General features: G+C 37.1%; 97 protein-coding genes and 2 pseudogenes (2 of these 99 cut by a window edge). 26 read left to right on the forward strand and 73 right to left on the reverse strand.

What is annotated here, in order from left to right:
* From CBG49_RS10610 to CBG49_RS16260, 42 genes are all read right to left on the reverse strand, one after another.
* On the reverse strand, nucleotides 1-750 hold the 5' portion of the coding sequence (locus CBG49_RS10610) for a DUF2931 family protein (RefSeq protein WP_088594440.1). 375 nt of this gene lie to the left of the window's left edge; only the first 750 of its 1,125 coding nucleotides appear in the window; its start codon is at nucleotides 748-750; its stop codon lies off the left edge, out of view.
* Between the two features lie 2 nt (nucleotides 751-752).
* The gene (locus CBG49_RS10615; protein ID WP_088594441.1) at nucleotides 753-2,654 is read right to left on the reverse strand and encodes a type VI secretion system Vgr family protein; all 1,902 of its coding nucleotides are present in this window, start codon (nucleotides 2,652-2,654) and stop codon (nucleotides 753-755) included.
* A gap of 39 nt (nucleotides 2,655-2,693) precedes the next feature.
* Entirely contained in the window at nucleotides 2,694-3,089 is a 396-nt protein-coding gene (gene tssD / locus CBG49_RS10620; RefSeq protein WP_088594442.1) for a type VI secretion system tube protein TssD, read from the reverse strand.
* Between the two features lie 26 nt (nucleotides 3,090-3,115).
* A complete protein-coding gene (locus CBG49_RS10625) occupies nucleotides 3,116-3,544 on the reverse strand; it encodes a hypothetical protein (protein ID WP_157668387.1) in 429 nt (142 codons plus the stop codon).
* A 6-nt stretch (nucleotides 3,545-3,550) separates the two neighbouring features.
* Nucleotides 3,551-4,162: a hypothetical protein gene (locus tag CBG49_RS10630; protein WP_157668388.1), complete on the reverse strand. Its 612-nt coding sequence runs from the start codon at nucleotides 4,160-4,162 to the stop codon at nucleotides 3,551-3,553.
* An 89-nt stretch (nucleotides 4,163-4,251) separates the two neighbouring features.
* Nucleotides 4,252-4,638, reverse strand: coding sequence for a type VI secretion system tube protein TssD (tssD, locus tag CBG49_RS10635; RefSeq protein WP_016479764.1), 387 nt, complete (start codon nucleotides 4,636-4,638; stop codon nucleotides 4,252-4,254).
* 51 nt (nucleotides 4,639-4,689) lie between these two features.
* A complete protein-coding gene (gene tssD, locus CBG49_RS10640) occupies nucleotides 4,690-5,076 on the reverse strand; it encodes a type VI secretion system tube protein TssD (protein ID WP_009411176.1) in 387 nt (128 codons plus the stop codon).
* Between the two features lie 136 nt (nucleotides 5,077-5,212).
* Complete coding sequence (locus CBG49_RS10645; RefSeq protein WP_088594445.1) at nucleotides 5,213-6,580, reverse strand: DUF5458 family protein; 1,368 nt, start codon at nucleotides 6,578-6,580, stop codon at nucleotides 5,213-5,215.
* A gap of 32 nt (nucleotides 6,581-6,612) precedes the next feature.
* Nucleotides 6,613-7,053 (reverse strand): hypothetical protein, encoded by a 441-nt coding sequence (locus CBG49_RS10650; protein ID WP_088594446.1) that lies wholly within the window; start codon nucleotides 7,051-7,053, stop codon nucleotides 6,613-6,615.
* 245 nt (nucleotides 7,054-7,298) lie between these two features.
* Nucleotides 7,299-9,125 carry a type VI secretion system baseplate subunit TssF gene (locus CBG49_RS10655; protein WP_088594447.1) on the reverse strand — a complete coding sequence of 609 codons (1,827 nt, stop codon included), beginning with the start codon at nucleotides 9,123-9,125 and terminating at the stop codon, nucleotides 7,299-7,301.
* 41 nt (nucleotides 9,126-9,166) lie between these two features.
* Nucleotides 9,167-9,595: a GPW/gp25 family protein gene (locus CBG49_RS10660; RefSeq protein ID WP_088594448.1), complete on the reverse strand. Its 429-nt coding sequence runs from the start codon at nucleotides 9,593-9,595 to the stop codon at nucleotides 9,167-9,169.
* A gap of 29 nt (nucleotides 9,596-9,624) precedes the next feature.
* Nucleotides 9,625-9,831, reverse strand: a complete 207-nt coding sequence (locus CBG49_RS10665; RefSeq protein ID WP_157668389.1) for a hypothetical protein — start codon at nucleotides 9,829-9,831, stop codon at nucleotides 9,625-9,627.
* A gap of 121 nt (nucleotides 9,832-9,952) precedes the next feature.
* Nucleotides 9,953-10,654: a hypothetical protein gene (locus CBG49_RS10670; RefSeq protein WP_157668390.1), complete on the reverse strand. Its 702-nt coding sequence runs from the start codon at nucleotides 10,652-10,654 to the stop codon at nucleotides 9,953-9,955.
* A 1-nt stretch (nucleotide 10,655) separates the two neighbouring features.
* Nucleotides 10,656-14,549 (reverse strand): HET-C-related protein, encoded by a 3,894-nt coding sequence (locus CBG49_RS10675; protein WP_157668391.1) that lies wholly within the window; start codon nucleotides 14,547-14,549, stop codon nucleotides 10,656-10,658.
* 4 nt (nucleotides 14,550-14,553) lie between these two features.
* The gene (locus CBG49_RS10680; protein WP_227002882.1) at nucleotides 14,554-16,458 is read right to left on the reverse strand and encodes a type VI secretion system Vgr family protein; all 1,905 of its coding nucleotides are present in this window, start codon (nucleotides 16,456-16,458) and stop codon (nucleotides 14,554-14,556) included.
* 102 nt (nucleotides 16,459-16,560) lie between these two features.
* Nucleotides 16,561-17,298, reverse strand: coding sequence for a hypothetical protein (locus tag CBG49_RS10685; RefSeq protein WP_227002883.1), 738 nt, complete (start codon nucleotides 17,296-17,298; stop codon nucleotides 16,561-16,563).
* Nucleotides 17,271-17,828, reverse strand: coding sequence for a hypothetical protein (locus CBG49_RS10690; RefSeq protein ID WP_088594451.1), 558 nt, complete (start codon nucleotides 17,826-17,828; stop codon nucleotides 17,271-17,273). Before CBG49_RS10690 ends, CBG49_RS10685 begins: the two co-directional genes overlap by 28 nt.
* A 25-nt stretch (nucleotides 17,829-17,853) precedes the next feature.
* Complete coding sequence (tssO, locus tag CBG49_RS10695; protein ID WP_088594452.1) at nucleotides 17,854-18,375, reverse strand: type VI secretion system TssO; 522 nt, start codon at nucleotides 18,373-18,375, stop codon at nucleotides 17,854-17,856.
* 30 nt (nucleotides 18,376-18,405) lie between these two features.
* Nucleotides 18,406-19,557 carry a hypothetical protein gene (locus CBG49_RS10700; RefSeq protein ID WP_088594453.1) on the reverse strand — a complete coding sequence of 384 codons (1,152 nt, stop codon included), beginning with the start codon at nucleotides 19,555-19,557 and terminating at the stop codon, nucleotides 18,406-18,408.
* Between the two features lie 3 nt (nucleotides 19,558-19,560).
* On the reverse strand, nucleotides 19,561-20,529 hold the full coding sequence (locus tag CBG49_RS10705) for a TssN family type VI secretion system protein (RefSeq protein ID WP_088594454.1): 969 nt from the start codon (nucleotides 20,527-20,529) through the stop codon (nucleotides 19,561-19,563).
* Nucleotides 20,526-21,464, reverse strand: a complete 939-nt coding sequence (locus tag CBG49_RS10710; RefSeq protein ID WP_088594455.1) for a type VI secretion system baseplate subunit TssG — start codon at nucleotides 21,462-21,464, stop codon at nucleotides 20,526-20,528. Before CBG49_RS10710 ends, CBG49_RS10705 begins: the two co-directional genes overlap by 4 nt.
* 61 nt (nucleotides 21,465-21,525) lie before the next feature.
* Nucleotides 21,526-21,876: a DUF4280 domain-containing protein gene (locus CBG49_RS10715; RefSeq protein WP_088594456.1), complete on the reverse strand. Its 351-nt coding sequence runs from the start codon at nucleotides 21,874-21,876 to the stop codon at nucleotides 21,526-21,528.
* 21 nt (nucleotides 21,877-21,897) lie between these two features.
* Nucleotides 21,898-22,776: a hypothetical protein gene (locus CBG49_RS10720; protein WP_157668392.1), complete on the reverse strand. Its 879-nt coding sequence runs from the start codon at nucleotides 22,774-22,776 to the stop codon at nucleotides 21,898-21,900.
* Nucleotides 22,777-22,796: 20 nt separating this feature from the next.
* Entirely contained in the window at nucleotides 22,797-26,093 is a 3,297-nt protein-coding gene (locus tag CBG49_RS10725) for a type VI secretion system Vgr family protein (RefSeq protein WP_088594458.1), read from the reverse strand.
* Nucleotides 26,094-26,159: 66 nt separating this feature from the next.
* A complete protein-coding gene (locus tag CBG49_RS10730; RefSeq protein WP_157668393.1) occupies nucleotides 26,160-26,945 on the reverse strand; it encodes a hypothetical protein in 786 nt (261 codons plus the stop codon).
* Nucleotides 26,946-27,007: 62 nt separating this feature from the next.
* A complete protein-coding gene (locus CBG49_RS10735; protein WP_088594460.1) occupies nucleotides 27,008-30,355 on the reverse strand; it encodes a type VI secretion system Vgr family protein in 3,348 nt (1,115 codons plus the stop codon).
* 78 nt (nucleotides 30,356-30,433) lie between these two features.
* Nucleotides 30,434-31,072, reverse strand: coding sequence for a C40 family peptidase (locus tag CBG49_RS10740; RefSeq protein WP_088594461.1), 639 nt, complete (start codon nucleotides 31,070-31,072; stop codon nucleotides 30,434-30,436).
* Between the two features lie 5 nt (nucleotides 31,073-31,077).
* Nucleotides 31,078-33,555, reverse strand: a complete 2,478-nt coding sequence (locus CBG49_RS10745) for an AAA family ATPase (RefSeq protein WP_088594462.1) — start codon at nucleotides 33,553-33,555, stop codon at nucleotides 31,078-31,080.
* A gap of 10 nt (nucleotides 33,556-33,565) precedes the next feature.
* Nucleotides 33,566-34,105 carry a hypothetical protein gene (locus CBG49_RS10750; RefSeq protein WP_157668394.1) on the reverse strand — a complete coding sequence of 180 codons (540 nt, stop codon included), beginning with the start codon at nucleotides 34,103-34,105 and terminating at the stop codon, nucleotides 33,566-33,568.
* 61 nt (nucleotides 34,106-34,166) lie between these two features.
* A complete protein-coding gene (locus CBG49_RS10755) occupies nucleotides 34,167-35,111 on the reverse strand; it encodes a hypothetical protein (protein WP_088594464.1) in 945 nt (314 codons plus the stop codon).
* A 24-nt stretch (nucleotides 35,112-35,135) separates the two neighbouring features.
* Nucleotides 35,136-36,203: a PKD domain-containing protein gene (locus CBG49_RS10760; protein WP_088594465.1), complete on the reverse strand. Its 1,068-nt coding sequence runs from the start codon at nucleotides 36,201-36,203 to the stop codon at nucleotides 35,136-35,138.
* A 217-nt stretch (nucleotides 36,204-36,420) separates the two neighbouring features.
* Complete coding sequence (locus tag CBG49_RS10765; protein ID WP_088594466.1) at nucleotides 36,421-41,964, reverse strand: helicase-related protein; 5,544 nt, start codon at nucleotides 41,962-41,964, stop codon at nucleotides 36,421-36,423.
* A complete protein-coding gene (locus CBG49_RS10770; RefSeq protein WP_009389017.1) occupies nucleotides 41,951-42,424 on the reverse strand; it encodes a DUF1896 family protein in 474 nt (157 codons plus the stop codon). Before CBG49_RS10770 ends, CBG49_RS10765 begins: the two co-directional genes overlap by 14 nt.
* Nucleotides 42,425-42,464: 40 nt before the next feature.
* The gene (locus CBG49_RS10775) at nucleotides 42,465-43,328 is read right to left on the reverse strand and encodes a type IV toxin-antitoxin system AbiEi family antitoxin domain-containing protein (protein ID WP_088594467.1); all 864 of its coding nucleotides are present in this window, start codon (nucleotides 43,326-43,328) and stop codon (nucleotides 42,465-42,467) included.
* Nucleotides 43,329-43,503: 175 nt separating this feature from the next.
* The gene (locus CBG49_RS10780; protein ID WP_088594468.1) at nucleotides 43,504-45,621 is read right to left on the reverse strand and encodes a type IA DNA topoisomerase; all 2,118 of its coding nucleotides are present in this window, start codon (nucleotides 45,619-45,621) and stop codon (nucleotides 43,504-43,506) included.
* Between the two features lie 32 nt (nucleotides 45,622-45,653).
* Nucleotides 45,654-47,141 carry a DUF3945 domain-containing protein gene (locus tag CBG49_RS10785; RefSeq protein WP_088594469.1) on the reverse strand — a complete coding sequence of 496 codons (1,488 nt, stop codon included), beginning with the start codon at nucleotides 47,139-47,141 and terminating at the stop codon, nucleotides 45,654-45,656.
* A 52-nt stretch (nucleotides 47,142-47,193) separates the two neighbouring features.
* On the reverse strand, nucleotides 47,194-47,535 hold the full coding sequence (locus CBG49_RS10790) for a helix-turn-helix domain-containing protein (RefSeq protein ID WP_016479366.1): 342 nt from the start codon (nucleotides 47,533-47,535) through the stop codon (nucleotides 47,194-47,196).
* A gap of 63 nt (nucleotides 47,536-47,598) precedes the next feature.
* Nucleotides 47,599-49,677, reverse strand: coding sequence for a bifunctional DNA primase/helicase (locus CBG49_RS10795; RefSeq protein ID WP_088594470.1), 2,079 nt, complete (start codon nucleotides 49,675-49,677; stop codon nucleotides 47,599-47,601).
* Nucleotides 49,649-50,059, reverse strand: a complete 411-nt coding sequence (locus CBG49_RS10800; RefSeq protein ID WP_088594471.1) for a helix-turn-helix domain-containing protein — start codon at nucleotides 50,057-50,059, stop codon at nucleotides 49,649-49,651. The genes CBG49_RS10795 and CBG49_RS10800 overlap by 29 nt, the downstream gene beginning before the upstream one ends.
* 225 nt (nucleotides 50,060-50,284) lie before the next feature.
* A complete protein-coding gene (locus CBG49_RS10805) occupies nucleotides 50,285-51,175 on the reverse strand; it encodes an IS1595 family transposase (protein ID WP_088594472.1) in 891 nt (296 codons plus the stop codon).
* Nucleotides 51,176-51,355: 180 nt separating this feature from the next.
* Complete coding sequence (locus tag CBG49_RS16255; protein ID WP_088594473.1) at nucleotides 51,356-51,631, reverse strand: RteC domain-containing protein; 276 nt, start codon at nucleotides 51,629-51,631, stop codon at nucleotides 51,356-51,358.
* 10 nt (nucleotides 51,632-51,641) lie between these two features.
* Complete coding sequence (locus tag CBG49_RS16260) at nucleotides 51,642-52,181, reverse strand: RteC domain-containing protein (RefSeq protein WP_088594474.1); 540 nt, start codon at nucleotides 52,179-52,181, stop codon at nucleotides 51,642-51,644.
* Nucleotides 52,182-52,667: 486 nt separating this feature from the next.
* On the opposite strand from CBG49_RS16260, the gene CBG49_RS10820 reads away from it, so the two are divergent.
* The 4 genes from CBG49_RS10820 (at nucleotide 52,668) to CBG49_RS10835 (ending at nucleotide 56,250) form a co-directional block, all read left to right on the forward strand.
* Nucleotides 52,668-53,297, forward strand: a complete 630-nt coding sequence (locus CBG49_RS10820) for a TetR/AcrR family transcriptional regulator (RefSeq protein ID WP_088594475.1) — start codon at nucleotides 52,668-52,670, stop codon at nucleotides 53,295-53,297.
* 75 nt (nucleotides 53,298-53,372) lie between these two features.
* Nucleotides 53,373-54,653: a TolC family protein gene (locus tag CBG49_RS10825; protein ID WP_088594476.1), complete on the forward strand. Its 1,281-nt coding sequence runs from the start codon at nucleotides 53,373-53,375 to the stop codon at nucleotides 54,651-54,653.
* Entirely contained in the window at nucleotides 54,650-55,579 is a 930-nt protein-coding gene (locus CBG49_RS10830) for an HlyD family secretion protein (RefSeq protein ID WP_088594477.1), read from the forward strand. The genes CBG49_RS10825 and CBG49_RS10830 overlap by 4 nt, the downstream gene beginning before the upstream one ends.
* A 113-nt stretch (nucleotides 55,580-55,692) precedes the next feature.
* Nucleotides 55,693-56,250 carry a hypothetical protein gene (locus tag CBG49_RS10835; RefSeq protein ID WP_088594478.1) on the forward strand — a complete coding sequence of 186 codons (558 nt, stop codon included), beginning with the start codon at nucleotides 55,693-55,695 and terminating at the stop codon, nucleotides 56,248-56,250.
* An 8-nt stretch (nucleotides 56,251-56,258) separates the two neighbouring features.
* Here CBG49_RS10835 and CBG49_RS10840 read toward each other — a convergent pair whose 3' ends face one another.
* Nucleotides 56,259-56,588 (reverse strand): DMT family transporter, encoded by a 330-nt coding sequence (locus CBG49_RS10840; protein ID WP_009410711.1) that lies wholly within the window; start codon nucleotides 56,586-56,588, stop codon nucleotides 56,259-56,261.
* Nucleotides 56,589-56,638: 50 nt separating this feature from the next.
* Here CBG49_RS10840 and CBG49_RS10845 point away from each other — a divergent pair, with 50 nt between their 5' ends.
* The 6 genes from CBG49_RS10845 to CBG49_RS10870 all read left to right on the forward strand — a co-directional run bounded on the left by CBG49_RS10845 (nucleotide 56,639) and on the right by CBG49_RS10870 (nucleotide 62,787).
* Complete coding sequence (locus CBG49_RS10845) at nucleotides 56,639-57,172, forward strand: hypothetical protein (RefSeq protein ID WP_088594479.1); 534 nt, start codon at nucleotides 56,639-56,641, stop codon at nucleotides 57,170-57,172.
* A gap of 81 nt (nucleotides 57,173-57,253) precedes the next feature.
* Nucleotides 57,254-58,159: an ABC transporter ATP-binding protein gene (locus CBG49_RS10850; protein ID WP_088594480.1), complete on the forward strand. Its 906-nt coding sequence runs from the start codon at nucleotides 57,254-57,256 to the stop codon at nucleotides 58,157-58,159.
* 106 nt (nucleotides 58,160-58,265) lie between these two features.
* A complete protein-coding gene (locus tag CBG49_RS10855) occupies nucleotides 58,266-59,000 on the forward strand; it encodes an ABC transporter ATP-binding protein (RefSeq protein WP_088594481.1) in 735 nt (244 codons plus the stop codon).
* Nucleotides 59,001-59,014: 14 nt separating this feature from the next.
* Nucleotides 59,015-60,145: an ABC transporter permease gene (locus CBG49_RS10860; protein ID WP_088594482.1), complete on the forward strand. Its 1,131-nt coding sequence runs from the start codon at nucleotides 59,015-59,017 to the stop codon at nucleotides 60,143-60,145.
* A gap of 7 nt (nucleotides 60,146-60,152) precedes the next feature.
* A complete protein-coding gene (locus CBG49_RS10865; protein WP_088594483.1) occupies nucleotides 60,153-61,271 on the forward strand; it encodes an ABC transporter permease in 1,119 nt (372 codons plus the stop codon).
* Between the two features lie 124 nt (nucleotides 61,272-61,395).
* Complete coding sequence (locus CBG49_RS10870) at nucleotides 61,396-62,787, forward strand: MFS transporter (protein WP_227002884.1); 1,392 nt, start codon at nucleotides 61,396-61,398, stop codon at nucleotides 62,785-62,787.
* A 204-nt stretch (nucleotides 62,788-62,991) separates the two neighbouring features.
* On the opposite strand, the gene CBG49_RS10875 is transcribed toward CBG49_RS10870, so the two are convergent.
* Entirely contained in the window at nucleotides 62,992-63,897 is a 906-nt protein-coding gene (locus CBG49_RS10875; protein WP_157668395.1) for a hypothetical protein, read from the reverse strand.
* Nucleotides 63,898-64,209: 312 nt separating this feature from the next.
* Here CBG49_RS10875 and CBG49_RS16410 point away from each other — a divergent pair.
* A pseudogene (locus CBG49_RS16410) lies at nucleotides 64,210-65,834 on the forward strand (IS1182 family transposase).
* Between the two features lie 568 nt (nucleotides 65,835-66,402).
* On the opposite strand, the gene CBG49_RS10890 reads toward CBG49_RS16410, so the two are convergent.
* Genes CBG49_RS10890 through purH form a run of 3 tightly spaced genes read right to left on the reverse strand, consistent with a single transcriptional unit; the run spans nucleotide 66,403 to nucleotide 69,917 of the window.
* Nucleotides 66,403-67,623: an MFS transporter gene (locus tag CBG49_RS10890; protein WP_088594486.1), complete on the reverse strand. Its 1,221-nt coding sequence runs from the start codon at nucleotides 67,621-67,623 to the stop codon at nucleotides 66,403-66,405.
* Nucleotide 67,624: 1 nt separating this feature from the next.
* On the reverse strand, nucleotides 67,625-68,362 hold the full coding sequence (locus CBG49_RS10895) for an MlaE family ABC transporter permease (RefSeq protein ID WP_088594487.1): 738 nt from the start codon (nucleotides 68,360-68,362) through the stop codon (nucleotides 67,625-67,627).
* A gap of 22 nt (nucleotides 68,363-68,384) precedes the next feature.
* The gene (gene purH / locus CBG49_RS10900) at nucleotides 68,385-69,917 is read right to left on the reverse strand and encodes a bifunctional phosphoribosylaminoimidazolecarboxamide formyltransferase/IMP cyclohydrolase (protein WP_088594488.1); all 1,533 of its coding nucleotides are present in this window, start codon (nucleotides 69,915-69,917) and stop codon (nucleotides 68,385-68,387) included.
* Nucleotides 69,918-70,063: 146 nt separating this feature from the next.
* On the opposite strand from purH, the gene CBG49_RS10905 reads away from it, so the two are divergent.
* The 8 genes from CBG49_RS10905 to CBG49_RS10940 all read left to right on the forward strand — a co-directional run bounded on the left by CBG49_RS10905 (nucleotide 70,064) and on the right by CBG49_RS10940 (nucleotide 79,931).
* On the forward strand, nucleotides 70,064-71,209 hold the full coding sequence (locus tag CBG49_RS10905) for a porin (RefSeq protein ID WP_088594489.1): 1,146 nt from the start codon (nucleotides 70,064-70,066) through the stop codon (nucleotides 71,207-71,209).
* 15 nt (nucleotides 71,210-71,224) lie between these two features.
* Nucleotides 71,225-72,472, forward strand: coding sequence for an ABC transporter permease (locus tag CBG49_RS10910; protein WP_088594490.1), 1,248 nt, complete (start codon nucleotides 71,225-71,227; stop codon nucleotides 72,470-72,472).
* 60 nt (nucleotides 72,473-72,532) lie between these two features.
* A complete protein-coding gene (locus CBG49_RS10915; protein WP_088594491.1) occupies nucleotides 72,533-73,216 on the forward strand; it encodes a hypothetical protein in 684 nt (227 codons plus the stop codon).
* Nucleotides 73,217-73,220: 4 nt separating this feature from the next.
* Nucleotides 73,221-73,838, forward strand: a complete 618-nt coding sequence (locus tag CBG49_RS10920) for a hypothetical protein (RefSeq protein WP_088595315.1) — start codon at nucleotides 73,221-73,223, stop codon at nucleotides 73,836-73,838.
* Nucleotides 73,835-74,614 carry a hypothetical protein gene (locus CBG49_RS10925; protein WP_157668396.1) on the forward strand — a complete coding sequence of 260 codons (780 nt, stop codon included), beginning with the start codon at nucleotides 73,835-73,837 and terminating at the stop codon, nucleotides 74,612-74,614. Before CBG49_RS10920 ends, CBG49_RS10925 begins: the two co-directional genes overlap by 4 nt.
* Before the next feature lie 147 nt (nucleotides 74,615-74,761).
* Nucleotides 74,762-76,696, forward strand: coding sequence for a pentapeptide repeat-containing protein (locus CBG49_RS10930; protein ID WP_088594493.1), 1,935 nt, complete (start codon nucleotides 74,762-74,764; stop codon nucleotides 76,694-76,696).
* A 58-nt stretch (nucleotides 76,697-76,754) separates the two neighbouring features.
* Nucleotides 76,755-78,329 carry a flotillin family protein gene (locus CBG49_RS10935; protein WP_088594494.1) on the forward strand — a complete coding sequence of 525 codons (1,575 nt, stop codon included), beginning with the start codon at nucleotides 76,755-76,757 and terminating at the stop codon, nucleotides 78,327-78,329.
* Nucleotides 78,330-79,931, forward strand: coding sequence for a DUF4139 domain-containing protein (locus CBG49_RS10940; RefSeq protein WP_088594495.1), 1,602 nt, complete (start codon nucleotides 78,330-78,332; stop codon nucleotides 79,929-79,931). It begins immediately after the preceding gene.
* Nucleotides 79,932-80,028: 97 nt separating this feature from the next.
* Here the strand turns inward: CBG49_RS10940 and cysK are convergent, their stop codons facing one another.
* The 6 genes from cysK to CBG49_RS10970 form a co-directional block, all read right to left on the reverse strand.
* A complete protein-coding gene (gene cysK / locus CBG49_RS10945) occupies nucleotides 80,029-80,937 on the reverse strand; it encodes a cysteine synthase A (RefSeq protein ID WP_088594496.1) in 909 nt (302 codons plus the stop codon).
* A 48-nt stretch (nucleotides 80,938-80,985) separates the two neighbouring features.
* Nucleotides 80,986-81,342 carry a four helix bundle protein gene (locus tag CBG49_RS10950; RefSeq protein ID WP_193433067.1) on the reverse strand — a complete coding sequence of 119 codons (357 nt, stop codon included), beginning with the start codon at nucleotides 81,340-81,342 and terminating at the stop codon, nucleotides 80,986-80,988.
* Between the two features lie 70 nt (nucleotides 81,343-81,412).
* Nucleotides 81,413-82,255, reverse strand: coding sequence for a serine O-acetyltransferase (locus tag CBG49_RS10955; RefSeq protein ID WP_088594497.1), 843 nt, complete (start codon nucleotides 82,253-82,255; stop codon nucleotides 81,413-81,415).
* Between the two features lie 246 nt (nucleotides 82,256-82,501).
* Nucleotides 82,502-84,004 carry a glutamate--tRNA ligase gene (gltX, locus tag CBG49_RS10960; RefSeq protein ID WP_088594498.1) on the reverse strand — a complete coding sequence of 501 codons (1,503 nt, stop codon included), beginning with the start codon at nucleotides 84,002-84,004 and terminating at the stop codon, nucleotides 82,502-82,504.
* 6 nt (nucleotides 84,005-84,010) lie between these two features.
* Nucleotides 84,011-84,673, reverse strand: a complete 663-nt coding sequence (locus CBG49_RS10965; RefSeq protein ID WP_088594499.1) for an aspartate kinase — start codon at nucleotides 84,671-84,673, stop codon at nucleotides 84,011-84,013.
* Nucleotides 84,674-84,761: 88 nt separating this feature from the next.
* Entirely contained in the window at nucleotides 84,762-85,121 is a 360-nt protein-coding gene (locus CBG49_RS10970; RefSeq protein ID WP_088594500.1) for a YraN family protein, read from the reverse strand.
* A gap of 156 nt (nucleotides 85,122-85,277) precedes the next feature.
* Between CBG49_RS10970 and CBG49_RS10975 the strand changes: the two genes are divergently transcribed.
* From CBG49_RS10975 to CBG49_RS10985, 3 genes are all read left to right on the forward strand, one after another.
* Nucleotides 85,278-86,114 carry an NADAR family protein gene (locus CBG49_RS10975; RefSeq protein ID WP_088594501.1) on the forward strand — a complete coding sequence of 279 codons (837 nt, stop codon included), beginning with the start codon at nucleotides 85,278-85,280 and terminating at the stop codon, nucleotides 86,112-86,114.
* Nucleotides 86,107-86,514: a hypothetical protein gene (locus CBG49_RS10980; RefSeq protein ID WP_088594502.1), complete on the forward strand. Its 408-nt coding sequence runs from the start codon at nucleotides 86,107-86,109 to the stop codon at nucleotides 86,512-86,514. Before CBG49_RS10975 ends, CBG49_RS10980 begins: the two co-directional genes overlap by 8 nt.
* 175 nt (nucleotides 86,515-86,689) lie before the next feature.
* Complete coding sequence (locus CBG49_RS10985; RefSeq protein WP_088594503.1) at nucleotides 86,690-87,007, forward strand: DUF4298 domain-containing protein; 318 nt, start codon at nucleotides 86,690-86,692, stop codon at nucleotides 87,005-87,007.
* Between the two features lie 393 nt (nucleotides 87,008-87,400).
* On the opposite strand, the gene CBG49_RS10990 is transcribed toward CBG49_RS10985, so the two are convergent.
* From CBG49_RS10990 to CBG49_RS11055, 14 genes are all read right to left on the reverse strand, one after another.
* Complete coding sequence (locus CBG49_RS10990) at nucleotides 87,401-88,303, reverse strand: transposase (protein ID WP_088594504.1); 903 nt, start codon at nucleotides 88,301-88,303, stop codon at nucleotides 87,401-87,403.
* Between the two features lie 67 nt (nucleotides 88,304-88,370).
* Nucleotides 88,371-88,556: a hypothetical protein gene (locus CBG49_RS10995; RefSeq protein ID WP_088594505.1), complete on the reverse strand. Its 186-nt coding sequence runs from the start codon at nucleotides 88,554-88,556 to the stop codon at nucleotides 88,371-88,373.
* 132 nt (nucleotides 88,557-88,688) lie between these two features.
* Nucleotides 88,689-89,312 (reverse strand): L-threonylcarbamoyladenylate synthase, encoded by a 624-nt coding sequence (locus tag CBG49_RS11000; RefSeq protein WP_088594506.1) that lies wholly within the window; start codon nucleotides 89,310-89,312, stop codon nucleotides 88,689-88,691.
* Between the two features lie 4 nt (nucleotides 89,313-89,316).
* On the reverse strand, nucleotides 89,317-89,742 hold the full coding sequence (locus CBG49_RS11005; RefSeq protein ID WP_088594507.1) for a PaaI family thioesterase: 426 nt from the start codon (nucleotides 89,740-89,742) through the stop codon (nucleotides 89,317-89,319).
* A 15-nt stretch (nucleotides 89,743-89,757) separates the two neighbouring features.
* Nucleotides 89,758-91,800, reverse strand: a complete 2,043-nt coding sequence (locus CBG49_RS11010; protein ID WP_088594508.1) for a M3 family metallopeptidase — start codon at nucleotides 91,798-91,800, stop codon at nucleotides 89,758-89,760.
* Between the two features lie 85 nt (nucleotides 91,801-91,885).
* On the reverse strand, nucleotides 91,886-94,645 hold the full coding sequence (locus tag CBG49_RS11015; protein ID WP_088594509.1) for a sodium-translocating pyrophosphatase: 2,760 nt from the start codon (nucleotides 94,643-94,645) through the stop codon (nucleotides 91,886-91,888).
* Nucleotides 94,646-94,760: 115 nt separating this feature from the next.
* A complete protein-coding gene (locus CBG49_RS11020; protein ID WP_088594510.1) occupies nucleotides 94,761-95,252 on the reverse strand; it encodes an SMI1/KNR4 family protein in 492 nt (163 codons plus the stop codon).
* A 105-nt stretch (nucleotides 95,253-95,357) separates the two neighbouring features.
* Nucleotides 95,358-95,675 (reverse strand): Imm45 family immunity protein, encoded by a 318-nt coding sequence (gene imm45, locus CBG49_RS11025; RefSeq protein ID WP_088594511.1) that lies wholly within the window; start codon nucleotides 95,673-95,675, stop codon nucleotides 95,358-95,360.
* 8 nt (nucleotides 95,676-95,683) lie between these two features.
* Nucleotides 95,684-96,910: a sodium/glutamate symporter gene (gene gltS, locus CBG49_RS11030; protein ID WP_088594512.1), complete on the reverse strand. Its 1,227-nt coding sequence runs from the start codon at nucleotides 96,908-96,910 to the stop codon at nucleotides 95,684-95,686.
* A 116-nt stretch (nucleotides 96,911-97,026) separates the two neighbouring features.
* On the reverse strand, nucleotides 97,027-97,746 hold the full coding sequence (locus CBG49_RS11035; protein ID WP_088594513.1) for a YebC/PmpR family DNA-binding transcriptional regulator: 720 nt from the start codon (nucleotides 97,744-97,746) through the stop codon (nucleotides 97,027-97,029).
* A 54-nt stretch (nucleotides 97,747-97,800) separates the two neighbouring features.
* Nucleotides 97,801-98,865 carry a CapA family protein gene (locus tag CBG49_RS11040; RefSeq protein ID WP_088594514.1) on the reverse strand — a complete coding sequence of 355 codons (1,065 nt, stop codon included), beginning with the start codon at nucleotides 98,863-98,865 and terminating at the stop codon, nucleotides 97,801-97,803.
* A gap of 12 nt (nucleotides 98,866-98,877) precedes the next feature.
* Nucleotides 98,878-99,528, reverse strand: coding sequence for a phosphatidylserine decarboxylase family protein (locus CBG49_RS11045; RefSeq protein ID WP_088594515.1), 651 nt, complete (start codon nucleotides 99,526-99,528; stop codon nucleotides 98,878-98,880).
* A 78-nt stretch (nucleotides 99,529-99,606) separates the two neighbouring features.
* Nucleotides 99,607-100,647, reverse strand: a complete 1,041-nt coding sequence (locus tag CBG49_RS11050) for an OmpA family protein (protein ID WP_088594516.1) — start codon at nucleotides 100,645-100,647, stop codon at nucleotides 99,607-99,609.
* A 2-nt stretch (nucleotides 100,648-100,649) separates the two neighbouring features.
* The gene (locus CBG49_RS11055) at nucleotides 100,650-102,317 is read right to left on the reverse strand and encodes an outer membrane beta-barrel protein (RefSeq protein ID WP_088594517.1); all 1,668 of its coding nucleotides are present in this window, start codon (nucleotides 102,315-102,317) and stop codon (nucleotides 100,650-100,652) included.
* Between the two features lie 196 nt (nucleotides 102,318-102,513).
* On the opposite strand from CBG49_RS11055, the gene CBG49_RS11060 reads away from it, so the two are divergent.
* The 3 genes from CBG49_RS11060 (at nucleotide 102,514) to CBG49_RS11070 (ending at nucleotide 106,616) form a co-directional block, all read left to right on the forward strand.
* Entirely contained in the window at nucleotides 102,514-103,875 is a 1,362-nt protein-coding gene (locus tag CBG49_RS11060) for a TlpA family protein disulfide reductase (protein ID WP_088594518.1), read from the forward strand.
* Nucleotides 103,876-103,966: 91 nt separating this feature from the next.
* Nucleotides 103,967-105,235: a M16 family metallopeptidase gene (locus CBG49_RS11065; protein ID WP_088594519.1), complete on the forward strand. Its 1,269-nt coding sequence runs from the start codon at nucleotides 103,967-103,969 to the stop codon at nucleotides 105,233-105,235.
* A gap of 10 nt (nucleotides 105,236-105,245) precedes the next feature.
* Nucleotides 105,246-106,616: a M16 family metallopeptidase gene (locus tag CBG49_RS11070; protein WP_088594520.1), complete on the forward strand. Its 1,371-nt coding sequence runs from the start codon at nucleotides 105,246-105,248 to the stop codon at nucleotides 106,614-106,616.
* Nucleotides 106,617-106,693: 77 nt separating this feature from the next.
* Here the strand turns inward: CBG49_RS11070 and CBG49_RS11075 are convergent, their stop codons facing one another.
* The 6 genes and pseudogenes from CBG49_RS11075 to CBG49_RS11100 form a co-directional block, all read right to left on the reverse strand.
* The gene (locus CBG49_RS11075; protein WP_157668397.1) at nucleotides 106,694-107,209 is read right to left on the reverse strand and encodes a hypothetical protein; all 516 of its coding nucleotides are present in this window, start codon (nucleotides 107,207-107,209) and stop codon (nucleotides 106,694-106,696) included.
* Between the two features lie 86 nt (nucleotides 107,210-107,295).
* Nucleotides 107,296-107,970, reverse strand: coding sequence for a hypothetical protein (locus CBG49_RS11080; RefSeq protein ID WP_088594522.1), 675 nt, complete (start codon nucleotides 107,968-107,970; stop codon nucleotides 107,296-107,298).
* A gap of 8 nt (nucleotides 107,971-107,978) precedes the next feature.
* Nucleotides 107,979-108,491: pseudogene (locus tag CBG49_RS16365) on the reverse strand (OmpA family protein); the annotation flags it as partial.
* A 1,783-nt stretch (nucleotides 108,492-110,274) separates the two neighbouring features.
* Nucleotides 110,275-111,963: an MBOAT family O-acyltransferase gene (locus CBG49_RS11090; protein WP_009414027.1), complete on the reverse strand. Its 1,689-nt coding sequence runs from the start codon at nucleotides 111,961-111,963 to the stop codon at nucleotides 110,275-110,277.
* Entirely contained in the window at nucleotides 111,960-113,465 is a 1,506-nt protein-coding gene (locus CBG49_RS11095) for a LysM peptidoglycan-binding domain-containing protein (protein WP_088594524.1), read from the reverse strand. Before CBG49_RS11095 ends, CBG49_RS11090 begins: the two co-directional genes overlap by 4 nt.
* 43 nt (nucleotides 113,466-113,508) lie before the next feature.
* On the reverse strand, nucleotides 113,509-115,080 hold the full coding sequence (locus tag CBG49_RS11100) for a GDSL-type esterase/lipase family protein (RefSeq protein ID WP_088594525.1): 1,572 nt from the start codon (nucleotides 115,078-115,080) through the stop codon (nucleotides 113,509-113,511).
* Nucleotides 115,081-115,189: 109 nt separating this feature from the next.
* On the opposite strand from CBG49_RS11100, the gene CBG49_RS11105 reads away from it, so the two are divergent.
* Nucleotides 115,190-115,343: the 5' end (the start) of a DnaJ C-terminal domain-containing protein gene (locus tag CBG49_RS11105; RefSeq protein WP_088595317.1), read on the forward strand. 767 nt of this gene lie beyond the right edge of the window; only the first 154 of its 921 coding nucleotides appear in the window; it begins with the start codon at nucleotides 115,190-115,192; its stop codon lies beyond the right edge, outside the window.

Here is a 115,343-nt window from a genome sequence, read left to right on the forward strand (position 1 = left end):
TCCATTCCAATAGCGGTAATTGACATCACCTATTTTCCCATTGGGAATTTCATAGACAGGGAACCATTGGTATTGATGGTTTCTATAACTATCCCATAAGCCAAAGGGGATAGGTTTGTTTTTATTGGCTTCGCGTACTGCTTTAGGAATTGTTAAGTCACTATTTAAAACCTCTTCTCTATCCTCTTTGCTAAATATAAGGCGTTCGTGACTATCTAACCCAGGTGGCTCTTTCAAATCTATTTTTTCGGCTTGGTATCTTCCTATTTCAGTAATTTTTTTATAACCTCTACCTGCCCATAACACTACTACGCCACCAGGGGCAATACCCACTACTATAGTATCATAGGTTTTATGTCTTACTTCTCCATTAGGTACTCTTTGATTAAAACCTTCTCTAAAAAGTTTTGCTATCTTTTCGTAATCAATAGCCGTTTTGAGCCTATAGAAACAATCTTCTTTATAGGATAGCCATACCATATCTACGCTTTTAGGTAGCTTGTCCATTGAAGTGCTTTCATAACCAAAAGCATTTCCCCAATCGGGTTCTTCTTTTTCAGTGTACAACTCTCCTACAATGGGAGTTCCTCCCACCATAGCGGCATAAAAACGTATAGGGTAGCCTATGGGAGTATTCACCGCTATGCCCCATTCATATTGTGGTTCATTCATATTCTTATTATTGCTATTATGGTTTTGACAGCTAGCGAGCTGCAGGGTTAAGAGTAAAAATAATAATGTTTTTCCCATAGCTATCCTTTATTGACCATAGCATCTTTTTTACCTAACACCTTAGAAACACCCGCACTCTGTATGGTAATATTTCCTTTCTTTGCTGTATGGGTAGTCTCTGCTGTGTTTTCTACTAAATTACCTTCAATATCTATTGTTTTAGCTCCTTGTACTGTCTGTTTATAGTCCTTAGATTTAAAACTATGGTTATTAACAATTTCTACACTATTGTTATTTTGTACAGTAGTGAACATATCATTTCCTACTTCCATAATACAATTAGTTCCCGCTTTGATATTTACATTTTCTCCCGCTGTAAAACTAATATTCTTAGGAGCACTTACATTGATATTTCCTTGTCCATCCATTAGGTAAGTATTACCACTGGGGTCTTCTATAAATACACTACCTTCCCCATCATTGAGAATGATTTTAGTACCTGAACGGGTGTGTATCACTTTCTTGTCGTTGCCTGCTGTATGGTATTTACTAAATTCCTTACCATTGTAGTTGCTTCCTACTACAAACGGGCGTTCGGCATTCTGATCTTCAAAATCAACCAATACTTCCTCGCCTATTTCGGGAATAAAGTAAAAGCCTTTGTCTGCTCCTGCGTGGGGTTGTACTACGCGTATCCAAGGGGTTTGGGCTTGGTATTTTTCTTGCCAAATAAATTGTACACGCACACGTCCTAAGCCCTTAGGGTCGTTGTTGTCCACTACTCTGGCTATTTGCTGTTCGGCTCTCGGAAGAGCTTCTTCATCGTAATAGTAAGCGATATATACATCAGGAATAGCGATAAACTCGTTGTAGTAGTCTTGACCTGATTGATAGTGTTTGATATCTATCACTCGGTAGGTTTCCATTGGCTTGCGATTGATGTCTTTGAGTTTTACAAAGCCTCCGATGCGCACGTGTGGGTTGCGACTTTTGCCTCGCACTTGCATCAGCTGTTCACGGCTTTCTTTCTCTCGGCGTACTACATCTTTTAAATAATCACCTCTGAACTGTTCGGGTATGGCTACATAGGGCATCTCGGGTACTTTGGTAAAGACTTTGTTTGAGGCTTTGATAGCAGCAAACTGAAAAGGATTCACTTTGTCCTGCACTCGTACCTCTTGAGTCTTTTTTTGTTCTGTACCTGCTGTTTCGGCATCATAGGACAAATAGGTGAAGTTTTGAGGCTTGATCATTAGTTCAAACTCTACATCGATCATATCATCTCCTTCAAAAAGCTCTACTGTGTTCTGTGCTTCGTTGCTAAAAATGAGCTGGGTGCCATTGTAGTAGAAAAACTCGCCATAACGACGGGCTAACCTACTGATAAAGCGATAATCGGATTCTTTGTATTGTACCGCATAAGGAATTTTATACTTGGTATTGATCATTCCTTCGGTATTTACCTTGGCTTCTTGTGGATATTCAGTCGTGGCTTCAGCAATGATTTCAGGAAGGGTTTTGTTCTCATACGACTGACAGTCTTTGCCATTTTCTAAAATGATACTTGGTGCATAGCCAGAGATATAGAGCCTGCCGTGTCCGCCTCCTTCGTCTTTGCGGTTACGAATATTGGCTATAATGCCTTTGAATGACTGTACAATGTTTCCGCGATGATGGAAATGAATGGTTATATTCTCTCCCAGAAGATTTTTGGAGTTTTTCATCACTTGCCCTGTGAAGTCGTCGATAGCTGTATCGTTTACTACGATGGTAAATTCGTCGTGGGCATTGGTGTGTTGGGAAAGTTGTAAAGAAAAAGTAGCTCTATCTAAAAAACCTTCTCCTTTGAGGGAAAGGGTAATCATCACTACAGGATTATCTTTATCTTTCAAAAAATCTTGAAAACTTTTCACCGAAGCAAATTTTGCAAAGGTTTTGGGGTCGTTCACACGACCTGGGACTGATGAGGTGTTGTTATTCATAAGATTCTTTTTTTACGGATGAAATTTGAGATTACAAATTTAAATACCCATTTTCCATTGTTTGTTATGTGGTACTCCATTTACAATGAGTTGCTGAGCAGATAGAACAAGTTCAATTTGCAAGGGTTCTGTGCTATTGGCATTAAAGTCTTCTGTAAAACTTATACAGAAAGCCTTTTTAAAAGAAAGTTCCTGCAATTTGCTCATTGCATCTCTACGATAGTAAATAATCTTACCATCTTTGGTTTCACTAACGCTATTCATCCATTTGAACAAGTCAGGTTCTCCTGTACTTTCCAAACGAATAAAGATCTCACCACCTCTTGGCATTCCTTTAGGTAGTCCTGTTTGATCTACATCTTGTGTAAAATTATATTTACAAGCTAATACATTGTAGGTTTTACCTTCTAATTCTAATTTAACTTTGAATGACATATTCTTTTTATTTTTAAAATTGTTAGTTAAAAGTTTGTATCCTTATTATAAATGAAAAATTTTAACGGTTTCCATTTCTTATTTTCTCTTTTGTACCAAATTGTTAAATTATTATTTTTATCAATTTGCCAAGTAACTTCTTTTATAAGAATATCTTTTTCTTGTATTTCTTTTTCAGAAAAAATATTGAGTAATTCAATTCTAAATTCAGAAATTGAACCATCAGAATAATCTCCCATAAGAAAAGTAGTTTCTTTCACAAGTGAATACCCTAACTTTTTATAATATTTCTCAATATTTTTATCATACGATAGGTTTTCAAAATTTTGTAATAAAGAATCTTTTTCAGCATTTATTACTGTCATATTAAAATTCTGTAAATTTTGTAATTCTTCATTTTTACATTGAGCTGCAAATAAATAATTCATTGCAATAAAAACACATAAAAACTTCATAGTGCATTATATTAACTGAAATGTTGTATTAGGATAAATAGTAGATAATTGATAGATAATATATTGCAAATGCCTATTTCTCAATTCCATACCAACATTCATTATACTATCTTGGTCAAAAAGAAACCCATTATTAATAGAGAGAGTACTATTATATTCATCATATAGATAACCAATAGCATGTCCAAACTCATGTCCCACAGGCACTTGTTTGTAGTCCTTCCTCATCTTTGTATCTTCAGTGTCTAAATTGATTTCTCTATCATTCCATCTCACATTACTTCTATAAGAAGTATTCTTTGCAATTTTTCTTACATTTACATTCCAATGAGGATTTTGTATTACCCATTGAATATCAAAATTAATTGTGAAAAATTTATTTTTATATTTTTGAGCAAAAATTGAATTACCTATAACTTTTATTTTAAACTGACCTCCCCAAGTTTTCCAAATGATATTATCAACTTTATTATGAAAATCTCTTTTTTCAAATAAATTCCAACTTGAGGTATTTCTTTCATTAAGCCAATTATATTTCCACTTTTCACGAATAAGTATAACCTGCCTATATTCTTCCAAATAAATATCCATTCTATCAGTTTTTTTTATCAGAGCCATATAAATTCTTTGTTTTATGGATTATACTTTAGTTTTATTTTTACAAAAATTGGGCAGCACTCTAAAGCGCTACCCAATTTTCATAAGTTTTACACCCACTCATTTTCGTAGGCACCTGTACCCATTTCTAATTTCCTTGCAGAAATGGTAAAGGATTCAGTGAGGGGTTTTTCTCCTGAGGCATCAAAATGCTCTCGATGTTTTACAAGATAAGCCTCAGTGAATTTCAATTCTTTTAGGGTAGCTTCACTATCTCTTTTTAAGAAAGTGATACTACCGTCTTTACGTTCAAAAGAATTGGTCATCCACTCGAAGAAGTCAGCTTCTCCTGTGCTTTCCACTATTACATCAATTTTTCCACCACGTGTAACGGTAGAAGGACGACCTGTTGCATCTGTTTCTTGGAACAATGCATAACTAACGCTAAGAACATTATATTCTTTGCCGGCTACTTTTAGTTTGGCTTTGAAAGACATACGCTTAAAAATTTAAAAGATTAATAATTACATTAAAAAATCAAAAGAAGATTACACCCATTCATTGGTATGTTTGGCTGTACCCATTTCAATCTCTTTGGCAGAGAGTGTAAAGGTTTCTGTCAGCGGATTATCACCTGCTGCATCGAAATCTTCTTTGTACTTCACGATGTAAGCTTCTTTAAATTTTAGCTCTTTCAAAGTAGCCTCGCTGTCTCTTTTGAGGAAGATGATGCTTCCATCCTTGCGTTCGAAGGAGTTGGTCATCCACTCAAAAAGGTCGGTATCACCAGTGCTTTCCACAGTGATAGTAATTTTGCCACCTCTGGTAACCGAAGAAGGTCTACCTGTGACGTCGGTCTCTTGTAACATTCCGTAGTCAACGGAAACGATGTTGCGTTCTTTACCAGCAACATTCAGTTTGCATTTAAACGACATAATTAAAATAAATTAAAATTTAATACTCAATAATACCAATTATGGAAATATATATAAAATGTCTCCAATGCCTTATGTTAGAATCTAAACCTTATATTATTTTGTTTAGGATTAGATTTCTTTCATAAGAGGTACTTTACTTTTGTTCATATTCAGTATCCCATTCATTAGCATCAGTTCCCTTGTGTCCATCCATTTTGATAAGGAAGTTTTTAGCGGGGAAATAAGGTTTCATATGAATATCTAAATAGATTCTGTCTTTTTGTTTAGGGTCTTGTTCAAATCGTCTTATCTCGAAATTCTCAATAAGGTTTTTAGGACCTGTGATGCTATCCAAGAATTGGACAATTTGGTTCATAATATCCTTACGAGTAGTAGCTGTAAAATTCTCAAAAGCTCTACGGTTAAGGAAATCCATTAGCACTTTGGTCACATAGTCGAACACACGTACTACAGAATACGTTTGTAGTCCTAAGTTATCTCCATTGAACAATGTTTTACCTGAGAAAGCCATTACTTTTCCGTATTCATTTACCATAGGGATAAGTCCTAAACTTTCTAAGTTGGCTATTTCGCTTTTCTTCAAGTCGAAACGTACGCCTTCTACTTCGTTGATACCTCCAAATTTCTTTCCGGCAGTTACCTGAGACATCAATGTTTTGTAGATTTTTCCAGCTAAAGCAGCGGAAGGTGGTACAAATAAATCGGTTGTTTCACCTATTTCTTTGAAACGACCTCTACCTACTAACCAGTTGCAAGTCATTAGCACATTGGCGCGATAAACATCCCCTCCTGTAAGCTGAGCTTCATCAAACATCTCCATTACATCATCAGGTTCGTCTAAATGTTCAAAGTCAGTAACAAGCATTACTTTATTTTCATGAGCGATTTTTGCCCATTTTTCAACTACCATATTAGAACCTAAATAACCTGGAATCACTAACAAGCCATAGTTATTTCTAAGGTCTAAACGATCGTAGTTATCGGAAAGCTCGGCGTGTATGGTATCAATAAAACGTGTGTTATCAAGGTCTTTAAGTTGCTCTAAGGAAGCGTTCATCACTGTAACATTTTTAATTTTGTCTTCCTCAGTATTTTTATAGAACAAAGCTATGGTTCGATAGTTTGTTTCTAACTCACGAGTAGCCTCTACAGCATTGTATAAGTTTTTAGAGAGCAATTCTTCTGCTGATTTTTGTTGGTCTTCACAATGTGCGACCATTTCAACCAAAGAATCACTTTGTTTTAAAACACTTGCCCAAAGTTCTAATGTTTTCTTTAGGGTATCTCTTTCTTTTTGCTTGCTACTTTCGGTAAGGAATATCTTTCTACGAGCATTCCTATCAGGATTTACATTTTGTACGTTCTCTATGGATGCTTCTAACAAATCAAAACCTCCATAACGCACTAATTTATCTAATGACTTTTCTAATGAAATAGGTGATTTCTTAACAGATTCTTGTGCCTGTGATGCTGTATTTACTGTTTCTATTTTATTTGACATTGTTTCAAATATTTAATTAGGAATTTAAAGAATTAACTCAACTCAGCTATTAGAGCTTCTAAAGTGTCCTGTAGAGCTTTTTTAGCATCAGGATCTTCTAAGGCTGCTTTAAGGAGCTTGTTTGTTTTGAGCTGTTTGATTATTTTCTGATATTGATCCTTTTCTGTAGCCAATCCCGTAAGGAAAGTGCTTTGAGCTGTAATTCCTTTAGTGCCAAAATCTCCCAAGTTTTTAAAGGTCAATTCTTCTACTTTGGTAGCTCCTTCGCTATCTTCAAAATCTACTTTTACAGTAGGCTTGAAGTGCTCGAATACCTTGTCTAAGGTATTGAGACCTTCTACTAATTCGGGCTTTATGGGGTTTTCTGCACTGAGCTTTTGAGCTATCAATGTGCGATTGGGAGCTATCTCTAAAATAGCTTCACTTGCATCTATCGGCACTTCATTGCCTCCTATTCCTTTGTTTGTTAGCATTGAATGATGTTTTTTTATTATTATCAAACTTGATTACGGGACAAATGTAGTTAATTTTAAAATACAATGCAAATTTTTAATCAAATATTTTTCAAAATATTTTTGAAATATATTTTAACTGCTTGTAAAACAGATAAATGATTATGATTTTTTTTAAACAAGAAAAGGAAAAAGCACCTAAATAAAATGCTTTTTTTGATATATTTCTGTAAAAGAAATGTATAGTTTTACACGGTGATGTTGAATTACTTCTCAAAAATCCTATAGGGATAAATATTTGTAGAGGCTTTTTCTAATTTAATCAAGAAACTATCCTTTAAGTATTCCCATTCTGTTGCGTTGATATCTACTTCTTTGTTTTTATTTAGGTAAATATCTATAGTTCTTTTAAAGCCTCCTTTTAGTGAGACCTCTTTTTTAGTGCCTTTTTGCACATCTAATCCTTTGATTGTGTGCTTGAAATGGCTTTTAGCAAAGGTTTTTACATCGGCAATGGTAACAATTCTACCTCGTGAAAGCAATGCATTGCGATATTCTAAAATTTTATCGGAAGTAGTAAGTCCGCGTCTACCTCCAAAGGAAGGTTTTACAACAATAGCTTTACTAATGGCTGTTTTGTTTTCACTATCACAAACTAATGAGATACCTGTTTTTATATCATTTCCTTCTTCTGCGGCTGTGTGCCAATAGGAAATGGTAAAATTCATATCCATTTCTTTATTATTAGAAGAGAATATTAGATATGGATTGGGATTTAGTGATAGATTTTTTTCTTTTATATTTTGATAGATAGAGGCTAAGTTTTGACCTATTTGTTTGAGTTCTTCTTCGATAGCGAAATCATTTCCTATAGCTGAAAAAGAAGCGGTTTCCTCTCTAATAAGACCTAAGAGGTGTTGCAGGTGTTCTAAGGCATTTCTTTCGTCAAAGCGAGCTACACCTCCTCGTCTTAACACGATGGAAATATTATCATCTGATAAATAATTCTTTACATCATATCTTTTTTTGTAGTTATCAGATATATAATCTATATCTAAGAAGGAATCTTCTCCAGTAATAGGGTAAATAGTAAGCTGTCCTTTGATACGTTTGTAATCTTCGGTATTACGTATATTGATAGCAGGCACACAGTTTAGAGCGATACGCACATTTTCTAGGACTTTAGGTGTAATGACTTCATAAAACTTGAACTGTAACCATATAATATCTTTCTCTGTAATAAACTTATGATCGAGGAAGTAGTTCTCTAATAAAGTAGTTGCTACCGATTTTTCTTCTTCTGTTTTAGGATAAATAGTACCTTTTAGAGTAAAGAAATTTGCTTGATAGAATTGATTTACTTCGTTGCATATAGCATCTATACCTGTGTAATTCTTAGAGATAATGTTTTCGTATTCAATACTATTAGTAGGTGTGTTATATCCTTCTACCAATTCATATTCTTTGCCCTCTGAAAAGACTTTTACTTGTTGAAGGTAATAGGTGAAAAACTCTTTTTGCTCTTTGTTATTTACATCTATGTAAAAACACAAATCTTCTAATTTTTCTACTTCTGGAGCGTGTATTCCTATCCAAAACTCGCCTGAAGGGATATTCCTCTCTGAGCGAGCTATCTCTTCCTGATAGAAAAAACTTTCTTGTTGTAGCACTTTATTGCCATAGAGCAAATATTTTACCTGAGCAGTGGTAAGTTTCATTTCTAAAGTAGGACTGAAATAGATATCTTTTGTATTTACCTGAGTTGGGTCGTATATATTTTGAGTTTTTTTGATAGCCTTGAAATGATTATAACGAGAGAGCTGGACGTTATTTTCTACAGGGGTGAGTTGCAACAATGTTTGAGAAGGTACCACTCCTACTATTTGATTGGGGAAAATAATCTCAAGGATTCGATCTGTAATTCGTGCGCGGGAATTTTCTTGTTCAAAGCGCAATTTTTCAAGTTCTGAAGCACAAGCTGAAAGAAGCAATTCTAAAACTGGGTCGAAAGCACTTTCGGACTCTAACTCACTATAGCCCCACATTCGTGAAGCTCTTTTTATCATTCTATTTTTTATCTGTTCCTGATTCATCTATAATTATGTGATTTATAGTGTATGATTATGCTAAAATATTAATAAGACAAGGGGCTTACAAAAAAAGAAAAATCATAAACAAAAGGACGATTGGTTTCTAAAACAATGGCTCTTACAGATACTAATACTTTTTTCTTTATTCGCTTTTTGTTTATTTCTCCTAAGTTTTGTTCTGAAATTTTTATTTCTATATCTTGTAGAAAAATTCGTTTTTCGTGTTGAATGATACTATTTTTCAAACTTTTAGCGACAAAAACTTTTAGCTCGTCATCGCTTTTGAGAAGGTCGAAATCAGTATCCCATAGTTCACAACCATAGGTTTCATCGAACTTACATTCTCCAAAAACAGTTGTCATTAGGGTATAGATAGATTGAGAGATAGAATCTTCTAAAGCTATTTTAGCAAGGTCTTGTTTTTTCATTAGACCTCCAAAATCGATAGGGAGTTTGTAATATATTCCTTTCATACAGTTTGTTGTGAGTGTTTTTGATTATTCTACTTTGTATTGTTTAAGTTCCGATAATATATTTTATACCCTTTGATCTCAAAGCGGTGTTTTTGTTTTTTAAAGGCTTCAATAGCTTCTTTTTCTGTAATGGTTTTTGGGGTAGTGGTAGTATCAGTGTGTTTGTTTTTAGGTGTTTGCCCGTTGCAAGCAAAGACTACAAGGGCGGTTGCGAGAATAATTAATACTTTTTTCATTTTAGGCATTTCTTTTATCGGGTTCTAATGTTTATTTATAGTCCTACCCCTCCACATACTCGCTTTCGCGACTTCCCTTCCGAAAGAAGGGGGCAAGCCGCAAAAGCGATACTATTTTGTTTTACATCATAAAATTGGAATATTCCACTGATTTTAGCCCCTTAACTTCTTTTGTTTTAGGGTCGCGTATAAATTCAAAACCTATAAAGATATTGTCGTAGGCTTTATCGGCACCCCAATGAGGAATGATTTCTTTGATTTGGTCTTCTTTGAGTTCAAAAACTATGGTAGGGGTTCCCATTAAGTTAGTAAAATTATCTCCATAGATAGGAGCTAATATTTCTGAAAGCTCTTTAGGCGTTGTATCTTTATGGATAGGGTGCCCCTCTACTAACATATACCCATCTATTACAGGCATTTGTTTTAAGGGTTTAGCAGTGGGATCGTGACTATCTTCTGTAAAATACCGATTCCCTTCAAAAAAAGGACGAAAATAGATGAAGAATCTTTCCATAGTAGAATAACGAAATCCCCATATAGGTATAGTTCCCCAAACAATTTGGCCTCTTTTATTAAAAGAAGGCTCTCCTATTCGTTTTATAAAATGGGTAACCGAATCCAGTTTCATCAATTGTTCATTGTAATATATTTTATACCCTTTGATCTCAAAGCGGTGTTTTTGTTTTTTAAAGGCTTCAATAGCTTCTTTTTCTGTAATGGTTTTGGGGGTAGTGGAGGTGTCAGTGTGTTTGTTTTTAGGTGTTTGCCCGTTGCAAGCAAAAACTACAAGGGCAGTTGCAAGAATAATTAATACTTTTTTCATTTTAGGCATTTCTTTTATTGGGTTCTACTATTAATGAGCTTCTTCGGTAAATACGATTGATATAATAATCGGCGGTTTGAGCAATGTATTGCTGTTCTTTTTGGAAAATGTTTTTACAATACTGCTGGTATTGTTCTTCACTTCCACTGCTTTTAGCGTATTGCTTGTCGTCGGTTACTTTTAAGTAATCATACATTTTTGATTCGAAATCATTCATTCCCAATCGTTTGTTATAATTTTTTAGGCTTTCCTGTTCGCAAAAAGCTTTTTGCATTCCTTGCAGGGTAGGTGAAAAATTATTGGAATGAGTGTAAGGGGACAATTCATTTAATATATAAGCAATCCTCTCATTGGCATCCCTAATGTTTATCTCTAAATTATGTTTGATAAGGATTTGGTCATCGTTTGGTTCATCCTCAAAGAGTAATTTGAATTTTTTCTGTATTTCATCTCTTGCTTTTTCTAATGTTCTTAAAGCTTCGTTAATTTTTTTAACTGCTTCTTTACCTACTTTATCAATGAAATTTTCTGTTTTTTCTATAAAGTCGGTTATTGTTTCACAAGTATCTTGAACAAATTCAGCGGTTATTTTTATTTTTTCTATAGCTGAATTGAGAGAAGCTTGTAATTTTTTTAGATCCTCTTCGGCTTCTTTTCCCGTGTGTTTAGCATTTCTAAACTCATATTCGTGCTGGTGCAAGGCTTGGATATTATCGGCGGAAGAGTATAACCATTCCAAAGCGATATCATCAGCCCAATTGGTTTGGCAAGGATGTTGCATAAAGCTCAAGGCTTTTTCTATAAACATTTCAGCTATATCATCTGGAGAAAGAATGATCTCCCCCATTTTTTCAGTTTCATATTTATTTTCAGCAGAAGCTAAAGCTCTAAAGATACCTATCATTTCTTCTATACAATGGCGTGCTAATTTACCGGCTAAGGAGTGTAGTGGGTGAGAGGGGTCGTCTTTAGCGAGCTGGCTATGGGTAGGATTTGTACTTATTTTTTCGATATGATAATTTTGAGCTGTTACAATAGTTTTTGCTAAGGTTTCTAAAACCTCTTTGAATGTTTGCTTTATGTAGTTTTTGATTTCTGTATTTATACGTTCTACAAATTTTTTTAAAAGCTTCTTAGAAGTTTTAAGGAGGTCAAATTTTTCGTAAAAATCGTAAAATCTATTAAAAGTGTCACGAACTTTTACATAATCCATATAGATTTTTAAAAACTTAGAAGCACGGTTCTCTCCAGTATCAATAGCGACTCCATTTTGTTCGTATTGGCTAAGCATCAGGTCGCGCAAGATATAGATGATAATTAAATCAGCTATTTCGAGCATTACAGGTTTTTCATCAGTTTCTCCTTCCAATGGTACTGCGAGCATAGAAGTTTTTTCTTCTTCAATAATACTATTTATCAATTCCAATACAGAATGTACCGCATCGTCGGTAGCGAAGAAACCTGTAACAACAGGGATGTATTGAGCGTGGTTATAGAGGCTATTTTTGTTATCAAGAATATTGTCATCTGCGATATGACATCTTAAACCCTTGTAAGATTGAATTGTATTCTTTCGCTCAGGGGTACACTCTAAAGGTGCATTTAGAGTATTTTTTATATACAACCTAAAATCCTTTGAAAACAATTCTACATTGTTATCAAGTATAGGTGTTCTTTTTTCTTTTCTCACTTTTGTATTTTTTTTGGAAGTTGTTGATTTACCTCCCTCATAAGAAGCAAGATAAAGCTTATAATTCTTTTCTTCCTTAGGTTTGAATAGAAAATAGACCCCCTTTACTTCAAAACTAGGTAATAGAATACAATCTCCTTTTTCACTTAAGGAAGTGTAAAGCTCATCAATATCCTCAAAATAAGGATTTTTACTTTTGTCATTATTAGCAATATTACCCTTGTTGTCTTTTGGTAGTATATTTTTTACTTCGAAGGGTTTTTGAGTGTTGTTGTAGTTACGGAGTTCGGCATCGGTTATATCTACCCAAGGATATACAGATACTCCTAATTTGATAAGCAATATTTCACAGAAGTTACTATGAGCGAAATAATCTTCCAAGATATGGAGGGCGGCACCTATATCGGTAAGCCCTAACAAACGGTCTTTATCAGCTTTGTGTTTATCTTTGAACGTAGTAACCCCCTCTTTGAAAAACTTTCTCATCGTCTCTACTGCTGTAGGGAGTCCTGAAGCATATTTTCCTTGTTTTTTTACAAGGTCTGTTTGATCATCTGCAGGTATTTCTACTCCTTTACTTTCATTACGGATGTAACGCTTCATACCATACACATCGGAGAGAGATGGTTTGGCTTCAGGAGGGCAATAGTAATAATCTTTCGTTTTTTCATCGAAAGTAAAGGCTGTAAGCGGGTTATCGATATGTTCTTCAGTACGAGAAACGCCCAATAGTTCAGGAGTAACTTCGTCAAAATATTTTATAAAATGGACATATTTTCCTGCAAAATCAGCTAATTTTAATCCATATACTACTCCTTTGTCTTTTAAGATTTTTTTGTATTTTTTCTTTCTACTTCTTCTGTTATTAGTAGATTCATTATCATTTTCTTCTAATCCCCCCACTTCACTTGGCTTTAAAACATCTTCTAAAAAATTGGGTTCATTGTTTTTACTTCCTTCTAACCCAGTTCCCATTTCGGTAATGATAAAATTGGCAGCCATTGCTTCGATCACATTTGCCCAAGTGTTACGAGACAATAGGAAAGAGTCTAAAAAAGCGGGCTTGTTTTCTAAAATACGTGGAGATACCCCATCGATGAGGGCTCTATCACTTTTACTTAAGGCAGTAAGCATAGGGGTAACTACTTGGCTCATATCGCGCAAATAGTTACCTAAATAAATCCAACAGATTCCATATTTGTTTAGAATTCTTTTCTCTTCTAAGACTTTAATAAAATCGAAATGCCCATACTCACTATTTTCGCTATCTTTTTTGCCTGAAGTGAAAAACTCTCTGGGACCTTCCTTCTGGTCTTCTTCAATTCTTTTTTTCAACTCATTAAAGTCCTGTACTACTTTGCTAAGGTCTATAGAAAGAGGAGTTGCAACCCCATCAATTTCTATGGTGCCAAAATCTATTTTTTTATCGGTTATCCAATAGTTTGTGAGATAATAAGAAAAGACGGCTCCTTCGTCTTTTTTAGCATCGCCTCCTACTTTTGAACAGTGGTTTCGCAAATAATGGTCGATATAATGCCCATACTCTTCTAATAAAGCTAACAAGAGGAGTTGTTTGGCATTTTCTCGTTCGTTTTTATTTCCTTCGACAGCTTGTATTACACAAGACCTTCTAATTTCTATACTTTCAGTATCACTATTAAAAGCGGCATATCTATTGCCTTTTAAATGCTCTTCGACTACAACAATAGGAGGCATTAAGGTTTTTTTGTCTCGCCTTAATCTTCTGTATAAATCCTCGTAAGATTTCCAAGGGATATCCTGTTCAAAGAAAGAAGTTAAGAGATTTATGAAAGTACTTTTAGATAATTGTTTTGATATATCATAGAGTTCATCATAAGGGTAAGTACTTTTTAGGACTATTTTTCTTTGTTTTTGTTCGAGGGGTTCTTGTTGTAGGACAGACGGCTGTTCTTTTTTCACCTGGCCTATAGTAGCCGTGGTTTTACCTGTGGATATAATAGCAGTACCGGCAGAAGTTTTAGCACCTACAAAAGTAAGAGGTTGCCCATTGAGCAATACTCCTGAGGCAAACTCAACAGGTTGATCGGTAGGGCTACCTTTGTAAGTGATTTTACATCCTTTGGTAGCGATGGGCATACCATTGAGCGTTGCTCCAGTTTGTTGAGTGAGCACTACACTTCCTTCGGAGGTTATGTCTGTTAATAAAGCGACTATTTTTGACATATTATTAAGGGAGTTCAAGTTTATTAATAGTACCAGAAACTTCGGTATTTCCGCCTTTAAGCACAAGGTTTTTAGCACTTTCAATTTCGGCTTCGCTAGAGAGATTGGCTAAAAGTGTTTGAGCTTTTATCTCTACACAATTTTTGGCAGTGTTAGAAATATTTTCGGAATGATTGACAATATCACATTTTGCTAAATTGGAAACACTACCTTCTTGGGCAGAAAGGCTTATATTGTTTTTAGCTGTAGTAGCTACATTGTTACCTGCTTCCATTTTGATATCTTCTCCTGCTTTGAAAATGATATTTTTTGGTGCTTCAACTTTTATAGTTCCTTGTCCGTCCATTAAATAGGTGTTACCACTAGGGTCTTCTATAAACACACTACCTTCGGCATCATTGAAGATAATTTTAGTACCTGAACGGGTGTGTATCACTTTCTTGTCGTTGCCTGAGGTATGGTATTTACTGAATTCCTTGCCGTTGTAGTTGCTGCCTATTACATAAGGGCGTTCGGCATTTTGGTCTTCAAAATCAACTAATACTTCTTCGCCTACTTCGGGGATGAAGTAAAAGCCTTTGTCGGCTCCTGCGTGGGGTTGTACTACGCGTATCCAAGGGGTTTGTAATTTCTTGGCTACTTGCCAAATAAATTGTACGCGCACGCGTCCTAAGCCCTTAGGGTCGTTGTTGTCCACTACTCTGGCTATTTGCTGTTCGGCTCTCGGAAGAGCTTCTTCATCGTAATAGTAAGCGATATATACATCAGGAATAGCGATAAACTCGTTGTAGTAGTCTTGACCTGATTGATAGTGTTTGATATCTATCACTCGGTAGGTTTCCATTGGCTTGCGATTGATGTCTTTGAGTTTTACAAAGCCTCCGATGCGCACGTGTGGGTTGCGACTTTTGCCTCGCACTTGCATCAGCTGTTCACGGCTTTCTTTCTCTCGGCGTACTACATCTTTTAAATAATCACCTCTGAACTGTTCGGGTATGGCTACATAGGGCATCTCGGGTACTTTGGTAAAGACTTTGTTTGAGGCTTTGATAGCAGCAAACTGAAAAGGATTCACTTTGTCCTGCACTCGTACCTCTTGAGTCTTTTTTTGTTCTGTACCTGCTGTTTCGGCATCATAGGACAAATAGGTGAAGTTTTGAGGCTTGATCATTAGTTCAAACTCTACATCGATCATATCATCTCCTTCAAAAAGCTCTACTGTGTTCTGTGCTTCGTTGCTAAAAATGAGCTGGGTGCCATTGTAGTAGAAAAACTCGCCATAACGACGGGCTAACCTACTGATAAAGCGATAATCGGATTCTTTGTATTGTACCGCATAAGGAATTTTATACTTGGTATTGATCATTCCTTCGGTATTTACCTTGGCTTCTTGTGGATATTCAGTCGTGGCTTCAGCAATGATTTCAGGAAGGGTTTTGTTCTCATACGACTGACAGTCTTTGCCATTTTCTAAAATGATACTTGGTGCATAGCCAGAGATATAGAGCCTGCCGTGTCCGCCTCCTTCGTCTTTGCGGTTACGAATATTGGCTATAATGCCTTTGAATGACTGTACAATGTTTCCGCGATGATGGAAATGAATGGTTATATTCTCTCCCAGAAGATTTTTGGAGTTTTTCATCACTTGCCCTGTGAAGTCGTCGATAGCTGTATCGTTTACTACGATGGTAAATTCGTCGTGGGCATTGGTGTGTTGGGAAAGTTGTAAAGAAAAAGTAGCTCTATCTAAAAAACCTTCTCCTTTGAGGGAAAGGGTAATCATCACTACAGGATTATCTTTATCTTTCAAAAAATCTTGAAAACTTTTCACCGAAGCAAATTTTGCAAAGGTTTTGGGGTCGTTTACACGACCTGGGACTGATGAGGTGTTGTTATTATTATTTTTCATTGCTAGTTAGCTTTTGTATTGCTGCGGACAAATGTACGGAAGTTTTTTTGAAAAAACAAGTTTTTGAATAAAAAATCTTTTGAATTTTAGGAGATTAGGAGTTTACAAATAAATGAGTTTCTGTACTTTTCCTTTGTTATCAAAAGAGAATTCTTTGGCTATTTTTGTGCGTTTGATAACTTGGAGTGTTACTTTAGGGGTGAGCTTTAGCATTTTTTCTCGATAGGAAATATCTCCTATAAAACTTTGTCCGTCATTACTATCTACAATGATAAAGTAACTATCTATATCTGTAGGTTTTGTAAAGTCTTCTAAGCTCCCTGCATAGATAAGGAGTTTTTTATCTCCACTTTGAAACTGATAGGACAAAGAATCGTTGGACAATTTGCGATAATGCGATAGCTCGAAACTCTCTATACTGTCTTTTTCAGGTTCAAAGGCTATATTTTCATACAAGAAAGTGGTTTTATCAAAGCGTTTGATGCCTAAGAATGAAAAAAAGCTCTTTTGGGTAGTTTCTTTTTTAAAGGTAAGGAAGTCACGAGTAACCTGAAAAGTCTTTATTTCTTCAGTTTTGTCGTCTGTAACCGTAAGTTTGTAGGTAGGAAGTTCCACCCAATGGTCGTCTATTTTTAGTTGTACACTTCCTATGGATTGTTCTGAAATGAGGAGACTGATGGTGTGTTTTTGAAAATGGGTATCGGTACGTACCACTACTTTATCGGCATCTCTATCATTCCATTTTTCTGACAGATAGCGGTCTTCATATCGCAGTGTTAGTTTTATTTCAGGTAGTGGCATAGTATTTTTTATTATTTCACCTTGTACCTTCTTAGACATTGTATTAGGGTAATGATATCATCGCTTTGTTTAGGACTTATCAAAAACTCATAATTTTTATAATAGGTATAGATACTGATTTTCGTTAGTTCTTTAAAAATAATTTCATCTATTTCTTTGGCATTTAACTTATGTGCAAAAGCTCCTTCACAATTGATGGGAAATTGATTTTTTAGGGTCATCTTTTCTCCTGAAGCAAAGAACATATCAAAATTTTCTTCTTTTTTCAAGCAAACAGATTCGTCTAATATTTTGACATATAGGAATAAATCTTTTCCTCTTCTGCCAAACTGAAACACTCCATAAGTGAGTGTATCTTTATTAGCACGCAAATATAAAGGTTGTGCACTTGCAAAATGTCTTCCTTTTAGTTTTTTATGACCTTGTACTATCTTGCAATTGATAGTAACAGGCTCTTTGGGGTTCTTTGAGATGATTTGCAAGCTATCTTGCTTTTTTTCTTCTTGAGCAAAAGTGATAGAAGAAAAGCATATAAAACTTATGAATGAAAGTAAATATATTTTTAACATATCCAATTTGTCTTTTATAGTTACTTTATTCCTGTTGGTATAGTTGTTTGCAAACTTCTAAATCTACTTTCATCTTATCATATTCCTCTTTTAAAGTTTTGTTGATAGTACTAAGGCTATCTAAGGTTTTTTGATTGATGGTAAGTTGTTTTATTTGTTTCTTAGCATCAATGAGCTCTTTGTATACCAAGATAGTATTGTTGTACATATTTTTATTTCTAAGAGAGTCTTTAGGGATTTGCTTGTACATATCGGCAAGGATAGAAAGGGCTAATTTTTCGTTGAAAAAATCGTTTTTATAGCCCCCTTGAGGTGTTCCTATAGAATCTACAGCCACTTTTACTTTTTCTAACTGAAAAGAAAAGCTATCTTGAAATTTCATTTCTCGTTGTATACGAGCATTTTCTTGCTTGAGCAAATCATTTTCCTTGAAAGGAAAGTAGATATTGACAACGAGTGCTAAAATTATAACAAATACAGCAAGAGCGAAAAATAACACGAAAAAGCCTAATGCTTTTGTGCGTTCTTTTTGATTTAATATTTCCATATAGGTTTATTTTTTTGTTGTTAATTTCTATTAATCGGCTAAGAAAGTCTTGCTTCTCTCAGGTTGTAGAGAGCTTTTTTCATTTGTAATTTCAGATACGAAAATGCTGCCATCACGTTTCTTACCAATGAAGTCTAAGCGGTTTAGAATAGCAAATAAATCTTCTAAGGTTTTCATAAAACGTTCAACTTTCACCACAGCATCGCTTATTTGATTGTGGTTGTATTCTGTATTGATTACCTCAGAGAAGACTGTTTCAAACTCTCCTTGACTTACGTTGCACCAATCGGCAAAGTAATTGAGCAATTCCTCTTTACCCACTCCTGAACGAGCATCGATAAAGTTCTTAAGCACTCTTGCAAAACCTACTACTGACACTAACATTTCGGCAGGGGTACTATAGAGTGTAAGCCAGCGAAAATGATTGATTTCAGTAGCTAAGTAGTAGAGCATTCTATCGGTCATTTGCTCTATGATAGTAGCTAATTTATTGGTCTGGTTTTTAGTATGTATTTTTTGAGCGATTTGGATAGCATAAATTTCCATCTGACCATAGAAACGGTCGATTTCGTTGTATAACTGCTGTAGTTTTTGATGAGAAGCTACCAGTACACAAGGTGGGATATAAGAACTATCAAGATTGGTATTGCCTCCGCTTACCCATATTTTTCCTACAATGAGATAATGCCCTCCTACACCCATATCTTTTCTAAGTTCCTCTTCCTTCACTAAAGAAAGGTAGTATTCAGGCTCGGTATAAGGGTCGCGTGGTGGGTTCTCCTCAGGGTCAGGGTCTCCACAAGGGACACGCTTGAATGGATTGACAGAAATACAAGCTAGTAATGCAACCTCATCTTCTTTTATCTCTTTGATAATTTCGGGATAGGAAAAAGAGAGCGTACTCTGTTCCGTGTTAGAACTGATGTCTATTCGAGAGCCATTAGGGGTAATCGCGTGGCATTCTTCTATACGGAGTCGGAGGTTTTTATGGGTGTCTACTGACAGGTTCATTCTCACTGGGTCATTGACGGGTAATAATCCATAGGTAAGCATTGAGGTATGTACCCCTATGGCATCGCGTACCGAATCGATGACAAAGTTTTGAATATCTATAAAATACTTTTTATTGATTTTCATTCCATCAATAAAGTTTACTGGCAAATGGGTGAGTTTTTCTGTCATGGTTTAATATGTTTTTACTCGTTCGTTATCTTTTTCTTTGCTGTATTCGAAATCTGTTTCTTGTTCATTATTATTCATTGCAGCCTCAGAAACGAGTGTTCGCATACAAATGATGTAGCTATTCTCTTCTATTCCATTCATATATAGGGTAAACTTAGGGTCTATATATTTAGTGGATTCGTACCATTTAGGTTGTTTGAAGAATACCCAATTATAAAAGCCTTCTTCATTTTGTATCTCGATAGGGGCATCGGCAAAACGCTCGTTATAATCTTCTACAAAATTGTAGAACAAGCGCCCGAAATCTATTCGGGTAGGTCCTTTGGCACGATATAAAGTGTAGTCTTTATCCTTTTCTTCTTTTTTTATCATAAGTGTGAATACTACTAAATCGCGCATCTCATCATCACTCACCCCTACTAACTCTTTGTAGTTTTCAGGAAATTGCCAAGTGGTGTAGATTTTAGGTGGTATCTTTAGAGAACGATTGAAGCTCGCATTCACTAAAGTAGGGATGAAAAAGACTATGAAATTGCCCATCATCAAAGGCAAATAGTACATTCCATTTAAGAAAGTGTAAATTAACAAGAAAGGTACTGAGGCATATAGTACCACCAATAAGGCGAAGAATAGTTCTTTGAACACATCGTCCTCCAGTTTGAATTTGTTGAAAAACAAGCGATAGAAATAGCAGTGGAAGACACCAAGGGTCAAGGTACAGATTTGATAGAAAATAAATTCACTTAGGGTTTTCCCTTCAAAGAGGCGGCTATATCCTAAAAAGGCAATGACTGTATATACCAATACTGTTAGGAACAGATAGATATAGATATTGGTTTTATACTTTTTGAACTCAGGGACTTTCTTTGAGAAAATAATAGTAATGGCTATACACATAGCCACTAAAAATAGCAGTAGTATCAACAGTTGCGGGTCGAACAAATTGATGAAATAATTCTTTAACTTTTTCATATACAAGTGTTATAACCTAAGATAGGGTCATTATTTTCTTTTAATTCAAATTGACTTTCTTCTTCTGAGAGCAATACACTTAATTGGATTTCTACTTCCAAAGGGAAAAAGTGCTCACAGAACATTGTTACAAATTTTTCTTTATTGCCCCCAAGTATATAATCGGTGAAAGCAGAATGCTTTAAGGGACCTATCTCAAGGGTCAGGTGCTTGGTATAATCTTCATAGGCTGTACCTGTGATCATATCCACTCCTAAGTAAATGTCTTCTCCCAAGCAAAAACCTTGTGATTCATCAGAATAAGTAGCAAACTCTCTTTCTTTAAGCTGTACTTCTTCACCTAAAAGTTTTGAAAGTATTTGTACTGTAAGAGGTATATTACCTACTATTTTGTAGCTATAAGGCAATAATCGTATAAACTTAGAGACTAAGAGCGTAGGAAAATCTTTTGAAATACCCCAAAGTTCATAGAATAATGTAGAGATTTCGTTAGCATTGAGTTCCTTAAAGCTATCTTGTTCAAAGGATTCTATTTCTACCCCTAACTTAAAAATCTCATTCTCAAAAGGGCTGAAAAAGGTACGAGCAGCTTTTTCTTCTTGTTTCCTTTCTCTGTAATCTTTGAGCATTGTTTCTACACCCTTGCCTTGAGTTTCATTCTTGGTATGGTGAGCGATGCTTTCGGGGAGTATATCGTACAAACTATCGCGAGAAAGGCTTACCTCTATCAGTTGGGTAGGATCGTAGTTGAAATCAGTAAGTTTTGCACTTAGTACATCTGTGCGATAACCACGTACAAATTGCCCTTGATGTTTTACTATATACTCGTTGTCAGAGATGATTCCTTTGTCTAACAAATGGTTTAATAGCACTTCTGCCCTTATATCATAAGGTAAGTGATTTATCTCATTTATAACTCCTGTTAGGTGTTCCATTTTGATAGTTTTTCAACGTGGCAAATATACAAATAAATTACAAAAGTGCAATTTTTTGTTTTTATTCTATTTCGTGTTGTTCGTTATGTCCTTTATGGGTAACAGATATTTTACCTCCCACAGCACATTGACAGGTACTTTTTTCGGTGAGGATTTTTAAATCGTTGATAGTATCTTTCGCAGCTGTTTGCTCCCATTTTGTAGGAGCAGGCATACAAGGCAAATAACCACTTGAGGTAGGTTTCAGTTTGCACTGACCAAAAGGCATTATATTTACGTTGGCTTGTTTGTCGCCCTCAGTAGCAATAGGCTTGTCCTCAATAGTTACAAAATCCTGACTGCTAACCACAAGTTTGCTTTTGGTAGTACCTTGATTACAACTGAGTTCTGCGGTATTGGTGATGATATTCATAGGCTGTTAGTTTTAAGGTTGTTATCCAAAGAGTTTATCCCAAAAGCTCTTTTTATTTCGATTAGCTTGGTATTTTTCCCATTGTTCTTGCTCAAAGGCTTTCCACTCTTCTTCGGTGTAGGTTTTACCTTGGAAGGTTTGATAAGGAGATTCTTTTTTCTCTTTTTGTAGCTCCTCATTCTCTTTACTTTTTTTCAAGATAGGAAGATTAGGAATTTCATTCATTTTTTTTGTGTATCTCTCATATTCACACCTTGTGTATTTTCCTGTTTTACAGTCAAAAATATATTCCCAATAAGTTTCTACTCTATCACTAAGCTGTTTTTTGAATATCTCACAATGTAATAATTCTTCTGATTCGTCAAAATAAATAGAAAATTTTTCAGGTTCCCTATTCTTTCCCATTCTTAGATTAATAACCTTATCATTATCTAAAATATTCAACACTCTATTGTAAGTCCAATATTTTAACTTTTTTTCCTTATCTATGTTCTTTATAATTTTACCAGATTCATCGTAATATTCCCAAGAACCTATGGCAAGACCTGAATCAAGTCCTGCAAATTTCCCCTTGCTTTTTAAATTACCATTTTTGTAATAGTCATACTGTATAGTATAGAAAGCTGGTGATGGAGGAATCACTATATAATATATTTCTTGAAGCCCATTCCCAGCCGTAAAACTTCCACCTTCAGGAAGTTTGTAATAACCATTTAGAGATATTTCATCATCTATATCATATCCTAAATAATTATTTTTGTGTAACTCAAAATTAAATTTTTCAAACATAAGAGTATCTTTTAGGGTGTTTTTATAAGACATCATATTTATATCATCAGTTTTAGTTAATCTACATTCTATCATTGATAAAATAATTAATGAAATTAAAATTCTTTTCATATTCTTTGTTTTTTTAAGATCTATTCTGAAAGCAAATTATTTTTTCTCATTCTCTCCCATTGCCAAAACCAAGTGTAAAATCTTTCTTCCCCTCTAAGTACTTTTCTACCTGGGAGTACGGGAACAGGAGATTCTGGTAAATGAGAATAATCCATAATATTGAATGTATTCATAGCTTCATATACAATACTATTTGCTTCAAAAAAGAAAGAATGAGGTAATCCTAAGGCATGTAAGAACTCATGAGGAATTGTTTGTTCTGTATGAGTGTCAAATATAACACAATTATTTCCTTGAGTATATGCATTTTCCCCTCTGCTACTTGCATTTAAAAAAAATATTTTTACATAATTTGCATACTTATTATATGAATCTGTATTATTCATCACTCTGTTCAATACATTTGTTAAATATTTAGTATCTGTTATGTTTCTGTTGTTTATTGTATAAGAATTAGAGGTGTTAGCTTCTCCTGAAATATTGATGTTAATATCTTTATTATCATCTTCGTTTATGATATTTACTTTTATTAATGCCTGAGCAACTATTTTTTTGAAATAAGATTCCCAGTTTTTAATAGGCTTTCCATAATCATGTTTCTGATTAAGAGTTGCTTTCACTCCAACTAACACTACATCTATTTTTTTTACAATAGGAGCAATTATAGTTAAACACCCTGCTAAGACTGTCTTTTTATCCTTTTCTCTTACGGCAAATATCTCTAATTTTTTATTAGAGATAAAATTTTCTGCTGTCTTACATTTTATTTTTATAGTAGTGTTATTAGTTCCTTCTATTTTTAATTTATCAATACTTATAGGGTCTTCCGGTTTTAAATCATTTCCATCTACTTTAAAAATGAAATAATCTGGTTTAGCTTTTTTATTAAAAGTAGTTATATTTAATTGTATTTCAGCTTCACTTATTCCATAATTTTCTGTTTGAGGAAAAAGTGCTATATATGAACCTAAATATTCAAAGTTCTGAATAAATTGTTCTTTCTTTTTCTCTTTCTCTGTTTGTTCTTTTGTAAATCTGAAACATCTATATTTTTCTGTTAATTTATTGTTGTCATTGTATATATATTGATTAGGATCTACTTTGAAAAACACATCTGTTCCTATATACCATTGATTAGGTTCATCTATATAGTAATCTGATAGAGTTTCTATTCTATTTCCGCTCAAAAGTAATTGTTTCATGAAGGCATCATCTTTTTTATAGTATCTTCCTACTATTTCTCGATAGTTTTCAGAATCATTAATAAAGTCTGTATTTTCTCTAAACCAATCAAAACCAAACTCTCCCTTCCATCCTTTTTTAGGTCTAAAATGAACTATTGCTATCGCATTTTCTACAATTGGTGTAGTATCTTGAACTTCATACTCTTCAGCCTTATTTGTATACTTATTTCCTTGTTCTCCTTTGACTGATAGCACCCCCTTGCTGTTTAATGTTGCGTTTCTATCGGAGTGGACTAATAGTTTTTCAGTGCCTGCTACATTGGTTTCTCGGGCTTCTATCTTTATCTCTTGGTCGGAGTTTATTAGGGCTTTGCCAGCTTGGGTGTGGAAATAGTCGGCAATGAGTTGTTTCATAAATGGAGTAGTTACCAACATTTGTTGTAATACATTGAAAAAGGCTGTGTTGGCTACGTCCATCACTAAATTGTTGCCGGCACTAAGATTGAGGTCTTTACCTGCACACAATGAGATACTCTCAGGGGCAGAAATCTCTATGTTCTTGCCTTGGGTATCAAATCTTAAGGTATTGCCATTTTTGTCGGATAGCAAAATGCTTTCGTCTTCGGTGAAGACGAGTTTGTGTCCGCTACGGGTTTGTATGGCTTTGATATCGTTGTTTGTATTGTGGAAAGGGCTGTATTCCTTACCGTTATAGTTGCTGCCTACTACAACCGGGCGTTCGGCATTTTGGTCTTCAAAGTCTACCCATACTTCTTCGCCTATTTCGGGGATGAAGTAAAAGCCTTTGCCACCTCCTGCGTGGGGTTGTACCACGCGTATCCAAGGGGTTTTGGTTTGATGTTTTTCTTGCCAGATAAACTGTACACGCACGCGCCCTAAGCCTTTAGGGTCGTTGTTATCGGTAACTCGGGCTACTTGCTGTTCGGCTCGTGGGAGGGCTTGTTCATCGTAATAGTAAGCGATATACACATCGGGGATGGCGATAAACTCGTTTTCATAATCATACCCCGACTGGTGGTGCTTGATGTCGATAATGCGATAGCTTTCCATCGGCTTATCGTTGATATCCTTTAACTTTATAAAGCCTCCTATGCGCAGATGTGGATTTCTACTTTTGCCTCGCACTTGCATCAGTTGCTCACGGCTTTCTTTCTCACGACGAACTACATCTTTTAAATAATCACCTCTAAATTGTTCGGAGATTGCATTATAAGGAATTGTTGGTTTCTTGGTAAATACCTTTTCAGAGGCTTTGATTGCGGCATACTGGAAAGGGTTTATTTTGTCCTGCAAATGGACTTCTTGGGTTGTTTTCTGTTCGGTATTGCCTGTTTCTACATCGTAAGAGATATAAGAGAAGTTTTGTGGTTTGATCATTAGTTCAAACTCTACATTTATCAGGTCTCCTCCCTCTAAAAGGGTTACTGTTTTTTGAGTTTCGTTGTTGAACATCAACTGGGTGCCATTGTAATAGAAAAACTCACCGTAACGACGGGCAAGGCGTTGGATAAACTGATAATCGGATTCTTTGTATTGTACTACATAGGGGATTTGGTACTTAGTGTTGAGTAAGCCATCGGTGTTGATAGTTACTTCTTTATATTCTTCAGTAGCTTGTGTTACTATTTCTTTGAGGGTTTTATTTTCATACGACTGGCATTCTTTTCCGCTGTCTAACAATATACTGGGAGCAAAGCCTGAAATATATAAATTACCGTAGCCACCTCCTTCGTTTTTCTTATTGCAGATATTGGCTATAATTCCTTTGAAGGATTGTATAATGTTACCTTTTTGGTGAAAATGAATTGTAATTTTTTCTCCTAGAAGGTTTTTGGAGTTTTTCATCACTTGCCCGTAAAAATCATCGATAGCGGTATCACTTACTACGATGGTAAATTCGTCGTGGGCATTGGTGTGCTGGGTAAGGAAGGTTTCGAAGTGGTTTTTGTTTAGAAAGGGTTGGTCGCCGAGGGTGAGGGTAACCATTACCACGGGGTTGTTTTTGTCCTTTACATAGTCGTCATAACTTTTTATGGAAGCAAAGCGGGCAAGAGTTTGAGGGTCGTTCACACGACCTGGGACTGATGAGGTGTTGTGAGTGTTGCTCTCCATTGGTAGTTAGTTTATTGTGTTTGTTGAGGACAAATGTACGAAAGATTTTTTGAATGGACAAGGGGTTTACCCAAAAAGTTTATTCCAAAAGCTCTTATGGTTTTTGTTAGCTTGGTATTTTTCCCATTGTTCTTGCTCAAAAGTTTTCCACTCTTCTTCGGTGTAGGTTTTGCCATTGAAAGAGGTGGTTTTCTTTTTATAGTTTTTATCTGTTTTATCGGGGACTATTACTTTTAGTACTTTTATAGCACCATAACGAGGAATGTACTTGATTACATAAGATAATATTTCTCCTGTTCGCCCATCTAACTTAAGTTCTTCTATTTCACCATGACCATGACCATCACCTCCAGCAGAAAGAAACCAATACTTCCAGCCGTTTTCAGTTGTTTTGTAAATTTTCATCTCCTTAAAAGTATATTCGTCATATTTGTTTTGGGCAAATTTTACAGCCTGCTCATAACTAAAGTTCCACCCCTTATCGTAGTTTTCCACCTTGATAAGTTTTCCGCCTTCGTTAAAATCATATCCATTCCCTAATAGATTAATTGACTCTGAGTTAATAACTCTCGCTGCAATAAATTTAAATTGAAGAGAAAAATTAGGATAAAAACATTTGAATATACTGTAATTATAAGGAAAAGATTTTATTTTCTTTTCGTAGATAAACCCATATTCATAGTCTCCTTTTATTGTTAAGATATATTCTTCCGTTTCTTCCTTGTATTCATATTCTTTATCAGAAGGATCTGAACTACTAGGGTAATAAACAGTGAATTTTTTTTCGTACTGTTTAATATCAAGATGTTCAATCTTGTTGTTAATTGTAGGGCGTTTTACTTCTGTTGTCATAGTCTTTGTTTGTGTGTAGCTATTGGCACTCACCAATAAACTAATAATTATTATTGTATATTTCATAACTGTTCAGGTTTGTAATTATCAGGCTCAACAAGCGCATTTCCATTCGCTATTTTTGCCTGCCAATGATAAATATGGTATTTAAGATGACTATAATCCATAATGTTACAGGTTTTCATAAATTCAAATGAATATTTACCATTAGGTACTGTCAATCTTATTTCACCTGCTTTTATGTGGTTTTTATGTTCCCATGTATGTGGCAACTTTAAACTATGAAATACTTCGTGAGCAAAGTCACCTAAAACAGCTCCCTTACTGATAATAATGAGTTGTTTATCCACCATACAATAACCAGCAAGACTTTCTTCAACACCATCGCTATTTATACTTTTTAAGTTTTCCATCGGCACAAAAAACACAGGTAAGTATCCCTCTTCTAACGCCTGAGGGTTTAACTCTTGTAACTTTTTATATAAGTAAACAACTATATTTTCTTTTCTTGTCCTACCGCTAAAGTCATAAGCAAATAACAAATCATTAGCAAGTACATACAAGTGGTTAAACTCATCTCTTGCTTTAATATTTGTTTTTCCCCCTTTACCACTAAGGTTTAGTTTTTCATCTTTAAAAATAGGATCAATCAATGCTTGACGTAAGAACATTCGCACATTTTCTTTTTCTTTATGTAATCTGGCAGTGTCATAACCATATTGTGTTGTTCTACTGTTATTTACATTAGTCATTACATTCACTAAAAGTAGCTTTACTACTTTGCGATTGTTTTTGCTATTAGGCATCACTTGTAATACACCTGCACATTTTTTGATAGGTTCTTTTCCTTCTGTATCAGCTGTTAAGGTATAAGCCTTTATAAACTTACCTCTCAAATCTCCAAAAGGTTTTAAACATTCTATCTTAATATTCATATTCCTAGCAAAAGTGTCTATCTTAAAAGTGGTATAGTTTTTAGGTGGCTCATAATTTTTAACTTTTCCGTTTTCTATTTCCTCAAAAGTAGATATATCTACTGCTGCTATTTTAAAGAAGTCTTCTTCATATTCTAAAAAAAACTCTTTAAGCAAATCTTTATCCCCATATATTTCATACTTAATATCAAGGATAGCTGATGATTCTATATTTTCATTTTCGTGTTTATAAAGAGTAAGTTTTGGTATTAAATACTCATAAGGAGCTATTATCTGTTTTGAATTCATTCTTAAATACTCTGACTTTAAATCCTTAGCTATATTTGGGTCTAATTGAAAAGAATTTTTAGAATTATTATCAGGATAATATCCAGCTATTTCACAAATATCTACATCTGTAGCTATATCAGTTTTCGCAATTCCATCTGCGCCAAAACCTTCTCTGTACCAATCAAAACCAAAAGTAGGGTGATAAGGCCACAAGTTTGTAGGTCTAAACACTAATAATGCTTCTGCATCTAAAATGATTTCTTCTTTAGGAAATTCTTCTGCTTTATTTGTATACTTATTTCCTTGTTCTCCTTTGACTGATAGCACCCCCTTGCTGTTTAGCGTTGCGTTTCTATCGGAGTGGACTAATAGTTTTTCAGTTCCTGCTACATTGGTTTCTCGGGCTTCTATCTTTATCTCTTGGTCGGAGTTTATTAGGGCTTTGCCAGCTTGGGTGTGGAAATAGTCGGCGATGAGTTGTTTCATAAATGGAGTAGTTACCAGCATTTGTTGTAATACATTGAAGAAAGCTGTGTTGGCTACGTCCATCACTAAATTGTTGCCGGCACTAAGATTGAGGTCTTTACCTGCACACAATGAGATACTCTCAGGGGCAGAAATCTCTATGTTCTTGCCTTGGGTATCAAATCTTAAGGTATTGCCATTTTTGTCGGATAGCAAAATGCTTTCGTCTTCGGTGAAGACGAGTTTGTGTCCGCTACGGGTTTGTATGGCTTTGATATCGTTGTTTGTATTGTGGAAAGGGCTGTATTCCTTACCGTTATAGTTGCTGCCTACTACAACCGGGCGTTCGGCATTTTGGTCTTCAAAGTCTACCCATACTTCTTCGCCTATTTCGGGGATGAAGTAAAAGCCTTTGCCACCTCCTGCGTGGGGTTGTACCACGCGTATCCAAGGGGTTTTGGTTTGATGTTTTTCTTGCCAGATAAACTGTACACGCACGCGCCCTAAGCCTTTAGGGTCGTTGTTATCGGTAACTCGGGCTACTTGCTGTTCGGCTCGTGGGAGGGCTTGTTCATCGTAATAGTAAGCGATATACACATCGGGGATGGCGATAAACTCGTTTTCATAATCATACCCCGACTGGTGGTGCTTGATGTCGATAATGCGATAGCTTTCCATCGGCTTATCGTTGATATCCTTTAACTTTATAAAGCCTCCTATGCGCAGATGTGGATTTCTACTTTTGCCTCGCACTTGCATCAGTTGCTCACGGCTTTCTTTCTCACGACGAACTACATCTTTTAAATAATCACCTCTAAATTGTTCGGAGATTGCATTATAAGGAATTGTTGGTTTCTTGGTAAATACCTTTTCAGAGGCTTTGATTGCGGCATACTGGAAAGGGTTTATTTTGTCCTGCAAATGGACTTCTTGGGTTGTTTTCTGTTCGGTATTGCCTGTTTCTACATCGTAAGAGATATAAGAGAAATTTTGTGGTTTGATCATTAGTTCAAACTCTACATTTATCAGGTCTCCTCCCTCTAAAAGGGTTACTGTTTTTTGAGTTTCGTTGTTGAACATCAACTGGGTGCCATTGTAATAGAAAAACTCACCGTAACGACGGGCAAGGCGTTGGATAAACTGATAATCGGATTCTTTGTATTGTACTACATAGGGGATTTGGTACTTAGTGTTGAGTAAGCCATCGGTGTTGATAGTTACTTCTTTATATTCTTCAGTAGCTTGTGCTACTATTTCTTTGAGGGTTTTATTTTCATACGACTGGCATTCTTTTCCGCTGTCTAACAATATACTGGGAGCAAAGCCTGAAATATATAAATTACCGTAGCCACCTCCTTCGTTTTTCTTATTGCAGATATTAGCTATAATTCCTTTGAAGGATTGTATAATGTTACCTTTTTGGTGAAAATGAATTGTAATTTTTTCTCCCAGAAGGTTTTTGGAGTTTTTCATCACTTGCCCGTAAAAATCATCGATAGCGGTATCACTTACTACGATGGTAAATTCGTCGTGGGCATTGGTGTGCTGGGTAAGGAAGGTTTCGAAGTGGTTTTTGTTTAGAAAGGGTTGGTCGCCGAGGGTGAGGGTAACCATTACCACGGGGTTGTTTTTGTCCTTTACATAGTCGTCATAACTTTTTATGGAAGCAAAGCGGGCAAGAGTTTGAGGGTCGTTCACACGACCTGGGACTGATGAGGTGTTGTGAGTGTTGTTTTCCATTGGTAGTTAGTTTATTGTGTTTGTTGAGGACAAATGTACGAAAGATTTTTTGAATGGACAAGGGTTTGAATAAAAAATCTACTTTTTCTCTTTAAGTCTTCCAGCACTTGTATAGCGTTTTTGGAAGTACTCATCATTGAAATCATAGATGTTTAGCCCTTGTGTGGTACAAGCCAATATCCTACCATTTCCTAAATACAATCCTACATCGGAAATAGGTTTGAACTTATCATACCTAAAAAACAAAATATCCCCTTCTTTTAAGTAAGTACGCCCTGTGAAAAGTTGTAAATCCTTAGAGCGGAAGATACCATCGGGAGTTTTGGGAAAAGTAGTTTCATACACTTCACTAAACAATGCCTGTATAAAGTAAGAAGCATCTGCTCCTTCTTGTTTTTCTAAGGTCTTTTCCTTATAAGGCGTTCCTATCCATTCATCTATAAAAGCATAGAGCTTATAATTAGTAATTTTTTTAGGGGGTACAGCCAAAATAATGGAGTATTTCTCTCTTAAGGCTAATTCCTTATCGGATAAGTTTTCTCCCTTATCATCTACCAAGGTATATTGCTCATTGATTTGTTTCTTTTGGGCTAATACTGCTTTGTAGAAAGCATCGGTAGGGTAATGATAAGGAAGCTCAGCAAGATAACGGCTTGATGAGCAAGATAACAATGTAATTGTACTAAAAGTAACGAAAAGTATTTTTAAGTGTTTCATTCTATTTATTCGGTTATATTCGATTTTTTCCAAGCGACTTCATTATTTTCCCAGAGTACCTCTATAGTATCTCCTTCTTTAAATTCACCTGCTACAAGTTTCTTAGCCAAAGGGCGGCGTAATTTGGCACGAATGATACCTTTTAAAGGACGAGCTCCATAGGTGGCATCATAGCCTTGTTCTGCTAAATGTTCTTTTACTTCTTGAGCAATATTGAGTGAGATGTTTATCCCCTCTGTTAGGTTTAAAAGCTCTTTTTTCAAATGTATTTCAAAGATTTTTAGCGCATTTTCTTTGCTAATAGGTGCAAAAGGTACTATCTCGGTAAGACGTCCCAAAAATTCTGGTCGGAAATAACGACTCATTATCTCCAAAAGAGTAGATGAGGAAGGAATATTCCCCTCAGTAAAGGATTTGACAATAAAGTCAGAGCCTATATTGGAAGTAAAGAGGATAATGGCATTAGAAAAATCACCTTCTTTACCTAAGCGGTCGTGCAACTTCCCTTCGTCCATTATTTGTAGGAATACATCAAATACAGAGGCGTGGGCTTTTTCTATCTCATCAAAAAGTACGATAGAGTAAGGTTTTTGTCGGATTTTATTCACTAATAAACCACCTTCCTCATAGCCTACATACCCTGGTGGAGCGCCATAGAGTAAGGCTGCTGAGTGTTCTTCTTTGAACTCAGACATATCAAAACGGATAATGGCGTTCTCATCTTGGAAAAGGAATTCGGCTAAAGATTTAGCCAATTCTGTTTTCCCTGTTCCTGTGGGACCTAAAAAGAAGAAAGAACCTATTGGTTGTCCTGCTTTGCTCAATCCAGAGCGATTTTCGAGTACAGCCTCACTGATAATAGCAATAGCGTGGTCTTGCCCTACTACCCGCTCGGAAAGAATAGCATCCATATCACTCAAACGCTGTTTTTCTTCTTCTTTGAGTTTGCCTATAGGAATATTCGTTTTTTGAGAGATGAGTACGGCTAAGTCCCATTCGGTGATGTGAGAACGTTTTTCTTGAGCTACTTTTTCAGCTTCGGTAATGAGTTTGCGTCCATAGCTCAATAGGCTATCAGCAGTTTCAAAAGTAGTAGTTTGTTCCTCTTCTAAAAGGGTAGAGGCATCTAACAAAAAGGGAATACGCTGTTTGATATCATTCAATAACCAAGCAGCGTTCTTTTTGCGTTGCTCTTCTGTAAAACCTTGTGTATTGTCCTCCAAGTGAATTATTTGTGTAAGCAAGGCATTTTTTTCTTTTAAGAAAGATGCTCCTGCTGTTTTCACAACAGACATTGTATGGTCTATGAGGTCTATCGCTGAGGCAGGCAGACTTTTCTCTTTTAAATACCTTTTAGAAAGGCGTATGGCTTCCCAAATTGCCTCATCGGTTATGGCTATATGATGGTGGGTCTCATAAGCTGAAAGGGTTTGACGCAACATTCTAAAATGGGTTTCATCATCACTTTCTTGCAATTCTACCTTTTCAAACAAAGGTTCTAAACCTGATTTTTCTATTTTCTTGGTAAATTCATCGATAGTAGAAGTGCCTATAACAGTGAGTCCTTTAGTAAGTTCACTTTTAAGTAGATTTGCCATAGAGGAATCAAAAGAGTTACCTAAAAGTGCGTGTAATTCCTCGATGATAAGTACTGATTTAGGATATTGCTTGAGTTCTTGGGCTATGTTCTTGATACGGTCTTCTATTTCACCTTTATAGGAGGCTCCTGCTATGAGGGCTCCCATATCCAATTCAAATACAGCTAAGTTAGACAACACATCCGGGACTTGGTTAGATATAACCTTCTGTACAAAACTATTGATAAGGGTAGTTTTTCCTATACCTGAATCACCTATGATAAGCACATTTTGTTTGCTAAATCTGCACAGTATTTCGGTAATTTTTTGAGTTTCGGCAACTCTGCCAACAGGTATTTCTTTTGAGGCTTTAGCTTTGAGGACATCTTTTTTATTGACACAGTATTTTTGCAAAAAACCTTTAGCTGTGGAAGAAAGAGGAGCAGAAGAGAAAGGTTTTTCGGCAGAGGTAGCAGGAAGAGGGGTAGTTTCTAAAAGTTCAGCACGTGTTACAGGATAGGTTTTCATTTGGTCGAAATTAAAAGCTACTCCCTGAGTACTCAATGCTACAAATACATCCCATAAGGAGATTTCCTCCTCATCTAAAATTTCCCGAATAGCTTCTGCTTCAGTGAAGATAGTGTCTATCACTTCATCGGGGTCGCAGGAATAAGTATTGGTAGCTTTTAGAGCTTCCTCAATGCGCACTTCAGCCCATTCTTCTAAATAGAACACATCGACTCCTTTAGATTCCAAGAGCTTTAAAAGTGGTAAATCTCTGTTGAGAACGGCTTTTAATAAGTGTCCGCCAGAGTAACGAGCGTTCATATTTTCACGAGCTATTTTCTGTGCTATCTCCAATGCTTTAGTAACCTCTGGGGCATAGCTCAATTTCTTTTCTTCCATCGTTTTGTATTTATTTTTTTGTTATACAATGAATTTCAAGAACTCCAAATAGTCCTTCTACACCATATTTATCGTACGCTTTTTTTCCTTTTATTTCTTTTGTGAATATTTTTTTAACCTTATTTTCCTGGTTAATATTTCTTATTATACTGTCCAAATTTTTATCCTTTATCAATTCTCCATTGATATATAGTTTTTTACATCTGAATCGATAATTATCTCCTAAAATATGTTCAAGATATTCTTTTTTGTAATAAGGCCTATTCTTTCCTAACAATAGTAATTCATTATTAGATACCTTTTTTAATCTTGCATTATTAAAATCCCTTACTAATTGATATACATCTTTAGTAAGATAACTTTCTTCAGTATACATTTCTAATAGTTTTCCTTCTTTGAAATATAAAGTATCTTTCCTTTCTTGATAATAATAGATGTATTTTGCACCTCCTAAAGTTCCTAATCCTTTTTGTTTATCCCCTATATATAAGACAATACTATCTTTCTGTATTGTTAAAGTGTGATATCTCTCCTTTAGTTGATAACTCATATAAACCTGATTTAGATTCTGAGAAAAACTATAAAAAGAAATAAAGAATATAAATATATATTTACTTAACATAGATGTATGTTTTTTTTCTGACAAAGATTTTTACAAATTTAGCATATGCTTTAGTGTCTTCTGCTTTTTTATTCTTAAAGATTAATCGATCAAGTTTTTCATAATCCTCACGATTTATATTAAGTGTTTTCAATTCTTTCATCGTAGAATTTTTATCTAATGGAGTACGCGGAATTTGTTTATAAAGCCCATTTTTAAAAGGGCTATCAGCAATTTTAACTATGACATCTATATTTATCCTATTCATACTTTTAATTTCTTTAATATCAAGATGTTTATTGTTTTTATCTAAGGCATCTAATATTTTTTTAAAATTATTTTTAGCCTCTTCACCAAATGAAGTCTTGCTATTTTCTATGTCTATTTCTTCTCTATACCTCAATATCCCATCGTAGGCATATTGTCTTACATAAGCTTCTATTTCATCTGTAACATCATAGGTTATTCCAGGTATAACAACCCCTCTTTGAACAATAAAATCAATCTTTCCATTCAAAAATTGAAAAGCATGTTTTAATTCATGCAATAAACTACCAATAGAACCATCATATTCTACTCGTGCTACCTTACCATTATATTCAAATTTAGGATAGATTACTTCATCAAAATGAATGTCTATATCACTATTTAATATGGTATTTAGTTCTATAATACAGTCTTCTAATTCTTTAATTCTTGCGACTAAATCATAAAAATTTTCATAACTCTTCTTTTTTTCTCTTAATTCCTTAATTTTATCCTCTACTGCTTTTTTAATCTCTCTAATCTTGTCTTTTCCATCATCAGTAGATGAATGAGAAAACTGTCTACCTAAATCGTCTAATTCATTTTGGCATTCTTTGAGTAATTGCTCTAATGGGAGTTGAGAAATTCCATTGTTATATTTGTATAAAGTACTTCTAATTTTTGAAGCGAATAAGTCAAGCGTACTCATAATTGTTATATTTTTAAATTGTTATTATCCTTTCTTCCAGAATATTTTTCCTTTTACTTTATAATAAACATAGATATTTTGGACACAAGCGTTATCGCTGTCCTTTTGCAGGCGTAGTGTTTCTATTTTTATTTTCTTTCCAGAAATCTCTTTACAAAACTGTGTAAAAGGCATGATTTTATCGTCATTGATAACTACAGGGACTTGGTAGTTCTCACAAAGATAGTCTTTGAAATCATCTTTTGTCTTAGCTTGAGAGGCTACTCCATTGAGAAGCAGGATAAATTGCTCATTAGAAATATCAGGGACTTTTTTTGTAGAAGGAGGTGTGTCTTCTTTTTTAGGAGTTTTAGGAGCTACGGGAATATTGGTAAGCATATCTACCAAGGGGTCTTTCTGAGCTTTGCCCATAGGCAACGAAAAATTACTATGCGGTTGTTCATATACATAACTCTCCATATCTATAGGTTCTTTAGCCACTACGTGTTTGGGGGCTACATAGATAGTTTTGGTAGCAATGTGGTCTAAATCACCATTGACGATAAGGGTTATCTTCTTTTGTCCTACACGTTTGAACTTATAGGTTACAGAATCACCCACAGCATCAGTAGAGGAAGTTTCTCCAAAACTCCACTCAAATGAGATGCCTCCTTGTTTTTGTCCTATGAATTTAGTGGTTTCACCTAAGAAGACCACATCAGGAGCTTTGATGGTAGGCAGGTAGCCTACTTGTTGATTGAGAGAGGTAATGGTAAGCACCTTTTGAGAAGTACAAGATCCATTGATAGTAAGAGTTACCACATATTCTCCAGTCTTTTCATAGGTGTGGAAAGTACGTTGTCTAAAATCGGCAGGAGAACCATCGCCAAAATCCCATTTCCACGATTTAGCATTTTTGGTTTTATCACCAAACTCAATGACTTCCTTCACAGCATAGTTATCGGCAAAGACATAGAAATTAGCCTCCTCGCAATCTACATGACGAGAGCATTGGAAAATGAATAAGAAAATACCAAGACAAAGGAGTACTCCAAAACTCCAATAGATTTTAGGGTCAAATTTAGGAAAAAAACCAGTAGAATTATAATTCATATATCTTCTTGTTAAACAAACAATAGTAAATTAGAGGCGCAAATTAGTATTTTTTGACGAAACAACCAACGAAATTCAAATATATTTTCGTTTTTAGCTCATATGAAAATTATAAACACTTATTTATCAGCAGTATATAAAAACAAAGAAAACCAGCAAAACATCAGTTCTGCTGATTTTCAAAATGGAGATATACAGGTTCTTTAAGGAATAAATACTACATTTTAAACCCTCGTGAGTTTCTGTTAAGAGTCTCTCTTACAAACTCTTTCGTAGGAGTTGGAGTTTCTTGAGTTTCGCTTTTTTGACTCTCTTGTGATAGCTCTTTATTGAGTTCTTCTGCCTCTTGTACCTCTTGTTTTTCGGCTCCTTCTTGAGCCTCTTGTGGAGTATTGGAGGAGAGTGAAAGTTGTATTTTCCTATCGAGGGCTGAGAGCTCAGTTTTAAGTTCGGAGAGCTGTGTTTCTTTACCCCATACTTTCTCGATGATTTCCTTTAGAAGAGGAATGTCCTTTTGGACAAGAGCAATCTCTTTTTCTTCCTTTTCCATCATTGCAGGGATTTTCTCAATGGCATTGACAAAATTCATCACAGCCAAGTTAGGGTCACTTGCCAATCGTCCGTTGTTGTAGGTATACTTGATACCACCTTCCCCTTGTACAAAAAAGCGGTTTTCTTTTAGGTCAAGTTCGTCTTTTTTGGAGACTTCAGTCTTTACTAATATCTGAAAACCATAGATACTTCCTATTTCTTGATATTCGCCTTTAGTACGAGCGTTTTGGGCATAGTCCTGTAACTTTTGGGCTAACTGCTTTACACTGCTCTTTTCGCCTAAACCCTCCAAACGCAAAACATTGACTACCGAGCCATCTTCTCGGCGTACCGCTTTATCTGAGAAGTTTTGCCAATCCGTCTGAAAACGATACAAGCGATCTTGTAGCGCTTTCAAATCACTACAGAGGTTATCTAAACGGTTTTTAGAGGTGTATTTAGAGCGTAAGAACGTTTGTTTTTCACTCTCTAAAGCTCCAATCTTCTTTTCCAACTTCGCTTTTTCGAGCAAATCGGTATTCCCTGAGAGGATAGCTACATATTCAGAATAGTTCATTCCCGACTTTTCGTCCATAGCTCCCTCATCAATGGTTCGTTTACCTAACTTATTGTTCTTAAGTTGGTCGATAAAGAGCTGTTTGTTAAAGAGTAGATTAAACTTGTATGAGTCCAAAGACTTTTCGACGGCATAGATAATCACATCCACCTTATTATCAGCAAAATATTTGGCCACTTCATTGCCTTTGCGAATGGCACGTCCGTCCCTTTGTTGCAAGTCACTGGGTCGCCAAGGGGTATCTAAGTGATGTACAGCAACGGCTTTTTTCTGTGCATTGACCCCTGTACCAAGCATATCGGTAGATCCAAAGAGCACTCGTATCTTGCCCTCGTTGGTGTCACTGATGAGTTGCTTGCGCATTTTGTCGTTTTTAGCCTCTTGGATAAAACGGATTTCGTGGGCAGGGATGCCATAGTCTTCTACCAATTTCCGTTTGATTTCAGTGTAAGGATTCCACTCGTTGGGCTTGTAAGTACCCAAATCAGAAAAGACAAACTGAGTGCCTTTCTGTGCTTTGTATTTTTGATAATATTCATTGATTTTCATCGCACAATGAGAGGCTTTGTTATCAGGATGATCTTCATACTTATCAGAGATCATTCGCATATCTAAGGACATTTTACGGGCATAATCAGTTGCGATAAGCATTTTGGCTTTTTCCTCGGACTCGGATAGTGGCGCACGCCCCAAGAGGGTTGCATTACCCGTTTTGGCAAACTCCATTAGTTTTTGAATGAATACCTCTTGATCGGGTGTAGGGGGTATATTGTGTAAAATTTCGTTCTTTTCGGGTCTGTCTATTCCAACATCCTTTGCGGTTCTATAATCGGTTATTTCAGCGTAAAACTGCGCTAATTCGGGTACTTTGATAAAGTAGCGGAAGCGTTCTTTCTGCACAATGTTGTTAGCCACTGAAAATTCGTAATCGGTGGTCTTGCGGGCATAGATCGCTGCCCAAGCATCGAAACAGTGAATTTGTTGCTTTTCTAAGGCTTGAGGACGCAGGTACTTAAAGAGCAAATACAGCTCAGTAAGTGAATTGGAAATAGTAGTCCCCGATAAAAAAGTAGCCCCCATATCCTTACCAGTACGCTCTTGAATAGTTCGCAAGGCAAAAAGCAAATTCAGTGCTTTTTGACTGCCTTGGGAATTGCCCAAGCCTGCCACTCTATCGTGCCTTGTATTGAACATTAAGTTTTTGAACTTATGGCTTTCATCTACTAGCAGATGGTCAATGCCCATCATCTTAAAATCCACTGTATCATCGGTGCGCTCATTGATGTCGTGTTCTAAGGTTTTGAGCTTTACTTCTAGGTTTTCTTTACGTTTATACATTCCTTTAATCATCGCACGAGAGACTTCACTGCCTTGTTTTTCTAACTGCCAAAGACTCTCTTCAACATCTTGGAGTTCTTCTTGCAAAATACTCTGTTGCACTTCGGGGGATTGTGGTATCATCTTAAACTGGTCGTGGGTGAGAATCACGCAATCCCAATCATTGTTTTTGATGTCTCCAAAGATACGCAAACGCTTTTGAGGGGTAAAATCCTCCTTGCCAGGGTAAAGGATTTTAGCAAAAGGATAGGCACGGCGATAGGTCTCGGCAATTTCGTGTACATTGGCTTTAAGCCCTATAATCATCGGTTTGTGCGCCAATCCTAAACGCTTCATCTCTTGAGCAGCACAGCACATAATAAGGGTTTTACCAGCTCCTACCTCGTGATCACAAATCGCCCCATTGTTGAGCTTTATCATCCAAATAGCATCTTTCTGACTATCATACAAATCCTCTATGCCTAAACTGTCTCTATCAAGTCCAGGGAAGGACTGAAAAGAACCATCGTACTGCGGACGTACAAAACAGTTAAAAGACTGATTGTACTGCTGAGCTAAGCGGTCTTTAAACTCCTGACTCTGCTCTAAGAGCCACAGAGGGAAAGCATTGCGGATTTCATCAATCTTGCTGTTTGCCAGTTGGATTGCCTCCATATCGCGCACCTTGACTTCCTTGTCATCTATCTTGATTTTCTTGGTAATATCAGGGATAGTATTTACTAAGGCGTGTTTGAAGAGGGCAATACCATCATAGGTTCTGCTCTCACTTTTTACAGCGTATTTCTCCCAGATATGTAAGTTTTTTTGTCGGCATTCTACTGAAAACTCATCGGTTTGAGCGCTGTATTGCACACCTACCTTGGTATCGAAAAGCGAAGAGGCAAAATCACTATAGATTTGTGGGGAGATCCAACGCTCTCCCAAGTTAAAATCCAACTCTTCAAAAGGAATAGGGGTAGGAATTACCTGCCTGAGTCCCTCTAAAGCGTGCTCAATTTCTGATTGCTTAGGATGTTCAGAGTGAGTATTTTTATATGCTTCTACGGCTTTGATTTTAGTAAAGACATCCCCTGCTTGCCACTTTTGAGTAATTTGGTATTCGTCTTCTATAGGATTGTAAAAGAGTTTGCCCTGTAACTGTGCTTTGACTTCTTCCTCATTGGTGTTAGAAAGCTCAGCTATGTAGAAAATATCCACCCGCCCCAATTCACTTAGAGAAGTGAGTAGCGCCTCTTCAGCAGAAATGTTTTCATTCTTCCTCAGAGAGAATACCACAGGCTTGTGAAAGATATCTGCTTTTTGATAAACACCGTTTTTGATACGCTCTAAGTAAGGGATTTCAGCGCCTGAGGCATCGGTTTTTATTAGCTTGATATTATCAGCACTATTTAGCCGACCATAGTTCTTGACAAAAGTATCGTAAAGGGCGTTAAAATTTTCTCTTTCCGTAGGATAAGGGGTATAGGTGGTAGCCTCTTTATGGTACAAGTCAGAATAAGCATCACGCAGAGCGATATAGGCAATGGCTTTTTGTCTTTCCAAAGAAGAAAGCGCAAGAGGCACAAAGGTAGCAGCTGTTTTGTTCTTATTGAGATCTTGCAAAAAGCCCACCGTATCGGCCTGTACTACCAAAGTATCTTCTCTGAAATGAGGTAAATATTCTCCCTCAAAAGGTACAGGTTCTTTTAGTAATGATACCGCAGGAGGCGTGTAATTCAAAGCAGGAGAAGCTTTTGAAAGCACCTCTATTTCATTCCCTTGATTGACAGGATAAGTAAAAGAAAACAAGTCCAACTTTTGAGCATTCCCTAATTGAGAGGTAGTTGTTTTCTTCTTTGTTTTCTTTTTAGCTCCTGTGGGTATAGTAGGGACTGTTTTAGCTGAAATGTTGGGAGGGCTCGCTAAAGTAGCGGTGGCTTCCTGCTCTGATAGAAAATCAAAGAGACTTAGCTGAACGACTTTGGGTTCAACTTTTTGATTCTTAATTTCTTTTGACTCTTTAGAGGTGAGATTAGTATTGGAAATAGCAAAGGAAGGCTCGTTGATTTTGCTTTCAATTTCAATAAATTCTTGCCGTTCAACCTTTTTTACCTCAATTTCCTTTACCTCATTTTTTTGTGAATTAACCTCTTGTAGCTTAATTTGTGTTGTTTGGCTTTGTTGTGCTGTTTCAGGCGATAGATAATGCGCTTTAAAATCGCTTAGGATTCTTTCTTTTACCTCCTTGGCAATACCTTCTACTCCTTCACTATGGGTATAGACCATCGCAGGCTGTCCGTATAGGTTGGTGCCTGCAAGAGCATCCGTACAAATAACGTTTTCTCTTTGTGAAAGATACTCGTTTTGTAGCATCCCTTGTGGTAGCCTTGCTGTATTGCAAAACTGCTCTTCTATAGGGTTTAAAGCGCCTCTTTGACTGTCTTTTTGAAGGATAATAAGATCGCTTCCTGCTTCGGTACCTGCATAATCGGTAAAGAGGTTGTTAGGCAGGCGCACGGCAGAGACAAGGCGCGCACTGGAGAGCATCGCTTGGCGAATAATCTCATTTTGAGGGCTATCGGCTACCCCTTGAGAGGTGATATAGGCAAGGAGTCCCCCTTCCTTTACCATATCCAAGCCCTTTAAGAAAAAGTAGTTGTGTACCCTACGGGAGGCTTGTACCTTAGCAGGGTCATTGCTGCGAGAGTAACTCAAATCAAAGACAGCGGTATCGGAAAAAGGGATGTTGCTGGTTACCAAATCAAACTGATTTCTTTTCAGTGGACTGATTTGTTCGAAGCCATCGATATGTACTTGCTCCTCGGGGTAAAGATGAGAGAGCACCTTGCCTGTGAGTAAGTCCTTTTCAAAGGCAGTAACCGCAAGAGAGGGGTGCTCTTCTTTAAAAGCACGGATAAAATTGCCTCCTCCTGCCGAAGGTTCTAACATTGTTTGCAGAGGTACGCCTGTTTCCTTTATTGCTGAAGCGATAGCCGAGGTAAGACGCATTGGGGTATAAAAAGCCGTTAGCACAGAATTTCTAAGGCTTTGTACATAGTTTTGGTATTGCCTTTCATCAGCGGAATGTTCTCTAATAAGGGCATACAGACTCCTTACATCTTGCCAGAAGACTTGGTCAGCTTTTGCCCAGTACTTTAAATCAGCTTCAGACTGGTGGGGATTGAGGATAAACTTCAATCCCCCGAAGCCTGAATAGTGTTGCAAGAGTTCTCGCTCTTCTTGGCTTAGAAGCGTGCGCTTTTGCTTCTCTAAATCGAAAGCCAATGCCAGTGCACGAGCATTGCGATTAAAGCTCAGTCGTTTAAGATATGCCATTTTCTTCTATCCATAGTTCGATGGCACCCGTAAGTTCTGTGTAGAGGGATTGATAGGCAGCGGAGTGCTGAAAATCCTCATCGATTTCATTCTCGTACTTTTTAAAGTAAGGAACCAGTTCTGGGAAGATTTTTAGAGCAAAGGGGCGCAAATCCTCATCAGCTAATTGAGTGTCGAACTCCTGAGAAACGACCTCAAAGACCATATCAAAGGGAGAGAAGAAGAGCCCATCGAAGAGTACTCCTGAGGCTATTTTATCACATTCAGGAATACTGATACCTGCCTCAAAAGCCTCTTGGTAAGCCTGCGCAGCATACTCACTTCTGTCCTTGATAAAGACAGTATCAGCTAAAAGATTAGGAAAGCTCGTTTGTAACAGCTCTTTGAGTCTTAACTCGTAATAAGACAATGACCCTAAGGTAGTGTCAGAGATCTGGGGTTTGGTTTGTGTTTCTTTCATTGTTAAAATTACTTTTAATGGGTTCAACAAATTTTAATTTTTACAAAGTGTTGTTCTGCAAAGATATATTTACCACGATTTTCCAAATAGGGCAAAAAGGCTCTCCTCCCTTTTCAGGAACATCTGTTTTTAAAAGGGTTCTTCTAAATTTTTTTCCTGTGCTAAGAACTCTCTCTTTGAGCCTCTCGGCTAGTTCTTCCTCCTTGATAAAAGAAAGAACATAGCCCAAGCGCTGGAAAATAGAGACAGGTGTAGAGAGGATTACCTCTGTAGGAAGCTCTTGCCAACTCAGGTGGTTTTTAATCCTTTGAATTACCTCTACTGCTTTTTGAATGCCTCCTATCTCTTTTTCATAGAGGAGCAAATCAACCGCAGTGAGCTCCAAAGAGGCTACCCGCAAAGTTCTTTCCTCTATAGAAAAAGGTAAGGTTTTTCTTTTTACTCCTATTTCTCTTAAGTTTTTGATATCCTTTTTGACAAGGTAATGAATCTTACTTTGTCCCCTAAAGGAATCTCTCAGCGGAGGTAAGGAAGTTATCACTGTAATTTCATTTGCCTGTAAAGCCTCTTTGGGAGATAGATATACTTCTACTGCACTGAGCAGGGCTATATAGTATTCCCTTTTTAGGTGTTGCATCAGTGTTTCAATGTAGAAATAAGGCTTTCCCTCTTCTCTGATAGCTTTGTTATCAGTAGCATTACCAATGTCCACAAAACGGACGATGCTATAGATGCCATTCCAAAGAGGCAGGAGCTTTCCTTGCTTTTTAAGTGTCCCTAAAGTATTGAGAATAGTTTTTTTTTTAAGGTGAGCAAATACCTCTTTTAGCTCCTGCATAGAAAAGCTGTAAATACCCTTTTCCTCCAATGATTGTATCCACTTTCGTATGGTTAGTCCCTTCATATTGAAAATATATATCGTTGCAAAACATTTGCAAAAGTACTATATTATTTCCAAAGAGCAAATATTTTGGAACAAAAAGTTATCAACAGGAGGACTAAACTTCACTTAGGCTATGGTACATAATCAGTTGTGTTAGCTCACAGACTTTCTTTACCGAAAGTTTACCTAACCTTTGTTAGTATTTTCGCTTTTTGAAAGTTTTCTCAGGAAACTCAAAGGCAGTTTCTCCATTTTCTTTCAGACGTATATAGGCATCGAAAGTGCTGCCTGATTTGCTTTTCATTCCTTTTATCAGAGGTGTTTTTCCTTTTTCAAAGAGTGTTTTGAGCAGCTCATCAGTAAGAGGTTTGCCACATACATTCCTAAAAAGCACATAACCACAGTCCTCATCAGGGCATTTGGCTACCTTTTCAAACAGTAATAAGGAAGCATTTCTGCATTTAGGACAGGTGATTTTGAGTTTTTCTTTTTGGGGTATATCCATAGCCAAAAACGTATCAGTAAGACTATGGGTATAGGCTTCCATATCCGAAGAAAAACTATCGGGAGAGAGCTCTCCTTGTTCTATCTTTTGCAATTGACTTTCCCATTCGCCTGTAAGGGCAACATCGGCTATAGTAAGTGATTTTACCCACTCATATACCTGCATTCCTTTATCGGTAGGAATAAGAGACTTTTGTTTGCGTTCAATATAATTGCGCTTTAAAAGCGTCTCAATAATAGCGGCACGTGTGGCTGGAGTACCTATACCTGCTCCTTGTAATAACTCACGTTGCGCTTTATCTTCTAAGGTCTTTCCTGCTGTTTCCATAGCCCCCAACAGTCCTGATTCGGTATATAAAGCAGGAGGTTGGGTGGTTTTAGAAAGGATTTCAATGGCTTTAATCTTTATACTTTCTCCTTGTACAAGTTCAGGCAGCACTTGATTGCTATCACCTTCATTGTCTTTTTCACTGTCTTTGGCAGTTTCATCAGAGTAAAAACCACCGATAGCGCGCCAACCCGCTTGTAACACTTGAACACCTTTTACCAAGAAGTCAGTGTGCAGAGCCTCCAGTAGAGTCTTTTGCACTTCTTTTACACAGGGTTCAGATACCGCTTCCAAAAGTCGGGTGGCAATCATCTTGTAAATAGTATTTTCTTTTGCCGTAAGGTTGGTAGGAAAGCGCTCGGTAATAAGAAGTCCGTGATGGTCTGTTACTTTCAAATCATTAACCATCTTCTTATTCAGCGCCCCAATTTTTACAAGTTTAGCTTCATTGGCGTATGCCTCACTTTCTTGTAACAAACGTATCAGCTGTGGGATTTCTTCCCATACATCCTCTGAGATGTACTTACTACCAGTACGTGGGTAAGTAATGTATTTTTGCTCGTAGAGACTTTGAGCGATTTGCAGGGTCTCATCGGCTGAAAAGTTCCATTTTTTATTAGCTTCTTTCTGAAGACCTGTTAGATCATAGAGCAAAGGAGGTTGTTCTTTTACCACTTCTTTTTCAGTGGAAATCACCTCGGCCATTGGAGACTTTTCTAATTGTTTTTGTAAGGCTTCAGCTTCCTTTTTATCCTCAATTTTAGCTGAGATACTGAAAAAATCAGTATAGCTTTTTTGGTGCTTGAGTCGTAATTGATAAAAAGGTTTCTTTTGAAAATGTGTGTGCTCTAAAAATCTTTTACAAACCATTGCTAAGGTAGGTGTTTGCACCCTTCCTAAGGAATAAATCCCTTCACCTACGGCTATACTCAGGGCTTGGGTAGCATTGATACCCACCAGCCAATCAGCCTCACTACGTTTTTGAGCAGAGGCATACAGCAAATCAAAAGCACTTCCTTCTTGCAGATTGGCGAGTCCTGTTTTTATACCTTTTTCGGTTAAGGAGCTAATCCAAAGCCTTTGAAAAGGTTTTTGACATTGCAAATATTCATAGATATAGCGGAAGATCAGTTCTCCTTCACGACCTGCATCGGTGGCTACAATAATGGAACTACACTTCTTAAAAAGGCTATCAATGATTTTAAGCTGTTTTAAAGCCATAGGGTCTGACCTGTAACCTTTCTTATCCTCAGGAATTTGTTTGGGTACCAAGATAAAGGGGCGAGGTAGAATAGGTAGGTGTTCTCTGTGGAATCCTACACAACCATACGCCTCTGGAAGGGCTAATTGCACCAAATGTCCCAATGCCCAAGTAACAGCATAATCATTACCTAACAAATATCCATCTTGTTTTTCACTTGCCCCCACTATAGCGGCAATCTCTCTTGCCACACTGGGCTTTTCTGCTAATATAACTTTCATTTTTCTACGTGTATTGAGGTTAAAAATTAGAGTTATACTTTGAGTCCCTTGGACTTCTTAGCAGTTTCTTTTTGAGCTGTTTTTTCTGATTGCTTTTGAGGTTGTTTTTCTTCTTTGGCTTTAGAAGTTTCAGCTTTTTGTTTGGTAGAAGAAACTTTATCAGTAATGTCCTTTTGAGGATTGTTAAAGCTCATCTCTACCTTGCCTTTGTCCTTGTCAAAAGTAAAATAACCGCTATAAGTTTTACCTGCTTTGCTCTGTAAACCTTCTAAATAAACAGGATTACCCTTGCTCAGTTCCTTGTGTTGCTCTTCGGTAAGAGTTACTCCTCGTATGACTGTAGGAGCCTCAGTGAGTTTCTCTTGATTAGTAAGTTTAGGAGCTTTGTCTTCAAAGAGAAATTCCACATAACGCTTGTCGGCATTGAACTGCACGGTTGCGTTAAAAGGCTCTCCTTTTTTAGAGGTCATTCCCTCGACAAACAGAGGCTTGCCTTCTTTGAGCGTTTGTTTTTGCTCCTGGGAGAGTTTGACTCCTTTGATTTCATCGGGGACTTTGATGTGTTCACTGCGCAAGGCAATGATTTCATTGGTGAGCCTATCAATACTGATAATAGAAGGGATTTTTTCTCCTGTCTTGGTATTGGTAAGCTCAACTGTACGTCCCATATTTCCTGTGGTAAGCAGGTTCTTTTTATCCTCTTCTGAAAACTCGTGACCAAAGAAAGGATAATCCAATTGTGGTTCCTTACGCATCCCGTGAATGGCTACTGCTACTTTTCCATCAACTTCCCTTAGGGACAGACGAGCATCAAAACGGGTTACTGTAGAGCCTAAATTGAAACTAATAGGCACTAGTTCATTGGTTTTATAACCTTTTAAGAGGGGCTCTAATAGGTTCCTCTTCTCTAAAGACTCTCGACTCACCCCTAAGTTTTGTAACGTTTCCCAATCAATAGCATCAGGGTTGTACTTGAGTTCCTCTTGGGCAGGAGTACTTTGAGATTGTGCCTGAGCAGGAGCTTCTTGTGCTTGCGCTTGAACAGGAGCTTCAGGAGGGGTCTGAGGGGTCTGAGCCACGGTAGTCTCTCCTTCTTGTTTTAGAGTAGCTGCTTTTTGCTCTTTTTGAACATACTCTTGAGGAGAGACTTCGTACTTCTTGAGGTATTCCTTACCCTTTTCAGTGAGCTTTGCCAAATGGTTTTGGAGTTTTTCTATCGTATTTACCGATTTTTCTATCGGTATTTTAAAGAAAGAAAAACGAGAAGGGTTCTGGGCTTGGCGCATAAAGTTGCTAAAGAAATTAGACAGCATATTACCTTGCTTGTCTACTTTCATAAAGTCATCCAAGGATTTGCTGTCAGCAGGAGCCGTTTTTAACTCTCCTTTCTCATCAATTCCTTTTACAGCCTTAAGCTGTTTTTCTTCTTTGTCAAATACCAGTAGGATATCTGATAGTTGTTCATCCACTGGAATTTGATTGTCGTAATTTGCCGTATCGGCGTGTTGATTTTCTGCCATTATTTAAACATCTTTTTAATTTGGGGGTAAAATTACTCCCTTTGTAAGACGTTTAAGAGAGGTTGTCCTTTTTAGGCATAGTATTTCCGTTTTTGGCTTTTAAAGCTGTTACAGGCACACTGAAATGTTCTCGGATAAATTGATGTACATCCGAGAGCTTATAGTATATTTTGCCTGATATGGTATAATAAGGCAGTTTACCATTGGAGCGATACCTTTGCAGGGAACGTGCAGAGATTTTAAAGGTGAGCATCAAGTCTTGATTGTCCAAGAGTTCCTCACCATCCAAGCTGTTTTTGCGTTTTTCAGCTTTGTCTATTTGCTCTTTAAGCAAATCAAAACGATCCATAATGCGTTCCATCCACGCTATAAATTCTATTCTGTCGATTTCCATTTTTTATATTTGTTTAATACTTCGATTGTTAGGTCTTAATCTTAGAACACCTAAAAGTTCTTCTTATCCTTGTGAGTTCTTGTTATCCTCCAAAAGTTCTTTTAGCACACAGCCCATTCCTAAGAGTTGGTCATTACCCTCTTGAGGAACTAAAATGCCCATTTCCTTTAAGGTGCGGATATAACCTTTTGCGGTGCGTTCCTTTACATCAGTCCGTTTTTGAATTTCTATGTTCAGCTCTTGAACTGTCCACAAGGTTCGCTCTTTAAAAAGAGGAGAAACTAACGAGGCTAAGGTACTGGCTTTGTTGGGTTTTTGGTCTTCGTTTTTCTGATTGCCTACATAACTGTGCATTCCCAGTTCATTGTTCCATCTAAAAAGTATTTGTGGGGTGTCGCTAAGGCTGCCATTGCGGATTTTCATCGGTTTGACCGCTGAGATAGGACTGTTCTTCTCCCTTTCGATAGAAAGCACTGCCGTTGCTTTGCGTTGCAGTTCAGATCCTAAATGACCACGGAGTTTAAGTCCGCTGGGGGTGAGGTGTAACACGCATACGATACAGGTTTTGTAATTACCTGCCAAAAGGTAAAGCTCTTCTATGAGTTCCACACTTTCTTGCTCGTTATTCACAGCTCCAATAAGATCAGCTATGCCATCTATGACCACCAAATGCACTCCTGCACATTGGTAGTAAAAACTCTCCAAGCCCTCGCGAATGACCTTTAATCGCTCTCTGCGAGGGAGTTGGGTGAGGCAAAAGGCGTGTAGCAAATCAGGAAGAGAGGTTAGTTTAGCTCTTCTAAGTAGCTTGCTGATGTTTTGATAGAGCTGGTCTTGAGACTGTTCTGTATCGAAAAATAGCACCACTTTATCTTTGGGACAAGGCAGTAGCGTTGTGCCCAATGTGTCAATAGGAAGGTTCTTACTGTTAAGACAACCTGCAATGAGGGCACTTACATAATGACTTTTGCCTGTACCTTCGCCTCCTGTAATACCCAATAAACTACTCTGTACTCCTACAGGAGTTTTGCCAATGGCAATGATGGTCTCTTGTTTTTGGGGAGGTTTATCCCATTGGATTTCGCAGTTTTTAAGTAGGGATAGGCTTTCTTCATAGTGTTTGCTAAGGGTCTGATAAAAGAGTTGCAATAGGTCTCTACCCGTTTTACCTTGCGCAAAATAATCGGATATATCTTTATCCTTTTTAGTACCTGAAATAGGTAAGACCAAACGAAATACTTCTAAAGGTGCTAATTGGGCTTGTTGCTCTAAAGAGGCTCTTTTACCTGTTTCGTCGCTATCGAACAAAAGGACTAAATGTCGGAATCGCATTTTTAGCTTTTGGAGTTTTTGTAAAGGAATGTGGGCTGTTTCGCTATTGAAACAGATAGCCGAAAAGCCCCTGCTGGCTAAGCTCATTACATCTTTTTCTCCTGCAGTGATAAAGAGAATGTCGCCTTGTAGAGGTAGCTGAGACTCACCAAAGCAATAGTTTTCGGGGTTACCTCCATAGAGAAAGCGCAGTTTAGAAAAGGGACGATAGACCTTTAAATGCCTTTTAAAAAGGTAAGCAAACATCCACTCATTATAGGTGGAGGTGATAGTGTAAGGTTTGCCGTCTTTATTGGTGCTTGAATAGCTTTGCAGAGAGATCACGTTGTATTTGTTTAGGATTTCTTGGGTGATGCCGTATTTCTGCCAATAGGCTAATTCTTCTTGGGTAAAAGGTTTTTGGGTAAATTGATAAGAGATAGATTTTTTGGTTTCTGAGGTAGTACTTCCTAAGGTGATGGTGGGAGGTATTTGAGGTTTTTGTGTAATTATAGAGGTGGATTCCTCTAAACCCAGATGTAAATCTTGATTGATAATTTTTAGGATTTCGATAAAGTCAGAGGCATTTCGGCAGTCCAATTGATAGAGGTAACCTACTAAGAAAAAACAGTCACCCCTGAAAGTATCGTTGCCAAAATCTTTCATCTTATAAATCCCCTGTCTGTCCTTATAGATATTGCAGGAAGCATTTTTATCATCATAGAAAGGGTTTTTAAAGTTTTTACCTACCCGCCAGCTGCCTTGTAGATAGTGCTGGAAGACCTGTAGTCCTCCTTCGGTTCTACTTAAAATATCTTGCTTTTTCAACATAACCTTTGGCTTTTTGAGTGAGGGATTGCAGGTAGCTTTCAGTGTTTTCTACCGATTGACTGATAAGGAGTTTGCGAATGCTTCCCAAAGTATAGAAATACTGTCCATAGATTTTGGAGTAGGTGATTTCATTGCGTTTGCGCATTCGCCATAGGGTTTTCTCACTTAGGTGGAGATATTGACAGATTTCTTTTTGGTTGAGCCACAAACTATCCCACTCAATAGGCTCCTGCTTGAGTTGGTTTTCAATGCTTTGGAGTTGCTCCATAAGGGCTTTCCAAGCAGATTCTTCAATGGTGATTAAATTCATTGCGTATAGGGTTAAATTCTCGGCGGCAAAGTTCTGACAAATACCAAACATAAACTGCCAAGTACTACCCATTGAAATGTGCATTTTAACGCAGTTGAAGTGATTTTTATTTATTACGTTGATTGTAAAGAGATTAATAGGTATTTTGGAAGATATTAGAGATGCTTATAGGAAGAAATGTCTAAAAAATACCAATGGGCTATAATGGGCTTTTTTGAGAAATGGAGGAAAAAGTGTGTTTAGGGAGTTTCTATAGAAGAGTTAAATTGAAAATAATAAATATATTGAGGTCTCTATTTAATTACATACTAATTGACTTTGGAAAACGGGAGAACGCTCTACAACTCTTTTCATTAATTTGTTAAAAATAGTATCTTTATTTTGTGAGCGATTAATTCTAAAACTGTATTCCGCTAAATATCGGTCTATGTTAAATTCTGATACCCAAGAATATATACCTCGTATCCAAGACTTTACTTGATGTATTATCTTATGTAATGTAGGAAAATTCTTCCCATTATTACTAGGAATTTGAGTTATATCAAAGTCTTTTATAGGTTTATATCCTTTCCATTCGTCAGTAGTGACTTGTGCTGTTTTACTAATGTGCTTATCAAATATTGTTCGTAATGATTTTGAGGAAAAATCAGGTATTTTTAGTGCGTAAAAGCGCTTTACTTTGCCTCGGTCAGTAAGTTCCATTGCACAAAGAACTTTCTTTTTCTTTGTGTCATAGCTTCTACCTTGTTTTCCTTCCTCTTTTCCTCCTATGGTAAATTCATCAACCTGCACTCTATCACTCAATTTGTGCAATTCACTGGATTTCATAGCTTCACGGACTTTTTGCATAAAATAATGTGCTGTCTGACGACTAATTTCATAACGACGAGCAACTTGTGAAGCTGATAGACCTTTAGTTGTTGTTGTCATTTCGAAACATATAAAAAATGCTTTACGCAACCCAAATTTTAGTCTATGAAAAAGTGTTCCAGCAGTAGGACTTTCCGTATCTCCACAGATATTACAGGTACGTGAAAAATCTTTTCTGACTTGATATTTTTTATGACCACATTTGCGACAGCAATATCCATCTTCCCATTTTAAAGAAGCTAGATATTCTTCGCAATCTAAGTCAGTTTTAAAGCGTTCAGTAAACTCTAAGAGGTTTTGTCCTTTAAATAATTCCATAATACATTAATTTTCAGAGTGTAAATATATGAAATTATTTTGACACCTCAATAAATATAATTGAAAATAATGAATATAATATTTGATTATAAATCTTTCTCCCTAAAAAAGGGAAACTATCTATTTCCCTAAAAAACTGATTAAACAATGTTTAAACGTTTTTATTTGAAGTTAGCAAAACTACTTTTGATCGGAGTTGTTTATATGATCTAGTAAAGCCGCTTTTAAAGCATCGAGGAAAGGTGTAAGGTTTTTTGAACGTCCTTTCATACGATGAAAAGTGTGATACAAATCTCCCAATTCTACCTTGAAGAGCTTTTCAAATACCGCAGTTAGCTTCTTGATAGAAACTTTTCCTGATGAAATGCGATTGGTAGCATACAAACCATAGATTAGCTCTATGAGCTCGGTCTTTTGCCCTGTCCATTCTAAGAGATTTAGAATTTCTAAAGACATATTTTCTTCTTCACGAGTACGAAAAAAAAAGATAATCGGAGAGTTCCTTAGCAGCTCCTATCTTAGCAACTTCAAAGCTACAACAAGTAGAAAAGGCTCCATCAAAAGAAAACAAATACCCCTCATTGCTTTGAGGAAGGTAGTCGTAATTGCGAGTAAAATACTCTACATCACGATTGGTTCTTCCTAAAGCAATGTAGCTGAAGAAATCGGTTGCTTCTAAAGTCTCTGACTCTTTAAACCATTGGGCTTCTTTGTGTTTTAGAAACTTTTTAGCAGCCTCAGTAGAGAGTAAAGTTGCTTTACTTTCTATCTGGTAGATCTCATTGTAGAAAATGAGTCTGCTAACCATTTGAGGTTGTACCTCGCGGAAGAAATGTATCTCTTCTGTTTGGTCCGTAAAACCTCGTTGCTGTACCTCTTCCTTAGCCTCCTTTAAGAGGTCTTTTAGGAACTGTACCATTTCTAAAGATTCTTTAACCACGGCGGATCCATCCAGCGTGATTTGGCGTTCTCTTAGAGCCAACTGATTCAAAATTTGCTGAAACATAAATTAAATATTAAATTTATTGCGCTATATTAGGAAAAAACAATAACATACACAAATTTGAAATTTTCTTCGTTTTTTTAACAGCTGACTTGCAAGGGATTTACTGATAGCCCTACACAAACGTGCGTTGTTGCACGGGTGTTTATAAACACCCGTGCAACAACGCACGTTTGTGGGTGCAAAGGTAAAATTTTTTGTTTATATTGTCAAGATGTTGTACCTTTGCACCCAGAAGTTACTGAGAAAATAGGTATAATCAAATGAAATAAGAACCATTACTAAATCGTTACCTACTCTTATTGTAATTCCTGTATCTTCTTTATTTTGAATAGATTATAAAAGTAGTTTCAATTTTTATAAAAAATCTCACTCCTCTTATCAAACTTATTACCTCATTCAATAAATATACAATTAACAAAAATTTAACATCAACCATTTGGTTAATACAAATGTTTAATATAATTTTGCCCCCGAAATAGAATTACAATGAGTAACACTAAAGACACATCCACTGAAGATCGCATCAAAGCTGCTGCCCGCAAAGTATTTCACCAGAAGGGCTATGCAGGCACTCGCACCCGTGATATTGCCGAAGAAGCAGGTATCAATCACGCGATGCTCAACTATTATTTCCGCAGTAAAGAAAAACTCTTTGAGATTGTAATGATGGAAACAATGGCGCATTTCTTTCAAGGAGTAGGTACTATCCTCAACGATGAGAGTACCTCTTTAGAAGAGAAAATAGAGCGCGTAGTGGCTAACTATATCGATTTGCTCTTGGAAGAACCTGAATTACCGACCTTTATGTTCAACGAGGTGCGTGCTAATCCTGAACCTTTTGTCGCCAATACCCCTATTATTCAAGCGTTAGAGCACTCGGTCTTAGCCCAGCAATACGCCGAAGCTGTAGCACAAGGGCGAATCACCGAACCTAACCTCATACACACGGTGCTTAACGTCATAAGTTTAGTGATATTCCCTTTCATCGCCCAGCCTATCTTTACCGCCCTAAGCAGAACCGACAAAGAGGCGTATAAAGTCCTAATGCTCCAGCGAAAAACCCTTATCCCACAATGGATTAAAGCGATATTGTTCCTCCCAAATAGGGCTGAATAAAGAGGAGATACATTTTTTTATTCATAAACTAACCAAATGGTTAAACATACTGTATAACGTAAACAACATCTATATATGAGATTCATAGCATTACTTTTGCTCTTCCCAACGATAGCCTTCGCTCAAGAAACGATTACCTTGGAGGACTGCTATCGTCTTACTCGTGAGAACTACCCTACCATCAAAAAGCTCGATTTGGTAGCCAAAACCGAAGGCTATACCCTTGCCAATGCCAATCGTGCTTACCTCCCACAGGTCTCTATCCTAGGGCAAGCCACTTACCAGTCGGAAGTAACCGACCTCTCTAAAACCATTGTAGGAGCACTCCCACTGCCTCCTAACGTCTCTTTGCCTACTATCGACAAGGAGCAATACAAGGTGGTGGGCGAAGTGAGCCAACTCCTATACGGGGGTGGTGCGATTCACAGTCAGAAGGCTATTGCCAAAGCTCAAAGTGCCGTGCAAGCACAAGCGGTCGAAACCCAATTGTACACCCTAAAACAACGTGTGAGCAACCTATATTTTGGGGTATTACTCATCAATGCCCAGTTATCGCAAAACCGCCTCAATATCGAAACGCTTGAGTCGCAACTTAAGAAGGCGGAAGTAGCCCTAAAAAACGGCACGACCCTCCCCAGCAATGTAGACGAGCTTAAAGCCGAAATTCTCCGTGTAAGAATGCAAACCACCGAGTACGAAGCTACCCAAGCTACCTATTTGCAAATGCTGTCTACTTTCATAGGCAAAGAGCTCACCAACGCTTCCCAGCTCGCACAGCCTGCGCCTCAATCCCAGTCTCAAAGCGTAAGTACCGAAATTTTTCGTCCTGAACTCAAAGGATTTCAGCTACAGGAATCGTTACTTAAAGCCCAAGAAAAACAGCTCAATAGCGAATATATACCTAAGCTCAGTGCGTTTTTTCAAGGTGGTTACGGGCGTCCCACACTCAATATGCTCAGCAACCAAGCGGATTTCTACTACATCACAGGGCTTCGTTTGCAGTGGAATCTAAGTCCGCTATACAACTTATCGAGCAAGAGACATATTTTGCACCTGAACCGCGAAAGCCTCATAGCCGACCGCCAAGCCTTCTTGCTCAACACAAAACTCGAACTCACTCAGCAGTCTGAGCAACTCAAAAAGCTACAAAAGCTCATAGAACAAGATGAAGCATCGGTAACCCTGCGCCATTCCGTCGCCAAAGCAGCCGAAGTACAATTAGATAACGGGGTTATCACCACTCACGAATACTTGCAGAAAGTCAATGCTTGGCATCTTGCCCAGCAAACTCTTATCCTGCACCAAATACAACTCCTCCAAGCTCAAGAAAATCATCAATTAATTACAGGAAAATGAAAAAGATAGCACTTATTACCACATTGATAGCTTTAATAGCTTGCAATAATAAGAACAAATTCGACGCTTCTGGCAACTTCGAAGCCGACGAAGTCATTGTTTCTGCCCAACAGACAGGGCAACTCATCGACTACGATGTAGAAGAAGGCAAAACTCTTACCGAAGGTCAAAAGGTCGGTCAGATAAACGTCGCCCTTCTCAAGATACAGAAAGAGCAGGTGGAAGCCACTATTGCCTCACTCAAAGAGAAAACCCAAAACCCTGCCGACCAGGTGGCGCTCATTCGTAGCCAACTCGAAGTACAGCGCGCACAACTCGCCCAACAGGAACGTGAGCTTACGCGTACACAGAACTTAGTACGTGGTGGGGCTGCCACACAAAAGCAATTGGACGACCTCTCCGCCCTCATCGAACAGCTTCGCAAGCAGATAGCCGTAACCGAAAACCAACTCAAGGTCAGTCTCACCAACATCAATACCCAGAACCGCAACGTGCTCAGCCAAGAAGCCCCCTTGCAAAAGAATGCTCAGGCTGTTCAAGAGCAAATCAATCAAGGAGAAATCATCAATCCCATTACGGGCACTGTGCTTACTAACTACGCTCTAAAAGGAGAAATGCAGACGTTCGGAAAGCCTCTCTATAAAATCGCCAATACCGACGTACTAACCCTAAAAGCCTACATCACCGGTGACCAACTATCTCAAATCAAATTAGGACAGCAAGTTACCGTGCGCACCGATGCCGGAAAAGGCGAATACCGCACCTATCAAGGCGAAATTATCTGGATATCCCAAAAGAGCGAGTTCACCCCCAAAACGATTCAAACCAAATCCGAACGCACCAACCTTGTATACGCCATCAAGATAAAGGTTAAAAACGACGGCTTTTTAAAGATAGGAATGTACGGAGAAGTGCTATTCAAATAACCTCGCTCTACACCCCCCGCTGGCGCGAGCCTGTGGCTCGTGTCTATCAAGAATAGAGCTTGTAGCTCATATTCTTAGCACATTTTTTGTAGCTTACTAACAAATACAACCCTATGTTAAAGAAATACGACAAAGTAATAGCAACGGTTTTCGCCCTGCTTACCATAGTTTTTATAGTAGTCTTTCTCACTAATGACTCCTTTTTTGAGTGGACTTTTGCACGGCATCACAATATATTGAGCTGGTATGTCCGTCCACTCTTTATCGTGCCTATGGTGTATTTTGCTTTGAGGAAATCGTATGCAGGAGTGTCATTGAGTATCTTTTGCCTATTTACTAGTATGTTTTGGTTCCCCACTCCACAACAAACCGACCCTAAGGTGCTCGGCTTTTTAGCCTACGAAATGGACTATCTCAAAGGCACGTGGGACACAAAAAAGATACTTTTCTCACTAAGTGTACCGCTCTTTTTCTATCTGTTGATAGTCTCAGCGTGGAAGAGAAAATGGCGCTTATTGCTCTACACCGTAGTGTTAGCAGCGCTTTTAAAACTATTATGGAGCGTGGTGAGTAGTGGTGCAAGCGGTTGGTCAGTAGCCAAACCCGCTCTTGTAGGACTGGTGATATGCGTAGTATTTATTTTGATAACAAGAAGAAAAGACAAAAAATAAAAGAAAAATCAGTGTCCATTTGCCTTTGAAAAGAGATTAATCACCACCACCCCAGCGATGATAAGCAGGGAACCCAATACAAAAGGTAGGTCTATTTTATTTTTGAAAACAAGAATACTCACAATGGCTGTCAGTACAATCCCTACCCCCGACCAGATAGCGTAGGCCACCCCCAGTGGAATATTCTTGAGAGCTAAGGATAAAAAATAAAAACAAACACCATAAGACAACAGTGAGCCTACAGCGAACAACCACTTAGTAAACCCTTCCGATTTACCTAAAAGAGCAGTGGCTAAGACCTCTAAAACAATCGCTAAAGTGAGGTATAGGTAATGCATATAAGTATAGTATCTAAATTCGTGGCAAAAATATAACAATTTTACTGAAAATGAAATTAAAACTCATAGAACACATAAAGCTTACCAAAGAGCTTGTAGACCGAGAACACTTTTTCTCTGTGGGCTATTGCGAAGCAATCGAAACCCATTTGATGAAAGTACTTGTAAGTTGGGTAGCAGGCTATGAACGCTATTACCGCATAAGTGCCGACGATTACGCATCGTTCGAAGAAGATCGTCCTGCATTCTACGAATTGTACAAAAACGAGCTCGGTGAGGATAACGAATGCTTTACTCAGAAGTTTATGGGGTCGCAAGCTCTACGCGATTACGACGGTCGTAAGAACTTTCAGACGTGTTATTCCTCAAAGGAAATGAACTCTTTTGGGCATTATGCCTATTGCAACGGAGTACTATATGCTCAAATCCTCTGGGACAAAGGCACGGTATATATCCCCCCTTTCCAAAAAGTAAAAACCGCCAACGGCGAGTGGGACTATCCCTTGAGAAAAGATTGTTACATAGAAAAAGACCCCGAAGGCAAAGACCTCTGCTTTTGCCTTGATACAGAAAACGAAAAATGATCACCCTGCTGGCGCGAGCTTGTAGCTCGTGCCTACCAAGAAAAGAGCTTGTAGCTCATTGATAAATCACTAAATCAACAAATGACAAGCATAAGTATACATAACCTCAGCAAGTCCTATGGCGATACCCGTGCCGTGCAACACCTTTCCTTAGAAGTTAAAAAAAGCGAACTCTTTGGGCTCATAGGTCCCGATGGGGCGGGCAAAACCACTATCTTTCGTATGCTCACCACACTCCTATTGCCTGATGAAGGCACTGCAACCATTGAGGGCTGGGATATCGTTAAGGATTATAAGGAAATCCGCAAGCACGTGGGCTATATGCCTGGGCGCTTCTCTCTGTACCAAGATCTCACTGTCGAAGAGAACCTCTCCTTCTTCGCTACCGTTTTTGGTACGACTATCGCCGAAAATTACGACCTTATCAAAGATATTTACGAGCAGATAAAGCCCTTCAGCAACCGCCGCGCGGGCAAGCTCTCAGGCGGAATGAAGCAGAAGTTAGCCCTATGTTGTGCCCTCATTCACAAGCCCAAAGTCCTTTTGTTAGACGAACCCACCACGGGGGTAGATGTGGTTTCGCGCAAAGAGTTCTGGGAGATGCTGAAGAAACTAAAGGAGCAAGGCATCAGCATACTCGTTTCCACCCCTTATATGGACGAAGCCAGCCTATGCGACCGCATAGCCTTAATACAATCAGGCAAGGTACTTTCCACCAGCACCCCCGAGCAAATCATCGCCCAGTACCCCACCGCACTCTATGCTATCAAGGCTCCCGACCTGTACGCACTGCTCCAGCACCTGCGCGAGCACCCCAACATTGATAGCTGTTACCCCTTTGGCGAGTACCTACACATTACTCTCAAGGAAAACACCAACATTCCCATATTCGAGCAACAGCTGAAAACTACCTTCCTCCACCTCGAATGGAAAGCCATTACCCCTACCATCGAGGACAGTTTTATAAGATTAATGGAAGCAAATTGAAACAATATTTATCACCTTTCCGGATTGTCCCCCTTCGGGGAAGTCTGCGACAGCAGAGTATGTGTGGGGGTAATTTGCTAATTTTTACATTTGCTAATTTAATAAGATGTACGCAATACACTGTCATAACCTAACAAAGCAATTCGGCGATTTTAAAGCCGTAAACAACATTTCCCTTACCGTTGAAAAAGGCGAAATCTTCGGCTTCCTCGGTGCCAATGGTGCGGGAAAAACCACCGCTATACGCATCTTCTGCGGACTCTCCTACCCTACTTCGGGCGAGGCTACCGTAGCGGGCTTCGATGTTTACCGCGAGCAAGAGCAGATTAAAAAGCACATCGGCTATATGAGTCAGAAGTTTTCGCTCTACGACAACCTCACCGTGCAGGAAAACATCACTTTTTACGGAGGGGTCTATGGCTTGAGTCGCAAGGAAATCAAAACCCGCAGTACCGACCTTATTACCAAGCTTGGCTTGGAGGCAGAAGCCAACAAACTCGTAGGGTCGCTACCACTGGGCTGGAAACAGAAGCTCGCTTTCTCGGTGGCTATCTTCCATCGTCCCGAAATCGTATTCCTCGACGAGCCCACCGGTGGTGTAGACCCCATCACGCGCCGACAGTTCTGGGATATGATATACGAAGCCTCCGCACAGGGCATCACCGTATTCGTTACCACCCACTATATGGACGAAGCCGAATACTGCCACCGCATCAGCATAATGGTAGACGGCAAAGTGGAAGCAATGGATACGCCCACCCACCTTAAATCACAGTTTAACACTCATTCAATGGACGAGGTGTTCTACCAACTCGCCCGTAAAGCAAAACGTAATGAATAACCCCGTAGGGGCGAATGGCAATTCGCCCATCATTAGATATGAAACAGCTCATCGCCTTTATACGCAAGGAATTCTATCACGTATTCCGCGACCGTCGCACGCTATTGATACTCTTTGGTATCCCCATAGCGCAGATTATCCTTTTCGGTCAAGCCCTCAGCAGCGAGGTCAAGAATATCGGTATCGCTGTATTAGATGAGGCAAACAACACTTATAGCCAAGAAATCACACACCGCTTGCAGGCAAGTCCGTATTTTAAGCTGAAAGACCCTCTGTTCCGTTACGACCAAGTAGAAGACCAATTCAAGCGTGGCACGATAAAAGCTGCGCTCATCTTCCCTCCCGATTTTGGCAAAGACCTCTACACCTCCAGTGGTACCTCGCTACAACTCATCACCGATGGGAGTGACCCCAATACGGCTAAAACGGTGCAAAACTACTTCTCAACTATGGTAGCGAGCTATCAGCAAGAGCTGAACCCTGCTGTACAACTACCCTACCAGATAACCGTTGAAAACCGAATGCTGTACAACGAGGAGCAGAATGGCTCTATGAACTTCGTCCCTGGGGTGATTGCACTCGTCTTTATGATAGTGAGCACTGCACTTACCTCGGTAGCGGTGGTGCGCGAAAAAGAGTTAGGCACTATGGAAATCCTTTTGGTATCGCCTTTCAAACCTATAATGATACTCATTGCCAAAGCCGTGCCTTACCTTATTCTCTCGCTCATCAACTTCACCGTGATACTCCTGCTATCGGTCTATATGCTCGATGTCCCTATACGTGGCAATCTGCTGTTGCTGTACGCCGAAAGCACCTTGTTTATCATCATCTGTTTGTCGTTGGGGCTACTCATATCCACCGTTACCGCTTCACAGCAGACGGCTATGCTCATCGCTATGATGGGAATGATGCTCCCTACGGCTTTCTTTACCGGCTTTATGTTTCCCATAGAGAATATGCCCCTTATCTTTCAGGGAATATCCAAAGTCTTCCCCTCAAGTTACTACTACGCTATCGTGAAGAAAGTAATGCTCAAGGGATTAGATTTCACTTACGTATGGAAAGAAACGCTGATATTAATAGCAATGGCGGTAATTTTCTTAAGCCTTGCAATGAAGAAGTTTAAGATTAGATTACAATAAAGAAGAAATGAAAACCTTATCATTTATACTCCAAAAAGAATTTAAGCAGATATTCCGAGATAAGACCATCTTGGCAATGATGCTTGTGGCGCCTATGATGCAGCTGATTATACTGCCTTTGGTTGCCAATTTCGATGTGAAGAACATCAACCTTGTGTATATCGACCACGACCAGAGTCCTTATTCGCACGAGCTCATACAGAAGATTACTGCGTCAGGGTACTTTAAACTCGTAGATGCTCCTTTCTCTTATAAGGAAGGTGTCGCCCTGATAGAAGACGGCAAAGCTGATGTAGTTTTGGAAGTGCCCGAAGGTTTTGAGCGCAACCTCGTACGCGAAGGAAAGCAGACACTCGGTCTCTCTATCGATGCAATAAACGGTAGCAAGTCGTCCTTAGGGGGAGCCTATTTGCTTTCGGTAATACGTGAGTTCAACACCCAACTCGATGTAAATGTAAAAACACCTCAGCGCATAGGTAATATAGCCAAAATCAGGGTGGAGAGTACCGATTGGTACAATCCCTATATGCAATATACGCGCTATATTGTTCCAGGCATTTTAGCCATATTACTCACTATTATCGGGGGCTTTCTTTCAGCTCTCAATGTAGTCAAAGAAAAGGAAATAGGCACTATCGAGCAGATTAATGTAACGCCTATCAAGAAGTGGCAGTTTATCTTAGGCAAGCTCATTCCCTTTTTGGTAGTAGGACTCATTCTCTTTACCTTGGGGCTTGTGGTGATGTATGTATTCTATGGTATCTTCCCCGCAGGAAATCTACTCACCTTATACGCCTTTGCGATAATGTACCTCATCGCAATTCTCGGCTTCGGACTTCTAGTTTCCACCTATGCCGATTCACAGTTGCAAGCTATGTTTATCGCCTATTTCTTTATAATGATATTCCTTTTGATGAGTGGTTTCCTCACCAGTGTAGACAGTATGCCCGCGTGGAGCCGACAGGTGAGTAATGCTATTCCGGTAACCCATTTTGTGAATGCTGTCCGCTTAATTGTGCTCAAAGGCAGTAGTTTTGCACAGCTCAGTACTGAGTTCTTATATTTGGTAGGCTTTGCAATACTGCTGAACAGCTGGGCAATTTGGAACTATAAGAAAACGAGTTAAGATAGGAGGCAATGGCAATTCGCCAAGTTAGTAAGCAAATAGACAAAAATAGTAAAAAATGTTGCTATTTATCATTTTTTCATTATCTTTGTGCCTATATAAATAAGAATAAAAATAGTCTATTGTGAATACAAACCTAAAACTCATAACCCATAACTTAAAACGAATGATGCCCGCCATCGTTTGGGTGCAGCTCATTGTCTTGGGGTTCTTCTTTTTATGTTTGGCAGGAGTCTATTGGCTGGATCCTTTTATTTGGTCTCTGACCAAAATAGAACCCTTTACTGCCCTTTCCAAGGTAGCGAACCCGCCTTTGCTTTCCTTCTTGGATGCGCTTATAGGTCATAGGTTTCACTATTCTGTTATTGCGGCTTTCTTAGTAGGGGTGTTACTTATAGGGATAAGTATCCTCATAGGCGCGGTAGTGACGAAGATTCGTCAGCTGCTAAAGAAAGAGCCGCTACCCCTGACCGAGTGGATGAAGGATATCCTTCTTTTTGAGGGAATCTTCTTGGGAGTCTTGGCTGTAGGAGCGCTCTTCTGGACACTCTTTACCTCTTTTGACGACGCTCAAGATAGGGACAATTCCAGCTATATATTCTTTGCCTTGCTACCCATAACAGCCGTATTGTTTCTCTTAGGGCGCTTTCTTAGCAGAAAAGGGTATCGCCTTATGGGGATGAGCCTCTTAGGGCTCTTTGGCGTAGGCCTATTTTATGGACTGGGAGTGAGTATCTATCTCTTTTTCAAGGGAGAACTCAATACCGATTACGATTATTTTGATCTGCTGCGTCGTCCCTCCGCCCAAGTGGTTGATGAGAGCCAGTATGACGGTAGCTATATAGGGCAAGAGCACAAGACCTTTAGCGATACAGATACCGAAGATACTTACCAAAGAGAAGAAGTAAAAGCCCCTGAGTGGGATTTTGTAGCATTTAATAAGGATTCCCTACAAAAGCTCCTAAATAATGAAGCCTATAAAAAGGTATACGATCTAAATGAATTTTTCATCAAAGAAGATAGTTATCTCTATCCTATGAGTATCTATGCAAAGGGAGATACCCTATCCAGAAAACAGCCTACACTCTATCATCTTCAGCGCTATATAGACAGAGATAACAATAAGCTCCTTGCCTTTTGGTACTATTTTGGCGATAGTGTGATGGAGGCGATGTATCAAAGCGGGCAGTTAGGGGAAAATACCTATATGCACCGTACGCTCAATGGACAAATAGCAGACCTATTGAATGTCTATGAGTTACAAGGAGACAATGACCAACTCTATAAGGATATTCTTGATGTGATGAATCGGTCTTCCTATATAGAAGACCATATAAAAGGGCTTAAAAAGGTATTCAAGGAGTATGATATCCCAGAGTTTGAAAGAGACTTAACAGATAGTAACAGCCCCAGTGATGGTTATGTCCGCTGGGTCTATACCTTTTGGGCACGGCGCTTTAGTGAAGGTAATATTAACGCCACTCTTACAATACTTAGGTCAATGAATAGTGAATAGTAGCTAAATTAAAACTTTGGTCTCTGTAGAATTCAAATCACTATTGTTTGTGTAATCTTGCAGCTCGCTCGTATCTACTAAATTATTAAGAAATTATTTTTGCTTTTTGAGCGAGTTCTATTCGCTTTTGCTCAATACGATTTTGTAACATCTGAATATATCAATTTTAACTAAAATACTGTAGATGGGGTTGTGTGATAATCATTATTTATAGTAGGTGTAATTTATCTTGTATAAGTAGAGTACTTCCCCTTCTTTATCAACTGCTTTTTCTTCAATGGGATTTCCTTTCTCATCATATTTGTAAGCTTTATCCTCATAGAAATCAATTTTTCCGTCTTTTAGATAATTAATTTCTTGTGTTTTCAAACCTTTTTCATTATAAGAATAAGTTTCCCAACGGTCTACTGCAGTCCCTTTGTAAAATTCTTTCTTTATTAGATTGTATTTACTATCATAAGTATATACGTATTTCTCTTCAGCTTCATTATTATCACCAATACTCGCTTTTTCTAACAAATAACCATTGATATCTATCTTTTTAATATAATGTTCTCTTAATATTCCTTTCTCATTATATTTCTTTTGAATCTCTTGTTTCACGCCTTTCAAATTTCCCTTTTTGCCTTCTGTCCAATAGTTATAGGTTTCATCATACTTTGAAGATTTCATTTCTTGCTGAGAATAATATGTAAACGAATACTCATTTTTCAATTTATTCTTGTAGAAAACCTGCTGAAGTGTCAAGCTTTTCTTATCATCATATTGGTAGGTGATATAAGATTGTTTCTTACCATTAATAAAAATATCTTTTCTCAAACACAACTTATTTTTATCATAGGTATAGACTACTTCTTCCTTATCTTTCACCTTTTTATATTTATTGATGTTTAGAACTGTCTCTTTTAGAATATTGTTATCCTTATCATATTCTTTTTTACTATTTCGAGATATATTATTGTTTTCTAATTCTCGATGTTCATTTATGACATTTCTATTTTTGTCATAAGTAAATGTTTCTACAACAGGGTGTGGCGGATAACTCTTATCTGTATATACAACTTCTGTAACACGATTGTTTTTGTCATAAGTATATTGTAAATAAAGCATCATCTCGTAGTTTTTGCTAAAGACCTGAGATGCTATAATATTTCCAGCCCTATCAAAAGAACAAGATATTGCAGGTTCTATAGTGATAATAGAAGAACATTCTTCAAAATCTACTACCCCCCATTCACCTAATTCTCCTTTTTCAATCAGGAAGAAAATACTGATATTCTACAGATTGAGCCTGTCCGAAAAGTTTTAACAGGCTGATTATCAGCAATGAATAAAAAAGAGGCTATCTTTTGCCAGATAGCCTCTTATTATTTGGTGTTTTACCACAAAAGTTGTATCTTTGTGGTTCCTAAAAAAAACACAATGGCAAAAGTATCATTTAAATCTGAACCTCACAAATTTTTAACACTTTTCCCCGAGAATATTTTTGATAAGTTAGATAGTAACCACCCTGCTAAATTAGTAGAAATGGTTGTTAATCAGTTAGATATAACTGATATTATTCAAAAATATAAGGGTGGAGGCTGTTCTGCATACCACCCTCGTACAATGATAAAAATAATCTTCTATAGCTATCTTTCTAACATTTATTCTTGCCGCAAAATGGCTATTGCTGTCAAAGAAAATCTCCCCCTTATGTATCTTGCAGGAGGTACAACTCCTGATTTTAGAACAATCAATGACTTTAGAGGTAAAATTTTGAAAGATTCTTTGCAAAAACTTTTTGCTGAAATAGTAAAACTCTTAGTAAAAGAGGGTTATCTAAGCCTTGATGTACAGTATATTGACGGTACAAAAATAGAATCAGCTGCTAACAAATATACTTTTGTGTGGAGAGGTTCTGTAGAGAAGTACAAGGAGAAGTTAGAGGCTAAAATAAATAAAGTGCTCTCTGATATAGAAGATAGCATACAATCAGATAACCAAGAGATTATTAAGCAAGAACTTCCTAAAGAAATTAATACCAAAGAACTTAAAGAGAAATTAGCTGAGATTAATAAAAGGCTAAAAGAACCTACTAAAAAACAAGCTAAGGAGTTAGAAAAACTTCAAAATGAGCATCTTCCAAAGTTAGAAAAATATGAAGAAAGTCTAAAAATAATGGGAGATAGAAATTCTTATAGCAAAACAGAGATACAGATTCAACTTTTATGCGAATGAAAGATGACCATATGAAAAACGGTCAGCTCAAACCAGCTTATAATACTCAAATATCCACTGAAAATCAGTTTATTACTCACGTTAGTATACACCAAACACCAGGCGATACCAATACTTTAGAGAGCCACTTAGATGGTTTTGAAAAGAGCTATCAGAAACAAAGCAAAGAGGTATGTGCCGATGCAGGTTATGGTAGTGAAGAGAACTACCAAATGCTGAAAAAGAAAGAAATAGAGGCTTATGTGAAGTACAATTATTTTCATAAAGAGCAGAAGAAAAAACAAAAAGAAGATCCTTTTTTGGTTCAGAATATGTACTATAATCTAAAAGAGGATTATTATGTATGCCCAATGGGACAGAAATTGAGCAATGTAGGGAAAGGAAAACGGACTTCAAGTAATGGATATGAATCAAAAGTTACTTATTATCAAGCACAAAGGTGTGAGGGGTGTCCACTAAGAGGCTTATGTCATAAGGCAAAAGGCAACCGAAGGATAGAGGTCAATTATCGATTAAATCACTTAAAAATAGAAGCAAGAACCTTATTAATGAGTGAAAAAGGGCGGTATCATCGCAGTAAGCGACCGATAGAAGTAGAAGCAGTATTTGGTCAACTAAAAAGTAATAATAAGTTCAATCGGTTTACACATAGAGGCAAAGAAAAGGTAGAAATGGAGTTTTTACTAATGGCAGTTGGGCATAATTTTAGAAAATTAGTATCCAATAAGGCAACTACTGCTAAAAAAGAAGTAAAAAGCAATGAAAATGTGGTAAAAACAAGTCAAAATGCTACTTTTTCATTTTTTTACCTTGCCCAATCTGCTTAGGAACTCTAAAAACAATCTTTTTTATCTAACCATAGAGTAATCCTCAAAAAAAAAGGGGCTGTCCTTAAAAGTTTAAACTAAACTTTTCGGACAGCCTCATTAATTTATTTTTATTTACTTGGGAATACCCAACAAATATAAAGAGATTTGCACATAAAAGCGCCAACAATTTTCTTGTTTCCATATTTTTATACATATAATATAGTTTCTATAATCTATAGGTTGTTTCCAGGCTTATACGAATATATAACCAAAACCCTATTACAGTTATTACAAGTAACATAATTGTAATCCAAAGCCCTTTCTTTGCCCATTTGTAGAAAAAACTATAAAAGGCAAAGAACAATAAAGCTATAAGAAAAGGAATTATAATACAATTTTTGTAGAAGTATATCATATGGATATGCAAATTACTAAAATCAATATATTTCCAATCGGAAGGATGTTTTATAATGGAGTAACAGAAATTGATAAACAAAAGAATCAAACTTATAACAATTCCTACTGAGATACTTGGCTTCTTTTTCATAAATTCTAATTATTCTTTTTTATTTTTATCAAAAGTTATTTATTTTCTAACTTCTTTTTTTGATAAGTTTGGTAAGAAATAAGCAATAAGTCCCATTAGGGGTAGGAATGAGCAGAGTTTATAAACAAAATCGATATCGGTTATGTCTATCAATTTGCCTAATACTGCCGAAGCCAATCCGCCCATACCAAAGGCAAAACCGTAGAAAAATCCTGAAATCATTCCTATTTTCTGGGGTAATAATTCTTGTGAATAGACTAAGATAGAAGCAAAAGCCGATGAGATGATAAAACCTATCAGTACGATGAGTATTGCTGTAGTATTGGCATCGGCGTAAGGTAACCAAAGTGCAAAGGGGGCAGCCCCTAAGATTGAAAACCAAATGATAAATTTTCTTCCTACTTTATCACCCAAAAATCCTCCAATAAGTGAACCTACAGCTACCGCTCCCAAAAAATAAAATAGGTATACTTGTGCCTCGGCATTGCTAAATCCAAACTTTTTAATGGTGTAAAACTGAAAGTAATTGTTGATAGCTGCTGTATAGAAGTTTTTGGAGAATACCAGCAACATCAATATAATCATAGAGTTGCGTATTTGCGCACGGGTGAGATTGGGCAAAACTACTGGTTTTTTAACCTTCTTTTTGAGTAGTTTAAGCAAGATGCTGCGCCATTTGCCTATGAGAAGCAAAATGAACATCGCAAAAATAGAAAAGCTCGCAAACCATATCAAATTACCTTGATGACTCTCTTCTACAACTCTCCCGTCGATTACTTTTTTGCTCAACAATAGCAATATCACTAACAGAGGAGCTAAGGCTGTGCCAAAATTCCCTCCTAATTGAAAGATAGCTTGAGCAAATGAGCGCCTACCACCTGAGGCTAAAAAGGCTACTCGGGATGCTTCGGGGTGAAATACCGATGAACCTACCCCTATAAACACTACCGAGCACAATATAGCTACATAACTACTCGCCAATGATAAACTTACAATTCCTATAGTGGTAAACGCCATTCCTAATACTTGTGAGTAAGGTTTGGGGTGTTTATCGGTGTAGTTGCCTACTAAGGGTTGTAATATAGAGGCTGAAAGTTGGTAACAGAGCGTAATTACCCCTACTTGTGTCATAGTGAGAGCATATTTACTTTGTAGGGTGGGGTAAATAGACGGAATGACCCCTTGTATGAGGTCATTGAGTCCGTGTGCTAAAGCTATCAGTAGTAAAATGCGATATTGCGGTTTATTTTCTTGATACATTTTAAGCGTAGAACAATTGTGTAAGCACTGAGTTAGAAAGTATAATCACTATACTCGTCCATACAAATGAAACCGTACTGGCTTTTCCAACATCTAAAGCGCCTCCTTTCATATAATAACCGTGATAGGACGGAATAGTAGCCAAGAAAAATGCAAAAACTACCGTTTTAGTGAAGGCATACACCATACTATAAGGTTTGAAGTCGTATTGCACTCCTTGTACAAATTCGGCAGAGGTGGTATAGCCACTCATCACTGCAGAAGCCCAACCTCCTAATACCCCTAAGTACATACCTAAGGCGATGAGGAACGGCATTAACATTAGAGCTACTATTTTTGGGAATATCAAATAATTCACCGAGTTTACCCCCATAATATCAAGGGCATCAATCTGTTCGGTTACGCGCATTGTACCTATGCTGGAAGTGATAAACGAACCGATTTTCCCTGCTAAAATTACTGCTGTAAAGGTAGGAGCAAACTCCAATACAATAGATTGGCGAGTAGCGAAACCTATAAGGTATTTGGGGATAAAAGGGTTGTCGATATTCAAAGCGGTTTGTACAGCTACTACCCCTCCCACGAAGAAAGAGATAAAAGCTACGATACCTATAGACCCAAAGATAAGGTCGTCTATCTCACGCAATATGAGGTCTTTAGTAATCGACCAGCGGGTGCGTTTGCGAAAAACATCATAAAGCATTATAAAATAGCCTCCTACGGCTGCAATGTGTTTCATACGTTGTTTAAATAGCGTTTAATTAGTGTTTAAAGTGTCGTATTCCTGTGAATACCATTCCCATTTGGTGTGCATCGCAATAATCGATGCTGGCTTGGTCTTTGATAGACCCCCCAGGTTGTATTACTGAGCGAATACCTTCGTTGTGAGCGATTTCCACGCAATCGGGGAAGGGGAAGAAAGCATCGCTTGCCATTACGGCATCATTGAGATCAAATTTGAATTCTTTAGCCTTTTCGATAGCTTGTTTGAGTGCATCAACGCGGCTGGTTTGTCCTGTACCACTGGCGATGAGCTGTTTGTTTTTAGCTAATACAATGGTATTCGATTTGGTGTTTTTACATATTTTAGAAGCGAAGAAAAGGTCGTCGAGCACTTCTGTTGAAGGTTTTACAGCAGTTACATATTGTACATCGGCTATGCTATCGGTTTTAAGGTCTTTTTCCTGCACCAAATAGCCATTGAGACACGAACGCACACTTGTTGTAGGCATTTTGGCTTTCTTCTGTACTAAAATAATACGGTTTTTCTTCTGTTCGAGTATTTTTAGAGCTTCATCACTATAAGAAGGTGCAATGATTACCTCAAAAAACAGTGAGTGAATAGTTTCGGCAGTAGCCGAATCGATTTTTGTATTAGAAATAAGAATACCTCCAAAAGCTGAAACGGGGTCACCTGCGAGCGCATCTTTATAGGCTTCGTGTATCGTTTTGCGGGTTGCTACGCCACAAGCATTGTTGTGTTTTAGTATAGCAAAAGTAGGATCATCGCCTACAAATTCAGCCATTAGATTTACAGCAGCATCTACATCTAACAAGTTGTTATATGAGAGTTCTTTGCCGTGTAATTTATCAAAAAGAGCATCGAAATTACCGTAAAATTCTCCTTTTTGGTGAGGATTTTCGCCATAGCGCAATACTTGTCCGTCACACTCGTTGATAGCCAAAGTAGGAATTTCTTCGGTTTGGTTGAAGTAGTTGAAGATAGCAGTATCGTAGTGAGACGATACGCGGAAGGCTTTAGCAGCAAAGTGGCGGCGCTGTTCTAAAGTAGTGCTACCGTGTTGTTCGTCTAAAATCTGCAAAAGGTCACTGTACTCATCAACTGAGGCTACACAAAGCACATCTTTATAGTTTTTAGCAGCAGCGCGGATGAGCGAAATACCACCTATATCAATTTTTTCAATAATTTCTTGTTCATTAGCACCGCTTGCCACTGTTTTTTCAAAAGGATATAAATCCACAATCACTATGTCAATTTGAGGGATAGCATATTGTTTCATTTCTTCAGTATCCTGCACATTGTCCTGACGGTTGAGGATGCCTCCAAAAATTTTAGGATGGAGCGTTTTCACACGTCCTCCAAAAATGGAGGGATAATCGGTAATACTTTCCACTGGAATCACTTCTACACCAAGTTTTTTGATAAAATCTTCAGTACCTCCAGTAGAGTAGATAGTAATACCTAAAGTTTTCATTCTGTGAATGATAGGTTCTAATCCTGTCTTGTCAAAAACAGATATTAAAGCAGATTTTGCTTGTTTTGTAGTGCTCATTTGAAAAAAAAGTTTTATTTTTGGCTACAAAAATACTACTTTTTACTAATACGAAGCAAACAAAAGAGATTAAAATTTGTTAATGAGCTAATTTGTTAATTAGCAGATTAGCAAATTGGCAAATTCTTAAATCAATCCTATATCCTATGAAGAAAGCAGTTTTATTTTGTGTTGTTCTGTGTTTTTCACTACAGGCTAAAGCGCAAGATAGTATCGTGTCTCACAATAATTTAGACTTCTATTTTAGAGGTGGTTTCTTAAGTGAGTGGTATAATGGAGCACCATCATCTCATTTTCAGTTAGACGAAGCGCGCTTGCATTTTTATGGCAATTACAACGAGTGGCTTTCGTATCACATTAGGTTTCGATTGAACAAGCCTTTTACTGCTACTTCTTTAGATAATGGAACTTTGGCATTAGATTTTGCTTTTTTGAGTTATCGTTTTGGAGCTTCTAAACGTTGGGAAGTAAGTTTAGGAAAACTGTATGCAATGGTAGGTTCTTATGAATTAGATATACACCCTTTATATGAGTTTGTATATGCCGATCATCTTGGGTATGTTGTTAGTCCTTTTATAGCAGGAATGAGGTTAGCAGTGTCACTTACCGATACTCAAAATATAGGATTGCAAATGCATAATACACTGAATAATACTTTTGAAAAGCACCTGCAAAACAATGGTTTTAGTACAGCTTCGTTTTCAGCGTCTAAAACACCTATAGGAGCTTATGCGTATTGGCAAGGCAAATTTGCTAAGGGTAAGCTCAATACTCATTATTCTTACAATATTTCGCAATTTGCCAAAGGATATTACAGTCATTCCATCGCCTTGGGGTATCAGTATAAAAGTGATAAACACAACACCTATTTAGACCTTATGTATGCCAAAATGGGGGCTGATTATCCGCTGTTGGGCTCTAAAACTATCAGCGATTACGAAGGATTGACAGCTGGTAACTACCTGATGCGTGAAGATATCACCTATAAAGGTATCGTAGGGCGGTATGAATACCTTTTTACCGATTGCTGGAGTATAGCTTTAAAAGCAGGGGCTGAGAGTGTAGCAAGAGGCAAAACACCACAAGGCGATTTGCGTTATAACTATATCTATTCATTAGCAGCTTTATACGCTCCTATACCTACCCAAAATCTACATTTTTATGTAGCTTATGCAGGGAATACAATTCACTATCCTTCTGAAATTTCTACAGAAAAAACACAATATCACAGCGTTTCGGCGGGGGCTTATTACAGTCTGCCGTTATTGAAAAACAAGACATTTAGAAATTAATGTAAAAAATACGATATGTTCATTTATCTACAACTATTAAAAGAGAGTTTTAACTTTGCTATCAAGTCACTGCGCGACAACAAGCTCCGCACTTCCCTATCGCTATTAGGTGTGACGGTGGGCATCTTTTCTATTATCTCGGTGTTAGCAGCGGTTGATTCATTGAATAGGAGCATTCAGGAGAGTCTTTCGGGTTTGGATAAGAATATGATCAACCTTTCCAAATATTCTTTTGCACCTTCTTCTGTGCCTCAGTGGCAACGCCTGAGCTTTCCGCAAGTTACCTATCAGGAATACGAATTTCTTAAGCGTGAATTGCCTAATACCGAAGCGGTGGTGTACGAGTTATTCGGACTCAATTCGGCGGTGAAGTACGGCGGTAAAACTATTTCCTCAATGTCGGTACAGGCTACCTCAGCGGGGGTGGAACAGATTAGCGACATTCGTATGGGCAAAGGGCGTTTTTACAACGATGCGGAAGCTAACGCAGGAACAGCAGTAACGATATTAGGCTATGAAGCTGCCGAACAACTTTTTGGAGAAGAAGATCCTCTTGATAAAGAAATACGCGTGTTTGGCAGACGACTCACGGTTATTGGGGTACTAAAAAAATATGGAGAATTGGGGGGAGGTCCTGATAATAATGCCTATGTAACAGCTAATTTCGTCCGAAGTTTTATGAATACAGGTCCGCAAGGGATGCCCAGTGGGGTCGTACTCAAACCTAAAAAAGGAGTGGATATGGCAGAATATGAAGCCGTATTGCGCCAGAAATTCCGTACTTATCGCGGACTCAAACCTGAGGATATCGACAATTTTTTCCTCAACAAAATCTCGTCGTTTACTGATATGATAGACGAAACCATTGGAATGATGAATGTAGTAGGTTGGATTATTGGCGGCTTTTCTATCTTGGTAGGGGGCTTTGGGATTGCCAATATTATGTTTGTGAGTGTGAAAGAACGCACCAACCTCATCGGGGTACAAAAGTCGTTAGGCGCTAAAAATCAGTTTATTTTGTTTCAGTTTTTGTTTGAAGCAGTGCTTTTGGCGATTATCGGCGGACTTTTTGGATTGCTCTTCGTATGGTTGCTCACCTTTGTAATCCCAAGCAGTGAAGAAGGTTTTACTTTTATACTATCGTTTAAAAATGTAGCCATAGGTTTGAGTATCTCGTTTGTAGTAGGCTTGCTTTCGGGCATCATTCCTGCTTCCTCAGCAGCGCGACTCAATCCTGTAGAAGCCATTCGCACAGGGTCGTAGTACAGTCGTGGCACGATGAGCATTTTGTATTACAAATTTTGATTACTAAAAAATCTAAAAATGAAAACACTCTTAATCGCTTTATTTTCTATCACTTGTCTTTCAGCTCAAGAGTTTATAGGCAAGGATTGGGATATTGATAATTTCTTAGGAGAATTCCCCGATGTAACGGATGTTTATTTTCTAAAAAAACCACGCCAGAAAAATTCTTGTGTAGCTGATAATACGATTCTATTTCGCCCTGATAGTACTTTTTTTCCACCTTGTATAATAGATAAAGATCATTATGATGGTCAATACCAAATGGTGGGGGAAAACTATCTGAAGGTAGCTATTGGCAGTTACTACATTCATAAAGTATCTAATGATGAATTTTATCTCATCAAAAGTACAGGAAACCTCATTACCGATAAACAAAAGGCTAAAAATGCGGAGGCTTTAGCATGCTTTATGAAAATATATAGCCGAAATGGTAAATCGCCCAATCCTTCTTTCCAACTGAAAAGTGATGTACCTAAGGACGAGCGCATTGGCAAACTTGTGCGCAAACTCTTTCACCTTATCTCTTACGAAATCCTCAAAGGATACCCTAATGATTTTAGTACCCTTTACCTTGTGAAAGACTTGAAAAACAATACCTATTACTACCTGCGAGAGGAATATTATAAAGATAAAGTAATAGTTTATTATTTTACTGAAAAAGACTTAAAACAACGTGCTAAAGAACAGAAAAAACAACAATAATACAATGAAATATCTATTTTTGCTATTCTTTTTGCCATTTTACACTTTTTCGCAATCTAAGGGAGAGACTTATTACACTTATGTTATTAGAGACAAAAAAGAGCAAAGGAAAGTGATCAATATCTCTCACCAACTTGTGTTAAAGCAAGATACCTTATGTATTGTAGAACCATTAATATTGGATCGAACTTATTGTTATCCTTATGTAAAAGAAGGGAAGAAAATACGCTTGCTTAACAATGACGATAAATCTCAACCTGATAAAGTAGTAGGGATAAAGCTACATAACAACGAACTTGTAGCGCTCTTTCTCGATCACCCTATTGAAGTTGTCTCCAAAGATGAATTGCGACTAACGGGGGAAGACCGACCTTATTATTCCGAGAGTGCTATCAAAGCAGTATTTGGCAACGACTATCCCCGAATATGGAGCTTGTTCTATCTGAATGGCAAGTTACTCAGTGAAGATAATGAGGAAATAAAAAATCTATTGGAAAAATATGATAAAGGCAAATTCAAAGCCTACTATTCAGAAGGTGCTAAAGCTATAAAAAAATACGGACTCAAGGGCATTTGGGGAGTATTTGAAATTAATTGTAAAACAAAGAAGAAAAAACAATGATGAAAACACTTTTAATAACACTCAACTTTCTCTGGGTAGGAATACTTTCTGCTCAAGACCTTATAGGTGCTAAATGGGAGATTAACAACATATTAGGAGATAATGTTAATAAGGAAGATTTTTATATCCTTACAAAACCCGAAAATCCCGATTGGAGTTATGGTGATCACCTACAGTTATCTACCGATGGAAATTTTAAATCGTGGTATTCAGCCCCGTGTGGAAATGATTGTTTTACCACCTTTTATGGTACTTATAAAAAAATCAGTGAGGAATATATTAGTTTCCACATTCAAAAAGTAGAACATTCAGGTTATTGCCGTGATGAAGGGGAGGTAAAAAAGAATAAGACTAACACTTATTATGTGTATAAAAAATCAGAAAGTGAAATCTATCTTCTCAAAACTACAGGCGACCATTCAAAAGATTTACAAAAAGTTACTTATGCAAAAGTATTAGCCAATTACTTTAAGATAATCCTTAACAAAAACTATAGTAGTCTTGGAAATATTACGCTGCCATCCAAGCTGACTTGGCAACAGCGCGCTGATAACTACGCATCGCAATACTTAAAACTCACGAACTATGAAATATGTATTACAGGGAGTAATGATTTTTTTATTTCAGTTCATTTAGTAAAGGATTTAGATAAAAACACCTACTATTACATAGTAGAACGCCCTCTAAAAGAAGGTTATGGTTTATTTCATTATACTGAAGCTCAAGTAAAAGAATTTAAAGATTACTATGAAAAGCACTATAGTAAGAGAAATTGAGTCGCTACACTTTGGCAAAGTTTCACACTTTGCCAAAGTTATTGCTCTAAAAATCAATTACTTTTAGAGTATGTTATGTAGGGGCGTTTTGCAAACGCCCTTAAAAATATGATTATTTATTTGCAATCTATTTATGTTTGACTATAAATGAAGAAATATTCTATGAATGAAAAGTTAAAAAAATATATAAAAAGAGAAGAGTATAATCCTGACAATGATAAAACAGAGATTTGGATTGGAGAGTTCTCAAATGCCCCTATTGATCCAATAAATGTAATATCTGAGATTATCAGTAATTTTAATCCTGAGAACTACAAAATTATTGTAGATGATTATTTGTCATATAATAATGGAGATAACTGGAATTCTCCTATAATATTCAATAATATAACTTTTAATAAGGGGATAGAATTTAAATACTATTCTTTTGACAATAATGTAAGTTTTATTAATTGTATCTTTGTGGAAGCAGTGATTTTTGGCAAAAGTATCCTGAAAAAAGGTGTTAGTTTTGTTAATTGTATATTCAAAGGTAATACTAATTTTTGGGGTACAACTTTTTCTTCAAAATCTGTTTTTTCTGAATCAAGATTTGAAGGTCTTGATAATAATTTTTGGCAGAGTCATTTTTATGGAGATGTTTTTTGTGAGAATATTAATGTAAGATCAAATATAAGTTTTTCAGATACAATATTTGAAGAAAATGTCTATTTTAAAGGAGCTATTCTAAAGGGAGAAATTAATTTTTCCAATGTAAAATTTAAAAATGATCCAAAAGATAATATAGAAGAAAAACAAAAAAAAGAGATTGACTTTTCAAGAGTTTTGTTTGGTGTTGTTACATTTAACAACGCAAAATTTGAGAAAAATGTAAGATTTCATGAAGCTATATTTAATAGCAATGTAGATTTCTCTAATACTTCATTTAATGGGTTAGCGGATTTTTATTTAGTAACTTTTAAAGACGACCAACAGTTTCATACTACTGATTTCTTAGATAGAGCTATTTTTTCAAATACTACTTTTAAAGGAGAAACTCAATTTATTTATAACAAAGTAGATAAAAACAGCTATATCAACTTTGAAAGTGCTAAATTTGAAAAAGGTTTAGATATTTCACGAGCTAACTTTAATTGTAATCTTAATTTTTGGAATATTTCTATACAAGATAAAAATATTTCTAAGTTTACTAGATACAAAGATGATTTTAGCAAACATAGAAAAGAAGGAACTGTACCATCTGTTTATAAGCAAATTCGAGAAACTTATCGTATTATTAAGGATAATTTCTACAAACAAAATAATAAGGTTGAAGGACTTTGTTTTTATGAAAAAGAAATGAATGTTTACTTAGAAGAGAAACGAGAAGAAACAAATAAAAAAAGCCCTCCTAAAAATAGAAAAACATTTATAGAGAAATTCAGAGAGGAACCTATTCTTAATGTAGGACAATTATTGATATTTATTTTCAACATTTTGTGGGCAATATCAAAATGTCCCATCTTCTATATAGCTTCAGCTATTTTTACAAGTCTTATAATTTTAGGGATAGTAATAAAAAATAAGGTGTCATTAAAAAATAGAAATCCTATTAAACAAAATTATTATATGCCTATAATTTTATTAGGTATTGCTATTGTGTTATTATATGTCTATATATATAATATTGAAAATTTTTGGTATTTAATAAGTGCATATATAGTACTGTTATTTAGTATGTTACTTTTATATTTACCTATTGAAAAAGACAAAATTATACTATGGTTAAATAAGAATTCTAATGAATTTGACACAAACTGGGTAGTAGGGGTTAATTTTTCTTTATTAGTAGGAATTTTATCTTATTTGGTAGTTCTTGTAGCTATGAATGATGATATAGAACTTGATACAAGCTATCGCGGGATTTCAAACTTCATAACCTCATTAGTTGATGTTTTCAATCTAACTAAGTGGGTTAATTTAGAAATTATCGGTATAAGGTTGAAAGGATTTCCTTATTTACTACTTTTTATAGGTCGTATATTTATAGGTTACGGCTATTACCAAACCATTCAAGCCTTTAGAAAATTTGGTAAATCGTAACTTATTCTTTATCTTTGTCGCAACATTTGTTAATTATTTAATTTAAAACAATATTTTAATGGAAACATTCACTTCACCAATTGGACTTATCGTTATTTTGGCGGTTGTCCTCTTCGTTACTATCTCATCGCTCGTGGCGCGCTATAAACGCTGTCCGTCCGACAAAATTCTCGTAATCTACGGTAAAACCGGCGGTTCATCTGCCAAATGTATCCACGGGGGTGGCGCCTTTGTATGGCCTGTGATTCAGGATTATGCTTATTTAGATTTGCGTCCGCTTTCTATCGAGGCAAACCTTACCAATGCGTTGAGCCGTCAGAATATTCGCGTAGATGTACCTTGTCGTTTTACGATTGCGATTTCTACCGAACACGAGAATATGAATGCAGCTGCCGAACGCCTCTTAGGGCTCTCACCTGAGCAAATTCAAGAGTTGGCAAAAGATATTCTTTTCGGTCAGTTGCGTTTGGTTATCGCTACTATGACTATTGAGGAAATCAATTCCGACCGCGATAAGTTCCTCGAAAACATCTCTAAAAACGTAGATAGTGAGCTCAAAAAAATAGGTTTAAAACTCATCAACGTAAACGTAACCGATATCAAAGACGAGTCGGGTTATATTGAAGCTCTTGGTAAAGAAGCGGCTGCGAAAGCTATCAACGAGGCAAAAATTAGTGTGGCTGAACAAGAGAAAATAGGGGAAACTGGTAAAGCCCTTGCCGACCGTGAGAAAGATACCCAAATAGCCGAAACACACCGCGATAGAGATGTGAAAATCGCTATCACTCAAAAAGATAAAGAGATTAGCATCGCCGAGGCTAAGAAAGATGAAACTGTAGGGATTGCCGAAGCTAAGAAGTTTGAGTCTATCGGTAAAGCAGAAGCCGACCGCGATAGTCGTATCAAAATTTCAGAAGCCAATGCCTTGGCTATCAGAGGGGAAAACGAGGCTAAAATTGCGATTGCTAACTCTGAAGCGCTACGCCGTGAAAAAGAAGCCGAATCGTTGCGTATTGCTATTTCGGCTGAAAAAGTACAACAAGCTAAAGCCTTAGAAGAAGCCTATTCAGCTGAAGAAAAAGCTGAAACTGCTCGTTCTGAACGCGAACGTGCTACCCAAGTGGCAAATATCATTGTCCCTGCTGAAATTGACAAACAGCGCGCTATTATCGAGGCACAAGCTGAAGCTGAACGCCTCCGCGAGAAAGCTAAAGGGGAAGCCGATGCTATTTACGCTAAAATGGAAGCTGAAGCAAAAGGTCTCTTCCAAATCCTTACCAAACAAGCTGAAGGTTATAAAGATGTGGTTAGTGCAGCAGGGGGCGACCCTACCAAAGCATTCCAATTGCTCCTTATCGAGAAGTTGCCTGAACTCGTTAAAACCCAAGTGGAAGCTGTTAAGAATATCAAAATCGATAAGATTACAGTATGGGATTCTGGCAAAGGTGAAGATGGCAATAACTCCACTGCCAATTTCGTATCGGGGATGATGAAAACTGTCCCACCTCTCAACGACCTCTTTAATATGGCAGGATTGAATCTCCCTACTTACTTGGCTAAGGAAGGAAAACAAATTACGAATGATGAGGGACGAATTGCGAATGACGAGAAACAAAAAACGAATAATGCGTAGATGAAACAGTTTATTACCTATATTTTATTGTTTAGTTCAGCTTTTGTGTTAGCGCAAAAAGCGCAGTTCGCTAATGCTAAACTCGATGCAGCTACAGTATATTTCAATTCAGCTGAACTTACTCATTATTTTAGTGCGAACCTCAACAAGGGTACGAATGAAATTGTAGTGAAAAACGTTGCTAATAGACTGAATGAGAATACGCTTCGCATTGTAGCTCCTAAAAATGTAACGGTACTTTCGGCTCAATTTACCACTCAGTATACTACTGATGGTGACAACCTCTTGCCCAAATCGAAACAAGTGAAAGATAGTATCGACTTGCTGACTTCTCAAATCGATAAACTCAGCAACCAAATTGCTGCTGAAAAGCAGGTGGTAGAGCTTATCAAAGAAAACAAATCGGTGTTAGGAGGTGGTACCGGACTTAATGTAGCTGAGTACGCTAAGTTTCTCGACTATTCAAAGGATAAGATGACCACTTCTCTCGACAAAATAGATGCGATGACCGATAAGCAAAACAAATTGCGCAGTCTTCGTTACAATTTGGAACAACGTCTTAAAGGAGAAGTTACTAAAGAAGAAACGCTTTCTGATGGCAAATTGGTGTTGCAAGTAATGGTTGATGCTCCTGTTAAAGCTGATTTCAGTGTGAGTTATATAACCCCCAATGCGTCGTGGGTACCTTTTTATGACCTGCGTGCCGATAATATCTCTCAACCTATCAATTTGGTGTATAAGGCGCAAGTGCGACAAAACACTGGGGTAGATTGGAAGCATATCAAACTGAGTCTTTCTAGTGGTAATCCTAATCAGAATAATCAATTTACGCTACTAAAAGCGTGGTATCTCTATTTTGGCAGACGATATGATCGCGACTACGACTACGTGAGAGCTAATGCCTATCGTTCAGGAGCAGTCAAAAAAGATGCAGTGGTAGAACAGATACAAGAAGAAGCTACTATTTCCGATTATACAAATCTAAACGAAAATCAACTCAATACCTCGTTTGAGATTACTACGCCTTATGATATACTCTCTAACAACAAAGAGCACAGTGTATCACTCAAAGAGCTTAAAATCAAAGCTAAATATGAGTATTACACTGCACCGCGTATAGATAATGGGGTGTATTTAGTAGCTTCGGTTGACGATTATTCGCAGTATAACCTGCTTACTGGTCAGGCAAATGTGATTTTTGAAGATATGTATGTAGGCAAAACACTGATAGATCCTAATCAAACCTCAGAGAGTATGCAACTCACTATGGGTAATGATAAGAAGATAAGTGTAAAACGCGAAAAAATAGCTGATAAATCGGCAACTAAGTTTATTTCCAGCTATAAAGAGCAGACTTTTACCTACGAAATTACCGTTAAGAACAATAAAAAAGAGGCTATAGATCTGAAACTAAAAGACCAATACCCACTTACTACTGATGATAAGATACAAATAGAACTCTTAGAAGCTTCAAAAGCTGAAGTGAATAAGGAAACGGGTATACTCACTTGGGATACCAACCTCAAAGCAGGTGAAACTAAAAAATTCCGCATTAGCTATAAGGTAAAATACCCTAAAAATGAAGTAATCGGAAATTTGTAATGACGAATGACGAAATACGAATGACAAGTTACAAAAAAGCAGTTGGATAAAATAAGTATCCAACTGCTTTTTAGTTATTAGGACTTTTCACTTTTCACTAAAAAAGTCCTTCTACTGACCAGTAGCGTTCTCCTGTGTCGTAATTTACAGTGAGGATACGCGCTTTTGGGTCTTTTTTGAGTACTTTAGCAACAGCAGCTAAAGCAGCACCTGTAGAGATACCTCCTAAGATACCTTCTTCTTTAGCCAATCGGCGGGCGTAATCAAAGGCTTCTTCTTTAGAGATAGGGATAACTTCATCTACTACAGCAGGGTTATAGTTATCGGGTATGAAGCCAGTGCCCAATCCTTGTAAGGCGTGAGGACCTGGAGCACCACCACTCAACACTGCCGATTGATCGGGTTCTACAGCTACAGTTTTGAGGTTAGGGAAGTGTTGTTTGAGCACTTTTGACACCCCAGAGATATGTCCGCCAGTACCTACTCCCGTTACGAAATAGTCAAAACCTTCGGGGAAAGATTTTAGTATTTCCTGAGCAGTTGTTTTTTCGTGTACATCAGGATTAGCAGGGTTTTTAAACTGTTGAGGTACCCAATAGTTAGGTTTGCCTTCGGCTATTTCCAAAGCTTTAGCGACCGCTCCCCCCGTACCTTTTTCTTTAGGCGTGAGTACTACTTCGGCGCCATAAGCGGCTACCAACTTGCGGCGTTCAATACTCATTGATTCAGGCATTACCACGATGAGTTTATAGCCCTTTACAGCCGCTACTAATGCCAAGCCCACTCCTGTGTTGCCAGAGGTAGGCTCTACAATCACACTATCTTTTTTGAGGATGCCTTTAGCTTCGGCATCTTCAACCATAGCGAGCGCAATACGATCTTTGATACTACCACCAGGGTTTAAGCGCTCTAATTTGATGAATACGTTGGCATCATTGCCAAACAATCTGTTGATTTTCACCTCGGGAGTATGCCCGATGACTTCTAAAACATTTTTGTACGCCATTATATAAATTATTTATTAGTTACGTGTTTAGGAGTTAGAAATTAGGAATTAGGAGTTAGTTTGATGACGCATAGTGGAGAGCATCTTTCCTATTTCTAATATTAAATCTTCTATTTCCTTATAAGATTGAACAAATCCTAGTTCTTTTGCAATAATTAATTGTGTTTCTAACTCACTCAGTGAACCTTGAGAAACACTTAAAAAGTATTGAAAGTGATTGCTACTATTCCTTCCCCAACCTTCAGCAATATTGGAGGGTATAGATACTGCACAACGTCTGATTTGTGAAGTAAGACCGAATTTCTCTTCTGTAGGAAAATAGTAAGTTAGCTGATATATTAATTTTACTAACAAAATAGATTTTTGCCATACAATAAGCTCCTTAAAAGATTTTATTTTACTCATATTCTAATTTCTAATTTCTAATTTCTAACTTCTAATTTCTAACTTCTAATTTCTAACTTCTAATTTCTAATCAGATAACAAAATTAATCGGTTCTTCATATACTTCGTTGTCCTTTACAATAATCTGACTTTTGTGGAAAACCTTAGTAAAAGGTTCGATGCTATTGGTGAGCCATACATTCCCGCCGATGATACTATCGTGTCCTATTACGGTTTCACCACCTAAAATAGTAGCACCAGAGTATATCACCACATTATCCTGAATGGTAGGGTGGCGCTTGGTATGAGCTTTATCTACTGATACTGAGAGAGCCCCCAAGGTAACTCCTTGATATACTTTTACGTAGTTGCCTATTACTGTAGTTTCTCCAATTACAATACCTGTACCGTGGTCAATCATAAAAGGGACTCCAATGCTTGCCCCTGGGTGAATGTCGATACCCGTTTTGCTATGAGCGTATTCAGTGAGCATACGCGGCAAGAGAGGTACTTTGCGCAAGCACAATTCGTGAGCAATGCGATATACCATAATAGCAAAGAAACCAGGGTAGGTGATTTGTACTTCTCTGATAGAAGTTGCTGCAGGGTCGCTATCGATAAAATACTGAGCGTCTTCTCGCAATTGCTGATAGATATTAGGCAAAATGCAATCGTAATAATCGGTTGTTTTTGCTTTTTGAGATTCGTTTAGCAGAAAATCGTCTACAATATTGATAAAATCCCAACGCAATTCCTCATAGCGGGCTTCTATACTCACTTTTGATAAGCAAGTGCGTTCGTCAATAAGAAATAAGAACTGAAAAAGGTCGTTTACAAAGCGTGTAATACGCTGTTTGCTTACGTGATGTTTGATGTTTTTACTTTCGTGATAGAGTTCGTTGATGAGACTCTCAGTACAATTTATTTTTGTCATCGTTATAAAAAAATACCCCCACTACCTTTATAAAGCAGTGGGGGTTGTTATTTCGTTTGTTAAAATATAGTAACTGACATATCTTTAAGAAATAACGAGCCTTGCACTGCTCAAATTGAGTGTGCAACACATCGTCATTATGTTTAAAGTGTACAATGTCATATAATATTGTTCTATTTGATGGGGCAAAGGTAAGAATATTTTTCTAACTACCAAATAAAAAGTGAAAAATTATTTCATTTTTTTTTATTTTTCAGCAGAAAGAATTGCGTCCAAACGGCGTAGTGTTTCTTCTTTACCTATAACCTCTATAATATCGAATACGTGAGGACCTTTGAGTTCACCTACTAATGCCAAGCGCAATGGAGGCATTACCTGACCAAAGCCTAAGCCCTTTGTTTCCATATATTGCTTTACCGCCTCTTCTAAGGCAATTGAAGTAAAATTAGCAGTATTTTGGAGTACTTCAGCTACTTCTTTCACAATGGTAGGAGTTTGTTCTTTCCATTGTTTTTTAATTGCCTTTTCGTCGTATTGGGTAGGTGCTTCAAAGAAGAATTTGCAGAGTTCCCAGAAATCACTTACAAAGGAAGCGCGCTCTTTGATGAGCCCAACTACTTTTTCTACTGTAGCAATTGGGGCAGTTACACCTCTTTCAGTAAGATCTTTTTGGAAAAGGGTAGCCAATTCGGCATTGGGTTTCATTTGCAAATATTGGTGGTTGAACCATTTGATTTTCTCAGGGTCGAAGCGAGCCCCAGCCTTGTGTACTTTCTCCAAGTCAAACAGTTGAATGAGTTGTTCCATTGAGAAAATCTCCTCATCATTCCCTGGATTCCACCCTAAAAGTGCTAAAAAGTTGATAAGAGCTTCAGGAAAATAACCTTCCCCACTAAATCCTTTTAACGTTTCGCCATTCTCTGTCCAATCCATTGGGAAGACAGGAAAACCGAGTTTGATACCATCGCGTTTGCTGAGTTTGCCATTCCCCACAGGTTTGAGGATAAGAGGCAAATGAGCAAAAGCAGGAGCTTGCCAACCGAAAGCGCGGTAGAGCATTAGGTGCAAAGCCATAGAAGGCAACCATTCTTCACCGCGTATTACGTGAGTAATTTCCATTAGGTGGTCGTCTACGATGTTTGCTAAGTGGTAAGTAGGCATTCCGTCACTTTTGAAGAGCACTTTGTCGTCTAAGGTACTCGTGTCGATAGTTACTTCCCCACGAATCATATCGTTCATTTTCAACTGTTCGTTGTGGGGCATTTTGAAGCGAATTACGTACTCATCACCGCGTTGTAGGCGTTGTTGTACTTCTTCAGTACTCAGCGATAGAGAGTTTTGCAAAGTATCGCGTGTCGCCCAGTTGTATATAAAAGTTTCCCCTTTGGCTTCAGCCTCTTTGCGCGCGTTATCCAATGCCTCAGCGGTATCAAAAGCGTAATACGCCCAACCGTTCTCAATAAGAGCATCGGCGTATTGTTTGTAGAGCGGCTTGCGTTCACTTTGGCGGTAGGGAGCGTGTTTGCCCTCTTTGCCTACCCCCTCGTCGTAAGTAAGCCCTAACCAGTTCAGTGAGTTGATGATGTACTGCTCAGCACCTGGTACATAGCGATTTTGGTCGGTATCTTCAATGCGAAGTAAGAAGTCGCCACCGTGTTTTTTGGCGAATAAATAATTGAATAAGGCGGTACGCACGCCTCCAATATGCAATGCTCCTGTAGGACTTGGAGCAAATCTAACTCTAACCATTTATTTTTATAATAATTTTAAATCTTTAATCACTTTAAAAGCAATATCCACGTGGTATTCGGGGATTACGATAGTAAATTCATTGGCGGTAGAAATTACCTCGTTCATACTCACACCTTCCCACGCTAAGCGTTGGAAGATGAAATAATAAATACCTGGTACTGAGATGTTTTCTTCAGGTAATTTCACACTGATAGCCCCCAAATTAGTGAATTTGTGCAACAGTCGTTCTTTTTTAAAAATATCTTCTACAAGACCCTCCATTGTACTACTTACAATGAGATTGGTTTCGTTCACCCCACGAGTAGCGGCGTAGAATGCATCTTTGTTGTTTCGAATTTTTTGAAGCAATTCAGCTTGATTGTTCATAAAAGTATCCGATAACAAGAAAGTATAATCGGTAAGATTGGAGCGCACGATAATATCGCCTATATTCTTCAATATTTTTACAATACGATGCGTAGAGCGGAATTCCATATCTACTGATAATCGTTTGAGAGCCATTACTATAGCCCCATTACGCACTTCGCGTGTGGTGGTTTCGCTTTGTATATCTTTGCGAATCACCCTTGCGAGCGACGTGAGGTTGATAATCCCTTGAGAGAGGGCAGTTTGCAAAAAGGGTTTTGATTTGATGTATTGTTCAACGGCTGAGGCTACTGTTTTCATTTTGCTGAGGCTTAAATTTGTTACAAAAGTACTAAAAAAAATAATTCTATAACAATATAGGGCAAAAAATTATATTTATTTAACATTCTTAGAATGGATAAAAAGCATCCTCAATATAGTTGATAGTAAACTCAACATTGTTTTTTACGATTGAAATAATATCGAATTGTACCTCTAAATCTAAGTTAGTTTTTTCTATATAATAATTGGTAGCTTTCACTAAGAGGTCTATTTTTTGTTGGTTTACAAACGATTCGGGTTCGCCATAAGCACTTGAATTACGAGTTTTTACCTCTACAATGTGTAAAATATTGTCCTTTCGAGAAATTATATCAATCTCGGCGTGACCGAATCTAAAATTGCGTTCTAAAATAGTATGACCATTTTCTATAAGGAAGTTTACAGCATCTTGCTCACCTTCTTTTCCAAAATCATTATGTGCTGCCATAGTTTAGGTGTTAGGTTTCAGGTGTTAGGGTTTAGGAGAGGCAAAAGTAGCAACTAATTAGTAAATGAGCAAATTTGCTAATTAGAAAATTGGCAAATTGACTAATTATTGTTATTTTTGCCCCATTGTTAATACTTAATACTTAATATTTTAGTTATGGATTATATGGCACCGCAGTGGATTGCATTCCCTGCTTATACTGAATTTACGATAGGCTGGCGTATGGGCGCTGGCGAAGATTATAAATACAAGTTTTGGGACTGGTATGAGTCCCTTACTCCAGCACAACAAAAAGAGTACCAAGCACTTTTTCCGTATCCTTGTTTTTGGCATTACAACAGATGGGAAGAGGATGACCAAGATATAGATGACGAGGAGGATTATTACTACGAAGGAATTCCAGTTTGGCAACCTAAGGGGGCTTATAAATATTCTAAAGCGACTTTTATCAATTCGGCAAAGAAGCTCAAGTTTGTTTTCTTTTGGAAACCCAATGCAGAGGTAGTAGATGAATCTTGTTTTTCGCAATGGCAACCCTCACCTTTTTCTGTAGATGCTGATAAATATTATTGTGCTGAGCAGTATATGATGGCTGAAAAAGCGCGTTTGTTTGGAGATGAAGAGGTGGAGGAAGAAATAATGAATACTTCCGACCCTAAACTGATGAAAGCCTTAGGAAGGAAAGTGCGTAACTTTGACCCTCAGGTGTGGGACAAAGCAAAATATAGCATCGTACTGAATGGGAATTACTACAAATTCACTCAGAATAAGGAAATGATGGACTTTTTGCTCTCTACTGGTGATAAAATACTGGTAGAAGCCAGCCCGATGGATGCTATTTGGGGGATAGGATTTGGCAAAGAGAATGAGAAAGCACATAACATCGCCTCGTGGCGTGGCAAAAACCTTTTGGGATTTGCCCTGATGGAAGTGAGAGATGAGATTAGAAAACTTTATAAAAACGTACATTTGCTGAAAAATAGAAATGAATAGACTCAAAATCAATGTAGTTACACTAAAAGAAGATGAATACCTTATTCGCGATAGTATTCGTTTTGAAAATTGTAGTTATCTACAGCTTTTCATTGACGATGAGGATATAGCTACTTATCCTGATTTTGAAGATATACTGATAGTCCCCACTGAATTATATAAAAGTAGCTTACAAAGTGGTGAATATCTATTGTTTACTTGTGCTTGTGGTGTTGCAGACGATGGAGGATGGACAACAATTAAGGTAACACATTCAGAAGCTATTGTTCAATGGGATTTTTTGAGAGACAAACCTTATTGTTTTAAGTTTTCTAAAGAAAATTACTTAAAAGAGGTTCAAGTTATCAATAAAGAAGACTATACTTTCATTCCTAAAGAGATTATTTTTCCTGAAATTTAGTCTTTAATATGAGTTTAATAAGAAAATGAGTTCTTTTTAGCTTTAACTTTGCCAAAGTCTAAAAACTTTGGCAAAGTGTAGCGATGCAAATACGATTTTGAGACTTTTTAAATAGTCTTTCTGTGATATAGAAATAATAAGTTTGAAGTAGAATATAGCTAAAAATAATATTAAAATGAATGAACGATACGAAAATATCAAGAAAATGAACGATATCCTCTTGCGATTGGAGGGTATTCTTAGCAAAGCTGAAACTCTTTTAGAAGAATGGAAAGCCATACAACCCGAGTATGAGGCTTTGGAGGCATATTACGACAGCCCTCAATGGCGAGAAGACTATTTCGATAGCAATGACGGCAAAATACCAGATGAGGTACCACAATGGGTACTCACCCAAGATGCTATTTTTGACGCTATAGGCACTCAGTTCGACCTTGCTGACGGTTTCCAACCGCTATTGGAGAGCATCAATGCTAGAAAGTGGAATGAGTAATTTCAAAACTTAAACATTTTAAAGTAGAAGAAAGGGGTAGTCATAGAGGTTCTACTATTGGGGGCGATTCCATATCTCATCTTAGTACTAGGGAAAAAGGGATCTTATTCTTCAAACTACAAGTAAACGGACAAACTTTTGCTCTTAAAAACAAAGAAAGTATATACAATCATAGAAATATAATGAAAGATAAGACCAGCTACTTTCGTATGTACGGAGGTATCTTAGAAAATTGTGGCGAATACGATGTATATACCCATCCATAGTTAGAATATGCTTTATTTATACCTGATAATGTCTTTTCTTATCGAGGTTATATTGTATTTATTATCAAAAACATGTTAGTGTAAAAAATATTTGTAAATTTGCACTACTAATAATGCGAATCAAGGTTTAAAATAAATTTTCAAAGAGTAATTCAGTAGCTATTTTTCCAAAGATATGGACAAAAAGACCTTTGCTAGAGCGCACTTTTCCAGCATATTGTATCTGAGTCTTTTCATTTAACCAATTAAAGAACGATTCAATAGGTTGTCTTATAGATGAAACAGCCTTATTATACAAAGATTCAAAAGCAAAATCTCTCTGTTTTAATACTTCTGACTTGTTCTTTTTCATTTTTATAGGTGTTATCATTTCACTATTATTTGATTTCAAAACTTCATTAACAGCAGCACTTTGATAAATCTTGTCAGCAATAAAACAAGTATCTGTTAGCTCTTGCCAATTTTCTTTGAAAACACTTAAATCATTTTCACTAGCTTTGGTAACAATATAATCTTTCAAATAAGGAAGAGTACTTTTTTGATAAGCTCCTAAGGCGTGTAGTTTCACACCATAATACCACATTTTTTTCGAGGAACAATAGCTTTTATCAGTAAAATCACGAGCTACTTTTCCTTTGCCATTTCCTTTACAAGTAACAATAGGACAAGAGTCTAAAATATTGATAGACATTTCTCTTTGCTCTGACATTCCTATTAAAATTTGTTCAATAGATATATGCTTAAAGACTTCGCTAAGTCTGTTTAAACGATTATTAAAGGCTTGATAAGAAGGTATTTTAGGGAACCAATCAAGCCAGTAATCTTTGATGAAATTATACATTTCTTTTATTTTGTACTTGTGTTCAACACCAGTGCAAAATAGATAAATTGTAATAACTTCTTGATCTGTAAATACAGGTTTGTTGTTATTGCTAAATCGCTGACAAAAATATTGTAAATAATTATCGTATTTTTGACATATTGTTAAATATATTTTTACTAATTTTGTCGCCGTAGTCTGATTTATCATTTATATCTGATTTTTTTTTTTTTGACACCACAAAGATAGTGATTTATCAGACTACTTTTATTTTTTTCTACTTTTTCAACTCTTGACTTGCATTAGTAATAATCACTAAAGTAGTAGCAACTTTTTTGCCTATTCCTTTAATGGAAGTAAGTAGTTGAACTTGTTTTTCAAACTCTTCCTCAGTGATAGAAACAATGTCTTTTTCTAGATTATCGATGAGTTTATCTAAGTTGTCTATATTGTTTTTGAGCATATCAACAGCTAAATTATCTTTTTGAGGTGTAAAAATATTTATAGATTACTTAGGAATACCTGATGACAAGTAAACAAGAGCTCTAATAACAAAAAATCCAGTATAGCAACTCACTATACTGAATTTTTTTGTTTAATACACAATATCAACATCTCCTTTGCCTTCTCGCAGCACAACAGGTGCATCACCTGAGAGGTCGATGACGGTGGAGGCTACATTATCACCATAACCACCATCAATAACGATATCCACGCGGTTTTGCCATTTCTCGAAGATAAGCTCTGGGTCAGTGGTGTACTCAATCACATCATCGTCGTCGTAAATAGAGGTAGAGACTATAGGGTTACCTAACTTTTCTACAATAGTACGCGCAATAGTGTTATCGGGGACACGTATCCCTACGGTTTTCTTCTTTTTAAAATCCTTAGGAAGATTGTTATTTCCTTGCATAATAAAGGTATAAGGACCTGGTAAAGCGCGTTTCAACAGTTTGAAAGTGCTCGTATCTATCTGTTTTACATAGTCAGATAGATTTTTTAAATCGGAGCATACAAATGAAAAGTTTGCTTTTTCGAGTTTTACTCCTTTGATGCGAGCAATTTTCTCAAGGGCTTTGGTATTGGTAATATCACAGCCCAAACCGTAAACGGTATCAGTAGGATAGATAATGAGTCCGCCGTGACGAAGCACTTCCACTACCTTAGCAATCTCCTTTTCGTTGGGATTTTCGTTGTATAATTTAATAAAATCAGCCATTGTTCTAAATATTAGGGGTAATTCTAATAGTGGTAAATTTGCAATAAGAAATCAGTTTTCTCTCCTGATTTGTTACTTTTATTTCCCAAAGTTGAAGCGTACGTCCTGCATTCACACATACAGCTTTGGCGTAAAGGGTATCCCCTACTCTACCCGCTCTCAAGTGATTAGCACTGAGTTCAATACCTCGAATTTGTTCATCATCATTGCGGTAAAGTAAGTACGCCCCTATGCTGCCTGCTGTTTCTGCTAAAGCTAAAGTAGCCCCTCCGTGTAACACCCCATCTACCTGAGTAACTTTCTCGGTAACAGGCATCGTTATAGTAACACTATCTTCGGTTACTTCGGCAATTTCCATTTGCCAATCGCGCATCAAGTTGTTTGGAGGTAACGCCTGCCACTTCTGTAATAAAGTTTCTTTGTTGAGCATAGCATATCCTTTTTGTTACTTCAACCCACGTGCTTTGAGTAGAGGCTCAATAGCAGGAGCTTTCCCTCTGAAAGCTAAATACATTTTTTCGTAATCCATTGTATTTCCTTTGGAGAGTATCAAATCTCTAAAACGTTGTCCATTAGCACGAGTGAGTCCGCCGTTTTCTTCAAACCATTGGTAGGCATCGTGGCAAAGCATTTCTGTCCATTGGTAAGAGTAATAGCCTGCTCCATAGCCTCCGCCAAAAATATGAGCAAAGTAAGACGAACGGTATCTTGGAGGTACTTCTTTCACCCATAAGCCTGTTCTTTCAAGGGCTTTCTTCTCAAAATCACTTACATTATTGATGATAGTATCTGAAGGAATAGTATGCCATTGCAAGTCTAAATTGGCAGCAGCCAAAACTTCGGTAAAAGCATACCCCTCATTGAAGGTACTCGCTTTTTTTATCTTATCAATAAGTGCTTGTGGAATAGGTTGTTTGGTCTCGTAATGTACTGCATAGTTTTTAAGTACCTCAGGATACAAAGCCCAATGCTCATTGAATTGCGAAGGAAACTCCACAAAATCGCGTGCTACTGCTGTTCCTGATAAACTTGCATACTGTTGGTTAGCAAAGAAACCGTGCAATGCGTGACCAAACTCGTGGAAGAGCGTTGTAAGCTCGTCGTAAGTAAGTAAAGCAGGTTTACCTTCGGCAGGTTTCACATAGTTGCACACATTGTAAATAACAGGTTTAGTGCCTAATAACTTCGATTGGTTTACAAAGTTGCTCATCCACGCACCACCGCGTTTGCTTTCACGAGCAAAGAAATCGCCATAGAAGAGTCCTAATGGCGTACCATCTTCTTCAAAAAGCTCATACACTATTACATCGGGGTGATATACGGGTATATCTTTGCGTTCTTTAAAGGTAATGCCATAAAGTTTGGTAGCTGCATAGAATACACCATTTTCAAGAGCATTTTTCAATTCGAAATAAGGTTTGATTTCGTTCTCATCGAGGTCGTATTTAGCTTTGCGAACTTGTTCGGCATAGAAGTTCCAATCGTAAGGCTCTAAAGTAAAATTACCTCCCGTTTTGGCGATTTGCGCTTGTATTTCTTTAGCTTCTGCTTTGGCTTTACCTACTGAAGCGGGCACTAAATCTTTAAAGAATTGAGCAATAGCAGCAGGTGTTTTAGCCATAGTGCGTTGCAAGCTCCATTCGGCATAGTTTTTAAAGCCTAAGAGTTCAGCTTTTTTAGCGCGTAGTAAAGCAATGCGTTTTAAAATATCATTGGTACTATGAGCTCCCCCATCGGTGCGATTCCAGCTTGCTTCAAACAATTGTTTACGAGCGTTGCGGTCGGCTAATTCACTAAGGAGCGGTTGCTGAGTAGTATTCACAATCGCTACTTTCTGACCATTGATAGTTTGAGCAGCTGCCAACGATCCTTCTAAAAGCGTTTGGTTAAAATCAGTTTCTAAAGAAGCTAACTCACTATTGTACTTTTTAAGAGTTTCTTTATCAGTAGCCGATAGGTTAGCACCTGCTACTACAAAATCTTCATAGTAATTTTCTAACAATTTAAGCGATTCAGCATCTAATTTCAAGCTATCACGTTTGTCGTATAAGGCTTTGATACGCGCAAAGAGTTTTTCGTTCAGGTGAATGCCATCGGCGTGCTCGGCAAACTTAGGTGATAGTTCTTTTTGCAATACTTTTAAGGTATCATTAGTATTTGCCTCAGTTAAAGCATTGAATACCGCTGAAGCACGTTCCAATTCTACTCCACTTTTTTCTAAAGCGATAATTGTATTCTCAAAAGTAGGCGCTTCGTTGCTATTAGCAATAGCTGCAATACGTTCGTTTTGCAAAGCCATTCCTTTGAGCAGGGCGGGACGGTAATGCTCGTCTTTAATTTTTGAGAAGTCGGGAGCTCCATAAGGCAAAGTGCTTTCTACCAATAGCGGATTGTTCTCTGTGTTTTCTGTCATTTTTGAAGTCTTTGAGTCGTTGCAGGCTACCAAAGCAGTGAGCAATATAGCTGCTGAAAATAAAAGTAATTTCATAGTTTTTAGGTGATTATAAAAAGGGTGTTCGAGGAAGAAGTTCCTCAAACACCCCTTTTGAGGTTATATAGTAACTAAAATACTGTTATTTAGCAGTCAAACGTATGTCGATACGTCTGTTTTTAGCTTTGCACTCAGGAGTATCGTTAGCAGGACAAAGAGGGTGTTCTGCACCATAACCTTGAGCGCTCAATTGAGCTTTGTTAGCACCCAATGCTACCAATTTGTTTAGCACTGAATTAGCACGTCTTTCTGAAAGTTTTTTGTTACCTTCAACACTACCCGTATTATCAGTATAACCTCCTAAACGAATAGCAGCTTTAGGATAAGCTTTCAAAATAGCTACAATGTTCTTTAATTGTTGTTCTGAACCTTCAGTAAGTTCATCGCTACCTGTTTTGAAGTAAGTTCTATCCAAAGTAATCCAGTTATCTTTGAACTGTTCTGGAGTAGTAAGGTTTTTATCTTCTATCAATTTTACGAGGTGTGCTTCAGATGAGTTCTTTCCTACTTCTAACATTGTATTGTCAAAAAGGCTCAATTGGAATAAATCACCTACATTGTACTCGAAGTCACCATCGGCGTTAAGCTTACCTTCTTCAATAACTACTACTTCTTCCACAGGCATCACTCCCTCACCTTCACCTTGACGAATTTGAGCTTCTATAGGAGTACCTGAAGCATCGGCAGTATGTCCACCCAAGATAGGAGCAATTACCAAACCTACCAAGCAAGTGAGTTTGATAAGGATATTCATTGAAGGGCCTGAAGTATCTTTGAATGGGTCACCTACAGTATCACCAGTAACGGCAGCTTTATGAGCGTCAGAACCTTTGTAAGTCATTTGTCCGTTGATTTCAACACCTGCTTCAAATGATTTCTTAGCGTTATCCCAAGCACCACCAGCGTTGTTTTGGAAGATAGCCCATACAACTCCTGATACAGCTACACCAGCCATATAAGCACCAAGAGCTTCAGCACCCATTACGAAACCGATAACAATAGGAGTGATGATAGTAATGGCACCAGGTAACATCATTTCGCGCAAAGCAGCTTTGGTAGAAATATCTACACATCTGCCATACTCAGGAGTACCTTTACCTTCCATAATACCAGGGATTTCACGGAATTGGCGACGTACTTCGTTCACCATATCCATAGCAGCTTTCCCTACTGATTGCATTGCCAAGGCTGAGAAAATTACTGGAATCATACCTCCGATAAACAAGGCAGCTAATACGTTTGCTTTGAAAATATTGATACCAGAAATGCCTGTAAAGGTCACATAAGCAGCGAACAAGGCTAAGGCGGTAAGAGCTGCTGAAGCAATAGCAAATCCTTTACCTACAGCTGCAGTAGTATTACCTACTGAGTCTAAAATATCAGTACGTTGACGCACTTCTTTTGGCAATTCACTCATTTCGGCTACACCACCAGCGTTATCGGCAATAGGACCAAAAGCATCAATAGCCAATTGCATAGCTGTAGTTGCCATCATTGCTGATGCGGCAATCGCTACACCATAGAAACCAGCTAAAGAGTAAGAACCCCAAATAGCTACAGCAAAAAGCAATACAGAACCAAAGGTAGATTTCATACCAGTTGCCAAACCTGCAATAATATTGGTAGCAGCTCCAGTAGATGAATTGCGAACGATATTCAATACTGGTTTTTTACCCAAAGCGGTAAAGTGTTCAGTAATAGCTGAAATGAGTAAGCCTACTGCCAAACCTACGATAGTTGCGTAGAATACATTGATACTTGCAATCTCTTTTACTCCTTCGCCAAAGAAACTCATTTGGATAGTTTCGGGTAACATATATTTGATAAGAAAATAGCAAGCTACTAAAGTAAGTGCTAAAGCTACATAGTTACCTGTATTTAGTGAACTTTGTACTTGTTTTTCTTTAGCATCGTTGTTTTTGATACCTACACAGAAAGTACCAATAATTGAAGCAATGATACCTACACCAGCAATTACTAACGGCAATAAGATAGGGCCTAAACCACCAAAGGCATCGGTGAAAGCACCACCATTGGCAGTTGCCATATCTTTAATCACGTAGTTACCCAATACCATTGAAGCGAGTACAGTAGCCACATACGAACCGAACAAGTCAGCTCCCATACCAGCTACGTCACCTACGTTATCACCTACGTTGTCGGCAATAGTAGCAGGGTTACGAGGGTCATCTTCTGGGATACCAGCTTCTACTTTTCCTACGAGGTCAGCCCCTACGTCGGCAGCTTTGGTATAAATACCACCACCCACACGAGCAAAGAGTGCGATAGACTCAGCACCGAGTGAGAAACCTGCTAAGGCTTCGAGTACAAGAGTCATTTCGTCATAGAAAGGTTTGCCTCCTCCTACAAAAGTGTTTACAAAGAGGATAAAGAACAAGCTCAAGCCCAATACAGCCAAACCTGCCACTCCTAATCCCATTACAGTACCACCTCCAAAGGATACTCTCAAAGCTTTTGGCAAGCTAGTGCGAGCTGCTTCGGTAGTGCGTACGTTAGCATTGGTAGCGATACGCATCCCGATATTTCCCGCTAAGGCAGAGAAGAAAGCTCCACACACAAAAGCTACTACAATAAGCCAGTGAGAAGTTTCTACCATACGAGAAACAATAAACAGAGCAATAGAAGCAATAATCACAAAAATACCTAAAATGCGGTACTCAGCATTGAGGAACGCCATTGCCCCTTCTTTGATACTTTTGGAAATACTTTGCATTCGATCGTTGCCTGTGGTTTGTTTGTTCACCCACGAAGCTTTCGCAATCATAAAGATAAGTCCAAGAATAGCAAGGACTAACGGTAAATATAACATCATTTTATCCATACAAATATTATAATTAGTTAAATTTAGGGCGTAAAAGTACGAAAGATAATTGTAACGAAAAAATAATAGTTAAAAAAATATTAATTTTTAGAAGATAGTAATTAGAAGATAGGAGTTAGAATGCAGTACAATTGTTGATATATTGTTGTTTAAATTCAGAAAAAGAAGAGGCTATAAATTCTGTTTCTTCATATATTGGCTCATATCCGCGATAAATATTGCCTAAATTATGTTTAGCAATTCCTATAGCCAGATATTCATACCCATTTTTAACTGAGATAAGAAAAGGCAAATGAGCTTTCCAAAACTCACTTACCTTATTTCTTTCGTTGTCATTTTCTGCATATTCTAAGCTCTGTTTTTCAAACTCATTCCAATCAAAAGCAGATTCATCAGTATTTTGGTAATCTTTAGCTGATAGAAACCATACTGTATCTTCTTGATTAGCACACACACTGAACAAGTTTATAAATTCTTGAAATTCTTTGGGAGTATATTGCATTCTTCCATTAGCTATATCTTCCACGCGAAAATTATCAGGTAATTTATCTGTGGAAATATTCCATTGTAATGCTTTTAATGCTTCTAAAAAAAGTATATTTTCCATTTTTTTAATCTAACCAATTCCAAATTTTATGAATTAAATCATTATCTATTTCCTCTCCTATCAATACTTCTTTTTGAATATTATCTTTAATAGAGAGTTCAAAACTTATTTAAAAGAAAACATTTTGGCATTCTCGCAGATATAAACATCTTTTAGTTGGCAATCTATATAGCCCCATTTTTGCCAATTTCCCTTTAGCCAATCTGCTCTTAGTCCGAATTTGTAACCTTCAGGTATAGATTCTTTAGGGAAACGCACATAAACTAATCCTGCTTTATAACCCGAAATTACCATTAAACCGTAACTATCACCTAATTCACACAATAGAAAGTACACAACTTCTTCATAAGGATATACTCCTTTACATTTAAATACCGTTCCTCTTGGAATAGATGTTTCTGTATAATCTATCAATTTTTTCATTATAACAACTATTGTAAGAAACCTATAAAAGTAGTCAAGATAAAGGCGTTGATAAAATCTATAAAGAACGCTCCTACCATTGGCACAATTAAAAAGGCTTTGTGTGAAGGTCCAAAACGCTCAGTAACTGACTGCATATTAGCTACTGCCGTAGGGGTAGCTCCTAAACCAAAACCACAATGTCCTGCACAGAGTACCGCTGCATCGTAATTAGCTCCCATCAAGCGGAAAGTAACAAAATAGGCATACGTGCACATCACAAAAGTTTGTACGACTAAGATAATGAACATTGGTACAGCTATATGAAATAGTTCCCAAAGTTTTAAGTTGATTAGAGCGATGCCTAAAAACAGACTGAGTGAAGCATTCCCAAATACATCTATAGCACGGTCGAACATATTCACTTTGAAGGCGTTGGTGAGTATATTGCGCAAGAGCACCCCAAAAAATAAAGCCCATACAAATTGTGGAATGGTGAATTTTTCAGGCAACCAAGCCGTTACGGCAGGTGAAACCATAATAGCTGAAAACGACAGACAAGCGGCAAACAATGCCATTGTTTCTATCGCCGATTTTGAAGTAATCAATCGCTGTTTACCTGCATTTTCAAAGACTTCTACTACAGCATCAACAACATTTTCATTTTGTTTTTCTACAGGTTTTTTTCCTAATTTGTTCACTAATTTTCGTGCTACAGGACCTCCTATAAGTCCGCCGAGTATCAACCCAAAAGTAGCCGAAGCCATACCGAGGCTCGTTGCCCCTTTAATACCATAGTCAGTCTCTAATATTTTGCCCCACGCCCCTGCTGTGCCGTGTCCGCCCGTAAGTGTGATAGAACCTGTAATCAAACCCATAATAGGATTTTGTCCTAAACTTGTAGCTAATGTAACTCCTACTGTATTCTGTACTACAATAAACAGCGCTACTACTCCTAAGAAAATGATAAGTCCTTTACCACCAGCTTTTAGTCGGGAGAAATCGGCGCTGAGCCCAATAGAAGAGAAGAAAAAGAGCATAAAAGCGTCTTGTAGGTTTGTATTGAAGTCTAATGAAATCTCGTATTTGATATACAACAGATAAATGATAACAGCAGCCAAGAGTCCGCCTGCTACGGGTTCAGGGATATTGAAATCACGCAAAATTTTTATTTTTGTTACTAACAAACGTCCTACCAGCAATACAAGGGTAGCAATAATTAGGGTATAATAAGGGTCGATGATAATGGATTTCATTATGTTGGGTTTTAAAAAAGTTTTTTATTCTGTGAAAAGGACTTTATAAGCAAGCATTCCCACCCCTAAGTACAGTAAAAGGGTGGGAATGCCAAATTTAGAGGTTAAACTCATTGTTACTCATCACTTTCTTTCATAGTGTGATATACATTTTGGACATCCTCGTCTTCTTCGATTTTTTCCAAAAGTTTCTCTACATCAGCCTGTTCTTCAGGGGTGAGTTCTTTGGTTACTTGTGGAATACGCTCAAATCCTGAGGATAAGATTTCAATACCTCGGCTTTCCAACTCTTTTTGGATAGCTCCAAAACTCTCAAAAGGTGCATAGATAAGGATACCATCTTCATCTACAAACACTTCTTCAGCCCCAAAATCTATCATTTCGAGTTCCAATTCTTCAGGATCTATACCTATAGCATTGATACGGAAGTTACAAGTGTGGTCGAACATAAATTCTACAGAACCTGAGGTACCTAAAGTACCATTACACTTGTTGAAGTAACTGCGGATATTCGCTACAGTGCGGTTATTGTTGTCGGTTGCGGTTTCGATGAGCAAAGCAATACCGTGAGGGGCATAACCTTCAAAGAGTACTTCTTTATAGTTAGCAGTATCTTTTTCACTTGCTTTTTTAATAGCACGCTCAATATTTTCTTTGGGCATATTGGCGGCTTTGGCATTCTGTATTACGGCACGCAAGCGTGAGTTAGTTTCAGGGTGAGGTCCGCCTTCTTTTACTGCCATTACGATGTCTTTCCCTATGCGGGTAAATGTCTTTGCCATTGCAGCCCAACGTTTAAATTTACGGGCTTTTCTAAATTCAAATGCTCTTCCCATTTATATTACTTAGTTTTTAGTTATTAGTCGTTAGGGGTTAGGAGTTAGTAGGAGTTAGTTAGTTATAGTTTTTAGTTGTATTTTGTCGTTTTCAAAGTGCAAAGGAGTTTCAGGAAAATCGAGTTTGGTAAGGCGTTTAATTTCTTCAAATACCTTACAATCATCGTCGAGTAACAATCCATTGGCTTTAGTTTGCTTTACAGAGAGTACATCAGCATATAGAAAGTCGCCTTTGCGATTGATTTTGATGTTTAATAAAGGTGCTATGCCATTAGCCCCTTGTAAATTAAATCGTCCATAGGTATTGAAGTTACCCATACTATAGGCAATAAACTTACCATTGTACACTTCTACAGCACGTGTTACGTGAGGTCCGTGTCCTAATACAATATCTGCACCTGCATCGATTACTGAGTGCGCAAATTTATAGACATTTCCTCTGTTTTCACCAAAAAAGATCTCATTGGCACGTGGTACACGGGTACTTTTAGAGCCTTCAGCCCCTCCGTGAAACGATACAATCACAATGTCTACTTGTGGGCGTAATTCCTTTACTAAATCAGTAGCTTGGTCGATGTTGTTCACCGATAGCATATTGCTATTAGGCGAGAAAGCACAAAAACCGTATTTCACTCCATCTTTCTCAAAGATAACCGATTTATTTTCTACAGGTCCTGCGTGATATATACCTACTTCATCTAATATTTTAGCAGTATTACGTCGTCCTTTTTCACCAAAATCATTAGCGTGATTATTTGCAGTACTCATCAAGTTAAAACCTGCCTCTTTGATAATTTTGCCATAACGGTTAGGCATCCTAAAAGCATAACAAGTACCTTCAGCTGAGTTTTTACATTTATCAGAAGTACCTGTATCAAGAATCGCTCCTTCTAAATTGCCGAATACAATATCTCCTTTTAAATAAGGTTTTACATATTTAAAGCTCTCAACAGCATCATCTTTAGGGAGATATCCTTCAGGAAATCCTGAACCTATCATCACATCACCTACTGCCACTATACTGAGAGTATCCTTAGTAGTGGCAACTGCAAGACTATCTGTTTGTGCCGAAATATAAGAAGTTATTATGAGAGCTATTGAGAAGAAATATTTTTTCATAGTAATATAGTTCTATTTTTCAGCAATTACTTGCACGCCTCCTTTTACCTTGTCGCCCAACTTTACTTTTACTTTAGTTCCCAAAGGCAAATACACATCTACACGTGACCCAAATTTAATAAATCCAGCGTCTTCTCCTTGTACAGCAGTGTCGCCTACTTTAGCGTAATTTACAATGCGTTTTGCCAAGGCTCCTGCTATTTGTCGGTATAACACTTCTCCAAATATAGGATTATCTACCACTACGGTAGTACGTTCATTTTCTTCTGAAGCCTTTGGATGCCACGCTACCAAGTACTTCCCTGGGTGATACTCACTATAAGTAACTTTACCCCCTAATGCATAACGTGTTACGTGTACATTGATAGGCGACATAAAGATGGATACCTGCAAGCGTTTATCTTTGAAATACTCTTTTTCAAACACTTCTTCTATCACCACCACCTTGCCATCTACAGGGGCTATGATGTGTTGGTCATTTCGAGGTGTTATGCGTTTAGGATTTCTGAAAAACTGCAAAATAGCTATGAGAAATACAATAGCTAAGAGTTGTATACCTTTCTTAAGCCATAGTATATCAACAAAATAATGTGCTATTAGTGATACTCCTATCACTATAAATAGCGTTACGAGAATAATCTTAAAACCTTCTTTATGAAACATTATTATTTATTTTAGGGGGCAAAGATAAGAAAAAATTGACAATTAGCAATTACCAATTACTAATTGTCAATCAAAAGGCTAATAGCTATGGATAACAATTCTTAGCTCTACACGTCGTGCTTCGGCAGGTGTAACCTGTGGGTCTATTCCTTTAAAAGCAGTTAGTATACGTTCGCTACTTATTCCTTTAGCTTTTAATATTTGAGCTACATTTACAGCACGTTGCATCGACAATACATTGTTATATGCAACACTTCCTACCTCACTTGCGTACCCTTCTAAGAGTATTGATAACTCGGGATGTGTTTTTAGCATTGTTACCATCTCATCTATAGTAATAGGGTCGTAACTTAAGGGCACAGACTTGTTATTAGCAAAATAAAGTACAGCTTTTTTATGTCCATACGCGGCTAATAATTGCTCCAATTCACTTCGTCTTTCAGCCGAAATTTGCATAGGTACTCCAGTAGCTGTCACATTTTGGACTACTATAGGAGTTTGAGATGCTGTTGTAGGTGTAACAGTTGTTGCACGTGCATTTTTTGTAGCTATTCCTACTCCTGTATTGGCAGCTAAAGCCGCTAAGAGCAATTGTTGCTGTTTGCGTAACTGATCTACACTTTTCGACAATTGTGCCACCTGTTGTGCGATAGCAGTAGTACTACTTCCTGTTTGAGATACTGCCATAGGAGCCACTGTAGTGTGAGGCATTACACGAGAGGTTGTAGTACTTGCGGTGCGAGGTATTGCAGTGTTACGTGCGATAGCAGTGTTGGTAGCTGTACGCGCAATAGCTGTATTAGTTGCCGTACGTGCTACTGCAGTATTACTTGCTGTTCCTACTACTATTGTTGGACTTTTGGTAGCAAATTTACTTTCTTCAGCTACTGCCGAAGTGTAAGGCATCTCTTTTTGTTTATATTTTACAGCCGATAGCATACTGTCCAACTCCTTATCTCTGAGATTGGTGAGTTCTGCTCTCCCTATTTGTTCTAATAGATATTGCAGTTCATCTACCGTCATTACTATCTCTGTTTTTGTTTTATTAGGGGCTACTTGTGCATACATACTATGTACACACAATAATAGCCCCCCTATAATGTAATAGATATACTTCATAGTTATTTTGATGCAGGTATTTCTATTTTCTCTTCTTGAATTTCACCTTTTGAATCTTGCATTTCCAAAAGCAGTTTTTCCAATCGGTCGATACGTTGTTCAGGACTTTTTACTTCTCCTTCTCTAATGCGTTTTACTACATCATTTATTAGCTGTTGTAGCTCTTCAGGAGTCATACGCACTAAGCGCACTTGCTCTGAAGCAGGATAAGGCAAACGCTCAGCTACATAGGTGTTTCTAAGATTTTCCCACTGTTGTTTTTCTTTTAACAAACGGTTAGCATTTGCAGTATCACCATTTTGGTAAGCCATTTGTAGTTGCTTTTCAGTAGCAGTTATCTGGCTGTTGTAGTAAGCTAAGTTTCGTTTTTCAGGAGAAACAGTAGAGGCTGTAACATTTGTTGTAGTCGTAGGGGTAGCAACCCAAACTTTATCAGCTTCAGCAGCGCCTAATTCTTGCTCGTACAATTCTTTTTCTACTGATTTAGCCAATTTAATTCTTACCCCTGCATTATAAAATACATTACTTTGCAATTTATGTACTGAACTCAAGGCAGAAGATACATCTTCATTACGAGTAGTATACATCAAATTAGCTACCCCAAAAAGCTCAACACGCTTTCCTAAAGGTATTGCTAACCCTACACCTCCTTTGGCAAAAATACCTGAGGTATTGGTATTGCTAACTACCTTTCCTACATAGTCATCACCTACTTTCATATAGCCTACACCTATTTGCAAATAAGGAACTACTCCTTTGGCTACATTCAATCGGGCTAAGAAATCTCCCCCATATATTGATAGTTTATCAAAATCAGCAGAGAATTTCTCATCTTTCATAGCACGGTGATAGTAACCTCTAACACCTATATATTCAGTGAAATCTACCCCCAATGCCAAACCTCCAAAGTAGGCATCACGCAAATTGCTGTCATCGCTGAAATTTAAGTAACCGAAAGTAGGCTCTATCACTACTTTAAAACCTTTTAGACTTGTGTATACTTGGTCTAACTCGGTTAATTCATTAGGATTGCGACCTCCTAAGTAAAGTTGTAAACCAGCACCTACACTCCAGAGCAAATGACTTTTATCTTCTACATTATTGTTTATCCAACTATTGTAAGCCGATGTGTTAGCTTCTGTTGGTTTATAAAGTATATTTCTAGAGTCTAATGAAAAGTGAGTAGCTTTAGCCTCTATATTCAAAGTAAGACGGCGGGCAAGATTAAATTTAGAACCTATTCCTAAACCAAAATACACTTGGTTTTGACTCAAATCATTAGCTTTGATAGTTTGCACACCTGAACCTAAAGTAACATAAGGCTGAAAAGAATAAGCCATTGGGATATTGCCTTTTAGCTCTCCACCCCAGCGATATACAGATACATCCTTAGCTTCAAATACATTGCTAATAGCAGCAGGAGCATCATAACCATCAAGAGTTGATTTCAACCCTATTGAATGCTTATAAGAGCCCAATAACTCTAAATTTCTACCAAAACCAAAACCTACATAACCCCCCGCCATAAAGCCATTGGTCACAGCTGTTTTCTTTGGCAACCATACATAATCAACAGTAGGTGCTACTGCAAAACTAATGTCCTTTACTTGTGCAACAGCCGAAACTGATAAAAGCACGAAAGCGCTAACGCTTAAAAAAGTTTTTCTCATTTCTTTTTAAATAATTTTTATAGTATGTTTTTTAGTTATAAAACCTAATTTTAGATTTAGGTTAATTCTCAATTGCAAAAGTATAAACTAATTAGTTAATGAACAAATTTTCAAACCCTTAATTTGAAAAATATTTTGCTATTCAAAAAAAACTTTGTACTTTCGCAACCTAATTAATTTATTTCATCAAATCGCAATGAAAAAACTATTTATTTTGTCGTTAGCCTCTTTAGGCTTTGTAGCTTGTGGTGAACGAGCTGATTACATCGTGCTATCTGGTAAAATTGATAGCTATAACGGTCTGCCTCTCAAAATTACAGGAGGTGATTTCAAGTCCGATTTACATATCAATCAAGACGGGACTTTCCGCGATACTTTGAAAGTAGATACTAACTACTTCTATTACACTATTGGTAACCCTATGTACGGCGTTCAAGTGCCTGTTTATTTGGAAAAAGGAAAAGAAACAGCTGTGAATATCAACCTCAACAGCAATCCTATTGCAGCCACTTTCACTGGAGCTAATGTAGATATCAACAACTATTTACAAAAGAAAAACGCTCTTTACTTTCAAGTGCAAAACGGATTGGAAAAAACTTTCGCTCAAAAACCTGAAGACTTCAAAAAGAGTATCATAGCAATAGGGCAACAATACCTCAACCTCCTCAATGGAGAAAAAGAACTCTCTAAAAAATTCGTAACTACGGAAGCTAAAGCTATCAATTATGAATTGCTTTATATGAAAAGCCTTTACGAGGGCGCTCACCAAGAACTTACAGGTGAAAAAGTTAAACTACCTAAAGAAATAGCCGATGAATTAGGACGTATCAACTATGATCTTTCTCAAGACTTTGATGTCTATGCCTATTACAAAGCTTTAGTTATAAGCAACTTCTACGAAAAATACCAAAGTGCCAAAGAGAATGAAAATCCTTGGGATAAAGTCATCAAACACTTTGAAACTCTCAAATCTGAAAACATCAAAAAAAGCCTTTCACGCTCACTTATTAGTGGTATTTCAGTAGCAAATACTCCAGAAAACAACAAAAAACTCACTGAAATAGTAAAGGCTAATGTGAAAGATGCTGAAGGTGTTGCAGAAATTAACAAACGCTTGGCTAACCTCGAACGCCTAAAAGACGGCAATCCTTTCCCTGCTTTTGAAGCTCAAGATATACAAGGCAATACTGTTACTTCTGAAAGCCTCAAAGGTAAATTACTTTACATTGATATTTGGGCTACTTGGTGCTTACCTTGCCGTAAAGAAATACCTGCATTCAAAGCACTACAAGAAGAGTACAAAGATAAAGATATCACTTTCGTAAGTCTTTCTGTTGATGATGATAAAGAGGCTTGGAAAAATGCAGTAACCACTGAAAAATTAACTGGTGTACAATTGCACAAGAATGTACAAATGTCACCTGATTTTGCTGAAAACTATGACCTTACAGGTATTCCACGTTTTATCTTGGTAAGCAAAGACGGAAAACTTATTAGCATCAATGCTCCTCGTCCTTCTGAAGCTAAGGTAAAAGAACTTATCAACGCTAATCTATAACAGAGACTTTTTTCATATTGATTGTAACTTTGCTAAGGCTATAAAGGCTTTAGCAAAGTTTTTTTCTGATTAACTCATTGACAAATTAACTATGGCTCAATCTCTTATTTTTGAAGAATACGACCTCCCTAATGGGTTACACGTGATTCTTCACCCTAACAACGCTGCCCCCGTAGTAACTATAGGGGTAATGTACCACGTAGGTGCTAAAGACGAAGACCCTACTCGCACTGGCTTTGCCCACTTTTTTGAACACCTCCTCTTTGAAGGTTCTCAAAATATCGCACGTGGCAAATGGTTTGATATTGTATCGGCAAATGGCGGGCATAACAATGCTTTTACTACGCAGGATAAAACGTATTATTACGAAGTTTTCCCTTCTAATAACCTGCAATTAGGCTTGTGGATGGAAGCTGAACGTATGTTGCACCCTGTTATCAATGAGATTGGAGTAAGTACTCAAAATTCAGTGGTAAAAGAAGAGAAAAACCAACGTATAGACAACGCTCCTTACGGCAGAATAATGTATCGCTCAGCTATCAATCCTTACCTTTTTAAAAAACACCCCTACTCTAGCACAGTGATTGGTGAAGTAGAACATTTAGATGCTGCCAGCTTAGAAGAATTCATCGCTTTCAAAAAGAAATTCTACAATCCTAACAATGCGGTATTAGTAGTAGCTGGCGATTTTGATACCCCAACTACTAAAGAATGGATAGAGCAATACTTTGCAACGATTCCTAATACGGGTAATGTGATACAACGCAACAAAATAGAAGAAGTTCCTATCACTGAAACTATTGAGGTAACCGAATACGACCCTAACATCCAAATTCCTCTTAAACTATATGCCTATCGCACTCCTGCAATGACGGACAAAGATTCGTATACTATCGACTTGCTTTCTAATATCCTTACCGATGGCAAAAGTGCTCGCCTCTACAAAAAAATGATTGACGAACATCAAACTGCTTTACAGGTATTAGCATTTTCGGATGCTCAAGAAGATTATGGCGTTTATATAATGGGAGCACTCCCTATGGATGGGGTGAGTTTAGAAACTTTAGCACAAGAAATGGATGAGGAAATTGAAAGACTACAAACTGAACTCATCAGTGAACGAGAATATGAAAAGTTACAAAACCAAATAGAGGCTAACTTTGTGGCTCAAAACAGCAATATGGAAGGAATTACACTCTCTTTGGCAGATAACTATACTTTCTACAAAGATACGAACCTCATCAACAAAGCAATAGACCACTACCGCGCTATTACTCGTGAAGATATTAGAGAGGCTGCTCGCAAGTATTTAGACAAAAAACAACGTTTAGACCTCAATTATTTACCTTCAGTTCAATAAGTAAACAAAAATGACACATATAGACCGCTCTATACAACCTACCCCAGGAGCTGCTCCTATTATCAATTTAGGAACTCCTATTACACATAGTCTTCCGAACGGACTTACGCTATTGATAGTAGGAAACCACCAACTTCCTCAAGTAGGTATCCGTCTCTCTTTAGACGAATGTCCAGAATTAGAAAAAGAAAAAAAGGGAATTTCCGACCTTATTTCACTAATGGCGGGCAATGGCTCTACCTCTATCAATAAAGACGATTTCAACGAGGAAATAGACTATCTCGCTGCAACACTCTCTATCGCTCCTAATGGTGCATACGCTCAAGTACTCTCTAAATATTTTCCGCGAGTATTAGCACTCATTGCCGATGCTGCCCTGCACCCTAACTTCACTGAGGAGGATATGGAAAAAGAAAAAGCGCGCATTATCCAAAGTATCCGCGCCAACGAAAGTAATGCTGAAGTGATTATGAAACGCGTACGGCAAACCTTGCGCTACAGTACGGCTCACCCTTACGGCGAATACATTACTGAAGCCCAGATTGCTGCCCTCACCTTAGACGATGTAACCAACTATTACCGCAAGCGTTTTGTGCCTAACAATGCCTATTTAGTAGTAACAGGAGATGTAAATCCCGAAGAGGTAATTACTTTAGTAAACGAACATTTCGCCGATTGGCAACCTTATTCAGAAGAAACTCCTGCTTTATATATCCCTAAGAATGTAAGTGAAACACAAATCAACTTTATAGATTTGCCCAGCGCGGTACAATCGGAAATACAAGTTACAAACCTCATTGACCTCAAGATGTCTCACCCTGATTACTTCCCTCTATTGGTAGCCAACAGTATTTTAGGTGGAGATTTTGGTAGTTATATCAATATGAATTTGCGTGAAGAACACGGTTATACTTATGGTGCTTTTTCTACTTTTAAAACCGATAAATGGACAAAAGGCAGTTTCAGCATCAAGACCAAAGTAGGCAATGCCGTAACAGCTCCTGCCATTGTTGAGATACTCAAAGAAGTAAAACGCATACAAACTACTATAGTGAGTGAAGAGAAGTTAGCGCAAGCTAAAGCACAGTATTTAGGTCAGTTTGTTCTGGCTACTGAGCGTCCGCAGACGATTGCCAATTACGCTATCAATATAAAAGTGCGCAACCTACCCGAAGATTTTTACAAGAACTATATCGCCAAGATTAATGCAGTAACCAAAGAAGACGTACAGAGAGTTGCTAATAGTTATTTTCTATTAAAAAACTTCAGAATCATCATCGTAGGCAAAGGTAGTGACATAGCTAATGAACTTAAAAATATCAACTTCGATGGAAAGAAAATTCCTATGAAGGAGTTTGATAACTATGGAAATGAAAAGTGAAAAATTACTTATAAGCTACATAAATTTAGACGAAAGAATACATACCACCACTGCTTAAAGGGTATAGCGGGGATAAGTTACTTAAGAAGAGTTCTAATTTCTTCTTTTATGAGATGAAGAGGACTCTTCTCTAATTCAATTATTAGCTTATTTTTAGAAATATCTTCTTTATGTATAACTATTGGTATTGAAGAAACTTGATCAAAATCTTTTTTTTCTAAACCACAGATTTCCATTATTTTTTCTTGTAATTTAGGATTATCATTATTTCTAATTGTTGTTATGAGAATATCAACCTCTTTATTCTTGTAGTATTCCTCATTGCAATTATTTTTAAAACTTTTAAAGGTTTCTATTGATGTATTATCATCAGAAGCTGAATTTATCAAGATACGAACTTCTTTGTTATCTGCTGTTTCAGCAAAAACATCATAGATGGCTACAAAATCTTGTTTTTTAAAACATTGCTTAGTTACATCTACTCTTTTTAAGTTTACATCTTGAAAGATTCCCTTTTGTAACCACTCATCTATTTGATTACATAAAGTAGTTTTTCCACTATTTTCTTTACCTTGAATTAGTATTACTTTCATTCTTATTGTTTTTAATGTTAAAAGAAGTTTTACAACCATTTTTAAATATATTTTAGAATGGTTGTAAAACTATTTGAAAGTTATATTTATATATTTGTTATATACCAAACATCTCCATAAAAATCACCACTACCTTCACCATCATCATACAACACTTCATCAGGATCAAAATTACCGTCATAAACTTCTTTATCTACGGTTAAATTAAATATCGTTGCATTAGATTTTTCTTCAATTATATAGTGAGGAACACTAGCTCCATTATTGTGAAACCTAACTATTCCTACATTATTTCTTACAAAATTTAGAATATTAAGAATATCATTTCCAGAATCGTTTATAACGACTCTCTTTTCTAAATCTTCATAAGAATCTCCTTTGGGCTCAAAGAGTTTTCCTCCTTCAAGCATATATACCCCCGTATTATATTTCAATACTGTTAAGGTATCTACTATCTCTTGGGATATTCTATCAATATCCATAGGCATATATTTTGTTTTGTAAGTGTTTTCACATTTAAGTTGAGCAAGATAGTTAGCAATTACAAACTTAAAGAACCTTTTAGCCAATTTGGTATTACCATCTTTGGGATATCTCCAATATTCTTCACTATCTTTAGGATATTCAACTGTCTCATAGTCGTAATCAACACAAGTTTGCATCTCGACTTTTTCATTCTTTTGTTCTGTTGATTGATTGTTGTTTTGTCCACAACTAATTAAGAAAAAACAAATAAGCAGTGTTAAAATTAGATTTTTCATTTTTAATATTATTTAGATTTTAAACGTATATCTATGCGTCTATTCTTAGCTTTACACTCAGGAGTATCGTTTGCAGGGCAAATAGGGTGATCTGATCCATAACCTTGAGCATCCAATTGTGCTTTGTTAGCACCTAATGCTACCAATTTGTTTAGGATTGAATCAGCACGCCTTATTGAAAGTTTAAAGTTATCCTCATCACTACCTGTATTATCAGTATAACTACCTAAACGAATAACAGCTTTAGGATAAGCATTTAAAATAGCAACAATGTTTTTTAATTGTTGAACAGAATCTTCAGTAAGTTCATCACTACCTGTTTTGAAATAAGTTCTATCTAAGGTAATCCAATTCTTTTTAAATTGTTCTGGAGTAATAATATCCTCATCTTCTAACAATTTTACAAGGTACGTTTCTGATGAATTCTTACCTACTTTTAAAATTACACCATTGAAAAGAATAAGATCTACAATTTCTCCCACATTGTACTCAAAATTACCATCATCATTAAGCATACCTTCCATTACTTCTAATTCATTATCTGAATTTGAACTATTAAAATTATCATTGGAATTAAGCTTAATTTCTACTACTTCTAATTCATTATTTGAAGTATCAACATTGTCAAAATGTTTACTATTCTCAAATGGTTTAAATGAATAATTAACTGTAAAATATCTAGACAAACCTAAATCTTTAGTATTAAATTCTAAATTAGATAAGTCTTTATATTTAACATTACCATTATTATTAGTTAAATGAATGGTAAGTAAATTTGCATTAGAAGTTTCTTGTATCACACTTTCTTTTGTAAAAACAAAATCCTTAATTTTTATTTTAGAATAATCAATTTTACACGATATTTCATTATCATCATCTATCTTTTTTAAAATAGTTTTTGGCATAAAAATACCTTCAAACAGAACCCAATCATCAATATAATTAATTGGTTTCCAAAGATTATTATTTTGTGCTATCTTTTTAGCTTTTTCTCTATCTATGTTATTTAAAACTATAGGAATCTTCATGAAATAGTTGATAGACTTATCTTTTATAATAAATTTGCTCTTTTTTAATATAGTAATAGTGTAAGTTTCTTTATCTACATCATATTTTCCATTTGAGATAATAAATTCTCCTATTTTTCCACTATTTTCCCAACTTTTATTTATGGAATTTGATAAGATAATTTGCATTTGTTCATTTAAAATCTTTTTGATTTGCTCTTTCCCTTCCTTTAAGATCCGACTATTATACTCCTCTGTTTTTTCATAAGTTCCTTTAGTTGCCCATTGAATAAACTCTCTCCTTGTGTATTCCTTCAATAAATTAAGTTCTATTCCTTGAGTACTTTTCATAGCTTCTTTAAGAATCATTTCTTCAATTTTATTTTCCCATACTTTTTTATTCATATTATCTACTGCGTTCATAACATATAGAACTGCACCTTGCCCATGTTTTCTATCATAATTCTGTAGATATTTTATTAATTCATTTTCATTACCTCCTTTATATACATTAATAGGAACTCCCATTTTTACCATAGTTTTTTCTCTGACAAGTTCAACTACTTTTAAATAATAGTTGTAAATTGCTTCTACACCTTTTCCTTGTGGTATTTTCCCTATTTGCGTTGTTTTTTTTTGTGCTGTTTTTTTTGTTTGGGCATAAGTATTATCCATAACTAATAATACTAAGGTACAAATTAGAAATACGATTCTTTTCATTGTCTGATAAATTAAAAAAGATTTCTCCTACTCTATTGAAGGCTTTTCGGATACTGCCTATTATTTATTTTCTTAAATAAAAAGCGGAAAAAGTCTTTATTCTTTAGAAGAGAAGTTGCATACGGCAAAGGAAGACACTATTGCGCTTCCTTTGCTCCATAGGCTAACCTATATTCTGCGTTACTGATAAAAATTTTCCAGATTTTTCACGGGTAACAGAATAAAGCTAACGCTTTTTTGATATTATAGCAGAAATAAAAAAGCGTGAACTAATATCTACTCTGTTACCCGTGTGCGTCTGGAATCGCCCAATAACACAGAAATAGATAGCTCACGCCTATAATAGGTAGAGCATTATCTTTTTGTTTCTGTGTTATTTTAAAAATTTTCCAGATTTTTACGAGTAACAGAACAAAAGCTAACGCTTTTAATATGTCTTTATTTTGGGTGCATAATTACAACAAATAATCGTACTATGCAAATATTTTTATAACTTTTTTTACAAATATTTTACAAAAGTGTTAATAGTGAATGAGTTACTATTTACTCACTTTTTGTTAATTTCTTTCTCAGCCCCTTAAAACTGGAAGTATATAAAAGGTTGTGCCCCACTGGAGGCAGTAGCATATACTACCCAGAAAGTGAGCGCCACTATCACTGCTTTGAAAAGTATAGGCATACTACCAAAGAAATTCTTCAGTTGATCGTTCATATTTTGAGGGAAGAAATGCCATACAAAGCCTATTGCCATTAGTAGGAATACATTTCTATACCCCTCAATAATAGTTTGCCATTTGTGCCAATCGAATTGTAGTTCGGCAATATTATTCATCACTGTAAGGGCTATATCAAAGTCTTTTGCTCTAAAAAATATCCAACAGAAAGCTACAAAGTGAAAGGTAATTATCACAAATATTACATTGGCAGTACTACTGAAGAAACCTTTCTTCTCATCTTCTTTTTTAGCAGGGAAAAAGTCCATAAAAGTTTTATGCACAGCCAAGGCAAGTCCGTGAAGAGCTCCCCAAATGATAAAACGCAAATTAGCCCCGTGCCATAATCCTCCTAAGAGCATTGTTGTCATTTGGTTGAAATGGCTACGTACTGATTTTTTTCTATCTTTAGCTACTACAATAGCTAATACAAATACTATTATCGCCCCTGCTGTAATATAAAGCGGTATAGGAGTGGTATCGTACATTTTTACTGCCCAAAATAGTGTAGCCCCAAAAAATAAAGTAGGGAAAAAGTAACCCCAGAAAGTACCTCGTCTGTTCCCTCCTACCGAGAAATACAAATAGTCTTTCAACCACGTTGAAAGTGAGATATGCCAACGTCGCCAAAATTCAGTAATATTTTTAGATTGATAAGGCGTACGGAAGTTTATAGGCAACGTAAAGCCCATCAGTAGGGCTAAGCCTATTGCCATATCCGAATAACCTGAAAAATCACAATAAATTTGCAATGAATAGCCGTAGACTGCCATTAAGTTTTCAAAAGGAGTATAACTATTAGGAGCCTCGAATACCCTATCTACAAAGTTTAGTGAAATATAATCGGAAATCACAGCTTTTTTGAGCAATCCTCCTATGATAAGAAAAAGAGCCAATGAGGTTTCTTCTTTAGTGAGAGTGAGCTTTTTGTATATTTGCGGAATAAAATCTTTTGCTCTTACAATAGGCCCTGCTACCAACTGAGGGAAGAAACACACGAAGAAAGCAAAGTCTAAAAAGCTCTTAGCAGGTTCTATCTCACGGCGATATACATCAATTGTGTAACTCATCGTTTGGAAAGTATAGAATGAGATACCCACGGGCAATATGATATCCATCAATGCAAAATTGCTTTGGAAAATAGCGTTAAAACTATCGATAAGGAAGTTCGTATATTTAAAATAGAACAATATCCCCAGATTAGTTATCATACTCACCGCCAAGAAGAATTTTCGCGCAGCAGGTTTTTGGGCTTTGTAAATCTGTCCAGCAAAAAAATAGTCTAATACCGAAGAGAGTATTAGTAGTACAAAGTAATTACCACCTGCTTTGTAATAAAAAAACAGTGAAAATAAGGTAACATATACCGTACGGAAATGGACGTGTTTTTTAGTGATGATATACACTAAATAAAACACCAAAAATAGCCCCAAAAACAGACTGCTATTAAATAGTAGAGGGTGATTGGGGTTATAGGTAAACCATTGTTTTACTTGTTCAGTTGTGAAGCTAAAATTATCGGTAAACCACTGGGCTAATGCTGCTGTATTCAATTTAAAATGGGTTTTAAAGAGTGTTTGGATTGTTTTTTGTAGTTTAAGTAATTACTCATAAAAGCATCGAAGAAAAGCTCACCTTGTTCTAAGTAACCATCTCTGGTATAATGTACGCGATCACCGGCGATAAGTTTTTGTTGTATAAATCTACTCATTGCTTCATTACCACCTAGAGCACGATAAAGGTCGAACACGCTATAATTATCCTTTACAGCGTTGTCTATCAGTGTATCGGCGTATTCTACGCACAATGAGGTGGTACTTTTTCTTCTATACAAAAAAGGAGGAGGAGTTGTGAGTATGATAGGGCAGTTGCCGTACTGAGTGCGTATAGTATTAATAAATTTCATCACCTCGGCATCGTATCTTTCTGGAGCAAGCCTACCATAAGCTTCATTAGTACCTAAGGAAATCACTATCAAATCGGGTTCAAGAGCACTTATCTGTTCAAAGAACAAATCGGATTTGTTGTAATCGGAAAAATGGGCTCCATTTACGCCTATTGTATGATAAATAATCCCTTTTTGGTCATTTTCGAGTACTATGCCATTAAGCGTAAACGAACTGCTTTCGGTATTAGGGGTTAAGTATATTTTATCAGAAACATTCAGATTGTCGTAAGCATAGTAGTTGTAAAGCGAATTGGCCTTGAGGATAGTTGCATTGCTCATATCCACTTTAGTTGCAGGAGCGGGAGCAGGTACAGTACCTGCAATTCCTTTAGCAGAAGCGATGTGTAACACCTGTCCTATACGGATATTACTCCCTTTCAAATGATTGTTTTTCTGCAATAGAGCTACCGTAGTGTGGTATTGTTTAGCAATGCCATAGAGGGTTTCGCCTTGAGTTACCTTATGTGAAATCATCTTAGGAACTGAAGGCTTTAAAGGAGCGGTTACCTTGCCTACATTGGTTGCCAACTCAAAATGACGTTGGTTTTTAGGGGTGATAATTTTAAGGGTATTAAAAGCGTAATCTTTATTTTTTAGGTTTAGTTCTATCACAAAATTTTTCTTATCGGTAGAAAGGGCATAGCCTGTGATTCCTGCCAATGGTGAAGATGTATTTTTCTGAGCTTCCCAAGAGATATTAGAAGTAAAACTCACATTGTGCCCACCGTTAGTACGGATAAGAGAGTATGGAAAGACCAAGCCTAATCCTGCATTGCCAAAACTTTCTTGCAAACGCTGTCTCATCACATTGGGCATCACATCGGCTTGGATGTGTGAGTCGCCTATGTGGACGATATTCAGTTTGCGGTTTTTAGATTTTTCTAAAGTAGCCAATTTTTCAAAAAAAGGAGTTAACACCGAAGTGTTGTACATATTGTTGTACTCTTTCGGGGCGTTGTTTTTGGCATAAACTGAGAGAGTATCTTTAGCAGCCAAAGGGGGGAAAACATTTTCTGCTGAGGTATAGTTAGCTCTTAAATAGAGTGTTACTCCCAATAGCATACAGCTCCGCATTATGATTTTCTTTACCAATTGTTTCTTTTTCATTATAATTGTGTCTTTTTAGTGTGTTATTAGTGTTTTTTTAGTATTACAGCTCGTACAAATCGGAGCTTTTAGGTTTTACTGAATCTTTATGTTGTGCTGCTGGTGCTTGTTGTACAGGATGTGCTGGTTGTTGTCGTGCCGGTTGTTGTCGTGCTGGTGCCGCGGGCTGTACAGTACGTGTAGCTGTCGCAGTAGTGGCAGTAGCAGTGGTTGTTGTGGTTGGTCGCACTTCTTGTATTTCTTTTATTTTTTCACCAAAAACATCGGCTTTCTGACTGTTATGTGGGTCTTTGTAATGTTCATATTCCTCCATCAATTTATTATACAATAAATGAGCAACCTTTTTAGCTCCTCTTGCATTGAAGTGAGTATAATCCTTGCTTGCAAGTGAAGGATTGGCTTCTACCCATTGTTTCATAGAACCTTTTCCTCCCATCAATTCGTATAAATTGATAAAACCAGAATGAGTATTACGCGCGTATTTGTGTTGCGCATTTGCCAAAGGTACTACCGCTTTATCAGTTTGCATTTCCATATTCACCTTAGTTGATTTATCGGCGGTTGAGATGATAAGAATAGAGGTATTAGGAAAACAAGCGCGTATTTGATTTACTACTTTGGTCATTCCCCTTTCGTACCACGAATAATCTAAAGTGCCATAGTTGAGCACATTAGCACCAAAGTGCAACACGATGAGGTCATATCCACCAAGTGCGTCATCAAATCGGTTCATCAAATCTACATTGAAAAGGGAAATAGGTAAACCTGAATTACCACGACTTGAAAAGTTATCAACATACACTCCTTGTCGTTCTCCTGAGCTTACTCCATAAATAGGAATACTATCCGATTTGTAAAAAGTAATGCGTACTGCTTTGGTGTTATGACCTTCGGTGAGAGGTAGGGCATTCAGTAGTTTATCGGTAGTTAGCGATTTTACCACCTTCACAGTATCATTATAGGTAATTTCAACTTTAGCTTCCTTGTTGCCCGATGAACCATAATAGAGTACAGGGGCATATAGTTGACTGATATGTTTTTGGTTAGATGATTTATACTGCACCCAAGTGCCATTGCCTTGAGTAAAAAACACTTGTCCGCATACTCCAAAAGGACGTTTGGGGCGTTTTACATTCACATACGACTGTGTTTTCCAAGTATTAGAATAAGAATGCCATACACTTCCGCGAGATTTAGCCGACTCGGAAGCGATGGGCAAAAATCCAATTCCTTGTCCGCCAAAAGCATCTTGAAAGAGGGCTCTTAAATCCTGTACGATTAAGTCACCATCGGTCATTGAATCGCCGTAGTAGCCTATTCTTATCTTTCCTTTTTTAGTAGTTTCGAGTTCGTATAATTTTTTAAAAAAAGCAAAGAGATACTCATCGGATTTTTTCAATCTCTTAGCAGTAGCCATTGAATCGTTTGCCTGACTGAGCACTTTATCGATTTCCTTACCCGATATAGCTTCTAACATTAAGCTATCTACCACTACATTATCCATTGCTTTGACTTCAGGAAATATGCGTGCTGGCAAAAACTCCTTAAAGCCTATAAAGATGAGCGTAGCCAGCAAAACAATAAAAAACGATTGTTTAAAATATGATGTGTTCACAAAATGGTACTTAGTTTTCTTTCAGGGGGCAAAATTACAAAATAATTGTGAACTATGTATCACTATTGAAAAAAAAGTATTACTTTTGCGTACATTAATTTTAGTAAATATGATTGATTACTATAAAACATTAGGAGTAGAAAAAACTGCTACTCAAGAAGAAATAAAGAAAGCTTACCGCAAATTAGCGCGCAAATATCACCCTGATATGAACCCTAACGACAAGACGGCAGAGCAAAAATTCAAAGAAATTAACGAGGCTA

The organism is Capnocytophaga endodontalis, assembly GCF_002209445.1.
Lineage (GTDB): Bacteria > Bacteroidota > Bacteroidia > Flavobacteriales > Flavobacteriaceae > Capnocytophaga > Capnocytophaga periodontitidis.

Coding starts and splice junctions, on each gene's coding strand:
- CBG49_RS11055 (WP_088594517.1), bottom strand. CDS start 102,317: ATGAGAAAAACTTTTTTAAGCGTTAGCGCTTTCGTGCTTTTATCAGTT.
- CBG49_RS10830 (WP_088594477.1), top strand. CDS start 54,650: ATGAAAAAGATAGCACTTATTACCACATTGATAGCTTTAATAGCTTGC.
- CBG49_RS10730 (WP_157668393.1), bottom strand. CDS start 26,945: ATGACAACAGAAGTAAAACGCCCTACAATTAACAACAAGATTGAACAT.
- CBG49_RS11005 (WP_088594507.1), bottom strand. CDS start 89,742: ATGCTCAACAAAGAAACTTTATTACAGAAGTGGCAGGCGTTACCTCCA.
- CBG49_RS10790 (WP_016479366.1), bottom strand. CDS start 47,535: ATGGAAATCGACAGAATAGAATTTATAGCGTGGATGGAACGCATTATG.
- CBG49_RS10720 (WP_157668392.1), bottom strand. CDS start 22,776: ATGAAAAGAATTTTAATTTCATTAATTATTTTATCAATGATAGAATGT.
- CBG49_RS10675 (WP_157668391.1), bottom strand. CDS start 14,549: ATGTCAAAAATAGTCGCTTTATTAACAGACATAACCTCCGAAGGAAGT.
- CBG49_RS10915 (WP_088594491.1), top strand. CDS start 72,533: ATGAAAACACTCTTAATCGCTTTATTTTCTATCACTTGTCTTTCAGCT.
- CBG49_RS11060 (WP_088594518.1), top strand. CDS start 102,514: ATGAAAAAACTATTTATTTTGTCGTTAGCCTCTTTAGGCTTTGTAGCT.
- CBG49_RS10835 (WP_088594478.1), top strand. CDS start 55,693: ATGTTAAAGAAATACGACAAAGTAATAGCAACGGTTTTCGCCCTGCTT.
- CBG49_RS10970 (WP_088594500.1), bottom strand. CDS start 85,121: ATGGCAGCACATAATGATTTTGGAAAAGAAGGTGAGCAAGATGCTGTA.
- CBG49_RS10725 (WP_088594458.1), bottom strand. CDS start 26,093: ATGGAGAGCAACACTCACAACACCTCATCAGTCCCAGGTCGTGTGAAC.
- CBG49_RS10990 (WP_088594504.1), bottom strand. CDS start 88,303: ATGATAAATCAGACTACGGCGACAAAATTAGTAAAAATATATTTAACA.
- CBG49_RS10660 (WP_088594448.1), bottom strand. CDS start 9,595: ATGAAAGGAATATATTACAAACTCCCTATCGATTTTGGAGGTCTAATG.
- tssD (WP_009411176.1), bottom strand. CDS start 5,076: ATGTCGTTTAAATGCAAACTGAATGTTGCTGGTAAAGAACGCAACATC.
- CBG49_RS11020 (WP_088594510.1), bottom strand. CDS start 95,252: ATGGAAAATATACTTTTTTTAGAAGCATTAAAAGCATTACAATGGAAT.
- CBG49_RS11065 (WP_088594519.1), top strand. CDS start 103,967: ATGGCTCAATCTCTTATTTTTGAAGAATACGACCTCCCTAATGGGTTA.
- CBG49_RS10890 (WP_088594486.1), bottom strand. CDS start 67,623: ATGTATCAAGAAAATAAACCGCAATATCGCATTTTACTACTGATAGCT.
- purH (WP_088594488.1), bottom strand. CDS start 69,917: ATGAGCACTACAAAACAAGCAAAATCTGCTTTAATATCTGTTTTTGAC.
- CBG49_RS10825 (WP_088594476.1), top strand. CDS start 53,373: ATGAGATTCATAGCATTACTTTTGCTCTTCCCAACGATAGCCTTCGCT.
- CBG49_RS10700 (WP_088594453.1), bottom strand. CDS start 19,557: ATGACAGAAAAACTCACCCATTTGCCAGTAAACTTTATTGATGGAATG.
- CBG49_RS10715 (WP_088594456.1), bottom strand. CDS start 21,876: ATGAATATCATCACCAATACCGCAGAACTCAGTTGTAATCAAGGTACT.
- gltS (WP_088594512.1), bottom strand. CDS start 96,910: ATGAAATCCATTATCATCGACCCTTATTATACCCTAATTATTGCTACC.
- CBG49_RS10955 (WP_088594497.1), bottom strand. CDS start 82,255: ATGACAAAAATAAATTGTACTGAGAGTCTCATCAACGAACTCTATCAC.
- CBG49_RS16255 (WP_088594473.1), bottom strand. CDS start 51,631: ATGTCTTTAGAAATTCTAAATCTCTTAGAATGGACAGGGCAAAAGACC.
- CBG49_RS10745 (WP_088594462.1), bottom strand. CDS start 33,555: ATGGAAGAAAAGAAATTGAGCTATGCCCCAGAGGTTACTAAAGCATTG.
- CBG49_RS10655 (WP_088594447.1), bottom strand. CDS start 9,125: ATGAATCAGGAACAGATAAAAAATAGAATGATAAAAAGAGCTTCACGA.
- CBG49_RS10615 (WP_088594441.1), bottom strand. CDS start 2,654: ATGAATAACAACACCTCATCAGTCCCAGGTCGTGTGAACGACCCCAAA.
- CBG49_RS10980 (WP_088594502.1), top strand. CDS start 86,107: ATGAATAGACTCAAAATCAATGTAGTTACACTAAAAGAAGATGAATAC.
- CBG49_RS10975 (WP_088594501.1), top strand. CDS start 85,278: ATGGATTATATGGCACCGCAGTGGATTGCATTCCCTGCTTATACTGAA.
- CBG49_RS11070 (WP_088594520.1), top strand. CDS start 105,246: ATGACACATATAGACCGCTCTATACAACCTACCCCAGGAGCTGCTCCT.
- CBG49_RS10625 (WP_157668387.1), bottom strand. CDS start 3,544: ATGAAGTTTTTATGTGTTTTTATTGCAATGAATTATTTATTTGCAGCT.
- CBG49_RS10845 (WP_088594479.1), top strand. CDS start 56,639: ATGAAATTAAAACTCATAGAACACATAAAGCTTACCAAAGAGCTTGTA.
- CBG49_RS10780 (WP_088594468.1), bottom strand. CDS start 45,621: ATGAAAGTTATATTAGCAGAAAAGCCCAGTGTGGCAAGAGAGATTGCC.
- CBG49_RS10775 (WP_088594467.1), bottom strand. CDS start 43,328: ATGAAGGGACTAACCATACGAAAGTGGATACAATCATTGGAGGAAAAG.
- CBG49_RS10840 (WP_009410711.1), bottom strand. CDS start 56,588: ATGCATTACCTATACCTCACTTTAGCGATTGTTTTAGAGGTCTTAGCC.
- cysK (WP_088594496.1), bottom strand. CDS start 80,937: ATGGCGTACAAAAATGTTTTAGAAGTCATCGGGCATACTCCCGAGGTG.
- CBG49_RS10650 (WP_088594446.1), bottom strand. CDS start 7,053: ATGCTAACAAACAAAGGAATAGGAGGCAATGAAGTGCCGATAGATGCA.
- CBG49_RS10950 (WP_193433067.1), bottom strand. CDS start 81,342: ATGAGTAAAATAAAATCTTTTAAGGAGCTTATTGTATGGCAAAAATCT.
- CBG49_RS10795 (WP_088594470.1), bottom strand. CDS start 49,677: ATGTTGAAAAAGCAAGATATTTTAAGTAGAACCGAAGGAGGACTACAG.
- CBG49_RS10930 (WP_088594493.1), top strand. CDS start 74,762: ATGAAGAAATATTCTATGAATGAAAAGTTAAAAAAATATATAAAAAGA.
- CBG49_RS10905 (WP_088594489.1), top strand. CDS start 70,064: ATGAAGAAAGCAGTTTTATTTTGTGTTGTTCTGTGTTTTTCACTACAG.
- CBG49_RS10855 (WP_088594481.1), top strand. CDS start 58,266: ATGTACGCAATACACTGTCATAACCTAACAAAGCAATTCGGCGATTTT.
- CBG49_RS11040 (WP_088594514.1), bottom strand. CDS start 98,865: ATGAAAAAATATTTCTTCTCAATAGCTCTCATAATAACTTCTTATATT.
- CBG49_RS11080 (WP_088594522.1), bottom strand. CDS start 107,970: ATGAAAAATCTAATTTTAACACTGCTTATTTGTTTTTTCTTAATTAGT.
- CBG49_RS10760 (WP_088594465.1), bottom strand. CDS start 36,203: ATGAATTATAATTCTACTGGTTTTTTTCCTAAATTTGACCCTAAAATC.
- CBG49_RS10895 (WP_088594487.1), bottom strand. CDS start 68,362: ATGAAACACATTGCAGCCGTAGGAGGCTATTTTATAATGCTTTATGAT.
- CBG49_RS10705 (WP_088594454.1), bottom strand. CDS start 20,529: ATGAAAAAGTTAAAGAATTATTTCATCAATTTGTTCGACCCGCAACTG.
- CBG49_RS10995 (WP_088594505.1), bottom strand. CDS start 88,556: ATGCTCAAAAACAATATAGACAACTTAGATAAACTCATCGATAATCTA.
- CBG49_RS11095 (WP_088594524.1), bottom strand. CDS start 113,465: ATGAAAAAGAAACAATTGGTAAAGAAAATCATAATGCGGAGCTGTATG.
- CBG49_RS10785 (WP_088594469.1), bottom strand. CDS start 47,141: ATGGCAGAAAATCAACACGCCGATACGGCAAATTACGACAATCAAATT.
- CBG49_RS11015 (WP_088594509.1), bottom strand. CDS start 94,645: ATGGATAAAATGATGTTATATTTACCGTTAGTCCTTGCTATTCTTGGA.
- CBG49_RS10820 (WP_088594475.1), top strand. CDS start 52,668: ATGAGTAACACTAAAGACACATCCACTGAAGATCGCATCAAAGCTGCT.
- CBG49_RS10630 (WP_157668388.1), bottom strand. CDS start 4,162: ATGGCTCTGATAAAAAAAACTGATAGAATGGATATTTATTTGGAAGAA.
- CBG49_RS10860 (WP_088594482.1), top strand. CDS start 59,015: ATGGCAATTCGCCCATCATTAGATATGAAACAGCTCATCGCCTTTATA.
- CBG49_RS10710 (WP_088594455.1), bottom strand. CDS start 21,464: ATGGAACACCTAACAGGAGTTATAAATGAGATAAATCACTTACCTTAT.
- CBG49_RS10755 (WP_088594464.1), bottom strand. CDS start 35,111: ATGAGTACGCTTGACTTATTCGCTTCAAAAATTAGAAGTACTTTATAC.
- CBG49_RS10805 (WP_088594472.1), bottom strand. CDS start 51,175: ATGGAATTATTTAAAGGACAAAACCTCTTAGAGTTTACTGAACGCTTT.
- CBG49_RS11035 (WP_088594513.1), bottom strand. CDS start 97,746: ATGGGAAGAGCATTTGAATTTAGAAAAGCCCGTAAATTTAAACGTTGG.
- CBG49_RS10925 (WP_157668396.1), top strand. CDS start 73,835: ATGATGAAAACACTTTTAATAACACTCAACTTTCTCTGGGTAGGAATA.
- CBG49_RS10875 (WP_157668395.1), bottom strand. CDS start 63,897: ATGCTTTATTTACAATATACTTATGACAAAAACAATCGTGTTACAGAA.
- gltX (WP_088594498.1), bottom strand. CDS start 84,004: ATGGTTAGAGTTAGATTTGCTCCAAGTCCTACAGGAGCATTGCATATT.
- CBG49_RS10850 (WP_088594480.1), top strand. CDS start 57,254: ATGACAAGCATAAGTATACATAACCTCAGCAAGTCCTATGGCGATACC.
- CBG49_RS10940 (WP_088594495.1), top strand. CDS start 78,330: ATGAAACAGTTTATTACCTATATTTTATTGTTTAGTTCAGCTTTTGTG.
- CBG49_RS11075 (WP_157668397.1), bottom strand. CDS start 107,209: ATGAAAGTAATACTAATTCAAGGTAAAGAAAATAGTGGAAAAACTACT.
- tssD (WP_016479764.1), bottom strand. CDS start 4,638: ATGTCTTTCAAAGCCAAACTAAAAGTAGCCGGCAAAGAATATAATGTT.
- CBG49_RS10800 (WP_088594471.1), bottom strand. CDS start 50,059: ATGGGTAGTACTTGGCAGTTTATGTTTGGTATTTGTCAGAACTTTGCC.
- CBG49_RS10765 (WP_088594466.1), bottom strand. CDS start 41,964: ATGGCATATCTTAAACGACTGAGCTTTAATCGCAATGCTCGTGCACTG.
- CBG49_RS11045 (WP_088594515.1), bottom strand. CDS start 99,528: ATGTTTCATAAAGAAGGTTTTAAGATTATTCTCGTAACGCTATTTATA.
- CBG49_RS10920 (WP_088595315.1), top strand. CDS start 73,221: ATGAAATATCTATTTTTGCTATTCTTTTTGCCATTTTACACTTTTTCG.
- CBG49_RS10910 (WP_088594490.1), top strand. CDS start 71,225: ATGTTCATTTATCTACAACTATTAAAAGAGAGTTTTAACTTTGCTATC.
- tssO (WP_088594452.1), bottom strand. CDS start 18,375: ATGGAAATATTAAATCAAAAAGAACGCACAAAAGCATTAGGCTTTTTC.
- CBG49_RS10865 (WP_088594483.1), top strand. CDS start 60,153: ATGAAAACCTTATCATTTATACTCCAAAAAGAATTTAAGCAGATATTC.
- CBG49_RS10690 (WP_088594451.1), bottom strand. CDS start 17,828: ATGTTAAAAATATATTTACTTTCATTCATAAGTTTTATATGCTTTTCT.
- CBG49_RS10965 (WP_088594499.1), bottom strand. CDS start 84,673: ATGAAAACAGTAGCCTCAGCCGTTGAACAATACATCAAATCAAAACCC.
- CBG49_RS10750 (WP_157668394.1), bottom strand. CDS start 34,105: ATGAGTTATCAACTAAAGGAGAGATATCACACTTTAACAATACAGAAA.
- CBG49_RS10985 (WP_088594503.1), top strand. CDS start 86,690: ATGAATGAACGATACGAAAATATCAAGAAAATGAACGATATCCTCTTG.
- CBG49_RS16260 (WP_088594474.1), bottom strand. CDS start 52,181: ATGTTTCAGCAAATTTTGAATCAGTTGGCTCTAAGAGAACGCCAAATC.
- CBG49_RS11000 (WP_088594506.1), bottom strand. CDS start 89,312: ATGGCTGATTTTATTAAATTATACAACGAAAATCCCAACGAAAAGGAG.
- CBG49_RS10670 (WP_157668390.1), bottom strand. CDS start 10,654: ATGAAAAAAGTATTAATTATTCTTGCAACTGCCCTTGTAGTTTTTGCT.
- CBG49_RS11010 (WP_088594508.1), bottom strand. CDS start 91,800: ATGAAATTACTTTTATTTTCAGCAGCTATATTGCTCACTGCTTTGGTA.
- CBG49_RS10665 (WP_157668389.1), bottom strand. CDS start 9,831: ATGAAAAAAGTATTAATTATTCTCGCAACCGCCCTTGTAGTCTTTGCT.
- CBG49_RS10735 (WP_088594460.1), bottom strand. CDS start 30,355: ATGGAAAACAACACTCACAACACCTCATCAGTCCCAGGTCGTGTGAAC.
- CBG49_RS10685 (WP_227002883.1), bottom strand. CDS start 17,298: ATGTCTAAGAAGGTACAAGGTGAAATAATAAAAAATACTATGCCACTA.
- CBG49_RS10680 (WP_227002882.1), bottom strand. CDS start 16,458: ATGAAAAATAATAATAACAACACCTCATCAGTCCCAGGTCGTGTAAAC.
- imm45 (WP_088594511.1), bottom strand. CDS start 95,675: ATGAAAAAATTGATAGATTATACAGAAACATCTATTCCAAGAGGAACG.
- CBG49_RS10645 (WP_088594445.1), bottom strand. CDS start 6,580: ATGTCAAATAAAATAGAAACAGTAAATACAGCATCACAGGCACAAGAA.
- CBG49_RS10935 (WP_088594494.1), top strand. CDS start 76,755: ATGGAAACATTCACTTCACCAATTGGACTTATCGTTATTTTGGCGGTT.
- CBG49_RS11050 (WP_088594516.1), bottom strand. CDS start 100,647: ATGAAGTATATCTATTACATTATAGGGGGGCTATTATTGTGTGTACAT.
- tssD (WP_088594442.1), bottom strand. CDS start 3,089: ATGTCATTCAAAGTTAAATTAGAATTAGAAGGTAAAACCTACAATGTA.
- CBG49_RS10770 (WP_009389017.1), bottom strand. CDS start 42,424: ATGAAAGAAACACAAACCAAACCCCAGATCTCTGACACTACCTTAGGG.
- CBG49_RS10740 (WP_088594461.1), bottom strand. CDS start 31,072: ATGAAACACTTAAAAATACTTTTCGTTACTTTTAGTACAATTACATTG.